Below are 115,343 nucleotides of genomic sequence, written 5' to 3' on the forward strand. Positions count from 1 at the left end.
TTTAGAAAAGATACAAACTAGAGAAGAGATCCACGTTGCAACTGTTGATGATGTTGAGGCGATTTTTACACTAAGAGAGAACATCGAAGAGTTTACTGCTTCTAGTGCATCTAGAGATAGTATGGTTCATACCATTCAAACAAATAGTGGACGAACGTATTTTATGAAAGATCAAGGGAAAGCGATTACAAGTGCATCCACTACCGCAGAAAATTCGAAACCAGCGATGATTGTTGGTGTTTGTACAGCAACCAACTATAGGAATAAGGGGCTTGCTTCAAAATGCTTGAGTGCACTTTGTGATGATGTATTAAAAGAAGGGAAGTCGCTCTGCTTGTTCTATGACAATCCAGCGGCGGGTTCCATCTATCAACGGCTTGGATTCAATGAGGTTGGGCGTTGGACATTGTTGCATAAAGCGGAATAACGAACTTGAAGAAGATTGATTTTTCAGGTAACATATATTGTATAACGATTTGAAATTTGGAGGTGTAAGGCATGCTTACGGTTTCGTTTCCAAGTATGGATTGGCTAACAGTTGAAGTTCGGTCTCAAACGCATGATGTTGCGTACGACGGGAGAAGTCTGTCAAATTTTCCATACTTAAAACGTAACAAGACGTAAGCACATCCTTATCCCGATTCCTTATCATATTTACGGAACCATGGGCAGGTTAACGCTTGCTTATGGTTTTTTTGTGTGTTTTAAAAGTTTGGAGTTAATGACAACTAGGACTAACTAGACATCTAATTAAAAAGGAGACTAATTTCATGATCGTATCTACAATTAATCAAATCAGCAAAATGTATGCAGGGACTTGGATTTTTCAAGACCTTTCATTACAAATATATGAAAAAGATAGACTGGCATTGATCGGACCGAATGGTGCAGGGAAATCTACATTGATGAAATGCATCGCTGGAACAGAAACCGTTGATACCGGTACCGTAGCTTACAAAAAAGACAGTACCATTGGAATGCTCGATCAAATTCCTAAAGTTGATCCTCACATCCAAGTGGAAGAAGTACTTAAACAATCATTTGAAGAAGTATATGAAATTGAATTACAACTGAAAAGAGTTACAGAGAAAATGTCAGATCCATCTGAACAAGATAAACTAGAAAAGCACTTCAATCAATTCGGCAAACTACAAGACCGCCTAGAAGAATTGAACGGGTATGCAATTGATTCAAAAATTAAAGGTGTCATGCAAGGGCTTGGTCTCGATCAACTTAGTGATCATCCTTTCGCTACATTAAGTGGTGGAGAGCAAACGAAGGTTGGACTTGCTGCCATACTGCTTGAAGAACCGGACTTACTCTTATTGGATGAACCAACGAACCATCTTGATATGGAAGCATTGGACTGGTTAGAAGAATACATCCGGAATTATGAGGGTGCAGTCGTCATCATCTCACATGACCGGTATTTTCTAGATGCCGTTGCGACCAAAACGGTAGAAATTGATTCAGGCGTTTTAGAAGAATATGTAGGAAATTACACTGCTTTCACTAAAGAAAAGGAGAAGCGGTTAACATTAGAGTTCCAAGCCTATCAAGATCAGCAAAAGAAAATAAAGAAAATGAAAGAGGCCATTAAACGAATGCGTGACTGGGCAACGCGTGCTGATAATCCAAAAATGCACAAGCGCGCTCGTAATATGGAGAGGGCTTTAGAACGAATGAACAAATTAGATCGGCCGCAGCTCGAACGCCGAACAGCGGATCTTGGATTTACCTCATCTAAACGAAGTGGTAAAGATGTCGTCCAGTTTGAAAATGTATGTAAACAAATCGATGAAAGGATACTCTTTTCTAGCCTTAATTTTATGCTTCATTTTAAGGACCGAGCAGCGATTATCGGAAAGAATGGGGTTGGTAAATCGACCCTACTTCGTATGATACTTGGTGAAATCACTCCAGATGAGGGAGAGGTTCGAATTGGAGCATCTGTTAAAATCGGGTACCTATCACAAAAGGGGTTGTCAGGCTACGAAGGGTGGAATATTCTCGATGCTTATCGAGATGTTGCTCGAGTTGAAGAGGGGGAAGCGCGGTACCGGTTAAGTCGATTTTTATTTTTCGGTAAGGATGTTTTTAAGAAAGTAGATGCATTAAGCGGTGGAGAAAGAACGCGCTTGAGACTAGCCCAAATGATGACGGAAAATTATAATCTTCTTCTGTTAGATGAGCCAACAAACCATCTAGACATTGACTCTCGGGAAGCGTTAGAAGAGGCATTAGATGGATTTGGTGGAACGTTGCTGGTCGTTTCACACGATCGCTATTTCCTCAACAAATTGATTAATAAAACATTTTGGATTGAAGACGAGAAGATCAATCATTACATCGGCAACTATACAGATGCCAAAGAAGAAAGAATAAAATTAAAAAATTGATTAAATAGAAGACTGACTCTTCATCAAGCAAAATAGGATGGAGGGACAGTCTTTTTTTTGAGCTCATGATCTTCTGGAGGTGAAATTTACCAAAGAAATGGACTTGCATATAGAACGAGTGTTCGCATATAATGATAAAAAACGGGAGGAAAAAGTCATGAAGAGAATGTTAATCAGAGCTTTTGAACAAAGAAAGCCGATTGAAATTGTATATCTGTCCACAGATGGTGCGATTACGCAACGTGTCATCTGGATTTCAAACGTAACTGAGTCATCGATCACTGGCTATTGTTCTCTGCGAAAACAAACACGAACGTTCAGCATTGATCGTATTCTTTCTTCTAGACTGATTCCGTACCATAATAAAAAATCAAATGATTATGCCGGTTAAGGAGTGAGTTAGAACATGTATGCTACAAAGGAAGAAAGCCTACTCATCGATCGGTTTATCCTTTATCCAATGCTTCTGACCATATTGAATCGGGATTTGCAAGTATTTCAGCAAGCACCTTTTAAATTTACACAGCCTTACGTTTTGTGGATTGAAGACAGAATGCGAGAAATTACAGAAGAACTCCATCAAATGCGTAGAGAAATGAAGTCGAAAAACATTAAAGTATCTTTCCACCGAATTTATCAAGATACGTCTGAATACAACATCATTGTTCGTGGCTATCATGAAGTGATTAAATACTCCAACTTCCACCTTCGAAATCAGGCTGAGTTAGCTCTTCAGAGATTATTTCTTGGTCTTACATCTTAATCTTTCGGTGGTTTCCTCTAGACCTCCAAATTATCAATACTTGCCAAGACTCTAACCTATAAATCCATATAAAAAAATGAGATAATAAGAAATACGAGTTCAAAGACGGGAAGGAGAATGGTACATGTCTGTCCGATTTATCGTTGGTAGATCTGGAAGCGGCAAGACAACGAAATGCTTAGATGAGATTCGATCCGTTTTACAAAAGAATCCATCTGGAGCTCCGATTGTCATGCTCGTACCTGATCAAATGACTTTTCAAATGGAATATGAGTTAGTGAAGACACCTGGACTAGGCGGAATGATTCGCGCGCAGGTGTTTAGTTTTTCCAGACTAGCACTGAAAGTTCTTCAAGAGGTTGGCGGTTTAACACGTTATCATATTAGTTCCACAGGAATGAACATGCTCCTGAGGAAGGTCGTCGAGAAAGAGAGAGATCAGTTAGTCTTATTTAATAAATCATCTGAACAGAACGGCTTTTATGAGTTACTTGAAGAGATGGTGAAAGAGTTTAAACGATACTGTTTAGAAGCTACAGACCTTGAACAACTCGAGAAAACATTATTAGAAGAATCGGATGATCGCAATTTATTGAGAGACAAGCTACATGATTTACATATTATATATCACCAATTGGAAGCCATGTTAGAAGGTCAATATGTTGATTCAGAGGATTATTTACGCATGTTAGAAGAGCGCATGCCAGACTCTAGCTACTTTAAAGGATGCGAAGTGTGGATTGATGGTTTTCATAGCTACACCCCACAAGAAATGGGAGCCATACGTGCGCTCATGAAAAAGGCGAAGCGAGTGAATATCACGCTAACTTCAACTGGACCGACTGACCATCCAGCTTCAGACCTTGATTTATTCAGGATGACGAATACAACGTATCAGAAGTTATCAGCCATTGCTGAGGAAGAAGGCATCCAAGTTGAATCGGTTGAGCGACTTGAGGAACAACATCGCTTTCAGCATTCTCCTTCTATCAGACATTTAGAGAATTATTTACACGAACGACCTGTCGTTCCATTTTACGGTGAAAGTACTGTGCAAATTAGTAGTGCGGTAAACCGTAGAGCTGAAGTAGAAGGCATTGCGAGGGATATTCAAGAGCTCGTCCAAAATAAGGGGTATCGATATCGAGATATCGCGATCTTAGTAAGGGATGCATCTACATACTCCGATCTTTTAAATACGTTGTTAGTAGATTATGAGATTCCTTTTTTCCTTGATCAGAAGAGGTCGATGCTACACCATCCTCTAATTGAATGCATTCGCTCAAGCTTAGATGTTATTTCTCAGAATTGGCGATATGATCCCGTTTTTCGGTGTGTTAAAACCGATTTATTGTTTGAACATGATCAATGGACGACACAGCAAATAAGGGAACAAGTCGATTTATTAGAGAACTACGTGTTGGCACATGGTATTCATGGTAAGAAACGATGGACAAGTAAAGAAGATTGGAATTATCGGAAATTTAGGTCTCTCGATATGAACTTTGGTAGTCAGACGGATGATGAGCGTGATAAACAACGTTGGATTAATGAAGCGAGACAGATGATTGCAGATCCTTTGTCACGTTTGGAAAGAGATTTGAAAGCTTCTAACAATGGCAAGGAGCTTTGTGAAGCTTTATTTCTTTATTTAGAATATCTTCAAGTACCTGCAAAGCTTGAAAAGTGGCGGTATGATGCTGAACAAGCTGGAGATTTAAGTCTTGCTAGAGAACATGATCAAGTTTGGCAAGCTGTCATAGATCTTATGGAACAAATGGTTGAGATTGTAGGAGAGGAACCTTTAAGTTTAGACCTATTTAACAAGATGTTGAATACAGGATTAGAGTCGATGAGGTTTGCTCTCGTACCGCCTTCAATTGATCAAGTCTTGATTGGTAGTCTAGACCGCTCCAGATTTTATGATGTGAAGTGTACGTTCATACTTGGTGTAAATGATGGTGTGTTACCTGCTAAACCGAGTGAGGACGGCATTTTATCTGAGGATGACCGGGAAACGCTACAGTCTCTCGGTGTTGAGATGGCGCCTACAGCTAGGGAAAACCTTCTGGATGAAAACTTCCTAATTTACATGGCCTTGGCAAGTGCTTCTGACTATCTCTTTGTTTCTTATCCTTTAGCGGATGAAGAAGGGAAATCTCTTGTTCCGTCTATCTTAATCAACCAGCTTAAAGAGTTATACCCAGAGCAATCCGAACGATTCATTATGCAGGAACCGAATGAAAGTGATGAAGAACCTTTCCGTTTCATCGGTCGGCCTGGCCGAACACTATCTTTCTTAACTTCACAGCTTCGTCAGTGGCAAAAAGGTTACCCAATAGCTAGTGAATGGTGGAATGTATATAACTGGTTTGTTATGAATGAAGGCTGGAACACTTCAGCTAAACGAACAATTCATAGTCTCTTTTATGAGAATAAAGCTGATTCATTGAAAAGTAATACGAGTAAACAATTGTACGGAGATCATCTCAAGGCCAGTGTATCTAGAATGGAGAAACATCAATCATGTCCATTCTCTCATTTTGCTAGCTATGGATTGAATCTTCAAGAGAGACAATTGTTCCGTCTTGAAGCACCAGATATTGGTCAACTATTCCACGCTGCTTTGAAAGAAGTTGCTGATTCGCTCCAACAGAGAAAAATGGATTGGAGAGAGCTTTCTTCGAAGGACTGTTATCGAATTGCAACTGAAGTAGTAGAAAAGCTAGCACCTAGATTGCAAAGTCAAATCTTATTAAGCTCAAATAGATATCAGTATATCAAAAGGAAACTCATTAACGTTGTAGGACGAGCTTCATATGCACTCAGTCAACAAGCGAAGGCAAGCGGTTTTTCTCCGATAGGACTTGAGCTTGAATTCGGAAATAAAGAAAAAATCCCGGCTTTAAAATATCAACTAAAAGACGGAACGACGATGGAAGTCATCGGTAGAATCGACCGAGTAGATACTGCTACAAATGAAGATGGATTACTCTTACGTGTCATTGATTATAAATCAAGTCAAAAAGGTCTGAATTTGTCAGAGGTATATTATGGTATAGCCTTACAAATGTTGACTTATTTAGATGTCGTGCTAACCCACTCTGATGAATGGCTAGGGAAAGAGGCCGATCCAGCAGGTGTGTTGTATTTCCATGTCCATGACCCTGTCCACTCATCCAAAAAACTTCTAACACTAGATGAAATTGAGAAGGAATTGTTTAAGAAATTCAAGATGAAAGGTTATGTCTTAGAGGATGAGGATGTTGTTCAGCTTATGGACAACACAATTGAAGGACACTCGGAAATCATACCAGTGGCAACTAAAAAGGATGGTAGTTTCCGGAAAGGCTCATCACTACTAAATAAAGAACAATTTGATGAAGTGCGTTCCTATGTAAGGTCAATGATTGGTTCGATAGGTTCAGACATTATGGATGGCAACATTGATATTTCACCTTACGAGATGCAAAAACGAACGCCATGTACGTATTGTTCATTCCGCTCAGTTTGTCAATTCGATCATTCATTAGAAGAAAATAACTACAGACCTTTAAAGAATATAAAAGATGAAGAACTATTTAAAAAAATGCGAGAGAGGGGAGGAGATGAAGCTGATGCGTGAAGTTATTCCTAAACCAGAAGGTGCACAGTGGACTGATGAACAATGGCAAGCGATTACAGCCCGTGGAGAAGACATCTTAGTTGCAGCAGCTGCAGGCTCAGGGAAAACAGCTGTGCTAGTAGAGAGGATCATCCGCCGTCTGACTGAAAAAGACGGTGTCGATGTCGATCGTTTGCTAATTGTTACGTTCACTAATGCTGCTGCGGCTGAGATGAGGAAGAGAATAGGGATTGCATTAGAGAAAGAATTGAAGGAAAAGCCAGGCTCACTACATTTGAGAAGACAGTTGACATTGCTGAACAGGGCATCCATTTCAACCCTTCACTCTTTCTGTATAGAAGTTTTGCGCAAATATTACTACCAGCTTGATTTAGATCCTAACTTCAGGATTGCTGACGAAACAGAAGTAGAATTAATTCGACAAGAGGTTTTAGAAGAGTTATTAGAGGTGGAGTACGGAAAAGAAAGTAATGAGCCATTTTACGATTTAGTCGATCGATTCAGCAATGACCGTGGAGATGATGAGATACAAAAGATGATTACCCGTCTTTATGATTTTTCACGAAGTTATCCCTGGCCTGAAATCTGGCTTAATCGGATGGTTGAGAAGTATGCATTGAGCCACAATGCTGACAAGCTAGAAGACTTACCTTGGACAAGTGAATTAATACAAGATGTTCAACTGCAATTACGGGGCATGTTGGAATTGATTGAACAGGCGAAGGAGTGGTCTTTGTTACCAGGAGGTCCACATCCTTATTTTGAAACACTCCAAGAAGATGAGCAGCTCATTAGAAATTTGATTCATGCGGGGATGGATTCTTGGTCAGCAATATATGAAGCGTTTCAAGGGTCATCATTCTCAAGGTTGAAGGCCTGTAAAGGGGATGACTTTGATGATGCTTTAAAGGAACAAGTGAAATCCATTCGTGACCGAGTGAAAAAGCAAGTTGATAGCTTGAAAGAAGATTTATTCAGCAGAAGTCCGGAATCCTATATACATCACATACAGGAATTGGCACCCGTCATGAAAACGCTCGTAGAATTGGTCACTCAATTTTCTAACCAATTCCAAGCAGCGAAAAAGGAAAAGGCACTTGTGGATTTTTCTGACTTAGAACACTACTGCCTTGAAATCCTCACCGGAGCATCTAGTTCAGAAACCGAGCTTGTGCCGTCACAAGCAGCGGAGGAGTATCGTCAAAAGTTCATTGAAGTACTCGTCGATGAATACCAGGATACGAATCTTGTACAGGAATCAATTGTACAGCTTGTCACGAAGGAACAAGGCGAAGGTGCTAACTTGTTTATGGTCGGGGATGTTAAACAAAGTATTTATCGCTTTCGATTAGCAGAGCCTACTTTGTTCCTTGATAAATATAAGCGGTATTTTGATTCTCAACCTGGTGAGGGCGTTCGTATTGATTTATCACGTAACTTCCGAAGTCGTAGGGATGTCATTGACAGTACGAATTTCTTGTTTAAGCAGATTATGAACGAAACAGTAGGTGAAATTGAGTACGATGAAGCCGCAAAATTACGGCTAGGTGCAGACTTTCCTCAAAACGAACAAGCTAATACAGAATTGGTATTAATCGATCGTAGTGATGAAGAACAGGAAGTTGACGAAGATATTGAAAACTTGGAATCCATTCAACTCGAGGCAAGATGGATGGCTACACGTATTAAGGAATTAATTGGTCATAATGATGATCAGGCACCCTATCAAATTTATGATGGAAAACTGAAGCAACACCGGCCTATAACGTATCGTGATATTGTCATATTATTGCGTTCAACTGCAACGGCAGCACCAACGATTCAAGAAGAATTCAAAAAGCAAGGAATCCCTGCTTATGCTGACCTATCCTCAGGATATTTTGAAGCAGTAGAAGTTTCAGTCATGATGTCTTTACTTCAAGTTATTGATAATCCATATCAGGATATCTCATTAGCATCAGTTCTGCGATCTCCGGTAATTGCGTTAACAGGTGAGGAGTTAGCTGAAATAAGAGTCGCCAATAAGAAAGGATCCTATTATGAAGCACTCGTTTCTTATTTGAAAGTTGCAGAGCCGTCATCAACCCTTGAGAAAGTAAATTTCTTTTATAAAAATTTGCAACGCTGGAGAACGAAGGCGCGACAAGGAGACCTATCTGATTTAATCTGGCAAATATACCGTGAAACGGGTTATTACGACTATGTTGGCGGCATGCCGGGCGGACAACAAAGGCAGGCTAATTTAAGGGCACTTTATGATAGAGCGCGACAATATGAGAATACTTCTTTTAGAGGACTATTCCGATTCCTCAGATTTATCGAGAGAATGAAAGACCAAGGTAAAGACTTAGGAGCGGCAAGAGCATTAGGAGAGCAAGAAGATGTTGTGAGAATTATGACCATCCATAAAAGTAAAGGATTAGAATTCCCAGTAGTCATGCTGGCTAATTTAAACAAAAGGTTTAATGAGATGGATATGCGGGGTGGCTTTCTTCTACACAAAGAAATTGGCCTTGGTGCGAAATTCATGAATCCTACTCATAGGGTTAGCTATCCAACGTTACCACAGCTAGCCATCCAAAAGCGTCTCCGCATGGAAATGGTCGCTGAAGAGATGAGAATTCTTTACGTTGCTTTAACGAGAGCGAAAGAAAAACTGATTTTGATAGGTGCAGTAAAGAATTTGGACAAACAGTTGCAGCAATGGCAACATATGATTGCCCGTAAAGGCTGGCTTTTACCAGATTTTGAGAGAGCATCTGCAAAATCCTATTTGGACTGGATTGGTCCTGCAGTTATCCGTCATCCAAGCATGGAGTTGCTTAGGGAACGGATTGGGTCTTCTAGTGTGATTGATGAGGATCTATCCGCTACAGAAGACAGATGGAATTTGACTTTATTGCAATCAAAAGACATAAAAGTAGTAGATCATGAAGCGATGGAAGAAAAAAATGATTTATTGGAACAAATTAAAGAGTTCAAGCAAGTAACTGCTAAAGAAGTAACAGATATTGAAGCTAGATTATCTTGGCAATATCCATATCAACAATCTAAGAAACATATGTCGAAGCAGTCCGTTACTGAGCTTAAGAGAAATATTGAATCTCGAGATGAGTACGGAGATACGACACTTGTTAGGCAGTTCCGAGGTCCTATTGGGGACAGACCGAGTTTCTTACAAGAAAAATCGATGACAGCAGCAGAAAAAGGTACAGCGATGCATTTAGTTATGCAACACTTGACTACCAAAGCAACGTTTTCTCATGATGTAATTCGTGAAACCGTTGCAGAACTTGTAAATCGTGAACTAATGACGGAAACACAAGCAGATTCAGTTGATATAGATTCGATTTCGTTATTTTTCGATACAGAGGTGGGGCATTATTTCAAAAATAATGCAAACATATTCAGAGAAGTACCTTTCAGTTTAGCGCTACCTGCAAAGGAAGCATATACGGATTGGCAAGGTAAAAATGACGAACATGTCCTCGTTCAAGGCGTAATGGATTGCGTCATTGAAGAAGAGGATGGTTTCATCCTATTAGACTACAAAACAGATGGGATTAAGAATCGGTTTGAAGACTTTGAAAAGGCTCGGCCTATTCTTGAAAAAAGGTATGCTGTGCAATTAGATTTATACGCAAAGGCAATAGAAGAAATTTGGAAGAAACCTTGTAAGGAAAAATACTTATACTTTTTTGATGGTGGACATCTACTGCGTCTACCATAAGGAAGGAGGAATTCTGTGAGACTACTGCACACTGCCGATTGGCATCTAGGTCGTACTTTAGAAGGTAGAAGTCGATTAACGGAACAAGAGCATTTTTTACAGGAGCTATGCGAGATCGTAAAAGAAGAATGTATTGATGTCGTATTAATGGCTGGCGACGTTTTTGATACCGTTAATCCACCCGCGGCCGCTGAACAACTATTCTATGAATATATGGCAAAATTAACAGAAGAAAAGAATTGTAAAGTTGTCATCATAGCAGGAAACCATGATAACCCAGATCGATTAAGTGCTTCTGGTCCAATTGCTTCTATGCACGGTATTGAAATCATCGGTTACCCAACAATGAAGCCACTTGAAATGACAATCCCGTCGACCGGTGAAACTTTAAAGGTTGCAGGCCTACCTTATCCTTCAGAATCACGCTTAAAAGAACTATTGACAGAGTCTTTCGATGAAGAAACGTTGAGAGATGCTTATGATGTGCGAATAGAAAAGTTGTTTAATGAGCTTTGTGACCAATTTGACGGTTCCTCGGTTAACATTGCAATGAGTCATATCTATGTTGCAGGAGGACGAGAAACAGATTCTGAAAGACCTATTCAAGTTGGGGGAGCATATACGGTTACAGCAGACGCACTCCCATCAAAAGCACAATATGTCGCTTTAGGTCATCTTCACCGTCCACAAACGTTTAAGAGATCTGCTGCCGGTAATGCAAGGTACTCTGGTTCTCCAATCGCATATAGTTTTTCAGAGGCTGGTCAGGCAAAATCGGTAACAGTTATAGATGTACAACCTGGTTCAGAGGCAGTAACAAGAGAAGTCTTTCTATCTAGTGGAAAACCTTTAGTCAAATGGAAGGCTGACGAAGGGTTACAACAAGTTTACAAGTGGTTAGATGAAGAGAAGGACATCCATGCCTGGATTGATTTAGAGATCCACTTAAAGGACACGCTAAGCATGGAAGAAATTCATAAACTAAGAAATGCTCGTGATGGATTCATTCATATAAGACCAGTTTTTGAGGAGATGGAGGCAACTGAAGAGAAACAAAGATTATCAGATTTGCCCATTGATGAGCTATTCAAACGATTTTATGAGCGCCAAACAAATGGTGGCACACCAGATGAGAAATCAGTCCAATTATTCATGGAGTTAATCGATTCGTATGAAGGGAGGGAGAATCAATGAGACCTATACACCTATCTGTAGCTGGATTACATAGTTTTCGCGAGAAGCAGGATGTTGATTTCCAAACACTTTGTGATGGTGGTGTATTTGGTATCTTTGGTCCGACAGGTAGCGGGAAATCCTCACTACTAGATGCTGTCACTCTTGCCTTATACGGTAAAGTCGAAAGAGCTGCAAACACGATTCAAGGAATAATGAATCATGCAGAAGACCAATTAAATGTTAGTTTTACATTTGAACTTGGAGAGGGTACATCTGCGAAAAGATACAAAGTAGATCGTACCTATAAACGTGGAAAAAATGATGCAATAAGAACGAGTACTTGTCGACTCATTGAGGTTATTAACGAAGAACATGTTGTAATGGCTGACAAGGAAAGGGATGTCACTTCTGAAGTTGAACAAATTTTAGGGCTGACATTAACTGATTTTACCCGTGCAGTTGTTTTACCTCAAGGGAAGTTTGCTGAATTCCTTTCATTGAAAGGTGCAGAGCGACGACAGATGCTTCAACGCCTTTTTCGACTAGAGCAGTATGGGGACCTTCTTAATCAGCGATTAAAGAAGAGAGCGGAAGAAACAAACATATTTCTTAAGGAAATTGTTGCAGAACAACAAGGACTAGGAGATGCTTCTCAAGAACTGATTACAGAACTTGAAAAACGTTTAAAAGAAACAATTGAAAACGTAAAGGTTAAAAACCAATTGTTAAGTAAAAAAGAAGTTCAGTTTGAGCATTATAGACAAATTTGGCAATGGCAAGAAGAATTAAATGGTGTGAAGGAAAGACTTCACGCCTTAGCACAACAAGAGCCTGAAGTGAAAAAGTTGGCTCAACAGCTAGAGGCAGCAAAAGTGGCCGATGCTTTAGTTCCTTATGTAAATGAACTGGAAAATATATTAAATGAACAGCAAGATTGGACCTATAAGCGTGACCAATTAACAAAAAAGGTCGAACACTCATCCGAAATTGCGAATAAAACTGTTGAAGAGTTAAAGGCAATCCGAAAACATAGAGCTGAACATGAACCTAAGTTATACGAACAATTGCAACAGTTAAAGCAAGCTAGTGACCTCGACAAGGAAAGGACACTGCTAAGATCCCGCCTCAAGGAAGACCAGTTGAAACTTCGCAAGCAAAAAGAAGAATTAGAGCATGCTGAAACAGAATTAATCAACTTTAGAGAAAAGAAGCAAAAAGCTTTAAAGCGACAAACAGAAATCAAGCAGAAAATTGAATCCAATACGATCTCAATTGAAGACAGAAATCGATTGAGAGACGGTATAACACTCAAAAAAGAAATTGAATCGAAACAACAATCGAAAGATGAACGTCAAAAGGAATTTAAAAAACTAACACAGGTTGTTTCACAGTTGGACCAAACAATTGAGAAGCAAACACGTGAAAAAGACCAACTGAAAAAGAAAATGGGTTATCTCCTATATCATACCGAAACCATTTTCAATCGAGTTTGTGAACATGAACGAGTCATTGAAACAGCGAAAAGTGGAATCGAAAGCACATTAAAGGACTCCATAGAAAATCAAAGAAAACTTGAGCTGAACTCTTTATCAGCGCAAGTTGCGGAACATCTAGATTCAGGAGAGGCATGTCCTGTTTGTGGATCAATTGACCATCCAAAACCAGCAACACATTCTGTAGAAAACCGTGATTATCGAGAAGTGATTCAAGATCTTGAACAAACATTAACAGACATTAAGAATGAAGAAATCGCAATCAAGCACAGCAAAAAAGACTTAGAGTACTTGTTCGAAACCATACAGGAATATGTTCAAAAAGAAGAGCTTAGTGGAAATGAAATTGCAGCTACATCATTTGATCCAATTGACCAAACTATGCAAACGACTGAAGAACTAAAGCAATACTTGCATATACTTCAAACTGAAACAAAAGGCTTTAAACAAGACCTAATTGAACTTAAAGAAAAGAAAAATCAATATACAAAGTTGTACTCTGCTTGTGATAAAGAGTGGATTGAAAGTAAAACCTCTCAAAATACTTATTCTCAAGAACTTGTAAAGACGAATGAGAAGAAAGTAGAACTAGAAGAACAAATTCAAGTTTTAGAAAACCGTTGGAATGAGCAATATCATTCAATGCCTTACCATGACATTGAACAACTACAGAGTGACATGGATAAGAGAGACCAAGAATTAACTGATTTAAACCAACGTTATGACAAAAGCGTTTCGTTCTTATATGAACTAGAGGATACAATTACGCAATGTGTTGACCGCGTACAGACGAAGAAATTATCATATTCCGAACTGAATGCTGATATCAAATCTTCTGAAAAGAGGCTCCAAGAGTGTACAAGTTTGATTCTTGAACGTTGCGGAGAAGAGAATCCAGACGAGTTGATTCGATCAGTTCAATTAGAAATGGATACATTGAAGCGAAATGAACAAGCAATCCAACAAACCAGTGAGTCTGAATCTGCGAAACTTCAAACGCATGAAAAGGACTTAGAGGTTGCAAAATCTGCACTAGAACAAGTCAATAAACGTCTACAAGTTGCGCAAAGGCAATGGGATGAAAAGTCGGTATCTACTATTTTTGAATCTAGAGAACAGGTTAAGGATGCGATTATACCGCTTGAAAAGCAGAATGTATGGGAAAAGCGAATTCAAGCATTTCATAACGAAAAAATTCAGCAAGAACATGATCAAAGCAGACTGCTCAAACAATTAAATAACAAAGAAATTAGTGAATTTGAATGGCAAAAGGTACAGTCTGAGTTATCTGAAGCTAAACAAGCAAAAGAAAAAGCACTTTCAGAAAATGCTAGGCTTGATGGTGAAGTAGAAGAAGTTAAGAAACGTGCAGTAAAGTACAATGAGCTTGAGGTGAAACGAGAAGAATATGAAGAAGTTGCCGAACGACTCGGAAAGTTGCAAGCTGTATTTAGAGGGAACAGTTTTGTAGAATTCATAGCGGAAGAACAGCTCAACCAGGTTGCTAGAGATGCTTCACAGCGGTTAGGCGAATTGACTAGGCAGAGGTATGCGCTAGAGGTTGATTCAACAGGAGGCTTTGTTATTCGAGACGATGCAAATGGAGGCGTCCGACGTCCTGTCACATCACTCTCTGGAGGAGAAACATTCCTTACATCACTTGCTTTAGCATTGTCATTGTCAGCTCAAATTCAATTACAGGGTGAGTATCCACTCGAATTTTTCTTCCTAGATGAAGGGTTTGGAACATTAGACCAATCTTTACTTGATACCGTGATTTCAGCACTAGAACGATTACAAATGCAACAAGTTTCTGTTGGGGTGATTTCACATGTACCGGAGTTAAGAGCGAGACTCCCTAGAAAGCTAATCGTAGAACCTGCAACGCCTTCAGGAAAAGGAAGTACTGTCTCAATTGAAACTTTATAATATAATGAAGGGCTGATGGTGTCATCAGCCCACATTTTTTATTATGATTCATTTTCTACAACTCGTTCAATTGCTTTTTCGTGTGCATGTACAGTTGCAAGGATATCTTCATCCGTATGGACGACCGACATAGAGTACCGGTTAAGTGGTTTTGTATAGATACCCAACTTCAGTAATTCATAATCGATTTTCTCACGTAAGTTACGGTCAGCATGTTTCATGTCTCGGTAATTTTCGATAGCTGACTTTGTAAACAAGATATTAAAAATACTACCGATCCCGACAGTTTTCATCGGAATATTTTTACTAGCATAAAGGCTCTCAAGTTGAGATCGTAGAGATTCTGTTTTTGAAATGAGGTCTTTCATCATTGATCCTTGTTCTAACACATGAATCGTCGCAAGACCAGCAGCTAGTACGGTTGGATGACCATTATAAGTACCACTATGGAACAGCACTTCATTTTTGTGATTATTATTTGCACCAGCTGTTAAAATATCTCTTCCTTTGTTAGAAGCACTAATCATCATAATTTCCTTTTTACCACCTACAGCCCCAACTGGAAAACCACCACCAAGCACTTTACCAAGTGCAGTTAAGTCCGGTTTGATATTGTAAATTTCTTGAGCCCCACCAAGCCCTAATCTGAAACCGGTTTTCACCTCATCAAAGATTAATAATATTCCTAGCTCTTCTGTAACCTTTCGTAATCCATTAAGAAAGGATTGCTTGGCTGGGATAAAGCCTCCTTGGACGGGTTCAATAATCACAGCACTTAAATCCTTTGCATGCTCTCTTAATAATTTTTCTGTCGCGTTAATATTATTGAAGGGGAGTATGAGTGTATTTTTGACATGGTGATCAGATATGCCACTCGATTCAGGTACGGCATTCGGTGCAGCATCCAATCCTGCTTTAGATTCATCGGGATTTACACTTAAGAGTACTTGATCATAGCCGCCGTGATAATGTCCTTCAAATTTTGCTACCTTTGACTTACCTGTATATGCAGACGCTATACGCAATGCTAATTGGGTCGCTTCTAGACCTGAATTCGTGTAACGGACCATTTCAATTCCAGGGTACAAGTCAATCAATTTATTAGCCATTTCAATTTCAAGTCGATGTGGCGTTCCGAATATAGTAGTGCCCGCTTGTGTCATCTGATTCTGGACCGCTTCAAATACACTGTGGTGACCATGACCAAGAATAAGTGCCCCGTAACATAACAAGTAATCAATGTATTCATTACCATCTACATCGAACAAATGGCTCTTTTCCCCACGCTCCATAACTAATGGATGAGGCTTGAAATATTTTATGTTAGCAGTAACGCCTCCTGGTATGACTTCACACGCTTGATCGTAAAGTGATGCAGATTTTTCTGTGTGATCAGATAACTCTGGATTGGTTAAAGTCATTGGTTTTAATTCCATCTCCTTAATCTTATTTCTAATTAGTTAAACATTCGATAAACGCATGAACAAAGTGTGGATTCAATACTGGAAATTCCACACATTCCTTAGTATCAAACAAGGAATTTAGTGAGGTTTAGAGAATAGTAGTTCAAAGATCACTGTTCGGAGGGATGATTTTGAGAAATAGAAAAGAGACACTAGAATTATTTGATACTTGGGCAGGTACATATGATGAATATATACAAGACCCTAAGGGACCTTTACTAGGTTATGAGTCAAGCTTAGTAGAAGCAGCAAGTTGGCTAGAAAAGAGATCCTTCCATTCCATATTGGATATAGGGATTGGAACGGGGAATTTTGCGAGTCGTTTTAATGGCAAGAACATTTTCGGTGTGGATCTATCTCAAAAAATGATCATAGAGTGCAAACATCAGCATCCAGACTATCATTTATCTCTTGGAACTTTTACAAAGAACAATCAGTCTTCAAGGATGTTCGATTTGACGGTTTCAAGTTTCGCCTTTCACGAAGTAGATTCTGAAGAACGTCCTGACGCTTGTAAGGAAACCCATCGTATTTTGAAGGACGAAGGCTTATTTCTACTCGTTGATATCATGTTTGCATCTAAAACAGCGAGAGATGATGCGAGAAAATTGATCGGAAAGTACTGGGATTCATCAGAAGACTATCCTCTCATTTCCGATACGGATGAAGCACTAAGAAGTGTAGGTTTCAAGTCGATTCTGTGGAAACAGACAGGTCCCTATCACTGGGCTGTCATCTCACAAAAATAGTTCATAATAATTATTGGAAAAAAATGATATAGGCGTGAATTTCTGATAGGATAGAGTATATGATCATTGCTTGAGAGAGATAGAAATGGGGGAAGAGGCTTGGAGCATCGTGTTCAAGTTTGGAGAGGTTTATTTAAGCCTGAAGAAACAATCCATACGTTGAGAGAATCAAAATCGATCCATGGGTATCGGTGGAGACTGTTGATTTTGTTATTATGTAGTTCAATTATTTTTGGAATTACCTTCTATATACAATCTGCGGAGTGGCTATTATTACCAGAAGCGGTTAAGTTGGATCTAACGAACGATCAAAAATTTGCTGCTTCAATTTTAATTGGTATTGGTGGAGGACTTAGTGGTATTATTCTGCCTTTTTTGATGATCGGTTCATCTGCACTATTACTTTGGGGATTTTTTCGAGATATCGGTTTTAAAAGATTATTTGTCATGAACACATATTTATTCGTGATTATATTGATTGGTTTAGCAGCTAATCTTCCGTTTATGTATGCCTTCGGATCCACTGAAATGTTATCACCATATGGAATCGGTCCTTGGGTGAAAGCGTTGACGGATCATGTATTTCTTACAACGATGTCGGGATGGATTACCATCTTTTTCATTTGGCATATGTATTCAACGATTAGGCTACTAATGGAAGCTTCTCTAAAATCAAAACGATACATTCTATGCGTTACCATTGGATTGCATATTATCTTGATCACCTGCCTATCCGTGATCAACATGATGTATCACTTACACTTGAACGGTTAGAAACGGGGGTTCTAAGGTTGAATGGTTACATAAAAAAAGCACTGATAGTGATTCCGATTGTTCTCTTTGTCGTTATTAATACGTATTTGTTTGTGCTGAATGAGTCGCTCTTTGCTAGTGAAAAACCATACGAAGTTTCGACAGTGGAAAAACGAGATCTTAAAGAGACAATTAAGTCTACAGGTGTTGTTATCCCAAAACAAATAGAAGAATTTTATTATGACGATCAACGAGGGACATTGGAAGAAATTCTTGTGCAAGAAGGGGACAAGGTCTCCAGTAGTACAGAAATTCTTAAGTATAGTTCTTCAGATTATGAGAGTCAGATTAATGTGTTAGAAAATGAAATCGATATACTTGAAACCGAACAAGATTATCATGAAGATCGCGAACGACTTCTTGGTAACCAAATCGTTCGAGAGTCAAATAAAGAAGATGAAGAAAAAGATGAATCGACTATATTCTTATTAGAACAAGAACAAGCTGATGCTGAATATCAAGCCGATCGGATTGATACAACCATTTCTAATAAGGAAGACGCAATTAATCAATTGAAGACACGCTCAGGAGAAACGAGCGTTAAGAGCTCTATTTCAGGAACTGTCACAAAGGTATCTTATGAAAGAGGGAAGAACAACGAACCCGTTGTGATAATTGCTAACGAAGATGAAGTTTTAGTAAGGACGACTCTTTCGGAAGAACAAGTTCTTCTGCTAAGTGAAGGTGATGCGGTTCTGTTAAAATCTGCAGATCGTAAAGAACGTAAAGGATTAGTAGCATCTATACAACCTTCAGAGAAAGAAAATTCAAAGTTCCAAGTAGACATAGAAGTTGAAGAAACAGATGAAAATCGACTTCAAGTCGGGACTACAGTTGAAATGACTGTTCGTCCTGTAGCTATCGAAAATGCGGTTGCGATAAACAAACAATCAATCTTAGCTATAAATGGGAAAGAATACGTCCTTGTTGTAAAAGAAGGATACATAGATAAGCGAAAAGCTTCCTTTGGCTTTGAAAGCGGATCCTATGTGGAAGTTACAAAAGGATTAAAGGCTAAAGAAACTATTGTTAAGCACCCGAACCGTCTACTCGTAGATGATATGGAAATTGAAGTGAAGAATCTTGAAAAAGAGAAGAAAAAGGAAGAGAAAGATCTAAATAAAGATGAAGAATCATCAGATGGAAAATAAATAATTATGAAACGTCTATTAAGTCCAAATCATAACTGATTTGGGCTTTTTTTGTGCTGACTTGAACTCAAATCAGGAGTCCAGTGATTTCAGGGTTAGAGCGCCCCTCCCGCGTACCCTCAAATCAGGAGTCCAGTGATTTCAAGCTATGATAAAGCCTCTTCTTACTAAAATAACAATAACTCCAAACCAAAAATCATATAAAAAGAAGCTTGGATATCCAAGCTTCCTCTTATGTCAGTGTCGTTTTTTCAGATCACCCTAATAGGTAATACATAAAGCAGTATTGCGAAGAAATGGAATGCTGTACCTGCTAAAACAAAAACGTGCCAGACTGCATGGTGATAAGGGAAGGCGCGCCACACATAGAAAATCGTGCCGACTGTGTATAGGAGCCCACCTATGATAAAGAGCAAACCTCCACTAGTTGGTAAAGTTGTCATCAATGGCTTCCAAGCAAATACCGCGAGCCAGCCCATTACGATATAAATGACAGTTGATAGGAAGAGAAATCGTTTGACAAAGAATGCTTTAAAGAAGACTCCAAACAAAGCAATTCCCCAGACGATTCCAAACAATGTCCATCCTAATGCACCTTTGACGATAATGAACAAGAATGGAGTGTACGTACCTGCGATAAAGATGTAGATCGCTGCATGGTCAAAGATTTCAAACAAATCCTTCAGTTTGCCGTCTGGGAAACTGTGTACGAGAGTGGATGCCGTATAAAGGATTAACATAGAGGCACCGTATATTGAAAAACTGACTACATGCCAGGCTGAACCCTCAAGCGCAGCCATTACGACAAGAAGCACGAGCGCGACGAGACTGAAAACTACACCAATTCCATGTGTAATTGCGTTGACGATTTCTTCTTTACGCGTATAGGTGTGCGTATTTGCCATAACTGACCTCCTTAATGAGAAAGTTAAACGATCTCATTTATATTGATTAATTCGTTTGCAATCGTATAAGCGGACGTTTTCTTAGCTTTTGGATCAAAATACATGATTAACAGTGTTTCACGATTTTTAATAACCCCATCCTCTAGATAAGTTTCTAAATCGAATGGAATGCTTTCAATCATTACGTGTTTATGCAATTCTTTCTCTGTTAATTGAAGTCCTGCAAACTCATCTGAAACTTTTTCAGGATTCAATGCTAAGAATCGCATACAAGCGGACTGCGTTTGTCGATCCATCGTATAATCCCACCAAGGTTTTCGTGGTTTATGCTTTTGACGAATGAAGTAATCGTATTTCATCAGTCCTTCAATGGCTGGAAGTCCCTCAATATTACGCTCACTTAGAAATGAATGGAGTCGCTTAAACAGATCTTCTAATTGATGTCCTATACGAGACCATCCGCTTCTTTCCCAATAATCACCGAATTGCTGGAAGAAATCAAAAGCTGTTGGGAACACATGATCAATGAGATAAGTAACAGTGGTATCCATTCTGTGATCATTCCAAAACTTTTCGAGGACATCTTCCACACGTTTTATTTTAATGATTTCATCAAAGGTTAGTACATTGTTACCCAATATCTCATAGGGTGCTTGGTCCATATAAATGTAATCATGTTGATCTGCTCTTAGGCGTAAACCAGTACCACGCAACATCTTCAAGAAACCAAGCTGAACTTCTTCAATGCGGAAATCAAATACGTCATTAAAAGTTTGACGGAATGAATCGTAATTTTCTTCAGGTAAACCAGCAATTAAATCGAGATGTTGAACGATTTTGCCGCCGTCTCGAACTGTCGTGACTGTTCTTTTTAACTTATCAAAGTTTTGCCTTCGTTCAACGAGTTCATTTGTTGCGTCATTTGTAGACTGGACACCTATTTCAAATCTGAACAGGCCGACAGGGGCATGTTCGTTCAAATAATCAATCACTTCTGGTCTCATGATGTCCGCTGTGATTTCAAATTGGAACACCGTATTTGGAAGGTGCTCTTCTATTAAGAATTCGAACATTTCTAATGCGTAGTCTCGTCGAATGTTAAATGTACGGTCAACAAACTTGATGGTTCGTGCGCCATTGTTCATAAGAAATCGAATTTCTTCTTTTATCATTTCAATATCAAAATAACGGACGCCCACTTCAATTGAGGATAAGCAGAAAGCACAAGAGTAAGGACAGCCTCTACTCGTCTCAATGTAAGTTACTCGTTTCGATAATTGACTTAAATCTTCTTCAAAACGGAATGGAGAAGGGACCGATTTAAGGTCAAGTTTCGGTCGAGGTCCTGATCGGTGAGGCCTTCCGTCTTTTAAAAATGCTAAGCCTTTCACTTCTTCAGGATCGTTTTCATCTCTTAAGGCAGTAAGGAAATCTTTAAACGTTTCTTCTCCTTCACCTACGATGATGTAGTCAACAAGGGTCAATCGTTCTAGCCATTGAGGCACGTCGTATGAAACTTCAGGTCCTCCAAGGACTATTTTAATTTCTGGCTTAATTTTCTTTAACATTTCAATAATCGGAATCGTTTCTTCTATATTCCATATATAACAGCTAAATCCGATAACATCAGGATCATAAGAATACAAATCACTTACGATGTTCATCACTGGATCTTTAATTGTATATTCCGCCATTTGCAAATTGAATTCAGGAGCGCAATAGCTCTTTAAATATCTGAGTGCAAGGGAGGTGTGTATATATTTTGCGTTTAATGTACTTACAACTACATTCATTTTCGTCACTCCAAGATCGTATTAACATCTTATTTTACCACATCTCATATGAAAACTTTGTATGTTTGATGAAAAGAGGAGTTTTTACGATGAAATGGAAGTATATACGTGGACAAAAGAAGTGCGAAATATTTTACAAATGAAAGGTTGTCTCTCATCATTATGGTAAAACATTTAAGGAGGAATTTCGGGTGGACCGATTATCAGACTGTGAGATTACTAAACGATTAGAGAATCTACAAGGATGGTCCTTACAAGATGAAAAGTGGATTGTGAAGAAATATAGGTTTAAAGAGTATTTAGATGGTATCGAGTTTGTTCGTAATATCGCGCATATTTCTGAAGACATCCAGCACCATCCGATGATCTCCATCGACTACAAACTTGTTACTGTAAAATTAAGTTCATGGCAGGCGAAGGGTCTAACAGAGCTGGATTTCAAACTCGCAGCTGATTATGACCGTTCGTACGAATAGGAGCGTTAGATAAATGAAATTTTTCAGTGGGATTTATCAAGGTGAGTCAATGATCGGAGTTATTTATACGAAAACGAACGAAACAATTAACCTTACGGAAGCATCAGCAAACTATGGTGTCCAATTGCCAAGCACATTACTAGCTTGTATACAGATGGGTGAAGAGTTTGTGAGAATGGTTCATAGTGTATTAGATTTTGTTGATCAAGAGACAGAAGAACGACCTTTCAAAATTCATTTTGAAGACGTGCAGTTACAAGCTCCGATTTTAAGGCCGAATAAAAATATTTTCTGTGTTGGGAAGAATTATCGAGATCATGCGCTCGAGCTCGGTGGTGTAGAAGATATACCTGAAGTCCCAATGTTCTTTTCAAAATCACCTACATCCGTTATTGGTACAAATGAAGTCATCCAGATCCCAACTGATGTTACGACGGATATTGATTATGAAGGTGAACTTGCTGTCATCATAGGAAAAAGAGGGAAAAGGATTCAAACAGAAGACGCTTATGACTTTGTGTTTGGCTATACAATTGTGAATGATGTAACTGCTAGAGATCTTCAAAGTAAACATAAGCAATTTCTTATTGGAAAGAGCATGGATACGAGCTGTCCAATGGGTCCAGTTATTGTACATAAAGCTGCCATACCTGACCCTCATGACTTATTCATAACAACACGTGTAAATGATGAAGTGCGACAACAATCTTCAACGTCCAACATGATGTTCACTATTCCTGAGCTTATTAGTGATTTATCTAAAGTGATGACGCTTGAACCAGGAGATATTATTGCAACAGGAACGCCAGCGGGAGTGGGAAAAGGGTTCAATCCACCAAAGTATTTGAAAGCAAACGATCGTGTGACGATTGATATCGATCGAATTGGAACGCTCATGAATACAGTAGAGAACGAGGTTTACTAACTCGTCCTTAATGGAATGGTACATGTATGATCACATAATTGAAGTGGAGGCGTTTTTTTGATGGATAAAGGCATTTTCATAAATAATGAATGGGCTGACCATGGCCTAGAGAAAATTGAAGTCCGCAATCCTGCAACAGGTGAGATCGTAGGAACCGTACCTAAAGGTGGCAAGAAGGAAACGAAATCAGCAATTGATGCTGCACACGATGCATTTCCTTCTTGGTCGGCTTTAAACGCTTATGATCGCGCTGCATACTTAGAAAAATTATACGATTTAATGGTGAAACATGAAGATGAATTGGCTGAACTAATGACATCAGAAATGGGAAAACCGTTGAAGGAATCGAAGGGTGAAGTTCAGTACGCGGCTTCCTTCGTAAAATGGTATGCGGAAGAAGGTAAGCGTGTATACGGTCGTACGATTCCTCCATCAAAAGATAATAAACGGATGCAAGTCATTAAACAGCCAGTTGGTGTTGTAGGTGCGATTACACCATGGAACTTCCCAGCAGCAATGATTACTCGCAAAATGGCACCCGCTTTAGCCGCTGGATGTACATTTGTTGTAAAACCACCTAAAGAAACACCGCTAACAGCAGTGCGCCTAGTTGAGCTTTGTGAGGAGGCGGGCTTTCCTAAAGGTGTTGTGAATTTAGTTTCAGGAAAATCATCTGAGATTGGCGATGAATTATTAACGAATCCTAAAGTACGGAAGATTACGTTTACAGGGTCGACTGAAATCGGGAAAACATTAATGGAGAAAGCTTCAGGTCAAGTGAAAAACTTATCTCTAGAGCTTGGTGGACATGCGCCAATTGTTGTCCTTGATGACGCAGATATTCCATACGCTGCCAAACAAACGGTAGCTTCTAAATTCCGAAATGGTGGGCAAACTTGCATATGCGGAAATCGGGTTTACGTACAAGAAAAGGTATATGACGAATTTATTAAACATGTTGTTGCTGAAACAGAAAAGCTTAAAGTAGGGAACGGCTTTGAAGATGGAACAGACATCGGTCCTATGATTAATAAGGATGCTTATGAAAAAGTTGGCAAACATGTTGAAAACGCGGTGAACCAAGGTGCTAAATGCGTGACGGGTGGAAAAGGTCATGAGGCTGAAAACGGTACTTACTTTTACGAGCCAACGGTTATTATTGATGTTCAGCCTAGCATGCTCATTATGAATGAGGAAACGTTCGGTCCAGTGGCACCGATTCAGAAAGTAAAGACAGATGAAGAAGCAATCAAATATGCGAATATGACACCATTTGGATTAGCATCATACGTTTTCAGTGAAAATTATAGTAGAGGTATGAAGGTCGTTGAAGCGCTAGACTACGGAATTGTCGGTTGGAATGATGGACTACCATCTGCAGCTCAAGCGCCATTTGGAGGTATGAAGCAAAGTGGACTAGGACGAGAAGGCGGATTGGAAGGATTAGAAGCCTATCTTGAAACGAAATACATCTCAATCGGAATGAAGTAAAAGAAAGGGATTGATGCCGAGTCGCATCAATCCTTTTTATTATAAATTGTGTCAAGCATTGATTGAGGAGGTGCTGGAAGGACCTCGCGTGAATGGTGTTCTAGATGTGTTGAGAAGCGGAGATGAGACAAGTAATAAGGAGACAGCCATAGACGTGTAAAATCCAATGGATAATATATTACCAATGTTGGTCATGACGAATAGACAGCTCATTACTGCGATAAATCCGGCGATTGAGTCTACGTACCACGGAAGTGTCCTTTTAATCAATAAACTATAAAGAAAGAGGAGTGAAAGGGTCGGTGCAATCAGCATCACATAGAGCGGTAGGATTTGATCATGAGAAATGCTAGAAAGCCCAAGCGTGTTAAGTTCATTTGCAAAGTGACTGGCTTTGTAAGGGAGTGAATAACCAGTTATGTTGATCGATGTGAGAAGTAGAGGAATTTTCAGCCAAGGCAATGCAAAACTAACCAGCAAAACAGTATGTAACCAAAAGCGTAAGTTCTTCATGTAGTATACGAACCCCCAATGATGTTTTAATCTACAATGAAGATATTCATTATTGTTTATAAACAGAACCGAACATTTAAATGAGATCATAATTCGGTAATTAGTCCTGTAAACATAAAAAAGGCTGACTAGAGGAACATCTCACATTGGATGTCCTCAGAGTCAGCCTCATACCATTCTCACTTATACGCTTAATACGTCTTTAATTTGCTCAATTGCCCAATCTAGGTCTTTCTTGTCAATGATGAGTGGTGGAGCAAATCGGATGACTGTATCATGTGTTTCTTTACAAAGTAAACCTTTTTCTTTTAACTGCTCACAATAAGGGCGAGCTGCTTCTGTCATTTCAACTCCGATAAATAGTCCGCGTCCGCGTACTTCTTTAATCTTCGGATTGTTAATTGATTTAAGCTCTTTTTGGAAGTAGTCACCAAGCTCTAGTGAACGCTCCACAAGCTTTTCCTCTTCCATGACTTCAAGGGATGCAACAGACACTGCACAACCTAACGGGTTACCACCGAATGTGGATCCGTGTGATCCAGGATTAAATACACCTAGTACATCTTTATTTGCAGCCACACAAGAAATTGGGAATACCCCGCCTCCAAGTGCTTTTCCTAAGATATACATATCTGGTACAACGTTGTCCCAGTCACATGCAAACCTTTTACCAGATCGGCCTAAACCAGCTTGAATTTCATCAGCAATCATAAGTACATTTTCATTAGAACATAACTCACGGACTTCTTTTAAGAATCCTTCTGGTGGTATGTTGATTCCAGCTTCACCTTGAATCGGTTCAAATAAGAATGCAGCTGTGTTTTCTGTAATCGCTTCTTTCAATGCCTTAATGTCACCGTATGGAACTAGCTTAATTCCTGGTAACATCGGACCGAAGCCACGCTTGTATTCTGCTTCAGATGATAATGAGACCGCAGACATTGTACGTCCGTGGAAGTTCCCTTCACAAGCGATGATTTCAGCTTGGTTCTCAGCGACGCCTTTTACATCATATGCCCAACGACGTGCTGATTTAATAGCTGTCTCAACTGCTTCTGCTCCAGTATTCATTGGTAAGATCATGTCTTTCTCTGTTAATTGTGAAACTTTTTCGTAAAATGGAGCAAGTTGATCGTTATGAAATGCACGAGATGTTAATGTTACTCGACCAGCTTGCTTAGTAAGAGCTTCAATGATCTTAGGATGACGGTGACCTTGGTTCACTGCAGAATACGCACTGAGCATATCCATATAACGTTTACCTTCAGGGTCTTTAACCCAAACACCTTCTGCTTCAGAAATAACAATCGGTAGTGGAAGGTAGTTCTTTGCACCATATTGTTCTGTTTTCGAAATAATCTGTTCAGTTCCTTGTTGGTCAGTTACTTGATTTTGATTCATTTGCTCACTCCATTCTATACTTATAGTCTGTAATCATTATAAAGGATAATGCATGCACAATGCACACATTTATAGAGGATGATCAAAAAGTCCGGTGAAAATGGTCGTCGAATTTCTGTGTCAGCTTGCTTTTCCTCTCCTCACGTATCCAGTTCATACGCTCCGGTACTCAAAGCTACGCTTCCTTGAACTTCTCGCTCCTTTTTATCCTCCTTTTTGAACATACATTTATAGAGGATGATCAAAAAGTCCGGTGAAAATGGTCATCGAATTTCTGCGTCAGCTTGCTTTTCCGTTCCTCACGTATCCAGTTCATACGCTCCGGTGCTCAAAGCTACACTTCCTTGAACTTCTCGCTCCTTTTCATCCTCCTTTTTGAACATACATTTATACTATTTCCTTTTGTGATTCCCTTTTGATATGATTGATATGATTTGTTATAGAGGAGGAAATAAAATATGATTCATGCACACGTATCTTCATGGGCAATTGCATTAATTCTGTTCTTTGTTACTTATTTCTTATTGAAAGCTGGAAAGGCAAAAGGGCATAAAATCACAAGTATGATTTTGAGATTATTCTACGTGTTGATCATACTGACAGGTGGTATGGTGTTCATCAACATTGTTACTGCCGGTGCATTCCAGTTCATGTATCTCGTTAAAGTACTCGTAGGTATTTGGGTAATCGGTGGAATGGAAATGGTACTTGCTAAGACGAAAAAGGGTGAATCCGCAAAGGGTATGTGGATTATGTTTATCATATCCCTTGTACTAGTCTTGTACTTAGGTTACGACGTCCTGTAAAAATTGAAAATAAGAACGACCCAAAAGCTAGAAGGCTTTTGGGTCGTTTTTCTGTTCGTAGCTTAATTTTCAGTAAGAATCTTCATAAGTGCTTTTTCAATTGTGTCGTCTTTAGCGTTATTTTCAAAATATGTATTGATTTGAACGAGCAATTCTTGGGGTTGTGAAATGTCCATATCCCTTGATTTAAGTCCATTTGATATATTTACCGTAAATTCAAGCTGTTCCCTATAGGATAATTTATTCCATTCAGATCCCGTTTGTTTCAAAATCTGATCTGGTTTTAGTTGAATCTTGTTAGACTCTTTGCTCTTTGACTGGACAGTCATTTCCCTTTCGTCTACAAAGAAATCTGTTAGCTCTGGACTAACAACAACAGCAGAAATTCCTAGCAATAGACCCATAGTCAAAATACCAAATAATAAATTCTTCATCCGTTCTCCAGCCTTTTCATCTAATTAATCGTTACCCTACCTTAGTATAACATCCTCTTCAATTTGTGACGTTAGTTAAAAATTAGACAATCAATTATTCGTTTGAAAATATTTACATATCGGGTCATTAGCACTAGTGACAAGCTGCGAATCATACTACATACGGGTTAAAATAGGAATTTATACACAGGCCTTATCGTTGAAGAAATAAGGTCAAATTGACGATAGATAAGTATAGAGTAAATGAATGACTTACTATTCTTTTGAATTGACGTAGGGAATGATGCGATTTATGAAGACTTATACGACGATGTATCGCAACAAAGCGCAAATACTTGAGTTTATAGAGAGGAATGAACTTTCCAATAAGGAAAACCTATTTATACAAATCTTTACGAAGGACGGAAAAGTGAAAGTTACTCGTCTTCATGAGATCTTGGTTGATGCGTTACCTCAAGCTGTATTAATTGGTGCAACCGTAGACGCATCATTTAGTAAAGAAATTAAGACTGCAGGAACTGTCGTTTCAATTACTGTTTTTAACAAGGTGAAGGTTAAGAGCACTTTTGTTCAATTTAATCCAGGTATGGATACGTACCAAGAAGCATTGAATATGGGACAGAATACAATTAACGATGACACAAAAGCAATCGTTCTATTCGGTAGCAGTCATACAATAGATAACCAAGTTGTGTTAGATGCTTTTGCGAATCATTATCCTGATTTACTAGTAGCTGGTGGGAATGCTGTCCCGCTTGGTACGAACAATCTGGAGTATCTTATTGCGACAGACGGCATTATCGATTGTGGAATGGTTGTAGTCAGTTTATCTGGAGTGGACCTTCAGGCATCGTTACACGCATGTACAGAATGGAATACAGCTGGTAGATCCTTTATGGTTACAGGAGCTAATGAGGATTTGATTCAAACCCTTGATCATAAGCCGGTTAAAGAAATTTATCAAAAATATTTAGGCAGGGAAATGCTCGAAAATATTAAGCAAGCAGGTTCATCTTTTCCATTAATGGTGAAGCAAGGGGCTGTTACGAAACCTATCCTAATAAAGGACTTTCATCAAGACGGTTCAATCACTGTGGCTGAGCCAATTGAAGTTGGGACGACCGTTTATATTGGTTGTGGTGATGCAAGCATCTTTCTTAATACGTTCAATTTCATTTCAGACAAATTAAGAGGTGTTCCGGTAGAAGGATTATTTATGTATTCTTGTATGTCACGGATCCGTTTTTTCAAAAAAGGCGTTGAACATGAAATGAATACGATTAAGAACCTTGTACCCACTACCGGTGCTTTTACAGCAGGTGAGTATTATCATGAAGATGGGAAGAATGAAATGCTTTCCTATGCGCTCACCTTCCTTTCGTTGGCTGAGTCTGAAGTTTACATCGACGAGACAGATTTTAATCGTGCAGCAAACACAAACTCAGAGATAAAGGAAATTCTTGCTTTGTCTCAATTAATAAAAGCTTCAACTGAAGATTTAGAGGAACTTTACAATAGTTTAAGAGAGTCTGAACAGCGCTATACATCGTTATTTGAGCATAATCCGGATATCGTATACTCCGTAGATTCACATGGTAAAATTACAAGTATTAATGCTTCACTAGAGAAAATATTAGGATATACGTGTAAAGAGGTCATCGGAAACAAGGCTACGGATTTCTTAAGAGAAGAAGATGTTGAGCGCGTCTATCATTACTTTCACTTAGCAATGAGAGACAAGCCACAGCACTTTACGTTAGTAATTCGTCATAAGAATGGAGAAAATGTGCTGTTCGAAATTGCGAACATGCCAATTAGGGTAAATGATGAAGTAGTAGGCGTGTATGGTGTTGCCAAAAATAGAACAGAGCAGTTTTTAGCTGAACAAAAGATTTCAGAACTTGCCTATCATGATAGTTTAACAGGGTTACCGAACAGGTTATCTTTTCATGAGCGATTAAACGAAAAGATAGAGATAGCACATGAGAATAATGAAAGTGTTGCGGTCATGGTCATAGATTTAGATGAATTTAAAATGATTAATGATAGCCTAGGTCATCATGCTGGAGATCGAATTTTAAAGCACGTTGCGACCAATTTAAGTGGTTGCATTTCAGATCGTGATTTTATTGCTCGTTTTGCAGCAGATGAATTTCTTATCTTGGTGCCAACAGTAGAGAGTGTTAATGAATTGTCAGCATTGGCTGATCAATTGCTTACTGCAATTAAGAAACCCGTTTTCCTAAAAGGGAAGGAATATGTTTTATCAGGTAGTATTGGGGTCAGTCTCTATCCAAGTGATGCGTTAGACGAAGAAAAATTACTCAAAAATGCGAATTTAGCCTTACATAAGGCTAAACGAAGTGGTCGTAATAGTATACAATTCTTCACAGGCGATATGAATGCTATGATTTCAGAAAGATTAGAGCTAGAAAATCATTTGCGGAAGGCGCTTAGTTTGAACGAACTAGAAGTCTATTATCAACCGCAAATAGATATTGAATCGGGTCGTGTGTTTGCTTTTGAAGCTTTATTACGCTGGAAACATACTAAACGTGGAATGATTCCTCCAAACATTTTTATTCCCATTGCAGAAGACACAGGGGTCATTAATGAGATTGGTTATTGGGTATTATTAGAAGCATGCACGCAAACGCGTCAATGGCATGAGTCAGGTATGAACGATCTATCCGTATGTGTCAATGTATCGGGTATCCAGTTCCAACGACCGGATTTTATTGATGAAGTGAAAGCATGTTTAGAAACATCAGGCTTGGAGTCATCCTTCCTTCATATCGAATTGACTGAGAGTATTATGCTTGAGGATGTCGAGCACACGATAAAAATTATTAACCAACTTAAGGGATTAGGTGTGAAGATCTCAGTAGATGATTTTGGTACAGGATATTCCTCTTTAAGTTACTTAAGAGACTTTCCAATCGACATATTAAAAATCGACCAATCATTTATTAGAAATCTAGAAGATTCAAATCCAGATGCTGCTATCGTACGTGCAATCATCACAATGTGTGAAGGGCTAAATGTAACAGTTCTTGCCGAAGGTGTTGAAACAGAGCAGCAACTTAAAACGCTACAACAGTTTGGTTGTAATCAAATTCAAGGCTATTACATTAGTAAACCAGTAAAAGCAGTAGAAATAAAAGGCTTATATAAGAACTTTCAAATGAATTAATCAATGATATTAAAAGGCTAAGCAGTTATACATCAATAATGATGAATGCGCTTAGCCTTTTGTTTCCCTTTTAAAATTGTCTAGCTCCTAAATCACTTAATTTACTCTTTTATTCATACAAGTCTGTCCTACGATCCTCATAGATCGGAATTCGTTTGCGGAACTCGTTTAATTCTTCGATTTGTATGTTTGCATATATTGTAGTTTCGTCCTCATCTGCTTCTGAAAGAATTTCTCCCCAAGGGTTAATGATCATAGAGTGACCTCCAAAAACGTTATCAGGGTCACTTCCAACTCTATTACAAGCGACAACATAACATTGATTTTCAATGGCACGTGTAATGAGAAGATTACGCCAATGTTCTGTCCTAGGTTTCGGCCACTCAGCTGGCACGAATAATACTTTCGCACCTTCTAGGGCATGTTTTCGGATCCATTCAGGAAATCGGATGTCGTAACAAATAAAGCCCGCAGCTGGTATATCATCAATCGTGAAATGCCCATCATCGTTCCCAGCTTTCAAATATTTCTCCTCATTCATAAGTCGGAATAAGTGAACCTTACTATATTCCTTATGCACATTTCCTTCTCGGTCAAACACGAGCATTGTATTAAACACATCTTTTTCTTTTCTTACAGCAACAGACCCTGCCACAATGTTGACGTGATAAGAAATAGCGAGAGAAGAAATGAATTCGATGGTTTTTTCCCCGTTAGGATCACCGATTTGATCAAGCATTTCTAGGTCATATCCCGTGGTCCATAATTCTGGTAGAACGATTACATCGGTTTGATCTGAACAAGCCTCACGTATTTTACTCGTAATATGCTCAAAGTTGGCTTGTGGATTACCGTATACAATATCCATTTGAATGACTGCTACTTTCATTAATTTGTCCCCCTCGCAATGTCCAATATTAGTTTGTATATATTGCTTTACTTTTCACTGATTACACCTTAACATAAATGATTAGAATTTTCGTACAGTTTACTTGGAGGTGGATGTATTTGAATCGTTTTCAACAATCAGATGCGCTTAAGCGTCTTCCTGAGCAATTTTTTGCAAATCTTGTCCAAAAAATACAGCCTTATTATGAGGCGGGATATGACATGATTAATCTAGGGCAAGGGAACCCCGATCAACCGACACCAGATCATATTGTAAAAACACTACAAAATTCTGCAGCCAATCCTGTTCACCATAAGTACCCACCATTTCGTGGACATGCATTCCTGAAGAAAGCAATTGCTGATTTTTACAAACGGGAATATGACGTAGATCTGGATCCAGAAAAAGAAGTGTCAGTCCTATTTGGTGCAAAAGCTGGACTTGTTGAGATTAGTCAATGTTTTTTGAATCAAGGGGATATTGCATTGGTCCCAGATCCTGGTTATCCAGATTATGAATCAGGCATTGCCTATGCAGATGCAATACAACACAATATGCCTTTAAAAAAGGAGAATGATTTCCTACCGGATTATGCTTCCATTCCTGAAAAGACTTTAGACCAAGCGAAGCTGATGTTCTTGAACTATCCGAACAACCCAACTGCGGCGATTGCGACAGAAGCTTTTTTCGAGGAAACGATAGACCTTGCTGAAAAGAACGACATATGTGTTGTACATGATTTTGCGTACGGATCCATTGGTTATGATGGTCACAAACCGATTAGCTTTCTCCAAGCAAAAGGTGCGAAGAAAGTTGGAATCGAAATGTATACACTTTCGAAGACGTTTAATATGGCGGGCTGGCGTATTGGGTTCGCACTAGGGAACGAAAAGGTGATCGAAGCGATCAACCTTCTTCAGGATCACTACTATTGCGGGATGTTCGGAGGCTTACAAGAAGCTGCTGCTAAGGCTTTGAATGGTCCACAGGATTGCGTTCAAGATTTACGCGCCTTGTATGAAGAACGTCGAAATGCGTTTATACCCAAATTACAAGAGAATGGCTTTGAAGTCGTTTCACCGAAAGGGTCATTTTTTGCTTGGATTCCTGTTCCAGATGGCTTTACATCTGAATCATACTCGGATTTTCTAATGGAAGAAGCGCATGTCATCGTTGCCCCAGGGAATGGTTTCGGTGAAAGTGGAGAAGGTTTTGTACGGGTTGGCCTCCTTTGCGAAAAAGAACGATTAATTGAAGCTGCAGAACGTATGATTAATGTTAAAAGGCGATAACCGAGATAACATTTAAACCATTTTTTATGGGCACATTTCCATCTTCAAAGCATAAATTGTGTATAGAGATGGAGGGTGAGGGAACCATGTGTGGAATAACTGGCTGGATTGATTTTCACAGAGATTTATCCCGTGAAACTGCAACGATCAAGAAGATGGCATCAACACTAGGGAAAAGGGGACCCGATGCAACGAATCATTGGGTTGCACCTCGTGTTGCGTTCGGACACGCGAGACTCATTGTTGTTGACCCCAAAGGTGGGGGTCAACCGATGCATAAAACATATAAAGGCTCGACGTACACAATGATTTATAACGGAGAATTGTATAACACGGACGACATCCGAAAAGTTTTGCTGACAAAAGGTCACACATTCGAGTCCCATAGCGATACGGAAGTCTTACTCACAAGTTATGTAGAATGGGGAGAAGCTTGTGTTGAGCATTTAAATGGGATTTTTGCATTTGCCATTTGGGATGAGCGTAAAGGGCAACTTTTCATGGCACGAGATCGCCTCGGTGTTAAACCACTTTTTTTTAAGCTAGATAAAGGCAGGTTGCTATTTGGATCGGAGTTGAAATCGATACTTTCACATCCTGGTGTAAAAGCGGAAGTTGACCGAGAAGGATTACAAGAAGTGTTCGGTCTAGGTCCATCCAGAACGCCTGGTCACGGGGTTTATCGCGGGATAAAGGAATTGCGAGCTGCACATGCGATGAAGTTCGATCAAAATGGCGAGAAAGTATGGCGGTATTGGGATGTCGAAAGTAAGGAGCATAAAGACTCGTTAGATGATACGGTTGAAAATGTGCGATGGCTATTAAAGGATGCAGTCGAACGTCAGCTTGTAGCCGATGTACCTGTGTGCACATTTTTGTCAGGTGGAGTTGACTCCAGTGCAATTAGTGCGTTCGCTTCTAGATACTTCAAACAAGAAGATCGCGGAGCCTTGCATACGTACTCAATTGACTATGAGGATAATGATAAATACTTTAAGAAGAGTACATTTCAACCCAACTCAGATGGTCCTTGGATCAAAATCATGCGTGAATATTTAAAAACGGTTCATCACAATTCCGTCATCGAGAATGAAAAATTGTTGCACTATTTAAAGGCTGCTGTTCACATGAGGGACCTACCAGGTATGGCAGATGTAGACTCTTCTTTACTTTGGTTCTGTGAGGAAATTAAGCAGCAGTTTACAGTTGGCTTGTCTGGTGAGTGTGCGGATGAAATCTTCGGTGGGTATCCATGGTTTTATCGACCAGAGCTATTAGAGCGTGAAGCCTTTCCTTGGATGCACTCAGTAAATGAAAGGCAATCGATTCTGAGACCTGAATTAGGAGCAAAGTTGCAATTGAAAGAATATGTGCAGAGTCGGTATCAAGCTACAGTTGATGAGACACCTAAGCTCGATGGGGAAAGCCGTGATGAAGCTCGTCGGCGTGAAATGTCTTATCTAAATATGCATTGGTTCATGGCAACGCTGTTAGATCGGAAAGACAGGATGAGCATGGGAGCAAGTCTTGAAGTCCGTGTTCCGTTTGCTGATCATCGGATTGTGGAATATGCATGGAACATCCCTTGGGATATGAAAATGCTTGAAGGCAGGGAAAAGGGGATCCTGCGGAAAGCACTGGAAGGCATCTTGCCAGACGAGATTTTATATCGAAAAAAGAGTCCATATCCGAAGACACATCATCCAGAGTATACACGCTTGGTGAAAGGGTGGCTTTCATCGATTATAGCTGATGGTTCAGCGCCACTCCTTGAGTTAGTTGACCGATCTAAGGTGGAAGAAATCATTCAAACAGATGGAGAAGCATTCAAGACACCATGGTTCGGCCAACTGATGACTGGCCCTCAGCTCATCGCTCACCTCGCACAAATCAACACTTGGCTCGAAGATTATAACGTGAATATTGTAGATTAATTTGAGAGAGGTTGGTGTGGCATGCCAGCCTCTTTAATTTATGCAGGGGATGTTGATGTCTATCATTTAATCAAAAGGCGGATAAATCTGTGAATCTGTCTATAATTTCTGGAATCTGTCTATAATTTCTGGAATCTGTCTATAATTTCTGGAATCTGTCTATAATTCCTGAAATGTATCTATAATTGCAGAATGAAGATTCATTTGAAAATTTGAGGAAGGATTTACATCTTAGCGAGCAGAATTTCAATACAGAAACCTTATATGGGAGTGATTTAATGCAAATAAATAAACCGTTTATTGCACTGCAGTTGATGGCTTTGTTGAGGCGAAGCCCTGCAAAAGATCGATCGCACCCTAAGCATTCTATCATTATTAGAAGACTTAAAAGGGTTATGGGAGGTTTTAGAGGCGAAGAAAGCGTATTTTACCAGCTTAATTATCTACCTAAAGAACAATTCCTCATTTTACATGGTCCCAGATTATCCAATGAAAATACTTACTTCCAAATTGACTTTCTTGTTCTTTCTCCTCACTTTTACACCATCATTGAAGTGAAAAACATATATGGAGAACTTTATTTTGATCCAGTATTTGATCAACTTATTCGAAAAATGCCAGATGGCACCCAAACCGGCCTACAAGATCCAACTTCACAAGTGAAAATACAAAAAATGCAACTTCGTAAATGGTTAAAACATCATAAACTTCCTATAGCCCCTATAAAATACCTCATCACGGTCAGTGACCCCAAAACCATATTGAACACTTCGTTAGCTAATCACAACATTTCAAATTGGATTATACATAAACACGCTCTTATGAGTAAGTTTGAGCATTTTATTAAGGCTAATCCAAAAGAAATCATTTCCAATAAAGATGTCAAAAAAATAGCCAGGAAAATAAAGAGAAAAAATGAACCGCTATTATCTGATGTATTAGATACCTATAAATTTACTCCATCACAAATTACGAGCGGTGTTTCTTGTCCAAAATGCCTTGAACTACCTATACCAAGACATAAATACCGAAAAAATTGGGTGTGTCCAACATGCAGAGCTTCATCTAACCAAGCCTATTTCGAAGCTATCGCAGATTATGCTCTATTAATCAATAACACTTTTTCAAACAGGCAGATGAGATTATTTCTTCATATTGATTCAGATTCAACAGTCTACAATCTCCTCAAAAAAATGAACATCCAAACTGTAGGTAGAAAGCATTCAATTTCCTTAGATGATGTGTATATGTATGCGAATAAAAACTTTAATGAGTAGTTGCCAAAGATTCCCCTCTTTCCAACACAAAACCTCTATCATTCATTTCTTGAAGGAGTTCTGACACTATATATTGAACTTGTAGTTTAACGTATGTAGAGAGGAGTTTACCTATGTCATCTCATACATTTCCATTCCCATTTACGACAAATCAATATGCCTATTCAAATAATTCTTCGCTACTCGAACCTGCTTGGACTGTGACGGTTACAGATGAATATAAACATGAAGTATTATTGAAGCGAAAATTACTGCATCAAAACCATGATAGATGTTACCGTTCACTCCCTATTTCAATTGAGTCGCAATGGGAAGCGATGCGACTTGTGCTGAATCATCTGGCGGAAGCGTATCCTAACCACTTTAGTTTAGAAAAACGAGGAAAAGAATATCGATTTCAAAATCATTTGTTACAGGAAGAAGAACGGTTTATTTTCAGAGACAACAGTTCAGTAAACCTTGAGCCGCTTGATTTGGTAGGTCGTCATATCCAGGAGGATCTCATTTTGATGGGGGATCGCAGCGATGGCTTATTTTTAGAGGCTGGTCAGCTTTGTTTTCCTTCAAATTGGTCCTTGACGTTTGTGCTTGGTATGGAATTTAAGTCGATTCATATGCCAGTTCCTAATATCACGGACAATGGTTTTATTCAAAAAGTTGAACGGTTCATTTCAAGAATTCGTCCCAACACCGCTTGGGAACGAAAGAATTGGTCCATTACCATATCAGAAAAGCTCGATACCCCTCTCGAAACGTATGCTGAATGGGGGAAGCTCCGTCAAGAAGTTACAGAAGAGAATGCAGTTGAAATGGTTCATCTCCGAGTCGAAGTTCAGCGGTTGTACCGACTTCCGATTAACAATGACATACTTTTTACCATCCACACTTATCTTTTATCCTTAAAAGATTTAGTTAAGAATGATCATTGGCTAAAGCTCTTTTACAGTAATATCAAAACGCTTCCCGAAGAAATTACAGATTACAAAGGGATTTCCTTCTATAGAAAAGACTTGATGAAGTATCTTGAAAATAAAATGGCTCATAAGAAGATGATCCGATGAAAAGAAAAATCGTTCTTTTTACAGATGAAAGGCATATGGAACAAGCGAATACTAAGCTTAAATCATTTGAACAGGACGGACGAATGTGTGAATTGATTATAGTTAAAAGTGAGACAAATTACGAAGAAATACTGACTGGATTGTCAGTTGGTACTCAGGTATTGATTTGTACTGAGGCTGAAGAAGCACAAGTAATCCAAAGATCAGCATTAAGTTTAGGTTTCCTTCATGATGACATCATTTACATGTCTTCAAAAGAGAAGAATCCCCGTGTATTTTGTTCACAGTGTCATTTTATACAAAGGGTGGACCAGAAAATAGCTTTCAAATGTAGAAACTGTAGTCAAAAAATTCTACCTTCTGACCATTATTCAGCTTATCATCATGCCTTTCTTGCATACCCAAGCTTTCAAAAAGGATGAACAAACCCATGAAACAATTTTATCAATTGAGAGTATTGAAAACAGAATATGTCACACCAACAGTTAAGAAATTCACACTGACTTCTGAGGAAATCAACCTACCAAGCTTCGGGGCTGGTGCACATATTACGGTGAAACTTCCGATGGGTACGCGACAGTATTCCCTTACCAATGATCCTTACCAACAAGAGAATGAATATACGATTGCGGTGAAGAACATTGGGAGTGAAAACAGTGCATCAACGTTTTTACATGAACACATTGAAGAAGGGGATACACTCGAAGTGTCCGGTCCTGATAATTATTTTCCAGTTCGATCCGAAGGTAAGCATCATGTATTCTTTGCGGCTGGAATCGGAATTACCCCATTTCTTTCCATGATGGCCTATTTGATTCAAATTGATCAGTCGTTTGAACTCCATTATGCAGGAGCAAGTAAAGAGGATTGTGCATTTTATAAAGAAATTAAAAACCAATACCCGGAACAAACGACTTTTTATTTTATGGAACGAGAACAAAAAGTCCAAATACTAAGAGAAGTGTTGAGTAATCAAACGGTTGGCACACACTTTTACATTTGTGGACCGGCTGGATTCATGGATCAGTTCATATCATATTGTAATGAGATTGGTTATCCAGATGAGTGTGTCCACTCAGAAAGATTCCGTCCGGCGAACACAACCATAAATCGAAAACCGTTTTCAGTAACCATTGGTAAAAAAACCATCCAAGTTGGTTCAAACCAAAGCTTGCTCCAAGCCATAAATGAAAAAGGGATCCTAGTTCCATATGCTTGTCAAATGGGCATCTGCGGTACGTGTGAAGTGGCAGTATGTAACGGAGAAATTCTCCACAATGATACGTTTTTGACAGATGAAGAGAGAAAGGTGAAGATGCTTTCTTGTGTGTCTCGAGGGATTGGGCACATCACTATTAAGATATAGTCACTGATTCAATAGCCCATCCAAAATTCTCCTTAAGGGTTGTGTGCTGCGAATCGAGTCCATTTCAGAGAATGGACATCCTTTTGTTTTGATGCGTTTGAGAACATCGGAAATGGAGAACATCTCTGGTTTCAATCGTTCGTCCACTTCGTCCCAATAAAGTGGGGTAGCAACAAGTGCATCATCATTCCCTCTCAATGAGTAAGGGGCAATAATCGTTTTTCCTTCTGCATGCTGTAAGAAATCAATATAACACTTCGAACCTCTATTCTCTTTCAACCGTTCGATTGTAAAATTATCTGGAAATTGAGTCACTAAATAATCCGCAATAAATTTCGTGAAAACTCTTGTTTCTTCATAAACGAACTGATCTTCAGGAATTGGAATATAAATTTGCAACCCTTTGTTGCCAGAAGTTTTGATAAAACCAGTGAGGTCAAAACGGTCTAGTATTTTCTTTATTTCCAAACCTGCTTGGACGGCAAGAGCGAAATGATCCCTAGATGGAGGATCCAAGTCGAATACAATTTCTGAAGGTGAGGATGAACCCATCTTATTGAAAGGTATATGAAACTCCAAGGATAATTGATTCCCCAGCCATATGAGGGTCTCTAAATCGTTACAAACGATGTAATTAATCTTCTCATGTACCTTGGTTTGTATGAAATCTGGTGCATAATCGGGACAATTTTTTTGATAAAAGTAATCATCATACATCCCATGAGGATAACGCTTTACGGTCAAGTATCGATTGTTCAAAAAAGGTAGCATACGCTTATGGACTTCAATCAAATAATGAAGGTAAGCTTGCTTGTTAATGTCCTTTTCAGGATATAGTAGCTTATCTAAACTCGTCACCTGAATGGTGTGACCATTAATATTCAACTGTCCATTTGCGTTTGAAGTGCTTCCCATGTGCAGTCCTCCCAGTGGATATCCAACCTGAATTGTACGAATCTCGGATGTCTTAATTGCATGTTATACAATTCTAGAAACTCCAACTCGACACAGATCCCGGGGCTGACTTTAATCAATGTTCCTTTTCGTCCTTTTTGGTTGTTCTGCACGATCTGTATGAGCGCTTCCCGATCTTTCCCTTCAAGACCATGGGAAAACAAACCGATTTGTTCTAGCTTTTTATCTTTTATGACAGCGATATGAACATATCCATTCCCTTCATCAAACCCAGTCACAATGAAAAAGCCTCGGAATAATCGTTTGACTTTCAACCAATTAGGCGTTCGTTTTCCTGAAATCCAAAGACTGTTCTTCCTTTTCGCGACGATGCCTTCACCTTTCTTACTCTTCACTTGATTAAAAAGTGATTCACCATCTGACTGAGGTGGTATCCACTGAATTGAGGTTTGAAAGTCATGATTAACTGTTGGGTAAGACATCTTATTCATCCAGGATTGTAGCTGTTGTTTCCGGTTGATATACGTTTCACTCTTTAGTGGTTTTCCTCCTATCACCAACAGGTCAAAAACCAAGTAGGTAACAGGGGACAAGAGGGTATGTTGTTGTATCTTCTCTATATTTTTCAGTCGGCCACGTTTTTGTATTTGTGAAAATGAAGCACGAATATCAGATTCAAGTACACATAGTTCACCATCTAATAAAATAGGTAAATCCTCATTGTATTCATTCTGTATTCGAGTAGCTTCTTTTACAATCTCCGGAAAACCTGTTCTTAAAGAAATTAGATTTCTGCTATAAAGGTCAATTTCCTCTTCATCAATATAAAGAAGACACCTGAAGCCATCATATTTGATTTCATAGTACAAATCATCCCCTTCCGGGACCTCGGATGTTAAGGTAGGAAGCATCGGTTTAAGCCGCATTATTCACTGCTCGCTTTTTTCTTTCTTGTGCGGGTTGTTTTCTTCTTCTTCGGTTTTGTGTCATCAATACTTGCTTGTAATGCATCCATTAAGTCAACAACATCTGCTTTTGGTTGTTGCTTTGCAACTTTAATTTGTTCACCTTTAACCTTACTTTGTATGGCTTCCATCAAAGCTTCGCGATAATCGTCTTGATATTTTCCTGGATCGAATTCTGTCGTCAATTGTTCGATCAATTGAATGGCCATTTTTAATTCTTTCTCGTTTAACTCGACCTCCTCAGGTATTTCAGGAACGAGATCGATATTCCTTACTTCATCAGGAAAATGAATGGTTTCAAGCAAAAGTCCTTTGTCATAAACACGGACAACGGATAAATGTTGTTTGGAGCGTATCATCACTTTCGCTATCCCGATTTTTCCGGACTCCTCCATCGCATTCTTCAAAAGGCTATAGGGCTTTGAACCATTTTCGCCAGGTCCGATAAAATAAGAGCGATCGAAGTAGATGGGGTCAACTTCAGATAAATGGACAAAATCTAAGATTTCAATTGATTTCGTTTGCTCTTTTGAAAGAGCATCTAGATCCTCTTTCTCTAGTTCGACGAATTTATTCGGTTCATACTCATAGGCTTTAATAATTTCACTTTGCTCTAGAGATTTCTCACAGGCTGTGCATGTTTTTTCATATTTGATAGGACTGTGGTCTTCTTTATGAAGCTGTCTCATTTTGATGTCTTTGTTTTCAGTAGCTGCAAATAATTTGATTGGAATCGTGACTAATCCAAAACTAATTGAGCCTTTCCACATTGTGTGCATACCGAGGCATCCCTTCATCCTTTTATACATAATGTCTGCTATAAAGGACCATTCCATTATCCCCAGTTTTTACTAGTTCATGAAAAGAAGAGCCATCCGCTAGGATCGCTCTTCATGAATTAACCACTTACAATTATTCCACCATTAACGTGTATCATCTGACCTGAAATGTAGCTTGAGTCGTCAGACGCCAGGAAAACATAACTGGGAGCTACTTCGTCTGGTTGTCCCGGTCGTCCCATAGGGGTGTTCTTACCGAATTCACCTACATGCTCGGCATCAAAAGTTGATGGGATCAGCGGAGTCCAAATTGGACCAGGGGCTACACCATTTACACGAATTCCTTTCGAAACGAGAGATTCTGATAAAGATCTGGTAAAAGCAACCATGGCACCTTTTGTACTGGAGTAATCAATTAAGTGATCGTTCCCTTTATATGCTGTTACAGAGGTCGTATTGATGATTGTGCTACCGCTCTTTAAATGAGGTAGTACTGCTTTTGACATATAGAAACAAGAAAAGATATTTGTTCTGAAAGTGTGTTCTAACTGCTCTTGATCGATTTCTTCGATACCATTCTTAGGATGTTGTTCAGCTGCATTATTGATGAGGATATCGATGGCTCCGAATTCAGTCATTACTTGTTGGACGGCATTGTCACAAAATTTCTGATCACCTATATCTCCTGGAATCAATAAACACCTTTGTCCTTCTTCTTCAACTTGGCGTTTCGTTTCGTTTGCGTCTTCATGTTCATTTAGGTAGATGATGGCTACATCTGCACCTTCTTTTGCATACAAAATTGCAACAGCTTTGCCGATTCCGCTATCGCCGCCTGTTATGATTGCCTTCTTTCCGTTCAACTTTCCACTACCCTGATAATATGTATCCTCCGATTGAGGAGTAGGGACCATTTCCGATTCTGTTCCTGGTTGATGATTCTGATGTTGAGGTGGTTGGCCTGAAGGTTTGTCCTGGTGAGGTGAGAAGTGTTGTGGAAACATAATGATAAAATCTCCTTTCTTGAGTAGCGTTAACAATTACAAATACTATATAGATATTCCTTATACTATTACCGTTTTGGACAAATCTAATCATCAAAAATGGCTATATGGTTTGAAAGAACTACGCCATTGGGAAGGGTATACAAAGAGATGACTTCAAGGAGGACTACAATTGATTATTGATAACATTCGACTTTATCGACCAAATAAAAATGATGACCCTGACCAGGTGCATCACATCCATATAGAAGAAGGGAAGATCTCTGAAATCAAAAAAGGCAGATCACCAGAACAAGGTGTGGACGTCTATGATGGGGATAAGCGCACAATCATGCCAAGTATAACTGATTCTCATTTACATTTACTTCGGTACGGATTGATGAAGACTGAGCTCGATTTAAGAGGTGTAACATCATGGGCAGAACTGAAAAGAGAAGTGAATGAGTATTACCCATACATGGAAGAACATGACTGGATTATCGGTAGGGGATTGGAAGATGATCAATATTCTGATTTGGATCATCCACTTACCGCTAAGGATTTAGAGGAAATACACCTTCATAAGCCGATGTTCTTCATGCACAGAGATGGACATGAATGTGTGGTCAACCAAACGGTCTTAAATAAATTGAAGAATGAGGATACTTTCTTAAAGAAGGTGCCTGAAGACTTTATTGAGAAGAATGACGACGGAGAATGGAACGGTAGATTCAAGGATACGGCTGTTCATTATATTAAGCGCCATTTTCGTAGTAGACCGAAAGACGAAGCAAAAGAAGCCATTCAAGCTGCGGTACCGTTTTTATTGGAAAATGGGGTTACATCCGTCCATACAGACGATCTCAACTTTATAAAAGATTACAAAATATTGATGGAGAGTTATCAAGAGTTAGAATGGGAAGGTAAGCTCCCTGTAGACGTTTTTCTGCATTACTATATTTTTCAAAAAGAGGATTTGAACGAATTTTTGAATGCATTTGATATTAGATCTGGTGAAGGTTCTGAAAAAGTTAAGGTCGGTGCAATCAAAATCTTTTTAGATGGAACACAACGACTCCATACAGCTGCTATGCGTATTCCTTATCATGACAAACCGGAAACCGCTGGAGATGTGATTTACTCTCAAGAGGAATTGAATGAAATTGTCCGTGTAGCCTCGCAAAATAACATGCAAGTAGCGATGCATGCTTTAGGTGATCGGGCAACTGAACAAGCGATCATTGCACTGGAACAACCTGAAGTGAATGTCAATAAATTAAGGCACAGGATTATCCATGCCCAGACCCTTGGACCAGATTTATTGGATCGAATGCGAGATCTTAAACCATACATCGAGGTACAACCATCCTTTCTGATGGATGAATATGATGAAAAGGCGAAATGGGTAGGCGAAAATCTTGCACCGTACTGTGATGCATTTGGTTCATTGGAATCAAATCAGATTCCTTATACTTTAAGCTCTGATGCCCCAATTGGTGACTTAAATCCATTTGTTTCAGTATTTGGTGCGGTTAATAGGACGGATTTAAATCATAACCCTGAAGGAGGCTGGGTCCCTTCGGAAAAATTGACGATCGATCAAGCATTTTACGCCTTTACTTACACACCGAGACTACTGGAATTTCAAGAAAAACATAAAGGACGTTTAGAGAAAGGTTATCAGGCAGACTTTCTACTAATTGACCAGCATCCCAAAAAAATGCATGAACGTGAGTTACACAATATAAAGGTGAATGAAGTCTGGGTAAAAGGTAAACAGGTATACTCATCAGATTGAAATAGCAGTTCAGTCATCACACCATAACCCTTTTGAAGTCTGTTATAATGGCAATAATAGTGGCTTTGAGGGAGATTAAGTGATGAAAATGAAAATGGAATTAACCCATGAGGAAGTGCAACATCTTGTTGAATTATTTCATACTTATCATGACACAATTTTGTCTGAATGGTTGAAGGTTGCAAATATTTCCGAGGATGATCCATTCCTGAGTGAGGTTACTGCTAATGGCGGTCATACAATTCGATTGTTAGTAGCCTATATCAAAGATCCGGAAACGCTATTGATTGAGCAGTTGACTAGGAAAATTGCAATAGAAAGAGTTGAAGCCAAAGTAGGCATCGGTGAGTTTATTTCGAACATTAATCTTGGTCGTTCTATCATTTATCGTGTATTTAACCGTGTTAACATACCTGATTCTTATCAAATGAAATATTTAATGGTCATTAATGATTTCTTTGACCTTTATATGTATCATGCGATTACAGAATACACGAGAGTGAAGGATTCAATTATTCAGAATAAAAATCAGTTTATCCAAGAAATGCATAGTGATCGTCTTTCTATATTAGGTCAAGTAGCAGCAAGCTTTGCTCACGAATTTAGGAATCCTTTAACATCTATTAAAGGATTCATTCAAATGATTGAGAAGGATGCAACTACCGAAACGGAAACCTATTTCAGAATTATTAAACAAGAATTAGACAGTCTTGAAGATAAAATCACTCAATTTCTGTATCTTTCAAAAATGAAAGGCTTGGATGATCAGTCTGAAGTATTCGCATTGGAAAGTGTAGTCCAAGGCATGATGGAATTCTTATACCCACGATTCTTAGATGAGAATATTAATGTCCATCATCATTTAGCTGACCACTCTTACATGTTTGGAGTAGAAGGTCAAATCAAACAAGTATTGCTTAATATTCTCAACAATGCTGTAGAAGAACTTTCAGAAATAAAAGGAGAGCGGACGGTTAAAGTCAATTTGTGTGAACTGGATGGAAACATTCAATTGACTATTACGAATAACGGCTCGATGATTCCTGAACATCTTTTAGAAGACATTTTTGAGCCGTTCATTTCTACAAAACAATTAGGTACAGGCTTAGGATTATCTGTATGTAAGCAAATTGTAGAAAAGCATAAAGGTAGTATTCAAGTTATCTCTACAGAAGAGAAAACGTCCTTCGTTATGACATTTCCTAAAGCAGACTTGGAAGGAGAGTTACATGACAGCGATGATTCATTACAATGCCAATGATTTAAAGAAAGAACTACTAGAAGATACGCAAATAAGTGAACAAAGGCCTGTGTTGATTTGCAATGCCCATATTACTGGATTAGCAGTGGCGAGAGGTCTAGGTAGAAAAGGTGTTCCAGTTATTGCACTTGACCGTGAGGATAGGGGACTTGCCTTTTCATCTAAATATGTGAAACATAGAGGCGTTTGTCCAAATCCAGTTGTAGCCGAAAAGGCATTTATTCAATATTTGATGGATATTGGACCAGCTTTCAGCCAAAAATGCGTATTGATCCCTTCTATGGATGAATGGGCTCTATCTTTTGCAAAATATGCTGACCAGTTGTCCGAATATTATATATGGCCTTTCTCTAGTTATGAGACAATCGAACAAATTCTAGATAAATCCCAACTGTATGAAAGAGCAAATGAACTTGGTGTCCCAGTTCCTGGATATAGCAAATTGACAGATTCAAATATTCACGAATTACCTAATCAACTGTCATTTCCTATGGTATTAAAACCGATTAATAAACGGGCATTCTATGACGCATTTCAAGAAGGCTTATTTATCGCTTCTGATCAAAAAGAGTATGTTGAAATGACTAAGAAAGCAAAAGAAGCTGGATTGGATTTAATTGCTCAAGAATTTGTAGATGTGCAAAGGGATGGGTACGTAACAATCGCAGTTTATATGGATGGGGAACAAAATCTTAGAGGGGCACTTGCCGGAAGAAGGCTTGAAATTTATCCGCCTCGTTCAGGCACGACTTGTTTAGTCGAATCCATTCAAGCACCGGAGTTGACCGATAGAGCCGTAGCAGTGCTAAAGGATTTCTCTTATGAGGGAATTGCTGAATGTGAATTTCTGTATGATGAGAAAGATGGGGAGTATAAACTTCTTGATATTAATACGCGACCTTGGAAATGGATTGGCCTTCCGATTCATTGTGGCGTGAACCTACCTCATCTTCTTTATTCATATGTAAACGGAGAGCCGTACTCCAATCTAAATCCAAAAAACGGCGTAAAATGGATTTACACAAACGATTACAAAAAACTTAAAGAAGAGAAACAAGGTTTGTATGATGGAGATATTTTGGAGAAAGAAGAATGGCTGGAAATTCTTCTGAATCAGACAGATGAAAGTTCAAAAGTGATCACTGCAGTTGAATCACAAGATGATCCAGAACCAGCGTATAGACTGCTTCAAAATTCCTTTTCCAAGAGATCATATTATTGTCCTTGTTAATTTAACAAATGAGCTCGGAGTGGAGTTCCTTCTTACGAAAAAGTTAGGACTTACACTCCAGGCTTATTTTTTTTTGCCTGAAATTAAGTGATGGACCCACTACTGAGAAGGGAATGAACCTTTTGATGGTCATAACTGATCATTTACTACATGTGAAGACGACTAAAACTTCGAATACGTTTTCTGAAATGCATACTAAACAATCATACAATCAATTTACCGCGGAAAATTGAAAGTATGCTTTCTGAAAAAGGTGCTAAGTGAAAGAAGGTTATGAAACACTTTTGGTACAGTATGAGCCATTAATCAAGAAATTGATAAAAAGATACAATTATGTAGATGGATATGATGAGTTGTTTCAAGTAGGTCGTATTGCTCTATGGGAAGCATATGAACGATTTGATTCAAGAAAAGGAGCGTTTCCTGCCTATGCAAAGACTTATGTGACAGGACGTTTTCTGCAATTTTTGAGAAAGCCCGGGTTTGAAACGGTTGAAGCAACAGAAAAGATAATGGATGACCATCTTCATTATGATGTTACTTATTTAGATTCCATCATAGTAGATGAATTGCTTCAAAACCTATCGAAAAGAGAACGGTTATGCGTTGAATATGTGATCTTACAAAGTGGGAGCCAGAAAGAACTCGCAAGAAGAGAGCAGGTGTCGTACGAAACGGTTCGTTCATGGAAAAAATGTGCGCTTAAGAAATTGAGGATAAAAGGGATCGCAATGAACAAGATAAAAGAAAACTAGGCGAAGGATGAGCCTTAGCTGAAAATATAAAATCCATTTCTATCGTATAAAAAAGGAATTGAACCTTTATAGATGGTAGGTTCAATTCCTCAAATATGACTTATAGATGGTCTGTTTTCTTAGAATATTGTCTAGAGCCGTTCTTAATGCTTTCGTCTTGCATCTTATTCTTTCGTTCTTGGTTCGCTTGGTTGTCTCGCTTCTTCTTATCATTATCTTTTGTATTAGACATCTCAATCCCTCCTTAACGATTAATTTAAACGTTAAGGAAAAGATTTATTCGGAATCCGGTGATCCGTTCAAGAAGTATACGGCTAGTGTCCCTGGACCAGAATGAGCCCCGATCGCACAACCAATCGTATTGACCATGACATTCTTGACTTTAAATTCGCTTTCAATCATTTCTTTCAGTTCATTTGCTCTCGTTAAATCATCAGCATGAGAGATAGCAATCGTTTGTTGGTCGAAATTCTGACCACGTTCATTGATTAATTCAATTAAGCGACTCAGCACTTTCTTTCTCCCTCTCACTTTTTCGATAGGGAACAACTTACCTTCTTCCATATGTAGTACAGGTTTAATTTTTAATAATCCACCAACAAATCCTGCTGCCTTTGAAACTCGGCCGCCACGTACTAGATACTCTAAATCATCAACTGTAAAAATGTGCTCGATTTTGTTGATGAGGGAGTGTGTGATGGAAGTTGCACGTTGTAGATCTAGCTCACTCTCAGCCATTTTTGTCGCTAGGTAGTAAGCGATCAAGCCATATCCAAGCGATGCGCTTTTGGAATCAACAATTTGTAATTCTGGATTGAATCCTTCTTCAATGACTTGTTCTTTCATAAGACACGCCGTTTGATATGTACCTGACAACTCTGAAGAAAGCGTGATATAAATGGCGGGTTGATTATTTTCCGCGAGCTTCTGGAATAGTTGTTTCATCCGGTCTGGTGGGACTTGAGAAGTTTTTGGAACTGCACCGTTTTTCATTTCAGTGTATAGTGTTGAGGGTTGAATCGTCTCTTTATCATAAAACTCATTATCATTCACATGGACGACTAATGGTAATACTTCAATGTTGTATTCATCAATAATGTGTTTTGGTAAGTCGCAGCCTGTATCTACGATTAGTTGAATAGACATAGTTTCACCTCACAAAATAATTACAATTTCCTACTTTTATTTTAGTGTAGCCTTGTAAAAAACAAAAAGCAATGAATTGTTTCAAATGGATTGACAAATAGGGCAGATATTGATAAAAATAGTACGTTCTATTTGGAAACGAAAGAAGGGATCTATATGACGCTTGTGTCAGAATTGAAGAAGATTACGATCATTTTGCTAGGTGCTGTCCTAGGTGCAGTTTCATTGAATTACTTTCTAATACCTGCGAATGTTTACGCAAGTGGGTTTACCGGAATCGCTCAGTTACTCGCTAGTGTTTTAAAAGAGACGCCAATACCAGCTTCAACCGGTATTTTATTATTCGTACTGAACATACCTGTTGCCATCTTAGGTTGGGTGAAGGTTGGTAAGGCTTTTACGATATATAGCTTTTTTAGCGTAGCGGCAACAACATTCTTCTTAGAAGTTATTCCAATTAAGGTGATTTCAGAGGATATTTTACTTAATGCGGTTTTCGGTGGTGTAATTGCAGCAATTGGAATTGGCTTCACGCTTAAGTGGGGTGCGTCAACAGGTGGAATGGATATTGTTGCGATGGTCCTTTCTAGAATGAAAGACCGTCCAATCGGTATTTATTTCTTTTCATTGAATGCCTTCATTATTCTAACTGCCGGATTACTTTATGGTTGGGAAAAGTCATTGTATACATTAGTTACCTTATATGTAACTTCTCGTGTGATAGACGTCATTCATACCCGACATGAAAAGCTTACAGCAATGATTATTACGAAAAAAGGAAAAGAAGTTCAGCAAGCGATCCATGATCGTATGGTGAGGGGAATAACGAAAATTCCAGCTAAGGGCGGATTCACAGACGAAGATAAAGACTTGCTCATTATCGTCGTAACTCGTTATGAATTGTATGACTTGGAAAATACGATTAAAAGTGTAGATCCACATGCTTTCACAAACATCGTAAACACAACAGGGATCTTCGGCTTCTTCCGTCAGGAATAGTCATTTAATAAGGGCTGTCTCATGAAAATGAGCACAGTCCTTTTTTATTTGTACAAAATAGAATTATTTCTGTTTGTGATAGGACGAACGCGGAGGCAGCATAGAATAACCATCCTATCGAAAAGTGGCGTACCCAATTAAACTTTGAGTACGCCATCCATTGTTGTTTCAATTAATTTTGTCTATCGCTTAGTAAGCATTTTCGAATACTTCTTGTACCTTTGGAACAATCGTATTCCAGTCAGCTTCAACCGTTTTGTTGACGGTGATGAAATCTTGGAATCCGAAAATAGAATCAACGCCTTCAATATTAAGGAGTGCGGATGCAACAGCATCGTCTGGTGAATCTCCTTGTCGATAGGAAAGTCTACCTTCGAATAAAGGTTGACTAGCGGAAAATTTTAAAGCATTTGGATTAGGTGTTTGATCGATTGTAAATTCTACTGCCATGATAACCAATCTCCTTTCATTCTTAATACTAATTGTAACAAACTTAACATTGATTCGTCAGTTAAAACGAAAAGCCGTACCGCTTCGAGACTACTTCATAAAAGCCGAGGGAGTTATAAATGTGTTTTGTGACGACATTATTTATGCCTGTCTCAAGCTCAATAGACTTGATCCCTGTTCTTTCAGCCCAGTGAACAACATGGAGGAGTAGTTTTCTAGCGATACCTTTATTACGTAGATCCTCTTGAACATACAACTCATTCAACCACATGTATTGTCCACCACGCGCTAGACTTACACCTATATTGAAAAATGCGATCCCGACGATTTCCTCATCAAGCTCAGCAACGACAATATAAGCAGTATCTTCCTGTTCGAGTGCCAGGTGAATACCGGTCATAATTTGATCGAATGTGCCGGAATTTTCATTCGATATTCTTTGTTTTGTTAAAAGTTGAGCAATTTGCTTTCTAATTTCAAATGATGCGTCTCTTTCCAATTCGTATACGTCCATCGTGTAACCCTCCTATGACCCACTTTTCTAATTCAATGTAACCTGTAAGATTCCTTCTATTCAAAGAAAATTTACATGAACAATCAACTGATTTGTAAATTCAGGAAACTTTTTGGCCACTTCATCCGTCTATAAAAGAGGATGGTATTTTGTTGAAATATATAAAAACGCTATATGTACGAAAACCGTCCATTATTTTCGAATGCTTTACTATACTATTCGTCAAGAAGGTGACTGAAATGACGAAACAAGCTGTACTTTTTTGGAGTGGTGGTAAAGACTGTGTACTCGCATTACATGAATTGAAACAGTCTAAGTCATATCAAGTTGACTACTTGTTAACTACATATAATCAAACTACAGAACGCGTGCCATTCCATGGCATTCATATAGACCTAATTGAAGAACAAGCTCATTCTCTTGGGATTCCATTAATTAAAGTGCCATTACCAGATCAACCAGATAACCATTCATATGAACAAATCATCCTAAATGAGTTAGAAACACTTAAACAAAAAGGTGTTCAAACAACTGTTCACGGAGATATCTTCCTTGAAGATTTATATCATTACAAAAAGAGATTGGCAAATCGAGTCGGTTTGACAGCTCATTTTCCTCTGTGGAATAAGCCAACATTAGACCTTTCACGAATTCTCATTGAACAAGGTTACACTGCGATTATTTGTGGCGTTGATCAAAAAGTTATTCAGCCATCTGAATTGGGAAACCATTACTCAAAGGATTTTGTATATCGGTATAAGAATATGATCGATCCATGTGGAGAAAATGGTGAATTTCATACTTTCGTTACTGGGGGACCGATTTTTTCAAAAGCAGTGAATATTAAGTATGAAAATAAAGTGCAAACTTTATTTAAACAATATAACTTTATAGAGTTAGATGTGGGTATATAAAGATAACGAGGAGGGTGTTAATGTGCCGACATTGGTATGTTTTGGGGATAGTTTGACTGCAAAGGAAGAAAGTTTGGAAGGATATGAGCGTTTGACCCCACGATTAAGAAAGCAACTGACGGATTGGACGATAGTTAATTCCGGTGTGTCTGGGGAAACGACAAGAGCAGCGTTAGCACGTCTGCAGGATGATGTACTTAGACATTCACCAGAACTCGTCACGATTTTATTTGGTTCAAATGATGCGAGTGAACATCGACGAATCAACTTGCAAGAATATGAACGGAACCTCGAAGTTATGATTGATCGGATTAACCCGAAGAAAACGATATTGATTAGCCCGCCACCTATTATTGAAGACAGCCAGGATAAGAGAAGTAATGAAGACCTTGCGCGTTATGCAGAATCAGCTAGAAGGATTGCGTCTAAACGGGGTTGTTATTTTATTGATTTGTGGACTTATTTTTCGAAAAATCGACTTTATGAGAAAATGCTTATTGAGGATGGATTACACTTTAATGAAAGAGCTTATCTTTTCTTTTCAGAGTTGGTCTACGATCAAATAAAATCTATTTATGCTAAAGCAGTATAATTAATCATAAAAGAGGTCGGCATTTAGCCGACCTCTTTTTTATTTTATTCCCCGCCTAAAGTTAAGTCCTGGGATCGAGCTTTTTGTGCTTCACGATCATGTGTGGACATAGTTGTCTGAATTTCCTTTTCATCATTTCCTCTTACGCGTTCAGCGCCTTGCTGAGTTGCGCGTTTAGAACGATTCTTCTTACTCATAGTGCAGAACCTCCTTTGCGTTTATTATCCCGCAAAATCGGGTTCTATACACTTTCCTTTAGAGACAAAAGGTCTGTAAGGAAATGAGCGATTCCGTCTTCTTCATTCGTTTTCGTTACGCCATTGGCAATGTTTTTCAATTCTGGAATTGCGTTACCCATAGCAATTCCGTAGCCGGCATACTCAATCATTTCAAGATCATTATCCTCATCTCCAAATGCAATGATCCTATCTTGAGGAACGTCCAACGTTTCAGCTACACGCTTCAACCCAACGGCTTTATTTAGACCGGATCTAACAACTTCGATGATGTTATAAGGAGCAGCCCAAACTCTATGGTCAATCACTTCAGCATGTTGTGCTTTTAATAATGCTCTGAGCTCCTTTACCTGGTGGTCGTGAGGTCTGATTAGAATTGAAGTAGGATTATGCTTTAATGATTGATGAAGGTTCCCGATATTCATTCTTGAAGGTTCAATCATAAATGAATTGGTGATAAATTCATCCTCATAATGCAAATACATATCGTCCAAAACTTCTGCTATGACATTCTTCACGTTGAAATCTAAGCACGTTTTAACGATGTTTTGGGCTGTATCAAGCTCTAATGGTGAGTGGTAAATACCCCAATCAGATTGTCTTGGATGATGGATAAATGCGCCGTTAAAATTAATAATAGGAGTAGATAGGTTAAGCTCATGATAATACCTTTCGCTTCCACGAAATGGCCGACCAGTTGAAATAACAACGTGATGACCTTCGTTCATTGCTTGTGTAAGGATATTTTTCGTGTAGTGAGATACGGTCTTATCGTCCTTCAGTAATGTTCCGTCTAAATCTATTGCAATTAAATAGGGCTTAGTCATTATTTAGTCCCCTTTCTATGTATGGTTGTCCACTTTGCACGTATTACCAATTTTACCGATAAGGTCCTAATATGTCTACGCACACAGGAAAAACTTCTCTTTGTCCAAAAAAACAGATGTATGGTATCATGAAAAAATGTTCACATGAAATGGAGGAAAGTTTATGGGAAACGAACATCATACAAGCGAAGTAAAAGAGGCGATCGGGAAGAAAGAAATTCAACGCCTTGAATTTCGTGGGGGAGTCTTTGCAGCTACTATTCCTCTCGTATTCTTTATCGTCTGGGCTATTACATTAAGTACGCAAGAACTTGTTACAGAAGAAGGTCTTGTACTTGGTATGGTCCTAGGTATTCTAATTGGTCTATTCTTCTGTAAGTCTAAATGGTCTGATTATGCACAATCACTATTTTCAGGAATGGCACAGCCAATTGGTGTCATTGCTGTAATTGCATGGTTTTGGGCTGGGATGTTTGCCAAATTGTTGTCTGCTGGAGGATTAGTAGATGGTTTAATTTGGTTTGGTTTTCAGACAGGACTTGAAGGCGGTTACTTTGTTGGTTTAACGTTCCTTTTGGCAGCATTATTCTCTACCGCAGTAGGTACTGGGTATGGAACGGTAGCTACATTTGGGATTTTGATGTATCCTGCAGGCTTAGTCCTAGGTGCAGATCCTGTAGTTCTCCTTGCTGCGATATTAAGTGGAGCTGTTTTTGGTGACAACCTTGCTCCAGTTTCGGATACGACGATCGTTTCAGCAACTACGCAAGAAGCAGATGTACCAGGTGTTGTTCGATCTCGTTTCAAGTATTCCATTACTGCTGCTATCCCATCTTTATTTCTATTTATCATCTTTGGTGGAGGAGGTACAGCTGGGAGTCCAGAAGTACTCAATCAATTAGAGCAACAAGTTTCAGCTGAAGGATTATGGCTGTTATTACCATTTATTCTTGTATTATACTTAGCTTTAAGTGGTCACCATTTATTAACATCTTTAACTTGGGGGATCGTTGCATCCATTGCGGTTATTTTCGTTACGGGTACACCTCTCGAGAAGGTAATTTCAATTCATAAAGAGAATGGTACTGCTGTTGTTGATGGTGCCCTAATGAACGGTATTGGTGGATATTTCAATATGGCCATTTTAATATTATTCATTCTTTCAGCGGCGCATTTATTAGAAGTTGCAGGCACGATGGAAGCGATTCGGAACTTCTTCTTGAAACTAATCAATAAGGTTGTTCGTCGAGCAGAATTGTCTATCTTTGCAATTGTTGCTTCATTAAATATTTTTATCACAATTAATACAGCAGCAGAAATTGCAGCTGCACCTTTCGTACGAAAGCTAGGTAAGGAATTTAATATTCATCCATATCGCCGTGCGAATTTCCTAGATACTGTTTCATCTTCATTAGGATATATTTTTCCTTGGAGTGGAGGCGTATTGCTTGCATGGGCGACAATTAAGGGGGCTGCTAAGGATTACGACTTCTTAACTGTGGTATCCCCTACTGACGTTTTTCCTTATGTATTCCAAGGATGGGGATTACTAATTGTCATGTTCATAGCGGCATTAACAGGCTGGGGACTCCGTTATTCTGGTAAGAATGGTGAAGAGGTCCACCCAAAAGATTATCAACCTGAACAATAATATGCATATCGGAAAAAAGTCATCTTCTTATTGATTCTTATGTTTAATGTTATTCAATTAGGGAAAACATTAAAACATATTACTTGAGGAGGTTGACTTTATATGAAAATCACGCCTAAAAAAGCTGTAGCGTCAGGCGTAGCCGCTAGTGTTGCGGGCGTTGCTACTTATTACTTGAAAGACCGTTCGAACCGAATCAAGGTGAAGGAAACTGTAACTGACTTTGCGACGAAACTCAAGGACAGAACAAATAACTTTAGAAATTCCAATGTCCCTATTGATAAAGCAGGGGAACCACAAGACCTTGAAGACAGTAAAATGGTCGATGAAGGCGCGCAAACGAGCGTACAGTATTATAATAAGACACAATAACGATTGTTGAATGAGGTGACCTTGGCCTAGTGCCATAAGGTCACTTCTTTTTCTTTGGCTTAGTTTGAGAATACCGTTGATTTTCTTGTAATGAGTTGATGATGAGAAATTCAAGATAATAGGAGCTAATTCATTACGTTCTAGCCGTGATTTTGATATGATGTTTGAAAGAGATTATGAAGCAGGTGACTTATGATACAGATAGAAACAGACTATGTCGAGAACATTCCAGTATTGAACATTGCACCATCGGATCAGGCTGATGAGGAACTTCCAACACTTATTTTTCTTCACGGGTTTACAAGCTCTAAAGAGCAAAACTTATCCTACGCGTATCTTCTAGCCAAGGAAGGAATTCGTGTAATTCTACCGGACTTTCCTCACCACGGAGAACGGGCGATACATTTATCAACAAAAGAACGAAACTGGAAATTTTGGGATATCATTGTACAAGGAATTACTGAACTGGAAACCGTTAAGAATCATTACATAGAAAAAGGACATATCAACATAGAAAGAATTGGAGTCGCAGGTACTTCGATGGGTAGTATTACGATGTTTGGAGCATTGACCCAATATGATTGGATTAAGCTATCTGTCTCCATGATGGGTACGCCTTGTTATGAAGATTTTGCGAATCTGATGTTGAAATCATTACAGAATGAGGGGGTTGAATTACCGATATCAATTGCAGAATTAGAGGAAAAGTTCCGCAGTCTCAAGATATTTGATCTTTCACAAAATCCTCAACTGCTCGGTAATCGCCCATTATTAATTTGGCACGGAGAAGCTGATTCAGTCGTACCTTATCAATTGACTAAGAGGTTTTATGACAAGCTATTATATAATGGATATGCAGATACGGATCAGGTCCATATGCTAACTGACCAGGTAGCAGGCCATAAGGTAACAAGAGATGCTTGTCATCAAGCGGTTGATTGGATTATCGAACATATATAAATAAGCTTAAAGGTCGAACCTGAATGCCAGGTTCGATTTTTTATTTGTGTAAACAAAATTACTGTAGCTCTTATCACTAAGCGCACCTCATTTTACATTTTTTCGAAACTCACCTCCCCACTTTAAGGCTTAACTTTGTATTTATAGAGTGAAAGGGGGTGAGACAATGGCTACAGCAGTTTTGGACGATACGAGGCTCACGATTACATTTGACGCTGGAGTGGATAATGAAGGGAAGCCAGTTTACAAACGGAAAAATTTCAACAACATCAAGACAACTGCAACCCATGACCAAATGTTTGAAATGGTGCAAGCATTAGCGCCTCTTCAACAATATCCAGTCAGTCAAATCGAGCGATCCAATGCTTTTGACTTAAGCGAGTAGCATGATGGAAATGAATAAGAAAGGAGGAATTGCAAATGGCAAAGCAGATTGAACTACTATTTGAAAATGAGGAAGGCGGCACGGTTCGTATTTCGCTAGAAGAGCCTGTAGAGCCGGTTGATACGTTAGCGCTAAATTCTGCGATGGATAAGATTATCTCAGACAATGCGTTGATCTCATCTGGTGGAGATCTTGTCGCTAAAAGAGGCGCAAGAATCGTTGAGCGAAATGTCACGGATGTACCGTTAGCATAAACAATACCATATTCAATTAGAGAGGGGCGAATAGTTGTCCTTCTCTTTTTGCCTGTTAAGCATATAAATTTTCAGATACAATTTCACTTTAATTAGAAAGGGGTGAGAAGATGGACCAGTGGATTTCGATGTTGAGTGAATTTGGATTTCCCGTTGTCGTAACGCTCTATTTACTTCACAGGATTGAATCTAAATTGGATTCATTGAATCAATCCATTCTCAATCTTCCAAACCATTTAAAGAGTTAATGCGGATTGTTTTATGTCATGCACCTAATGGGTTATACTAGGGAAAGAAACTGTAAGAGGAAGGGGTTCGTTATGGCTAACGAAGAAGTAAATGAGAAGTTGATGGAAGCACTAGAAGAGGTTGAAGACCCTGAACTAGGTGTGGACATTGTAAATTTAGGATTAGTGTATAATGTAGAATTAGATGAAGAGAGTATAGCGAGGGTTACGATGACATTGACTGCAATGGGTTGTCCTTTAGCAGGTACGATTACAAATGATGTGCGAAATGCGCTTATCGATTTCGATGAGGTTAAAGAAGTAGATGTAAATATCGTTTGGAATCCACCTTGGACGAAAGATAAAATGTCCCGCTATGCAAAAATTGCACTAGGCATCCAATAAAATAAAGACTGGAATAAAGTTGACTCTCTATGTGATTTCGAGAGTCAACTTTTTTAACATAAAAAATTAAAAGTGAATGCGATTACATACTTTGATAAAATAGGCTTGGATAGAATAAAGGTGGTATAAACGATGGTAGTTGAGCGTAGAAAACCGATTTCAATTGGGGAAGCGGTAGTAAGAGTTTTACAATATCCCCTTCAATTAGAAGTGGAGCATGTACATATTGGAACCTCATTGGACCGAATTTTAGCAGAGGATGTTGTAGCTGATCACGATGTGCCGCCATTTGATCGGTCTCCTTACGATGGCTTTGCGCTAAGAGCAGAAGACACGAGACATGCCTCAACAGATTCACCTGTCACTTTAGAGGTGATCGAGGAAATTGGTGCAGGACAAGTAGCCAAGCAAAAGATTGAAGCAGGTCAAGCAATCCGAATCATGACGGGTGCTGCAATTCCTGAAGGAGCAACCGCTGTTTCCATGTTTGAAGTTGTTAAAGAAACGAAACGAGATACTAAAGCAACCATTGAGCTTAAACGATCATTTAAAGAAGGCCAAAATATTGCGAAGCAAGGAGAAGATACCGAAGAGGGTAGTATGCTAATCCAAAAGGGTACGATCATTACACCGGGTGTAATTGCAATTCTCTCTACTTTCGGATACTCAAATGTATCCGTTTGGCGGAAACCTAGAATTGGCATATATGCAACTGGTACGGAGCTGCTTGATATCGATGAACCATTACAACCTGGTAAAATTCGAAATTCAAATGCCTATATGATCGCTGCTCAAATTCGTAACATGGGTGGAGAGCCTGTTTATTTGGGTAAATTGGCTGATGATTTCCAAACCTGTTTCGAAGCAGTTAAATCCTCGATTGAAGTTTATGATGCGCTCATTACTACTGGTGGCGTGTCAGTCGGTGATTTTGATTATTTACCTGACATTTATCAAGAACTTGGAGCCCGTACACTTTTTAATAAAATTGCTATGCGTCCCGGGAGTGTGACAACCGTTGCTGAGCTAAATGGAAAGCTCCTATTTGGCTTGTCAGGAAATCCTTCTGCGTGCTTTGTTGGTGGTGAATTACTCGTCCGCCCTTTCATTTTAAAGAGTATGCAGTCAAATCCATTCCTAGCGAAAACAAGAGCTACATTGTCTAAAGACTTTCCTAAACCGAATCCATTTACGCGACTTGTGCGTAGTCAAGTGAACTACTCTCCTAAAGGTGTTTATGTAACACCTACTGGTTTGGACAAGTCTAGTTCAGTCACTGCAATTGCCGAAGCGGATGCATTTATCATTCTGCCAGGAGGAACGAGAGGGTTCATGGCTGGAGACGAGGTTGATGTAATGTTGTTCAGTAAAGAAAGTAGCTCTAATCCATGGGAAGTATGATACCAATTTTACAAGTAGTGGGCTTTAAGAAGAGTGGTAAGACGACTGTACTTGAACATTTAGTCGACCACTGCCAACAAAAAGGGTATCGTGTAGGTGTTATTAAACACCATGGACACGGGGGAAGACCTGACACAATTGAATCTGATCAAACAGATACAGGAAGATTGCGTTCACAAGGTGCTTATGCAACGGCTGTAGAAGGTGAAGGTACCCTTATCATACATGTAGATAGTGAAGAAACAATCTTACTAGATCAAATCATTACGTTGTATCAACAGCTGCCGATCGATATCATATTTATAGAAGGATACAAAAGTAATCACTATCCAAAAGTCGTTGTCGCTGAAAATGAACGGGATTATAAAGAATTGAAGGATAACTGCAGTCATATTATTGCTTCCATTATACGGTTTGACCCGAAAGATTCGTTATCGACATCTTTTTCAATAGAGGATCCAAAGGGTTATTGTGAATTTATCATGGCAAGGATTTTGGATAGGAGCTGAGCGTGTGATTGAAAATTACAGGATTATTAAAGAAGAAATTGAGGTAAATAAAGTAATAAATCGAGTCGTCCATCCGCATGCTGGTGCAATTAATACATTTATAGGTACAGTAAGAGAACTAACAAATGAGAAAAGGACACTCTATTTAGAATATGATGCATATGTCCCTATGGCAGAAAAAAAGCTAAAACAAATAGGCGACGAAATTTGTGCAAAATGGAAAGAAGCTCGTGTTGCTATTGTGCATAGGATTGGGCGATTAGACATTACTGATATAGCTGTCGTTATTGCAGTTTCAACTCCACATAGAGCAGATTCTTATGAAGCAAGTCGATACGCAATTGAACGAATCAAAGAAATCGTTCCCATATGGAAGAAGGAACATTGGGAAGACGGTGAAGAATGGATTGGTGACCAAAAGGAAAACAAACGTTATCCGTCAGGTAAACCAGGAAAGGAGCTTTTGAATGATTAATATTATGTTATTTGCAGGTCTCCAAGAAAAAGCGGGAAAGAATCAGCTTTCAATTGATAAAGATGAAATGACTGTCAATGAGATTGTCGCTTATATAAAAGGTAGTGAAGTAAATTTAAACTTAACGAATGTGATGGTCGCGGTAAATGAAGAGTTTGTCAGTAATCCTGAGCAAGTTGTTAAGTCGGGGGATGCTGTTGCCCTTCTCCCGCCAGTAAGTGGCGGTTAATCAGCTTCATTCTCTTTCGCACAATTGAAACATAAGATTTCACCTTTATCGGTTTGGACACCATTTAAAAAGCCATCCAAACAGAAGATAGAAGCGTTACAAACATAACACTTTCCGATATATTCCTTCATTTAAATGCACTCCTTTATCATTATAAGTATTTATGCATACATTATCTCTAATGGAGCGAATAATTTCTAGATAAAAAAGAAGTGACCACGAGAGGATGACTTAAATCCTTCATGGTCACTTCTTTATATTGTACGATTACATGAACAACAGGATGAGAGGTCCTACGATAAAGCAATAGATCGCAAAATACTTTAAGTTCCCGCGTTCCATAATATTCATCAACCATTTTAATGAAAAGTAAGATGCAATAAATGAAATTAAGAATGCCACTAAATATGGGATTAGAAGAGTATCGAGTGTTGGGTCATCTTTAAGATCACCAATACTCAAAACCATCGTCCCGACACTTACAGGAATATAGAGTAGAAATGAATATCGTAAAGCAGTTTGTTGTTTCATTCCTAGTCCCATCGCCGCTACAATCGTAGCACCTGAGCGACTGATTCCTGGAATAAGTGCAATGGCTTGGGCGAATCCGACAATCAACGCATCTTTAATAGAAAGATCTTGATCGTTCTTCCTCCCTCGTAGGTTACGAATAAGCCATAGAGCAATACCTGTAATGATTAAAGTGACGCCGATTACTTTAATATACTTCAAATTATCTGAGATGTAATCTTCTGCTAAGATCCCGATCACTGCAGCTGGAATCGTACCGATAATCAAATATACGATAAACATGAAATCTGAGCGGTATTCTTTATTTCTTGTTTGCGTAAATTTCAATCCATTTGTTGTTAATCGGACTAAGTCTTCTCGATATATGACGAGCACTGCTAATAACGAAGCGAAATTCATGAATACCTCAAAGCCGAATCCTTTAATATGTATATCTAGAATTTTCTCAGCAAGAACCAAATGTCCGCTTGATGAAATGGGAATCGGTTCTGTGATCCCTTGAATTAGTCCAAAGAAAGCATATTTTATTAATAAGAATAGTTGTTCCATTCAGTGTTCCTCCAGTTACGTCTCTTTTTATCACATGTAGTCATTAAACAATAAATTAGGCTGTACGTAAAGAGACAAAATTGTGATACTTGTTTTGAACTTGTCCTTACACAAATTTTAATTTAGATGAATATCATGTGAGTGTAAGGGAGGGAAGATTGTGTCTTACCGTAAATATATGAAAGCAATGAACACTCATAACCAACAAATGATGAAAATGTGTAAAAAGCATGCGAATCAATATGTGCAATGTAACATGATGGATGGGAAAGTTTATGAAGGATATGTAGAAAAAGTCGATAAGCAAAATGTATACTTAATTGTAGAAATTCAATATAAGAAGAAAAGTGGTCAAGAAAGGCCTTATATGGGCTTTCCAGAGCACGGGTTAGGATTCCAACGTTTAATCCTTCCGCTACATCTCCTTACTGCTGTATCGCTCATCAACTACTAATATTGAAAGTCACCAATGTCGGTGGCTTTTTTTGTTATGGATGTTCTCATAGGAAATGAGCCTTTATATTTTAAGCAAAATATTTCATTAATTTCTTACTTAAAGTAAATCCTACTGTTGAAAGGAGTGAAACAAATGGGACAAAACCATCAATTTAACCCAGGCCAGAAAGCACCTAACAATGGAGTTTATGTAGAAATTGGGGAGACGGGGAGCATGGTCACAAACCCGAAGGAAGTTAAGATGCATGCTGGGGATACGTTTCCGGAAACGAGTAATCATAATCGCAAGTGGACCTACAAAAGAAAACCTTAAAACGTCTTCGTAAGACAAGTGATCTGAACGTATGTTCAATTTCATCTTGATATTCCATGATTTTAATACTAAAATAAATATACACATAAACTAATAAAAATAATTGTCAGACTAAAAGGAGTGGGGAACAGAAAGAGAAAAAGGTTGGTGTGTTTTACTATACTAAAGAGAAAAACGAATAAAAATGCAAATTTCCGGGGGAGGAAGAAAATGAAGAAATCAATTAAAAGTTTATTCGCACTAACGATGGTTGGCATGTTAGCCATCCTTGCAGCATGTGGTGGAAGTGATAGTGGGTCTGGTGACAAAGGGAAGAAGTTAGAGGTCGTAACAGATGCCGCTTACGCACCCTTTGAATATATGGACAAGGGTGAGATCACTGGTTTTGATATTGACTTCCTAAACGCAGTTATGAAAGAAGCTGGATACGAAAGTGAATTCAAAAATATAGGTTGGGATCCTCTATTCGCAGAAATCCAAGGTGAAAAAGCTGACCTCGCCATTTCAGCCATTACCATAAATGAGGAACGTAAAGAATCATTTGATTTCTCAACGCCATACTTCGAATCGACGAATATGATATTAGTCCCAGAAGATAGTGATATCAAAAGTGCAGAAGATTTAAAAGGGAAGAAAGTCGCTGTGCAAAACGGTACGACAGGACAAGCTGCGGTTGAAAGTATCCTAGGGAAGAACCACAAGAACATCAAAAAATTTGAAAACAACACCTTAGCGATCATGGAATTGATTCAAGGTGGTGCTGATGCAGTGGTTGCGGATAATACCGTTGTAATTGAATATGCAAAGAACAATCCAGACAAGAAATTAAAGACGATTAAGGATGAAAAGAATTTCGAATCTGAGTTTTATGGCCTCATGTTTCCAAAGGGTAGTGACTTGAAAGCAGACTTTGATAAAGCTGTTAAAGAAGTCATTAATAACGGAACTTACTCTGAAATTTACAAAGAGTGGTTCGGTGATGAACCAGATTTGGAAGCTTTAAAAAAGCAAATGGAAAAATAATAGCATCATATAAAAAATGCGTAACGAAACTTGGTTACGCATTTTCTACAGAGAGGCAGAGGGAGAGGACATATGAATCTCAGATTTGATCTACTAATAGATTATGCACCATTCTTCTTAAAGGGGACGTTATACACAATTGGGTTTTCATTAGCTGGTATACTCATCGGAACCATCTTTGGGTTATTAATTGGATTAGGAAAGTTATCACCATACAAAATCATACGATATCCACTTGATTGGTACGTTACTTTCTTCCGTGGGACACCGTTCTTTGTTCAAATTTTGCTCATTTACTTCGGTGTGGTACCATTACTGATTGGAGATTCAAATGCAATTTTTGCAGGTGTATTAGGATTATCATTAAATGCAGCAGCTTATATAGCAGAAATATTTAGAGCGGGAATCCAGTCAATTGAGAAAGGGCAAATGGAAGCATCTCGTTCTCTTGGAATGAACTATTATGAATCTATGCGTTATGTCATATTGCCGCAAGCAGTAAAACGAATGATTCCTCCACTAGGAAATGAGTTTATTGTGTTGATTAAGGAATCATCCATTCTTGCGATCATTGCTGCTCCTGAACTGATGTATTGGGGAAGAGCGATGCAAGGTCAATATTACCGCGTTTGGGAACCTTATTTAGCTGTAGCACTGATATACCTCATACTAACGCTCACAGTTAGCACTGTGCTAAACTACATTGAGAGGAGATGGGCTACAGAATGATAAACGTACAAAACTTAAAGAAATCATTTGGATCATTAGAAGTATTAAAGGATATTAATGTAGAAATTAAGCAACAAGAGGTCGTCTGTGTCATCGGTCCATCTGGGTCGGGGAAGTCTACTTTTCTCAGATGTCTCAACTTACTTGAATCGATCACTGACGGTAAAGTTTTCATTAAAGGGGTAGATATTACCGATAAGAAAACGGATATCAATCAACTAAGGACAGATGTGGGGATGGTTTTCCAACAATTTAACCTATTTCCTCATAAAACTGTACTTGAAAATATTATGCTTTCCCCTATGAAGGTAAGAAAGCTGAGTAAAAGTAATGCAGAAAAGAAGGCACATGAATTACTTGCGAAAGTAGGTCTTTCAGAAAAAGCCTCCGTTTACCCTGGTTCTTTATCTGGTGGGCAGAAACAACGTGTTGCTATTGCTAGAGCACTAGCAATGGAACCTGAAATCATGTTATTTGATGAACCAACGTCTGCCCTCGATCCAGAAATGGTAGGGGAAGTTCTAGAAGTAATGAAGCAGCTTGCTAAGGAAGGTATGACAATGATTGTCGTTACTCATGAAATGGGCTTTGCTAGAGAAGTTGGCGATCGTGTCATCTTCATGGATGAGGGGTATGTCGTCGAAGAAGACGTTCCAAAGAAATTATTCGAAACGCCTCAACATGAACGAACAAAATCTTTCTTAAGTAAAATATTGTAATGGTAAGAGACTGACTTTGTCAGTCTCTTCTTTTCATTCACCGATTCAGCAGGAAAACAACAGACTGAAGATGTTTAAATCAACAAAGTATTAGAGCCTTTTACTTAAAAACAGCCAAATAAAAAAACGTTAGGCGTTATTTCCTAACGTTTCTTTATATCATTCAGCTGTTTCGTCTTTAATGCCCGCATCGCCTAAAACGAACACGAACAATGCGAATACAACTCCGATGATACTTGCTAATGCGAAGTTATATGATCCACCTTGCATGGAGCTTAATACGTAAAAGGCCATATTGCTTAACAAGAAGGACCAAATTAATGTCCAAATATAGCGCATACAATCACCTCAAGATTTATATGTAGCATTTATCCAATTCATATTGTAGCACAAAATGACATGGTTCAAAACGTTTTCAATGAAGTTCCTCAAAAAGTTCACGAAAATACATATAAACTTACGTTAGATATCATGCGATCCTCCAAATTGGGTGTATGTCTCGTTCTCTTTTCAAACTTTTGCATACATTAACTAAGAATGAATGTATAAGGCGTGATGTTAAATGAGTGGTACCAATTGCCGCTTTCAACAAATTAATGACCAAAGCTTACTCATTCACCTACCCGAGCGACCAAACGGCTTTGCGATCCTTTTAATTGGTGATGTTAATCATTATGTAACTCCACATACAAGTTCTTGGATCCAGCATCCCGAACGAGCTCATTTTGTTAATGAATTGTGCAGTTATGGCTATACCGTCATTTATTCCAATTTATATGGCAGACATTGGGGGAATGATCCAAGCGTGGAAATGTTGAATCGGATCTATTTAACGATATTGAAGCAAGAAATCCTTAATTCTAAAGTTCATGTTTTAGCCGAAGGTATGGGAGCGTTAACCGCATTAAAATGGTTTGAGAAGTATAGAGGGCAAGTTAGGTCTGCTGCTTTTATGAATCCTTGCTTAAGTTTACAAGCTCATGGAGAATCCGTTAAAGAACAGAAGTTGTTTTACAAACAGTTTCATAGAGAAATTTGCCGGGCTTATAGTCTTTCAGAGGAAGAAGCAGAGGAATTTTTGCTAAGTGATCGAGGTGTACATCAATACGTATCTGATGTTCCTGTGAAAATTTGGCATAATATGAGTGGTACACCCTACTCCTTTATTAAGCATAGCCGCGCCTATGAATGGGTAAGGGAGCAACTTGGGGCTCCTATATCGCTCACCTTGCAATTAACAGACACGAATAAAGGGTTTGCAAAAAAAGTAAAGGCATTCTACAACTTACACGAGAAAGACTTATAGGGGTTCAGTTTATAAAGGTAGGATTCTTTATCAATTGGGTCCCTATTCAATTTAATTATGAATAGTATGTACATAATTTACGATGTAGAAGAATTAGTTCATTATTCCATTTTCATAAATAAGATAATAATAGAATGATGAAAATGGGGGTTCACATAATGACAAACGTACTCATTACTGGGGGCGCAGGAGAGGTCGGTTTAACGCTTACTAAAGAATTTATTAAAGAAGGAATAGATGTTTACGGAATTGACGATATAAATAGAGAAGAACATGAAGAGCTTGCTTATCTTGGGAGAAATGCGCTTTACCATTTTACTAATAAAAGTATTACATGTGTTGATTTTACTCAATTTGAACCTGTGGATGTGATCTTTCATTTAGGGCAACGCTCACCATCTACAAACAAGTATTCAGATTTACGTACAACATTTAAGAATCAAAAGAAAAATACGGAGCTTATTGTTAACTTCGCTTCGACTTGTGGTGCCACAGTTGTGCTTGTTTCAACACTTGATGTATATGGAGAACAATTAGCGGACCCTAATCCAAATATCGAAATCCCGTTGCCAAGAAGTCTTTATGGATCTTATATGTTATCAGAAGAAACTTTTCTTGTGAGTTCTGCTACAGCAAACGATGTGAAATACTGCATCTTGCGAATACCACCCATTGATGGGTTCAATAATCTCATTGAAAAAAGGTGCCAAGGGATAGATGAAATCGAAAAAGCAGGAGTTTCGTCCCAATGTAGAGAATTGATTAACGGTCAAAGCATTTCTAAGAAAAAGCTTGTAGATTATTGTTTCTCTATTCTTAACGGAGGGATTGAGGAAAAGGTTATTACTTTATTTAATAAATATTGAATTTCGTATATACTATAACTAGTTTTATTCTCTTATGAGATGAAGGAGAGGAAAAGAATGAAAATTATTACACCTTTCCTGATTGCCATATTGTTACTCTCTCTATCTGGATGTCAACAAGCTCTAGGGAGTGGGGATTTAAAGAACGTTGGACTTTTGATTGAAGATACGATAAACGACCAAGGGTGGGGTACCAAAGGTTATAAAGGCTTACTTCAAGTGAAGAATGAATTCAACAATAAAGTGTTCTATCGTGAAGAAGTTAAATCAAAAGAGCAGGTTCTAGAAGCAGTCAGAGAATTTCAAAAGGACAACGTCAACCTAGTATTTGGACATGGTAAATTGTACGCGCCTTTATTTATGGATATTAAATCTGAATTTCCAGATATGCATTTTGTAAGCTTTAATGGTAAAGTGAGTGGAAAAGGAATTACAAGTGTCCATTTCGATTCTTATGCAATGGGATATTTTGCAGGTGTTGTCTCAGGTGCAATGACGAAGTCTGGACAAGTTGGTATGATTGCTGCATTCCCATGGCAACCAGAAGCAACAGGTTTTAGAGAAGGAGCTAATGTGTATAATCCAGATGTTGAGACGAATATATCATTTGTTCAAGATTGGAGTGATACAGACAAAGCGATAGAGATCTTCAATGATATGGACGAAAAAGGCGTCGATGTGTACTATCCTGCAGGTGATGGATATACCGTACCAGTGATTGAGAAAGTGAAAGAAAAAGGTGCTTATGCAATCGGATTCATCTCTAACATGTCTGATCTTGGAGAACAAACCGTTTTGACAAGTACTGTACAACATGTAGATAAGTTATATGTGAAAATTGCACAAAAGCATAATGATGGCAAACTCTCAACAGGTAACATTCATTATGATTTCCAAGAAGGCGTTATCTCTCTAGCTCCATTTAGTTCGGCAGTTCCTGAAGATATACAACAGCAGATTTCATCATTAGTGGATGAGTATAAAGAAACGGGGAAACTCCCCTCACCATAAATGAATTGTTTGGAGGAAGTAAGCATGGATCAAGAACGTAATATGAAGTTTATGCAAATTGCAATGACCCATTTACCTGAAGCTAAACAGCTAATGGAACAAAAAGGATTAGAACTTTCAATGGAAGATATTCAACCGATGTTGAATATGTTAATGAAAGTTATGAATGATGCCTATGATTTAGGTAAATCTGACGCGGAAAATCAATAATCATACATATCTAAGAATGCCTTTCGTCTTGAGCGGGAGGTTTTTTATTTTGTTGGCAAGCTTGGACAGTAGACTTAAGATATTAAACACATTGCTACTGGACAACTTTGGTATTTTGAATTAATATTAGTACCAAGTCATAATATAAGATACTAAGGAACATGAATTCATACGAAAAGGGGTAATAGTATGAACGCAGGTGTGATCGGAATTGGAAGATATGTCCCGGACCGTGTGTTGACGAACCAAGAATTAGAAAAAATGGTGGATACATCAGACGAATGGATTCGGACAAGAACGGGAATAGAAGAGCGTAGAATTGCTGACCAAGATATGGATACATCTCATATGGCAGAACGTGCTGCTGACGAAGCTTTGAAGGATGCTGGTCTTGATGCTAGTGAAATCGACTTGATTTTAGTAGCAACCGTTACAGGTGACTATGGATTTCCTTCTGTAGCATGCCTTATTCAAGAAAGATTAGGTGCGAAGAATGCTGTTGCGATGGATATTAGTGCAGCCTGTGCAGGATTTATCTATGGTATGATAACAGCAAAGCAATATATTCAAACAGAAACCTACAAAAATGTCCTTGTAATCGGAGTTGAAAAGCTTTCGAAAATTACAGATTGGGATGACCGTAATACTGCTGTCTTATTCGGAGATGGAGCTGGTGCTGCTGTAATTGCTCCAGTATCGGATGATAAAGGAATTCTTTCATTTGATATGGGATCAGATGGTACAGGGGCGAAACATCTGTATCAAAATGGGGACCTACTCTATATGAATGGGCGAGAAGTCTTTAAGTTTGCGGTGAGACAAATGCCAGAATCATCTATGAAGGTTGTTGAAAAAGCAGGATTGAGTAAAGAAGATGTAGATTTCCTGATCCCGCATCAAGCAAACATTCGGATTATGGAAGCAGCGAGAGAAAGGCTAGACTTGCCGAAAGAAAAAATGGCAGCCACAGTGGGCAAGTTTGGAAATACATCATCATCATCTATACCAATTGCATTAGTCGAATCACTTAAAGAAGGTAAAATAAAAGACGGAGATGTACTGGTACTTGTAGGGTTTGGCGGTGGCTTAACCTGGGGTGCAGTAGCGTTACGTTGGGGAAAATAGTTGTAAGGAGCTGAATTTAAGATGAGTAAGCGAGTTGTTATCACAGGACTCGGAACAGTATCTCCTCTAGGAAACGATACAGAAACAACTTGGAGTAATATTGTTAACGGGAAATCAGGTATTGGTGAATTAACAAGAAGAGATAAAGATCAATTTCCGGCCAAAGTTGCTGGTGAGGCGAGAGAATTCGATCCAGAACAGTACTTGGATAAAAAAGATGCAAGAAAGATGGACAGATTCACGCAATTTGCAATTGCAGCATCCTTAATGGCTGTTAAGGATGCAGATTTAACAATAACCGAAGAGAATGCTGATCGAGTAGGCGTGTGGATTGGATCAGGAATCGGTGGTATGGAAACATACGAGCAACAATTCCAAGTGTTCATGGAAAAAGGGCAACGAAGAGTGAGTCCATTCTTTGTACCGATGATGATTCCTGATATGGCATCAGGTCAAGTGTCCATCATGTTAGGCGCGAAAGGTATCAACTCATGTACGGTTACCGCTTGTGCTTCAGGTGCAAACTCGATTGGTGATGCATTTAAAGTCATCCAACGTGGCGACGCGGATATAATGGTGACTGGTGGTAGTGAAGCACCAATCACGAATATGGCGCTTGCTGGATTTTCCTCTTCAAAAGCATTATCTACAAACCCGGATCCGTCATCAGCAAGTCGACCATTTGATGCAAACCGAGATGGCTTTGTGATGGGTGAAGGCGCAGGTATTCTAGTCATTGAGTCATTAGAATCTGCTCAAAAACGTGGAGCGAAAATTCATGCTGAAATTGTCGGTTATGGCGCAACAGGTGATGCTCACCATATCACACAACCAGCTCCAGGGGGAGAAGGTGGCGTTAGAGCAATGCAAATTGCGTTGAATGATGCTGGGCTTCGTCCTGAAGATGTAGATTATTTGAATGCACATGGTACGAGTACTGACTTTAACGATAAATATGAAACAGCTGCGATAAAAACTGTTTTCGGAGATTATGCTCCTAAGCTCGGTATTAGTTCTACTAAATCGATGACCGGTCATCTGTTAGGTGCAGCTGGTGCATTAGAGGCCGTGTTATCTGTTAAAGCTATTCAAGATAATATCATGCCACCAACAATTAATTATGAAACACCAGATCCTGAGTGCGACCTAGATTATGTACCTAATGAGGCGCGTAACGCCGAGGTTAATGTCGTGATGAGTAACTCACTTGGCTTCGGTGGTCATAATGTTGCACTTGTTTTCAAAAAGTTCTCCGAGTAAGAAATAATTACAATAATGGAACTGACCTTAGGATGAATCCTAAGGTCAGTTTTTTTAAATTAACTTTTAGAATACATTTATATAGAAGAAAGTCGGTATTTCAAAGTGTTAACATGCATAAGTTCTCTACATTCTCCATATAGTGAAGTATTCATGTACAAGCACTCGTATAGGAGATGAGGGCTTTGATCTTTCGATTATTTATATTAATTATAGGATTTAGTTTTGCTGTATCAGGTGGTGTCAGCTTAATTGCCTTTTTAAATTTAATTACAACTGGTCATGGATTTGTGAATTATATTATTTTTATTTCTACTAGACCAGAATTATCAATCTTTATAATAGGCTTAGCGCTCATTTGGGGGAGTATTTATTTACCATCATTTAGTAAAGATTCGGATGAGTGACTAAAAAATACATTTGTCGACTTAAAAGTACCTGAATGTAGAATAAAAACATGAACCTCTGACTATACTGATTTTAACAATCCGTAAATCCTGCAAAGTGAGGGGTATACATGTTGTACTTAAGAGATGTTTGGGTAAACTGGTTCGAAGGTGAAGAAAATGGCTATAATGTGTGTGAATTTCATGAATGGCGTAAAGAAGATTTTATTGAACTTCTTGACCAAGTTCCGATCATTAAAATGGAAACAACTCTGCTCAATTACATAGAAAATGACTTGAGTGAACTTCCAAACCAGTTGTTGGAGGAAGTTAAAAACAAGAGTTATATCAGAAAAAATAATCAACGAGAGCAGATTGAGTATTGTTTCATTGCGACAGATGGCCGGAAATGTATGATTGTGGATACGATGGGCTATAAAATTCCAATACGAAAAAGTCGTATGATTCCACGTCAAGAACAGCTCGTATATGAAATGGCAGAGGAATTAGATCCTAAACGGTATTCATTTGAAACTGTTGAGCAACAAAAGAAGGAGTATCATATACTTTCTCCTGAGCCACATAGTATGCATGGGTTAACGAGAAGGGAAAGACAGCTGAAACAGCTTTTGTTCATGGCACTTGATCAAATGTATACTGGAGCGAATACAGCTGAGGCAAGGTATTGGTACACGGAATGGTTTCCAGAGAAGTATTCAACAATTCAACAGATGAGTTTTGATGAAGCATGGAGAGCACTTTACATTGAAGTCTGTCATGGATGGACATCGAAACATCAATCAATTTGCGAGCGTCTTATAAAAGGACAACCTTATTTCGAGAAAATTTGGGAGCTTGAAAAAGGGACACATGTAAATTAGCACAATAATAAGTCGACCAAAATGAGTCGGCTTATTATTTTTTTGTTCTAATAAGTTTAACTGCGAGATATGCCGGGAACGAAACAAAAGAAGTTTCGTATAAGCTAAGGAGGTATTACATTGTCTAAGAAAGTGTTAATGATTGTAACAAATGCAGATAAAATAAACGAGGAACAATCCACAGGTCTTTGGTTAGAAGAGTATGCGACTCCTTACAATCTCTTCAAAAATCAAGGTTATGAAATACACGTTAGAAGTCCAAAGGGTGGCGAAGTACCGCTAGATCCAAATAGCATCCCTGAGGAACCGAAAGCAGAGTTCGATGAAGCTCGAGAAAAGTTGAAAGATACGAAGCCACTATCCGATGAAGATTTACAAGGGAACTATGATGCGGTGTTTTTACCAGGAGGACATGGAACGATGTTCGACTTCCCTGAGAACACTCATATACAGAAAATTATTCAAAACATGGATGAAGCGAATAAAGTAATTGGAGCGGTTTGCCATGGTCCTTCTGGTTTAGTCAAGGTTACAGACAAAAATGGAGTTCCAATTGTAAAAGGTAAAAAGGTCAATGGTTTTACGGATGAAGAAGAGGAAGAGATGGGACTAGTAAAAGAAATGCCATTCCTACTTGAAACGTCATTAAGAGATCTAGGAGCAGAATTTGTTCGTGGAGATAAATGGACTGACTTCTCAGTTAGAGATGGAAATCTAGTTACAGGTCAAAACCCAATGTCTAGTGAAAGTACAGCTTTGAAGGTAATTGAAGCTTTAAATGAACAATAATAAATAAAGACCATCAGCGGTATTCCGTTGATGGTCTTTAATTTATAAACTATTTTTTCTTTCTTTTGCGTTCAAGTCCCATTGCTCGTTCAGCTTTTTGAAGCATTTTGTTTGCAACACGATTCGCTTTTTCTGCTCCCCGATCTAGAATATCATCTAGTTCGTCGGAGTTGATAAGCGCATTATAACGTTCTTGGATCGGTTTTAAACTCTCGATGACTGCAAGAGCGACACCTTCTTTAAAATCACCATATCCTTTTCCTTCGTACATATCTTCAATTTCATTAATCGATTTTCCAGAGCACAATGAATAGATTGTCATTAAATTAGATACTCCAGGCTTATTTTCTTTATCGTACTTTACGATGGCTTCGGAATCTGTAGTGGCTCGCTTAATTTTCTTCATGATTGTTTTTTCATCATCTAACATTGAAATATAACCAGCCGAATTCTCATCTGACTTACTCATTTTCTTATCAGGTGTACCTAAATCCATTATTCGAGCACCGATCTTAGGAATATGCACATCAGGTACAGTAAAGATATCGTTATATTGCTTGTTAAATCTTTCTGCAAGGTTTCGAGTCAGCTCTAAGTGTTGCTTCTGATCATCTCCAACAGGTACAATATCCGTTCCATAAAGGAGAATATCAGATGCCATTAATGGGGGATACGTTAATAATCCTGCTGATACACCAACACGATTATCGGCTTTATCTTTGAATTGCGTCATTCGTTCAAGCTCACCCATGTAGGAGATACATTGCATGATCCATCCCATTTTCGCGTGTGCAGGTACTTCAGATTGAATAAATAACGTTGATTTCTCTGGGTCAATTCCAATTGCTAGATATAATGCTGCAAGCTTTCTAGAGTTATCTCTCAATTCTAGTTTGTCTTGAGGTACTGTTATGGCGTGCTGGTTCACGACACAGAAATAACAATCGTTCTCCTCTTGATAGGTTACAAAATGCTTTAATGCGCCTAAATAGTTTCCTAATGTAGGAAAGCCAGTAGGTTTAACGCCTGAAAAAATTACGGACATTTCAACTCACTCCTTCAAATATAACTTTCAAAAATATAAAAAACGCGCTACAAATCGTCTTATTGGGACGATTGTACCGCGTTGCCACCCAGAATTATTCTTTATAAAAGAATCACTCATGTCTCTGCGAGTTGTTAAACTGACAGAGTGTCCTTGATATCGTCTAGACATGACGTCGAAGCCTACTTACAAAGTTCGGTTCGAATGCTCAGAAGTCCATTCCACCTTTGCCCACATCTGTTTGCACCAACCACAGACTCTCTATAGTGGGAGGAAAAGTGTACTACTCTTCATCTACGCACTTTCTATTCTTCATTTTAGATTATCGATAGTATATCCAATTCGAAATTGAAATGCAATATTAAATATTGAACGAAATCAATACGGTTGTTAGAAATCCAACGATACCTGTTAGCAATAAGGGTTCAGTGTACGTATACTCAAATACTTCAGATGGTAAGTCAATGTTCTCTACATCATCCATAATCGCTCCGTACCTTGTTCCTTTTTTCATAAATCGGCGCACACTTAGCGTGAATGCATCAAAGAAACCACCACGCGTTACGAACATCAATGAACCGATTATGATATAAAACATAGAAACAATGAACACAGAATTGAGCACTGTCAAAAATGTAATTGTTTCATAATAGAAGTATCCAGCACCTATTCCGACTAACAATAGTAACAGAATAAAGATGATAGATCTTTTGATAAGTTTCATTATGTCACCTCAAGTCGATTTTACACGATATACATAGAAACAAGCAATATGTTTACACGCCCTTTACACATGTAATTAATCTGAAGATTCGATAATAAGCGACAAATGCATATTTTATACATACAAAAGATTAGAAAATGCCTATATATCAACGGCATAAGGTGATTGTCATACAGTTTTTTTCTATTTTTAAGCACTCCCTACCCAAAATAGCGCATAATTAAAGTAGGTAAATAGTCCTATTTTTCGTCATGAAACCGTAATGAACATGGGCTTTTTGTAAAGTATATGAAAAAAACGCATAGCAAAATTGTGCGAAAACTTGTATAATAACAATTGTGAACGAAATTCCTCAAAAATCTGACAATTTTTTAAGGGACAAGGTTCGCAACATTTCACCAATATTTAGGGGAGGTCATTAAGGCATGAGAAAGTCAAAATGGTCATTACTATTAACACTAACTTTAGTGTTAAGCATGTTCCTAGCTGCATGTAGCGGCGGAGACAAAGATTCCGACAGTAGCACTGGCGGAGACGGGGACAAAGACAAACCAAAAGAAGATGTACCTCAAGTTTTAAACATCATTGAAACTGCAGAAATTCCAACGATGGATTCTGTACAAGGTACAGATGCTGTAGCATTCCAAGTTATGAACGAAACAATGGAAGGGCTTTACCGCTTAGGTCCAGACAACCAACCTACTGAAGGTATCGCGGAAAGCCACGAAGTTAGTGAAGACCAAACAGTTTACACGTTCAAGTTACGTGATGCTAAATGGTCAAACGGTACACCTGTTACTGCTCAAGATTTTGTATTCTCTTGGCAAAAAGCAGTGGACCCAGAAGTAGCTTCACAATATTCATTCATCATGGGACCAGTTAAGAACGCGGAAGCGATCACTGCTGGCGACATGAAACCTGAAGAATTAGGTGTAGAAGCTGTAGATGAGAAGACGTTGAAAGTAACGCTTGAGCGTCCAACTCCATACTTCCTTAGCTTGACTACATTTGCGACATACTTACCACAGAACGAAGAGTTTGTTACTTCTCAAGGCGACAAGTACGCACTAGAAGATGACACGTTGATCTACAATGGTCCTTTCACACTAACTGATTGGAAGCACGAAGAAGGATGGGTACTTAAGAAGAACCCTGACTACTGGGATGCTGAAAACGTTAAGCTTGAAACGATCAATGTAAAAGTTGTTAAAGACCCTGCAACATCAGTAAACCTATATGAAACTGGAAAGATTGACCGTGCTGGTCTATCCTCCGAGTTCGTTAACAAGTATAAAGATCACGAAGATTTCAAATCTTACGGAGAGCCTGTACTCTTCTACTTCAAGTATAACCAAACTCGTAACGAAGCATTGGCAAACGTTGATGTACGTAAAGCGTTGAGCATGGCAATCAACAAGAAGGACCTTGTTGACGTTATCCTTAACAACGGATCAATTCCAGCGTACTTCTCTGTACCAAAAGATTTCGTTACACATCCTGAAACAGGTGAAGACTTCAACGCAGCTAATGGCGACATGCTAACGAATGATGTTGCAAAAGCTAAAGAGCATTGGGAAAAAGGTCTTGAAGCTCTTGGAAAAGATAAAGTAACGCTTGAAATCTTAGGTGGAGACACTGAAACTTCTAAGAAAATGCAAGAGTATTTCAAGAGCCAGCTTGAAGAAAACCTTCCTGGTCTTACAATCGACCTTAAAGGTGTACCATTTAAGCAACGACTTGAGCTTGATGAAGCAATGGATTATGACATCCAATTCGCAGGATGGGGTCCTGACTACCTTGACGCTATGACTTTCGTTGACCTTTGGGTAACTGACGGTGGACATAACAAGATGGGCTATTCTAACCCTGAGTATGACAAGCTAGTTAAGCAAGCTAAGAACGATCTTGCTGACAAGCCTGTAGAGCGTTTCGAAGTAATGCAAAAAGCTGAGAAACTTCTACTTGAAGAAGATGCTGCAATCGGACCACTTTACCAACGTGGAGCTTCTCAATTGTGGAAGCCTTATGTTAAAGATGTACCGATTCACTCATTCGGACCTGACTACAGCTATAAGTGGGCTTATATCGAGAAATAAGATAAGCACTTAGTCAGAATCAGGAGAGGATCAGGAGAGTATATGTCGTCCTGAATGACGTATACTCTCTTTTCCTGTTAACGGAAAGTTTTTTGAAAATAATAAATTTTAAGGTGAACTGACGTTTCAGTAAGAACAACATGGAGGTGGAAGAGGATGAAAGGTTATATCTTTCAACGTGTGGTGTATATGGTTATCACACTGCTCCTCATTGCATCAGCGACGTTTTTCCTTATGAAGGTAATGCCAGGGACGCCCCTGAGTAATGCGGAAAAGCTGACTGCTGAGCAAGAAGTGATCATATTAGAAAAATACGGGCTTAATGACCCCGTCCCCGTTCAATATATTAAGTATATGGCAAATGTCGTCACAGGAGATTTAGGCGTCTCGTTTCAATTCGACGGACGAGGTGTAACTGGTTTAATCTTGGATCGAATCGGTCCTTCTGCACAATTAGGACTTCAAGCAATGATCTTTGGATCAATTTTTGGGATATTACTTGGGATCGTATCAGCCATTCGGTATAACACGATTTGGGATTACAGCGCAACGATGATTGCGGTAATCGGTAAATCAATCCCTAGTTTCGTATTCGCAGCCTTATTGCAATATTATATCGGTGTTAAGTTACAATGGTTCCCAGTTGCCTTCTGGGAAGGTTGGGAATATTCGGTACTTCCAACAATTGCATTAGCTACGTTTGTTGTAGCAATTGCTGCTCGTTTCACACGAACAGAAATGCTTGAGGTAATGAGTCAAGACTTCATTACAACAGCGAGAGCAAAAGGTGTGAGCGGATTTGCTGTTGTATTCAAACATGGTATCCGTAACGCATTAATACCTTTGGTTACTATTATGGGACCTTTAGCGATTGGTCTAATGACTGGTTCACTCGTTATCGAAAACATATTTGCAATCCCGGGATTAGGTGAACAATTCGTTCGATCCATTCAAACGAATGATTACCCAGTAATCATGGGTACAACATTATTTCTATCATTTTTCTTAATATTGATTATCTTAATAGTTGATATTCTTTACGGTGTAATTGATCCAAGAATTCGTTTAGCTGGGGGGAAAGACTAATGAGCAAACGTGAAAACGAAGTAACTAATGAGCTATTTCAACCTGCTCATATGGATACTGAAAGCAGTGAAAAGATTGCTGGCCCCAGTTTAAGCTTCTGGCAAGATGCATGGATCAGATTACGTAAAAACAAAGCTGCTATTGTTGGGGTAATTATCCTATTAGCGCTTGGTATTCTTGCGATATTTGGACCAATGATGAATCAATACGGTTTTGATGATCAAAATCTTAGGCGTGCTAATCTACCAGCAAAGGTACCTGGAATTGAAAAGCTAGGGATCATGGATGGAACAGATGAAATGGGCAACGATATGTACGAACTTAAAGGAGTAGAGGAAGGTACTTACTTCTGGTTTGGTACAGATGGACTTGGGCGTGATCAGTGGACACGTATTTGGTCAGGAACTCGAGTTTCGTTGTATATTGCTTTACTTGCAGCCGCGATTGATATGGTAATTGGTGTAGCGTATGGTGGGATTTCAGCTTATTACGGCGGACGTGTGGATAATGTCCTTCAACGTATCGTTGAGATTCTAATTGGTATTCCGAACTTAGTCATAGTTATTCTAATGATTCTCGTTCTGGATCCTGGGATCATTTCGATCACTGTCGCCTTGACGATAACCGGTTGGATAGGGATGTCGAGGATAGTTCGTGGTCAAATGTTGAAGCTGAAAGGACAAGAATTTGTTTTAGCAGCTCGTACACTAGGTGCTTCAGATAATAAAATTATTTCTAAACATTTAATTCCAAACGTACTTGGAGTCATCATCATTAATACGATGTTTACGATTCCAGCTGCGATATTCTTTGAAGCATTCTTAAGCTTTATCGGATTAGGTTTACAGCCACCATTAGCTTCATTAGGTACGTTGATTGATGAAGGGTATAAAAATATGCAAATCTTCCCTTATCAAATGATTTATCCGTCGATTGTCATCAGTTTGATCATGATCGCATTTAACGTAGTAGCCGATGGATTACGCGACGCACTTGATCCGAAAATGAGAGAATAGTAGAAGGTGGGTGAAGAATATGGAAAAAATTCTAGAAGTAAAAAACTTACACGTATCATTTGACACCTTTGCCGGTGAAGTTGAGGCGGTAAGAGGTGTGAATATAGATTTAACTAAAGGGGAAACCTTGGCGATCGTTGGTGAGTCAGGTTCTGGTAAATCCGTTACTTCCAAAAGTATCATGCGATTGATTCCGAACCCGCCTGGTCGAATTAAAGAAGGAGAGATCCTTTTTGAAGGTAAGGATTTAGCCCAATATTCAGAGCGAGAAATGCAGAGAATTAGAGGTTCAGAGATTTCTATGATCTTCCAAGATCCTATGACTTCATTGAATCCGACGATGACAATCGGAAAGCAGATTATGGAAGGGCTTCGGATTCACCAAAAGATGTCGAAGTCCCAAGCAACCGCACGAGCAATCGAGCTATTGAAGCTTGTTGGTATTCCAAATGCAGAGTCACGTCTTAAGCAATATCCTCACCAATTTTCTGGTGGTATGAGACAACGTGTCGTAATCGCGATTGCACTAGCGTGTAATCCTAAGATTCTAATTGCGGATGAGCCAACAACTGCTCTAGACGTAACAATTCAAGCACAGATTCTAGATTTAATGAGAGATCTTCAAGATAAAACAGGTACAGCGATCATCTTAATTACACATGATTTAGGTGTTGTTGCAAATGCTGCACAAAGAGTCGCAGTCATGTATGGTGGACAAATCGTTGAAACGGGTACAGTCGATGAAATCTTCTATAAGCCACAGCACCCTTATACATGGGGACTGTTGGCATCTATGCCGAAAGTTGGAGATTCTGGTACTGAATTGATTGCGATTCCAGGCTCACCTCCTGACTTGAGTGATCCTCCTAAAGGCTGTCCGTTTGCGGCTCGTTGTCCACATGCGATGCAAGTCTGCATCGATCACATGCCAGATGCGACAGAAGTTTCTGGATCGCACCAAGCGGCTTGTTGGTTACTGGATGAGAGAGCACCTAAGGTTGAAAAACCTGAAGCAGCAACAATTGGAGGTGCACGTTAATGGCAACTAGAGAAAAGTTAGTAGAAGTTAAGAACTTAAAAAAATACTTCGACATGGGTAAAGGACAGCACTTGAAAGCTGTCGATGATGTTTCTTTTGATATATACAAAGGTGAAACACTTGGACTTGTTGGAGAGTCGGGTTGTGGAAAGTCTACAACAGGACGAACGATTATCCGCCTTTACGGAGCGACTGATGGTTCAGTCACTTTCAACGGGGAAGATGTTCATGGCAAAAAGGACAAAACGAAGTTAAAGGAATTCAACCGTAAGATGCAAATGATCTTCCAAGATCCATATGCATCATTGAATCCAAGAATGACTGTTAAAGATATCATTGCAGAAGGTATTGATATCCATGGTCTTGCGAATTCGAAAGAAGAAAGACTTGAGAAAGTTTATGATCTTCTTGAAACAGTTGGATTGAATAAAGAACACGCGAACCGTTATCCACATGAATTTAGTGGTGGACAACGTCAACGTATTGGGATAGCTCGTGCACTAGCTGTCGATCCAGACTTTATCATTGCTGATGAGCCAATCTCAGCACTAGATGTTTCGATTCAAGCTCAGGTTGTTAACTTGATGCAAAAGCTTCAACGAGAGCGCGGTTTGACATACTTGTTCATTGCGCATGATCTTTCAATGGTTAAACACATTTCTGATCGTGTTGGCGTTATGTATCTAGGAAACTTAGTCGAGCTAACCGAAAGTGATACACTATACAATGAGCCGCTACACCCATATACGCAGGCTTTACTTTCTGCGATTCCAGTTCCAGATCCGGAATTAGAACGTAGTCGTGAGCGTATTATTCTTGAAGGAGATGTACCAAGTCCGGTATCACCTCCAAGTGGATGTCGCTTTAGAACAAGATGTCCACATGCAATGGATATATGTGCTAAGGCTGTTCCTCAATGGCAGGAAGCTAGAGAAGGCCATTATGTAGCATGTCACTTATATGATGACGAGCTGAAAGAAAACCAATAAATGTTTAAATGGGACGGTCTCTCTTGTGGGAGATCGTTTCTTTTTAATGTATGAACTTATTTTATAGTACAAATAGTTGTTTTTTTTGATAAAAAACAATAGGATATAATAGAAGAGACACTTAATCATGTATTTGAATTGAAATGAGGTAAGGATATGCCTATAGCATTTGTTTTGGATAGTGGAAGCGATTACTTAGGACAAGAGGATACAATTGAAACATCTTGCCCAGTACATGTTGTTTCCCTAAATGTGAATTTTAAAAATGAAGACACTTACTTAGATGGAATAGATCTCACACATGAAGCTTTCTACGATAAAATGAGAAATTCAAAAGAACTACCTAAAACGAGTCAACCAGCTCCACAAAAATTCTTTGAGACGTTTAACAGGTTAATTGAAGAAGGCTTTGAGGTAATCTATTTAGGTATTGCAAGTGGCTTAAGTGGTACATTTCAAAGTGCGAATGTTGCTAAAGAAATGCTTTCAGAAGAGAACCAAATGAAACTTCATATGGTAGATACGGAAACTGTCTCTGCTGGCGTCATTTATTTATTGCAATATGCTGATTCTCTAGTTCATAACGGTCTTAACGCGAAAGAAGTACACGAGAAATTAGAAGAACGAAAAAAGAATGTTGCTGGAATTATACTACTTGAAACATTAGAGAACCTAAAAAAAGGTGGAAGAATTTCCGCACTCCAAGGAAGGGTTGGGGGGTTTCTTAACATCAAACCTCTCCTTAGTGTAGGTCAAAACACAGTTGAAACTCTTGATAATTTTAGAGGGAAGAAAAAGGGTATTCGTAAACTGACAGAAATGCTATCCGATTGGAGAGAAAATCATGATGAACTTTTCATCGTGCATAGCTATCCTTCTCGTCAAATGGTAATGGATCATTTTAAAGAACAGTTTTCTTTTGATACATTTAAGAAAATTCGATATATTAAGCTCGGTAGTGTAATAGGTACGTATGGTGGCGAAAATTCAATAGGTTTTATTAAATATTAAACAGCTCATTCTTTGGGCTGTTTTTTGTATACCAATTGATGAATAAAAGCAGGATAAAACAGAGCTTGTGTATAATAAATGAATTATTATCGTATAAATGGTATGGAGAGGTGTTGTAAATGATCTTCTATCAATACGACCCAGAAGTGGATAGTGACTATATCATGCAGCTAATAGATACACAATGTATTCAGTTAGACAATTTCAACTTAGAAGAGTCCCAACAAATAGAGATTGAAGACGATGAAGAGGTATTTATTTTTTCTAATGATGATGTTGAAGTGGGGTTACTATGGTATACAGTAAATGAGCAACATAAGTCTCTTGCTATTAAATGTCTTTATCTATCTCAAGAACAATCCTCAATGCTCCAAAATAAAGTTCTCCATTTCGCTATTAAGCGAGCGAAGTATTTAAATTTACAACAGGTACAATTTGGTTGTGGGGATGGTTTGGATGAAACCCAGCTAATAAGGGAACTGGGTTGCAGTTCAATGACAAACGAGGGGAAGAGTTATTGCTGTTACTTATCTAAATAATTAGCTTGTTTGTTGAAAGGTTTTCTGATGTTGTGTTGTCAATAGCTTCTCATCCAAATTTTTCACTTGTTCCACTGCCTTTTCTAGTGAAATCTTACGATAATGATGCATCCCATTTGGTTCTTCGTCAGCTTCATCCGCTAATTTCACAACTTTTTGTAAAGGACTAAGGTGTAAACTGCCTTGTGGTAAGTAAGAATCTGTATGCAATAAAATCGCAAGTGAAATTTCCTTAGCAGACTCACGACTTTCACCTAACTCGATTAATATTTTATGAGCTCTTTCTGCCCCTTTAATTGCGTGAATATCATTTGCTTTATATTGTTCGTAATCCCATTCCCCGTCTCGGTACCAAGTGTAATGGCCAATATCATGTAAGAGTGCTGCTTTACATGCTAGTACCGGGTCTACTCCTATTTGGTGTGCAAGCTTAAATGCATGATAGCTAGAGGCAATCGCATGTACGACACCTGATCTTTGGATGTACTTCTGTGTCTTCGGATGTTCGAAAATTTCTAGTAGTGTTGGTCGTAGCATAGGTATTCCTCCTTATCAAAGTATATTGTTCAACAATATAGCATGATTCGAGATTCATTTCAAGAGAATTTCTTGTATCACAAGGAATGACAACTGGTCAATAGTGATTTTCTTACAATAATCGTACGTTCATGAATGAATAATGGGAAAAAGATGAAATATATGTCGAAAGTTACTTTTCATGAAAAGAATGGTTTTCTATAATAGTAATTATAGTAACAACATCAGGGGAGGAACGGATTATGGGGATGATGAAAGTATTCATGGCAATTTTTCTACTGTCGTTCCCGCAGTGGGAAATGGCTGATGAGAAACCCGACTTAGATGTATCTTTACACCAGGGGATTGAAAAGCATGTTTTGAAAAGAGAGTTACCAGAAAAGATGCCGAGATTTGTTTATGATTCTGGACTATCCTTTGACTATCCAGACGCTGTACGTGGGATCTATGTAACGGGACATTCGGCAGGTGGTAGTCGTTTTGAGAAGCTGATTTCGTTAATTAACAAAACAGACTTAAATGCGATGGTTATTGATGTTAAGGATGACAACGGGTATATTACTTACATACCTGAAGAGACTTCACCGTTACATTCTTTTGGTCAACCGTACATTAAAGATCCTAGAAAAATGCTCGAAAAGTTAGAGGAAAATAAGATTTATCCAATCGCACGTGTCGTTGTCTTTAAAGATTCAATACTCGCCAAAAAGAAGCCTGAACTATCCTTTAAAGACGGGGGATCAATTTGGAAGAATGGACGTGGGGACGCCTTTGTCAATCCTTTCATGAAGGAAGTATGGGACCATAACTTAGAAATCGCAATTGATGCAGCAAAGTTAGGGTTTAAAGAAATACAATTTGATTATGTACGGTTTCCAGAAGGCTTTGAAAAGAGAGATACGACTTTACAATATGGGTTAGGCGATTACGCGAAGCTTGACGTTGAAAATGTTCAAAAGCGCGTTACAGCTGTAACAGAGTTTGTAGAGTATGCGAATAAACAACTTGAACCATATAACGTTGATGTCTCTGTTGATATTTTCGGATATACAGCTACCTTACCTGAAGCACCAGGTATCGGTCAGAACTTCACGAAAATTTCAAGTCATGTAGATGTTATTTCTTCCATGATCTATCCAAGTCATTGGACTTCATATTTCGGAATTGCGAAGCCAGATCTTGAACCTTATCGACTAGTGACAGAATATGCAAAAATGGAAAACAAAAAGCTAGCTGAGCTTGAAAATCCACCTACTTCAAGACCTTGGATTCAAGATTTTACAGCATCCTATTTAGGAAAAGGTAATTATCGAGTTTACGGTAAAGCTGAAGTTGAAGCTCAAATTAAAGCATTGAATGAGAACGGAATTAAAGAATTCCTATTATGGGATGCAGGCAATACGTATACACCAAATGTTGATTATACACCTTAACAAGTTTGAAAGGAGCTGACTAAATGAGTCAGCTCCTTTTTTATTTGAGTTCATGTTATGTTCTTTTCTCTACTTTATTCCAACCAGTTTGAGATCCTTTACTCTTATTCAAGAAAAACTTCTTGCTTGCACGTCCAAAGATTTTTGATGCTACACCATGGGTGATGATGCCCATAAAAGCTGTTAGTCCTATCACAGATAATCCTAAAAGTGTCATATCGATAAAAAAGTCCATCCCGTGTCCTCCTTGTATGTAACATCCATATTCATCTCATACTACTATTGTAAAAGAAGTTTCAAATTAAGGAAAGAGGGGAAATTATTTACTGATTACTTTGTTCAAAATCCCAGCACCTCAATCAATACCTCGTAATAAATTTCTGATTCTCATATAAGTAAATTCTTTATCTAATAAATCATTTTTACAATTAAATACAATACTCGTTTTAGAGTGATAAGGAGGTTGTGTTATAATGGAGAAGAATAAACCGTTTAGAAAGGATAGATCTATGAATTGGTACGAGAAACTGAATGAGTATTTTCCTGTTGAAGAGATGAAATCGAAAAAACACATGGAGTTATTGCTAAAGGAACAAGGAGATGTCTATCATAAGGATGAAGGGGAACACCATATCCTTATGTTTGCTGAATTTGAAGATTTCCTATTCATTGACTATATCTATGTTTCTGGAGCAGCTCGTGGGCAAGGAATAGGCCATAAACTTCTCGAAAAGATGAAGAAAAAAGGCAAACCGATTCTCTTAGAAGTTGAACCTGTCGATTATGAAGATACTGATACTGAAAAAAGACAGCGCTTTTATAAGAGAGAAGGCTTTGTTCATGCGAAGTCTATTGGATATCGACGAAGGTCATTAGCGACTAATGAAGTGAATGAAATGGAAATTCTCTTCTGGGCTCCGAATGATGAATCCGAAGAATTGGTTTATGAAAGTATGAAGAAGACGTATGAAAAAATCCACACGTATAAAGATGTGGAAATATACGGCAAATCTTATCAGGATGTAGATGACGTACTCACTTTTGAAGAGTGACGAAAGGACGGTGATCTTATGAAACGCCGGACGAAGAATAAGAAGAAACGAGACTGGTTGAAAGATCTTCTTAGAAAAAGGCTTCCAGGTTGGACGCCTAAGCCTACTAAGGGACCAGCTTCACAATCCAAACATACCGCCTAAAACTTTATCTACAATGTATATGTTTAAACAGCAGGGGGCTTAGTCATGAGTGTGTAACACTTATGACTAAGCCCCTTTATAATTATAAGTCTACCTGTTTTTTTCTTTCTTTACGTCTTTCTTTCAATCGATCAAATTGTAAGTAAATGACTGGGATGAATAGTAAGCTGATTAAGGTACCAAAAGTTAATCCGAAAACAATCACGATGGCCATAGGTTGCTGGATTTCCGTTCCTTCACCAATCCCGATCATCAACGGGATTAAGCCTAGTATAGTTGTTAATGCGGTCATTAAGATAGGGCGTAATCGAGCTTTTCCTGCTCTCACAATTGCAATCGATGTGTGCATACCGCTTTGTTTCAATTGATTGATGTAATCAACAAGAACAATGGCATTATTGACGACAATCCCAGTCAAGATCAATATGCCTACCAAGGAACCAACACCGAATGGTTGACCAGTAACAAGTAGACCAAATAGGATTCCGATCACGGTAAGCGGGATAGAGAACATGATAATAAACGGATAAAAGAAGGATTCGAACTGTCCTGCCATCACCATATAGATTAAGACGATTGCTAATGCAAGTGCACCCCCTAATTTAAAGAAGGCATCGTTCATCTGCTGATTCTGACCGCCGAAGGATACTTCGTAGCCAGGTGGTAATGAAACGTTGTTCTTCACGCTTTCCTTCACGTCATTTACTACATTCCCGAGATCACGATCCAAAATGGATGCAGTTACTCTGATTTCTCGTAGTCGATCTGTTCGGTTGATTTGGCTCGGACCATTTCCTCGTTTAATTTCAGTTATTTTACCTAACTCTATGAGTTCACCTGAAGGAGCCTCAATTTGTAGGTCTTCTAAATCTTTTACTGATTCAAGTGTTGATGGATCTACCTGAACTCTTACATCGACTTGATTACCACTTCTGTTGAATGCTGTAGCGACCTTCCCGGTCGTAGCACTTTCTATTGACTGAGCAACTTGAGCGCTCGTTAAACCATAGCTTGCAGCTATCTTCCGGTTCACTTCAATTTCAATAAGGGGGTTACCCGTCTCGTAATTGGATTCGATTTCTCGAATACCATCGACTTTACTGATTTCATTGCGGATATCTGTTGAGATTGCTTCAAGTGTGCGTAAATCTGGCCCTGATATCTCCAATGATACAGGTGAGTCTGATAAACCGCTATCGCTCGCTTGAACAGAAATTTCAGCTTCTTCAATACCTTTTAATTTGTTGCGGATTTGTTCTGCTACTTGTGTGTCAGATTTGTCACGATCTGAGATAGGTTGTAAGAGTATGCTGTACATGGCTTTATTATTGTTGCTTCCAGCTTGTATTGAAAAATCATTTGATCCGCCAATTGTTACATAATACAAATCAATACCAGCAATGGAATCGAGTGCACGGTTAATTTGTTCGGTCGTTTTGAAGGTTGTCTCAGATGCACTTCCAGGCGGTAATTCTACGTTAATATTCACGTAACTTTGGTCTTGAGCGGGTAAGAACTCAGTTCCGATAAAAGGAATAGCTGATAATGAGATCAAAAGAAGAATGATTGTGCCTACGATCAGTCTTTTAGGATATCGAATCGCTTTCCTAAGTAAGTAAACGTAACGTCTCTGAAAAGTAAGGAACCTACTCGTAACAGCTACTTTTTTCTGCTCCTTCGTTAATAAATTAGAAGAGAGTAATGGAACGATAATCAGTGCAGTCACTAAAGATGATGCGAGTGCAAAGGAAACGCTTAATGCTAACGGTTTAAATAGTTGAGCAGCAAGACCATCAACGAAAATGATCGGCAAGAATACGACAACTGTTGTAAGAGTGGAAGCTATGACAGCACCACCAACCTCGGTTGTACCTTTAATTGCAGCTTCTTTTAGTGCCATCCCTTTTTCCTTCAAACGGTATATACTTTCAAGAATTACAATTGAGTTATCTACAATCATTCCTACACCTAGTGCTAAACCGCCTAATGTAAGGATGTTGAGGGTCTGTCCAGAAAAATACATGAAAATGAAAGCGGTCATAACAGAAATGGGAATAGAGAAGCCGATAATGAATGTGCTTCTCATATTTCGTAAGAAGAGATATAGAACACCAGCTGCAAGAAAGCTACCTAATATCATGTTAATCAAAACAGCTCTTATAGATTGCTTAATAAATTTAGCTTGATTAAAAATCGTTTCTAATTGGACCTCTTCTGATAATTCCATTCTTTCAATTTTATTTTCAATCTTATTTGCGACTGAAACTGTATTCTCTCCTGATTGTTTCAGTATTGATATTCCAATACTCGGTTTGCCGTTTAAATAGCTGATCTGATCAGTGGATGCAGTTGTTTCAACGATATCTACAAGATTGTCCAATTGGACTACACCTTTTTGGGTAGGGATAGACAGTTGTTTAAGTTCGGTAATCGAGTCGAATTCTCCAAATACTCTAATTGGGAATTCTAGCCCTTTGTCTTTAATCTTTCCACTAGGTAAAGTGATATTTTCGCCAGCTAAGATTTGTCTTAATTGATCAATAGTTAAACCATGGTCCTTTAGTATAGTTGGATTTACCGATATATTGACTACCTTTTCTGTTCCACCTTCAATTGTAACAGCGGCAACACCTTCTACTGAATCTAATTGAGGCTTGATTTCATTTTCGACTAACTTTTTTGCAGAAACAAGATCCCCATCAGGGGCCTGTATGCCCAATCTCACGATAGGAAGGTCATTTGGATTAAATCTGAGAACTCTAGGTTTTGGGGCATCACTTGGTAACTGGTCACGTATCGCATCTAACTGTTCTCTCATTTTCAGTGAGGCAAAGTCCATATCGGTACCCCATGTATAGGAAACAATAATGAGTGCACCACCTGTCCTTGAAACAGATGATACACTTTCAACATTGGGGATCGTTCCCATCATATTTTCAATTGGAGTGGCAAGGAGCTTTTCAACTTCTTCTGGGCTAGCCCCTTCATATGTAACGGTCACAGCTGCAACAGGAAATGTTAAATCAGGAAACAGATCTACGGGAGTATTTCTAACACTAACAGCGCCTATAATGAGCATGAAAAGGATGACCATGCCCATTGCTATAGGTCTAAATACGGAAAGTTTCGTTATTTTCAAGGATACCACTCACTTTTTCGTGCTGATTTTCGAACGATTTGTTAATTGATATTTGCCTTCTGTCACGACAACATCATTTACTGATAAACCTTTTGATATTTGGCTAACTGTATTTCCTTGTACTTTGAGTGTGATTGGCTGTTTGATTGCTCGCCCATCTTCAACAAGGAATACATATGTTTGATTACCTTCAAAAAGGAGGGCGTTATTCGAAACCGTTATTGCTTCAGGTGCGGATTGAATATTGATCGTCCCAGTTACGATTGATTCAGATTTAATCGTTTTCTTGAAAGGTTTAAGAGGGACTGTAAGTGTATACGTATTTGTTTCTTTGTTTGGTTTGTCGGTAATTGTCTTAATGGTAGTGTTAAAGGGATCTTTGATCTCTTCAAATGTTAATCGAATATCCATTCCTTTCTTGATGGATTTAATTTGGAAAGCATTGATTGGAAATACTGCGTTCAGGTTGGATTCACTTGAGACAATCGCCAATGGATTACCTGGGATTGCTGGCATGCCTTCACTCGCATTTAGTTGATTAATGGTTCCAGTTATAGGGGACGTTATTTTTGTTGCTTGTAACGCATTCTTGGCTTCCTGTACACCTTTGCGTGCTTGTACCAGTTGACTGTCGATCAGTGGAAGTGCACTCGATGTAATAGATGTATTAGAATTAGATAACTGTTTTAGTTGTTTTAGAAAGCTATTCACATTTCCAATTGGAATGTCAGCTTCAATCTGATCAGGTATTTCAATTTCTTCTAGTTGTTTTATAGTATCATCAATCACGTTGTTGATTTCAGCTTGAGTCGACCGTTGCTCCTGTATTGTGTTATTTAACTGATTCCGTGAATTTTCAAGTGCAGTTACTGCAGATTGAGCTTGATTAAGCTGTTGCCTGATTTGGGAATCATCTAATGTCATGATTAGATCGCCTTCTTGAACAGTATCTCCATTCTCAACCGAAATCTGAGTGATTTCTGCAGGAACAGAAGATGTAATAGGGACTTGTTCAGAAGGTATTGCTTTTCCAACTATTTCGATTCTGTTTGTAAAGGTTTCTTTCTTAACTGTATCAGTTTCAACAGGAATCGCATTACTAGAAGCATTATCACTTGTTATTTTTTCCTCTGCACAAGCAGAGAGTAGTAAAAGTAGTAAGAAAAGAGATAACATATGTATTTTCAATTCATTTCACTCCAAATCTAGATCACAACTCTAAAGCTTAGTATACGTGAAAGTTTAGCGAACATCTCATAATATGGATTATTTCTTTTGAAAATAGGTTTAATTTGTTTTATCAAGGGTAAACAAAATCTAGGTACATATTATAAAAGGATGTTGTACAACAAATGAGTTATTTTCATCGTTAAATTTGTGTAAGTTGAATTCCTAGGAAATTGATAAGAATTACCCATTTACCCTATCTTATATTACGTAGATGTAGTATAATAAGAAATATGATTTAATTATCTTTTTAAAGTAATGCACAAAGATATATGCATTTTTCAAATCATGAAAGGAGACGATTCCTTATGGTTACATTATATACTTCACCTAGTTGTACTTCATGTAGAAAGGCTAGAGCATGGTTAGAAGAGCACGAGATTCCTTTTCAAGAGCGTAATATTTTCTCAGAGCCATTGTCAATTAATGAATTGAAAGAGATTCTTAGAATGACTGAAGAAGGTACGGACGAAATTGTATCAAAACGCTCCAAGACTTTTCAAGAATTGAATGTCAACTTGGATACGATGCCACTTCAGGATCTTTTCGAATTGATGAGTGAAAACCCTGGACTGCTTCGTCGCCCGATTATGATTGATGAAAAGCGATTACAAGTTGGTTATAACGAAGACGAAATTCGTCGCTTCTTACCGAGAAAAGTTCGAACTTTCCAGTTGCTCGAAGCTCAAAAAATGGTCAACTAATTTAAGGTGAATAATAAAAAAAGGCTTTTGCTCAACGATGTAGTCGGGCAAAAGCCTTTTTTGTTTATCTTTTTTAGTGAAATTATTTAGTTTACATTTGCACCTGCTTTAACTCTTTTAGAAAGCCAGCCTAGAACTAATACGCCAACGACGATTACTACGGAAATTAAGATTTCAAGCATGGCGTTATGTCCTATCCATTGTTGTATGATCGCTTCTTCTAAAATCATTTTGGCAGCTGTATAGGCTAAAATTCCTGAACCAATGTAAACAATAGAAGGAAATCGTTCCATAAAGTGCAAGATTAATTTACTTCCCCATATAATGATAGGAACAGATACTAATAAGCCAATGACAACAAGTAGAATGTTGCCATGTGCAGCGCCAGCGATTGCTAAGACATTGTCTAATCCCATGACAACGTCTGCAACGACAATAGTCTTAACTGCAGCCGCAAGGGTTGTACCACTCTTTATATCCGCTTCACCATCGTCTTCTGCTAAGAGGTTGTATGCGATATAGATGAGTAACACACCACCAACTAGTAAAAGGTATGGGATTTTCAATAAGTACACAGCGACAATTGTCATGATTACTCTAACGAAAATGGCCAGTGCCGTACCGAACAATATGGCTTTATTTCTTTGATGCTCCGGTAGGTTGCGACTTGCTAGCGCAATTACAACTGCATTATCTCCACCCAAGACAATATCTATTGCGATGATTGTTAATAATGCGATAAGAAATTCAGATTCCAAATCGAATATACCCCTTTCTAACTACCCAGAAGAACACGAAGGGTGTTATTCTGTTATTCCTCGATGTCTAGCTTCATCGCCTAGGTGCTCGAGGTCGCTTCGATTCCTCTGACAACACACAGAGCGTGTTATTGCAAGGAATCTCCAGCGCACTTCACACCAGACCTCGGCGATTTCGCTTTTCTTAATGTCTAGCTTCATCGCCTAGGTGCTCGAGGTCGCTTCGCACCTGACCTCGGCGATTTCTTTTTTCTTAATGTCTAGCTTCATCGCACAGCTTCTTGGATCACTTCAATCCTCTTGCGGCGGCCGAAGCCTCCTCATTGGATTTCCAGTGACCATCGAAGTCCTTATTATATAGGAGCTTCGACTAAGACCCACCACGTCCTGTGGTGAACGTCGAAGTCAGCACATCCTGTGCAAGTCAGCTTTTCTTTATCACTTGACGTTGGCGTTTAATCCACGTACAATCACACAAAGTATGTACAAACAGTAGAACGAAAAAAGTATAAATGAGTTTCCATAAGCAGTCAAGCTACAATTTATAGGTTACTGGCCTATTTATGTACAAAAACGAAAAATGGTCATGCATTTTTATTTCATTCCTCAACTATTTATCATAGAATAGAAGTACAAGAAACTCCAACTTTGTGATAACTGATTTAGTAGCGCCCAAAACGGGAATACCTATAATGAGAAAGAATATTTCAAATGACAGGGGTTCAACATCTCTTCCAGGTGAAATTTAATCTGGATCGAAGGGAGAGAAACACCATGGAAATAGAACGTGTCAATGAGTATACTATAAAATTTTTCATAACGTATCATGATATAGAAACTCGAGGTTTTGATAAAGAAGAGATTTGGCAAAATCGAGAACGAGGCGAAGAATTGTTCTGGGAGATGATGGACGAAGCTCACCAACAGGAGCAATTTTCTTTGGAAGGCCCTCTTTGGATACAAGTGCAAGCTTTAGACAAAGGTCTTGAAATTCTTGTTACGAGAGCATCACTGTCTCAGGATGGCTCGAAGTTAGAATTACCTATCTCTGAGGACAAACAAGTAGATGTTCCTGTAGATGATAATATTGAGAAAATGCTCGATCATCATTTTAGTGCTGATGACGATTCTGATGATGCAACTGTTGAACCAGAAGATGGAGATTTTCTATCATTCATGCTTCGATTCTCAGATATTGAAGATGTCATTTCTTTAAGTCACAGCGTTGTTACCAACTCATTTACGGATAGTCTTTATCACTACGAAGGTAAATATTATCTGTATGTAACTTTTTATGATTCGTTCAGTGAGTCAGAGCAAGATGATGTGTTGAGCAGGATGCTTGAATTCGGGGATGAAACCGAATTGACAGTACATCGTATCGAAGAATATGGAAAAGTCATTCTCTCAGAAGATGCACTTGGGCAAATGAACAATTATTTTCCAGAGAAATAACAAAACGCCGACTTTCAAATTGAATTTCGGCGTTTTCATTTTTATATGAGCTTCTTGACGATACTTATAGTTGTAATTTCTACATAATAAACAGATAATTAAAATACCAAATATTAGATGGTACTAAGGGATGAATGCAACATGTTTAAGAAAACATTACAAGTCATGCTTTTTCTAGCTATACTCGTTTCAATGTTTATTTTCACGAAGCCTTATTGGGAAAACTGGATTCTCGGTGTTCTTAGTATTTTCTTCACTTTCTCAGCATTATTTATTGGGATCGTGATATTTCTCGAAAATCGTCATCCTTCTCAAACATTGACATGGTTTGTTGTCCTTGCTGCTTTTCCACTTCTAGGTTTCTTCTTCTACATGCTCTTCGGTAGAAACTATAGGAAGAAAAGAATGTTTGACCAAAAAGCGCTTAAAGACGAAGAGGCATTTTCTCGATTTGAACAAAATCGACCTATTGATGATGATCAAATGAAATTAATGGGGGATCATCAAAGACTTTTATTTAAACTGGCCCAAAAGCTTGGTAAAAGTCCGATTTCTTTTAATACCGACACACAAATACTAACCAACGGGAAAGAGACATATGAATATATTCTTAATGCGCTTCGAAATGCGAAAGAGCACATACATATGGAATACTATATCGTTCGTGATGATGGAATAGGCACGCAAATCCAAAATGTGCTCCTTGAGAAAGCAAGAGAAGGAGTAGAAGTGCGTTTCTTATACGATGCGGTAGGTAGTTGGAAGCTATCAAGAGAATATATCAACACCCTTAAAGAGGCTGGTGTGCAAGCCATACCTTTTCTTCCTGTTAAATTACCTCTATTGAACAACAAGATCAACTACCGTAATCACCGAAAGATTGTTGTGATTGATGGAAATGTCGCATTTGTAGGTGGGTTAAATATAGGGGATGAATACTTAGGGTTGAATAAGGCCTATGGTTTCTGGAGAGATACACATTTGATGGTGAAAGGGGAAGCGGTTAGAAGTCTTCAACTGATTTTCTTACAAGATTGGTATTCAATGACGGGTGAAACGCTTCTAGAACCCAACTATTTATCACCTGAATTTCCGAAGGAAGAAGTGTATGGCGGCGTACAAATGATATCTGGTGGTCCAGATCATCAATGGGATATTATTAAGAAATTATTCTTCTCAATGATTGTTTCTGCTAAGCAGTCTATATGGATTACATCACCCTATTTTATTCCTGATGAGGATATTCTCAATGCGTTAAGAGTTGCAGCACTCAGTGGAATAGATGTCCGTTTGTTATTCCCGGCGAAACCTGATAAGAAATTGCCATTTCATGCTTCTAGATCTTATTTCCCTAGCTTGCTTGAAGCTGGTGTGAACATATATGAATATCAAAAAGGTTTCCTTCATAGTAAAATGATCATTGTTGATAGTGAATTGGCTTCAATTGGTACAGCAAATATGGACATGAGAAGCTTTCATCTTAATTTTGAGGTCAATGCTTTCCTATATAGAACAAAAAGCACACAACGTCTTGTAGAAGACTACTTGAATGATATTAAAGATGCGACACCTATACAACATGATACATTTAAGAATCGAAAATTTTATTATAAAGTGATTGAGTCTACTTCTAGATTATTATCACCTTTACTTTAATTGGAAGAAACTTTCTCTTAGAAGAAGGTTTCTCTTTTTTTATCTAGAATGGTATACGATGAATACTAGTGAAGGAAGGAGTGTACAGTTGCTTACTGCTTATGATCCAAATTATGTGTTGATTAACTTAGCTGAACAATGGAATCGAAGTGAGCTTGAAAGGTTAAGATCCGAATCTACATTTCGATGTCCCATTTGTAAGAAAGTTGTTCGTTTGAGGCTAGGTACGAAGCGGATTTGGCATTTTGCACATAAAGAGCATTCAGATTGTCAAAATGATTACGAGCACGAGTCCATGTACCATCTCACCGGTAAAAAACAATTGTATCAATGGTTATCATTCCAAAGCTATTCCCCGTTAATCGAAAAGCACCTCAAACACCTCAACCAACGACCAGACCTGTTTCTATCTTCTGGCAAACTCCAAATTGCATTCGAGTATCAATGCTCATCCATCCCTCTTGAAAATATTCAAAAACAATCAAAGGCTTATATTCAAGCAGGTATTCAACCTATTTGGATATTAGGAGAGAAGAGACTATCTCAAATTTCACGATTTGTATTTCGTATAGATGAACTAGCCTTACAATCACTCCTTTATAGCAATTCAACCTATCCTTACCTGGTTTATTATTGTCCACTGAAAAAAAGATTCTCCATTCTCCATACCATCATCCCTTATTCTTCGAAAATCGTATTTGCCATACTTGACAAGTGGTCCCCTAATAACGTTTCGTTTCCATTCCATTTTCCATTCAGAAATCAATTGCCAAAACCATACATTGATAAGTGGGTGGATAAATTGTTCACAAGTAGGATGTATTTACATGTACAAAGGGAGCCAGCGGTTGTTTTTATGAAACATAAATTAATACAAAAAGGGATTTCACCTTGTCATTTTCCATCTGAAGCGGGTGTCCCAACCAATTATTTAGTTTGGTTCCAAACCCCTGCATATGTTTGGCAAACTGTTTTTTTAATAGAAGTAATTGACCCTCTTTCCGTCGGGCAAACCGTTCACTTTCGAGAACTGTACGGAATGTTCTTAAGACAAATTGTTCAATATAAAATAAAGCTAAGACGAGACATTTCTGATGGTAAGTCGCACCTCTCATTTGCAATAATGGAGTACTTGAAGTGTTTAACTAAGTTTGGTTTATTGAAGTGGGGAGGGAAAGCACAATTTACAAAGCAAAGAGAAGTACAATTTCCTAACTCGACATCAGAATCTAAGGAACAATTGCGCAAAATGATTCTCTTACTGAATTAGAGGATTATGGACGTATAAATAGAAAATATTATAAGGGGGAATGTTTTGTAAAAACAGGCCAATACCTATAAGATATACATGTACGAGTCGAGAAATGAATAGGAGGAATTCGATATTATGACAGAAAAAACTGTAAAAAAACTTCCGAAAAGAGATGAAATACCTACACAAGATACTTGGGATCTAGAGGATATTTTCCAATCAGATGAAGTTTGGGAAAATGAATTTAAACAAGTGAAAAACATGATTCCACAAATTGATCAATACCAAGGTAAGCTAGGTGAGTCAGCGAATATTCTTTATGAGGCACTTCAACTACAAGATGAAATCACAATGCGTCTAGGAAAGCTATATACATATGCACATATGAGATATGACCAAGATACAACCAACTCGTTCTACCAAGGTTTGAATGATCGGGCCGCTTCATTAGCTACTGAAACAGGGAGCCACCTATCCTATATCGTACCGGAAATTCTTTCTCTCGAAGAAAGTGTCATTCGATCCTTTGTTGATCAAAAAGAAGAACTGAAACTTTATGAGCACTTCTTAGATGAAATTAATCGTAGTCGGCCACATGTTCTTTCAAATAAAGAAGAAGCATTACTAGCTGGCGTTAGTGAAGTTACGAATAGCTCTAGTAATACTTTCGGTATGTTGAATAATGCTGATATGAAGTTTCCATCTGTTAAAGATGAAAATGGAGAAGAAGTAGAGATCACACATGGCCGATATATCCGGTTTCTAGAAAGTGATGATCAGGAAGTTAGGAAGAATGCATTTAAAGCGATGTACGGTACGTATGACAAGTTCAAGAATACTTTCGCAAGTACATTAAGCGGTACGGTTAAGAAGGACAACTTTAATGCTAGGGTGCGGAGCTATGACTCAGCTCGTCAAGCTGCATTGGATTCAAATAATATTCCAGAGCAAGTATACGATAATCTTGTGAAGACCGTTAACGACAATCTACATTTGCTCCATAGATATGTTCGTTTACGTAAGAAAGCACTTGGTCTAGATGAGCTGCATATGTATGACCTTTACACACCGATTGTGAAAGATGTGAAAATGGAAATTCCATTTGATGAAGCAAAAGAACTTGTCGTCAAAAGTCTTGAACCGATGGGCGATAAATATGTAAATATCGTAAAAGAAGGTTATGAGAAGAGATGGATTGATGTTCAAGAAAACGTAGGTAAGCGCAGTGGAGCCTATTCATCTGGCGCATATGGGACGATGCCATATATTCTTATGAACTGGCAAGATAACGTGAACAATTTGTTTACGTTGACACACGAAATCGGTCACTCTGTGCATAGCTACTATACGAGAGAAACACAACCTTATCCATATGCGAACTATTCAATTTTCGTAGCGGAAGTTGCTTCAACTTGTAATGAAGCATTATTAAACGATTATCTCCTTAAGACGACAGAAGACAAAAAGAAAAAACTTTACTTACTGAACCATCATTTAGAAGGTTTCCGAGGTACAGTGTTCCGTCAGACGATGTTCGCCGAATTTGAACAAATGATCCATGAGCGTGCAGCTGCTGGGGAAGCTTTGACACCAGATTTATTTACGGAAATGTATTATGACTTAAACAAAAAGTACTTTGGAGATGATATCGTAATTGATGAGGAGATCGGTCTTGAATGGGCTCGTATTCCACACTTCTATTATAATTATTACGTTTATCAATATGCGACGGGCTTTAGTGCAGCGGCATCTCTATCAAAACAACTATTATCTGAAGGCGCACCAGCAGTAGAAAGATATTTAGAATTCTTAAAAGCTGGAAGCTCGGATTATCCAATTGAAGTCTTGAAAAAAGCAGGAGTAGATATGACAAGTAGCAAGCCAATTGAAGAAGCACTATCCGTTTTCGAGAATGTACTGGACGAAATGGAAGAATTATTGTTCGAAGGAGAATAAGAGAAGTTTCGTCAAAAAGGCTATAAGACAAGACCAAGCAATATGACTTGGTCTTGTCTTTGTTATTTCAAGCATTTAGATGCTTTTAAAACCTTTAAATTGGTTGCTTCGATTACGTGAATTAAAACGAGACAATAAGTAGAAGATTGACAAGAATAACAATGGAGTGGCGATGAACAAAGGGAACAGTTTCAAAAATCCGAATACAACTAATGTAAAACTCGTCAATACAGCTAACAATCCAATAATTGTTCCGATCCGGATAGGCATGTAATCAATCTCCTTTCATTCTTATTTTATGAATGTAAAGGGAAAACATGCCCTGCCAATTGGGTATATGGAGGAATAAGTATGAGAAATAGCAGTAGAGTAGCCCTTTTCCATAATAGAAGCATCGCTCTTATGAAAAGGTTTAATAATGGTGAGGAGTATTATGTCTTTCCAGGTGGTGGTATTGAGAATGACGAGGATCCTAAAGAGACAGCGATTAGAGAGGCAAAGGAAGAGTTAGGTGTCGAGATTAAAGTGAATGACCTCATACATGTAGAGCATTGGAATGGTCTTCATCACTTTTACACAGCACATATATTAGGTGGTGAATTTGGGACAGGACTAGGTGAAGAATTCTCAAGCTCAAAGAGGGGTCTCTATCAACCAATTTGGTATGAAATTGATTTACTTTCAGAGATTGACCTAAGACCAAAATCTATGTTAACCAAATTACAATCAATCAACAAAAACAGCCATCCTTAATCGGCTTGGCTGTTTTTGTTGTTGTATCTCCAGAAGGTACCGTGCTTAACAGGTACACGTTCTACGATTTGTTGTAATGTGAGCTTTTTCATTTGGCTTTCCACTTCGCGGGGTGAGAGATTATAGACTTCTGCAATTTCTTTAGTCGCTACAAATTGATACTTCTTTAAGAACTTCTCTAATGAAGGTGGTGCACACTTATCAGGTAAATCACCTATAAGCTCTTCAAGGATATGAACATACACTTCATATGAATACATACCGGTTATTTTAATACCTTCTTCTGACGTATCACTAAAGAAAACAAGAGAGGGTAGTTGGCTTACTTCCATTTCTTGAGTTGTTTTAACATCACATTGGAAGGCTTTGACCGCTGTATCCGAATGTAAATCTTTTTGAAATTCGTCTACGTCAAGTCCAGCAGACTTCGCGCAATCTGTAATTACATCAACTTTTGTAATGTTCTGCTTTTGTAGAAAAAGTACTTCACGTAATTTTCTCAAAAACCTCATACCGCTTGACTTTCCTTGTAGTTCAGCTGCCTTCACGGCAATAGATGCAACATAAGGTGTTTGAATCGGATCTTCATACCATACATCTCCATCACAGGACATACCTGATCTATTGGCAGTAATTTCCCATTTCTTCGCTACATCTTCTTTTGTGCAAATGCCGTTCTTCTTTTGAACAACTGAGTTCCAGTAATCAATGCGACCACCCATTAAATGTCTTAACCTGAAATGGTTTCCGTATTCAATTTGTAATTTTTTAATAACTGGTTCTAATCCCCAACATTCTGGACATAAGGGGTCTACAAAGGAATAAATTTCAACGGGTTTATTTTTATTAGGTGTTTCGATGTCACATCCTGATTCACATTCCATCATAGGGCTATAATCTGTCTGTCGATGATCTGTAGTCAATGGTTATTCTCCTTTCTCTCGCTCTTACTCAGGATTGTTAACCATGTGATGAGCCGTCATTGTTAAACGGCTATAAATTTGTTCTTTATAAGGACTTTCCATATTAATTTCTTCCATGGCTTGTTTCATACACGATAACCAAGCTTCGGCCCGTTTTCTAGTAATCGGGAAGGGAAGGTGTCTTGCTCTAAGCATCGGATGTCCGTGTTCTTCAGTATATAAGGGTGGACCTCCAAGAAATTGACTCAAAAATTGTTTCTGTTTTCGAATCGTTTCCGTCAAATCATCTGGAAAAATCGGTGCAAGATCCGGATGTGCTTGTACCCGATTATAAAAGGCTTCAACTAACTCTTCGACTGTATCTAACCCACCGATTGCTTCGAATGGTGTTTGATTATTATTCATTTAAGTAACCTACCTTATTTTGTTCCACGATAAAAAAAGTATAACTTCTTTGTATGGAGTGATCGACGTAAAGAAAAAAATTACGTACAAAGTAAAAGCGCAATTGGGACTTAACCTTTGCTTCAGGCTTATCCTATTCAATTTGAGCTTTACAAGAAGTTCATACTTATTTTAGCAATGCTGATCTCATTTCGGCAAACAATCTGATTGTAGAATTTGAAAATCATATAGGCATTGAGATTTCTACTTAAAGAATAAAGCGTAAAAATAGCTGACATCACTAGTAAAATAGTGTAAGTCAGCTTCAAATGTTTTATTAAGCTTGATAATAATTGTTCATCACTTTCTTAACATAATTGATGGTTTCACTAAATGGTGGAATTCCTTTGTACTTATCAACATTTCCTGGACCTGCATTATAAGCAGCCAAAGCGGTTTGCGTGTGACCATCATAACGATCGAGCATCTGTCGGATGTATTTTGCACCACCTAATATATTTTCTCGGGGGTTATAAGGGTTTCGCACACCTAAACCTTCCGCAGTCTTTGGCATCAACTGCATCAAACCGATCGCTCCTGCTGGACTTGTACTGAGTGGATTGAAGTTTGACTCTTGCTTGATCACGGATCTAATAAGTTTAGGGTCTAAATTGTAAATTTCTGCAGCTTCATTAATATATGAAGAATAGGATTGTTCTTTCGATACAACTCCTTCATTTTTCAACCCTTTATTAATAGCGGCTCCATTCAATAGTGGACGCTTTACATATGACTCCATGAGTGGCTTAGTTGTAGATGTATTCAACATATTTTGTAATTCGTTTTGGAATACTTGTCCCCAAATATCACTTTTTTGAGAGGGTGTATGTGCTCCAACACTAAATTGTCTAATTGATTGTAATTGCAAAAATGATTGAATCCAGTTACTGTTCACGATTATCCCTACCTTCTCTTGTACACTAATCATATCAAATAGAAGACCCATGCAATAGGGTATTTTTACATAATTTTCTTTTTGAACAACAAAATGGGGCTGTCCAGAAAGTCAGTGAAAACTGATCTTCTGGCAGCCCTTTGCTAATGATATTTCTTCCAAATTTACTCCCTTTCCGCGGGTGAACCGCAGGACAAGGAAAGCTTCGGCAGCGTTACATCGCACGAAGAAAATGCGAATTTCATTTTCGAGGAGTGTCGTAAATTCCGTTTAAATCAATTCATCAAGATGAACAGAACCTTAAAAAATAAGCACAAAAAAATCGTCCTACTTGGTCTTGTTTTATATTCGGTATTTATTAGACAGCAACTTGAGAGAATCGACCTTTAACTTCTTCTTGTCACGTATTGGACTTCTTGTAATCAAAGAATCTTTGAATTTTATTAGGCGTTTTCCTTTGTGGAATTGAAAATGTCTTAAGCAAATCATTGAACTCCATTTCGCCTTGTGTTCTTTCAGGCACCTCGAATTCTAGTTCATAGTCTTCTTTTCCCAAATACTTAGAATGGTCGAGAACTAAGAGACCCGATTTATAAGGATATTCTGACCGTTTTGTTTCTAAGGACCCGAGATACTCAATTGACAGCTTAGAAATACCATACTTACTTTCAATATGTTTAAGGATCTCACTAGAGGAGAACGCTTTTCCATCTATTAGTTGTAGAGCATTCTCTTTGGTTAATGATTCATGAGATTCTAATAGACCTTCTTCATAGGGTTCTTTAAGTGTTAACGTGTACGTATTACTTTTACGACGTATCCGTAAAGCACAGTGGTTTTGTTTCAAGTCAAAATTATTTGTATCAAAGTAATAATTTGTTTGGTTCTTAAATGAGTTTTCTGGAATCGAAAAGTGATGAATAAGTTGCGAGAATTCATCGTTTGTAACTAGATTCTTCAACTCTATTTCAATTTCTTGTTTCATATCAAACCACCTCTTAAAGGACTATTATTCGGTCATTATCTCATACTGGACTATACTCTACAATTATTATCAGGACGGAAAATATGATACACTTGTAGGTGGACATTAGATTTATTTAGGAGGACTAGGATGACTACAAGATTAGAAATTACATCATGTGAAGTGAAAGAAGACACTGTACAATTCAGCATTAATAGTGAATCACTAGCAAAGGACTTAGCGCTAGAACCATCTGGACAAGTTCTTGTAGACTCGGATTCCTTATCTTTCATTTATATACTAGAAACAGAAGATAGCTTTATTTATGTATCTATTCCAAAAGATTATTGGTCAGATATGAAGACTGTTCTAACAGATGGAAAAGATGCGGTGCTCCAACTATCTCACCATGGTTCAATTCCAATGGTTGGATTGAAGGATGAATTAGAGTATTTAATTCAAAATATTTCTGGTAATGCAAATTACGGAAGCGAAATGATGAATAGTGTAGAGGAAATTTTCCAACCTGTTAAATAGAAGAAGACTATTTTACATTATGTAGAAAGCTTCGGATTATCGAAATTCGGCGGTGGTTAAATGGACTGGAATGTACTTTTGAATCCGTATAAGCAGGCAGTTGAAGAGTTAAAGATTAAACTTAAAGGTGTTCGTGAGCAATGTTTAATTGAAAAGAAGCATTCACCGATCGAGTTTGTCACTGGAAGAGTTAAGCCGATAGCAAGTATCATCGACAAAAAGAAACGTAAAGGGATTTCATTGAACAATATAGAAACAGAAATTCAAGATATTGCGGGCATTAGAATTATGTGCCAGTTTGTAGATGATATTTATGCGGTTATTCATTTGCTTAAGCAACGAAAAGATCTCAAGATTGTTGAGGAACGTGATTATATAAACCATAAGAAACCAAGTGGGTACCGTTCTTTTCATGTAGTGGTCTCCTATCCACTTCAAGTCGGTGAAGGGGAGAAAGATTTACTTGTCGAGATACAAATTCGTACTCTTGCAATGAATTTCTGGGCGACAATTGAGCACTCTCTAAATTATAAGTACTCTGGCGCAATCCCAAAAAATATCGAAAGTCGGCTGGAAAGAGCTGCTGAAGCAGCATTTCGGTTAGATGAAGAAATGTCTCTCATTAAAGGGGAAATCCAAGAAGCACAGAAGATATTTGAACAGAAAGAGAAACGAGAGCATACATAAATGGTGGAAAATGAATGTAAAGGTGCGATAATCGATGAATTTCTCTATTATTTCAAAGGGTGATGAAACATCCGAAAAGCTTAAAAAAAGAATTAAATCGTATTTAATTGACTTTGATTTGGATTTTAATGAAAAAGAGCCGGACATTGTCATCTCTATCGGTGGAGACGGAACGCTTCTTCATGCTTTCCATCATTACATTGATCGAGTAGATCAAACAGCTTTTGTTGGGGTACATACTGGACATTTAGGATTCTATGCGGATTGGACACCTGATGAGGTAGAGAAGCTCGTTATTCATATTGCGAAAACGCCATTTCAAATCGTGGAGTATCCTTTGCTTGAAGTGACAGTAAGGTACTTAAATGAAGACACGGAAAGCCGATATCTCGCGATGAATGAGTGTACAGTTAAAAGTGTCGAGGGGTCTCTCGTCATGAATGTTGAGATAAAGGGAGAGGACTTTGAAACCTTCAGAGGCGATGGGTTGTGCATTTCAACTCCGTCTGGAAGTACTGCTTATAACAAAGCGCTTGGCGGGGCTATTATTCACCCATCACTTCCTTCTATCCAGCTTTCGGAGATGGCTTCAATTAACAATCGTGTATTCCGTACTGTAGGCTCTCCACTTGTATTACCACAGCATCATACTTGTTTACTAAAACCGGTCAACGATGTAGATTTTCATATTACGATTGACCACCTGTTCCTATTACACGAAAAAGTAAAATCGATTCAATGTAGAGTTGCTGAAGAAAAAGTGAGGTTTGCAAGGTTCAGACCGTTCCCGTTCTGGAAACGTGTAAGAGAATCATTTGTTAAAGAATAGTGGAAACGAGTGTAGAGGTTAGCTATGGACCAATTGAAATTTGTTTGGACAATTGCTCAAAAAGATGATGGCAAAACATTAAGGACATTTCTTCTGAAGGATAAAATGGTTTCTCGTCAAGCACTTACCGATATTAAGAATAAAGGTGGTGCTTTGATGGTGAATGATGAATTGGTTACTGTTCGTCATAAGCTTCAGCCGGGTGAGATTGTAACAGTGTGTTTCCCTAAAGAAGAAGTAAGTGAATATATGGAGCCTATAGCGTTGCCTCTTGATATCGTATATGAGGATGATCATTTCTTAGCGATTAACAAGGTGTCGGATTTACCTACTATACCTTCACGGTTTGGAAGTACAGAATCTCTTGCACAAGGGGTTCTTCATTACTATCAAACGAGGGGGATCTCTTCTACGATTCATGCTGTAAACCGTTTAGACCGGAATACGACGGGGATTGTCTTGTTTGCAAAGCATCGCTATGGGCATTCCTTAATGTCGAAACAGCTCCAAGCAGGGACGATTGATAAGGGGTATTTAGCACTATGCCACGGCATACCATCGGTCCAACAAGGCGTAATAGAGGAACCGATTGGTAGAAAAGAAGGAAGCATAATTGAGCGTTGTGTTACCGGTGAAGGACAATATTCCAAAACATTATTTGAAGTGATCGAGAGGTTTGATGATTACTCGTTAGTTAAGTTGAAGCTTGAAACAGGCCGTACTCATCAAATTCGGGTTCACATGGCGTTTAAAGGTTATCCTTTACTTGGGGATGACCTTTACGGAGGGAATCATCAAATGATCGATAGGCAAGCGCTTCATAGCACTTCATTAACCTTTCATCACCCTTTTACTGAAATGATTGTAGAAATTGAAGCGCCGTTACCAAAAGATATGAAAAGGTTAATATAAGTTAACGTTCTAAGGAACGGAAAAGGGACTGTCTGATAAGTCCAGATCGTCTATCCATGTTAAATACTAATGTTGATAATCAGATGAAATCCACGACACTCCTTCGGGAATAGCGAGTCAGGCAAGACCCGCAGCGAATGCACGTCATAGAACGGACATCCCTGCATAAATGAGCTAGGAGGCTTGCGGTTCGCCCGGGGAAAGGGAGTGGATTTCAAGGATATCAAGATAACATTTTCAAAACCAATATGAAAAAGGGCTGTCAGAAATTCAGTTATCACTGACTTTCTGGACAGCCTCTTCTATTGCTCTCCACATAATTAATCATCGAATGGACGGAATTTCTCATTAACATAAGGCATAGTAGATGGTACTGACACAGTGGTGTTTTCAGGATATTGATAAGCAGTTAGAGAACCTCCAAACACACACCCTGTATCAATGTTGATTGTGTTACCAACTCTTCTTGGTTCTTTTACAGGCGTATGTCCATAAACGATAATCGATTCACCACCGTATTGTTTTGCCCAATCTCTTCGTATAGGCATGCCGTTATCATGATATTCTCCTGTTATGTCACCATATAACACAAACGTGCGTACTCGCTTGTGAGAATGACCGATTAAATCATCTCGAATACCTGCATGTGCAACAATTAGGCGGTCCTGATCTAAACGTAAATAAAGTGGGGCATTTTCAAACAACCATTTGAATTTTGTTGAGATCTCTGATTGTTCTTGATCATTAAGTTGTTCATACTCTTCAACGGTTGTTTCTAGTCCATGCCGTATTTGAACATTTCTACCGAGAAAATATCGATAAAGCTTATCACAATGATTACCTGGGGAGTATTTTGCCATGCCTTGCTCAATTAGTAAATGTACAAGCTCAATTACTTTCAACGATTCAGGACCACGATCGGTCAGATCTCCCAAGAATACCAAGCTCCTACCATCTGGGTGGTATGTATCATTCCTACTCACTTGATAACCGAGTTTCTCTATCAGTGTGGTCAATTCTTGATAGCATCCATGTATATCTCCGATTACATCATATTTCATTTGCTCACCTCTAGCTAAAGATCCGAGTAAATCAGTATATTTAAAATAACAAATGTAAAAAGAAAAAGCACCCTTTTGGATGCTTTTAATCAAACATATAATTTCTTGTCCTTGATCGTACATTCAATACGAGACCAATGGCAATCATACTTGCTAATATCGAGCTTCCACCATAGCTGATGAAAGGGAGTGGGATGCCTGTGATAGGTAGTAAACCAATTGTCATACCAATATTTTGAAACACTTGGAATGTAATCATCCCGATGACACCTGCACAAAGGTAGCTCCCAAATGGATCATTACTTTCGAGCGCGGTATGAATAATCCGATAGACCAATAAGAAGAAGAGTGAAATCACAAAGCTCGTTCCCATAAAACCGAATTCTTCACCGATGACAGAAAAGATAAAGTCAGTTTGAGCTTCTGGAAAATAGACATTCCCTTCAGCAAACCCTTTTCCGTATAACTGCCCTGATCCAATCGCGAGTAGTGACTTTACGAGCTGGAAACCGAAACCTTGTTCAAATTCATAAGGTTGAAGCCATCCATAGAATCGATTTAATTGATAACTCGCTAAGATGTGTTCAAGGAAAAATTCCGGAAAATAAATATAGATCATAACTAATCCAGTAATGAACAAAGTAAATAATAAAGTCAATAAGAGGATAATACGCCAACGGATGCCAGAAACTAAAATTAAGCTTGCTATGATCGCAATGAAAACCAATGTCGTACCTAAGTCGGGTTGTGACATGACTAGGAATACAGGTGGGATCGATACAAGCATGACTTTTCCTAGCAAAAGAAGATCATCTTTTAGTAATCTATCCTTATAAGTGTCATTGTGAATCGTTATGACGTTCGAAATGGTAATAATGAGCGCGACCTTCATCAATTCGGATGGTTGAAAAGCAATCCCGCCATAACGGTACCAACTCATCGCACCATTAATTGATGGGACGATTGCGTCAGGTGTGCCAGCATTTGGATCAACCATTGGAATGACAACAATACCAAGTAGAAGGAAAATGCCAAATCCATATATGTACCACGAAAGCTTAAGGAATTGGTCAAAATCTAGGATCATAACAAAAGCAATGGCTGTAAATCCAACCGAATACCAAACGAGTTGTTTAACAACGAAATTTCCTTCATACTGTCCTACAGCACTATAAATGGCTATGCAGCTGGAACAGATTAAGAGAAATAAGATAAAAAGTAAGTTATAATCAATTTGTTGAAAAGGGGTTTCTCTATCTGTATTTGTCATATATTTTACCTTCCTTACTTACGAGTTCATTCAAAATCATAACATCTTTTCTCATATTGAACTACGTATACTTTGAAAAAACGTGTATTTTATGGGTTGGAAAATTTATAATTCTTCTATAGGATTAGGCTTGGATATCATTTCAGTACGATGTAATGGATATTGATATACCCTTTAAAGGGGGAGAGAACCGGTGGAACATGCAAACGAAATTGAGTTTCATGAAGTTATTGATGCGTTAAATAGAGAAGATATCGATTTTTTTAGAGAACATTTCTTAGATCTACATCCTTATGATCAAACAAGGCTTTTTACATTTGTTGATCAATCTCAGCGTAATAAAATCTACAGCTATCTATCGCCAGAAGAGATGGCGGAAATCTTTGAGAAAATTGAAATAGAAGATACGAACGAATATTTATCAGAAATGCAGCCCTTCTATGCGGCTGAAATGCTTGGTGAAATGTACGCCGATGACGCGGTGGATGTGTTAAATGACTTAGAGGCTGAACAGTTAGCAAGTTACTTGACCATCATGGATGATGAAGCAGCGAAAGAAATTAAAGAGTTGCTTCATTATGAAGAGAAAACAGCTGGAAGTATCATGACGACTGAATTTGTATCCATTCGTGCTCACCAAACGGTTACTGAAGCGATGCAAATTCTACGTAAGGAAGCACCCGATGCAGAAACGATTTATTACATTTTTGTCATAGATGAAATCAAAAAGCTCGTAGGGGTCATCTCACTAAGAGACTTAATTATTGCAGAAGAAGAAACCCTCGTTTCAGATGTAATGAATGACAGGGTAGTTTCTATATCAGTAGGTGAGGACCAGGAAGAAGCAGCTAGGATGATGAAGGACTATGACTTCCTTGCACTCCCTGTTGTAGATTTCCAGAATCATTTACTTGGAATTATTACTGTGGATGATATTGTTGATGTTATAGATGAAGAAGCATCTGAAGACTACTCGAAGCTTGCTGCAGTTTCAGATATGGATACAGTTGACCGAAATCCCATGCAAGCGGCTAAAAGAAGGCTGCCTTGGTTGATTATCCTCCTATTCCTAGGTACGATTACGGCAAGCTTAATCGGTCAATTTGAAAACACATTGAACCAAGTCGCTATATTAGCGGTATTTATACCATTAATAGCGGGGATGGCTGGTAACACAGGTACACAGGCTTTAGCAGTTGCAGTAAGAGGTATTGCAACAGGTGAAACGGACAAGCAAAATATAAAGAGTTTAATTTTAAGAGAAGCAGGGACGGGTGTCATAACTGGAACTACGTGTGGAATCGTCATTACGTTTATTGTTTACTTATGGCAAAGTTCGATTTATCTAGGATTATTAGTAGGAATCTCTATTTTATTTACGTTAATTGTTGCAACACTTGCTGGTGCGCTCATTCCATTATTCATGCACAAGATGAATATTGATCCAGCTGTTGCTTCAGGTCCCTTCATTACCACAATAAACGATATTATCAGTGTTTTAATTTACTTTGGAATGGCAACAGCTTTAATGAGCTACTTAACTTAAGACTTTCCCAAAGACTTCATTAACTTAAAGGAGGTCGTTATGGAAGAGACTCATTCCTTTATGTCACTTCTAATTGTGGTCCTCGTAGCTTTCCTTACACCTATTCTATTAAACAAGCTACGAATAAAGGTCCTTCCGATTATTGTCGCTGAAATTATTGCAGGATTGATTATCGGGAAAACTGGATTTGACATAGTAGAAGCAGACTCTTTATTAGAAACACTTTCGACACTAGGATTTATTTATCTATTATTCTTAAGTGGTCTAGAAATTGATTTTTCAATCTTCTCTTCAAAATCGAAGAAAGCGAATCAAAATGAACCGAATGGCATTATGCTACCGATTATTATATTTGGAATAATGTTTGGGTTCTCGTACGGTGTATCATGGCTATTTGTTTTCACAGGTTTCATTGATAATGCGTTCTTAATGTCATTAATCATCGCTACGATCTCATTGGGTATCGTAGTCCCAACATTGAAAGATTCGGGCATTATTAAATCAGGACTTGGCCAAACGATATTGCTAATCACTGTCATTGCTGATTTAGCCACGATGATCTTGTTAGGTGTATTTGTATCTATCTATTCACCAGAAGGAAAAAATACGTGGTTGTTGCTACTCTTGTTTGTAGCTGGTGTCATTTTGTATGTGATAGGGAAATACTTTAGGAATCGTTCAAGCTTCCAAAGCTTATCAAGCGGCACAATACAAATAGATACGAGAGCCGTATTTACACTCATCATTGTTCTCGTCGCACTTTCGCAAAAGGTTGGGGCAGAGAGTATTTTAGGAGCTTTCCTAGCAGGGGCACTTGTCTCTTTATTATCTCCTAATCCTACGATGGTGCATAAATTAGATTCATTTGGCTACGGATTTCTTATTCCGATTTTCTTTGTCATGATTGGTGTTAAAATCAATTTGTGGGAATTGTTTGCTGATTCGCAGGTGCTCTTACTAATGCCATTCTTACTCATAGCGTTTATGTTCGTGAAAGTCATCCCAGTCTTATGGTTGAAGAAATGGTATAACATGAAAGTTGTAATGAGTATAGGTATACTCCTTTCTTCTAAGCTAACGCTTGTGATTGCTGCTGCTGAAATTGGTGAGAAAATGAATATGGTTGATTCACGAATGTCTTCAGCTATCATTTTAGTCGGTGTAATTAGTAGTATTATAGGACCCATATTCTTTAAGAAGATGTTTCCAAAGAAAACCGTATCGGAAAAGAAAACAATGGCGATTATAGGAGCCAATAGCATTACATTACCATTATCCAAGAAAATGAATGAACAGTATCACGTCTCTTTATATCATTTAAAATCTAACAAGGTAGATCAATATTATTCAGAAGATCATTCTAATGAATTTGATGTCCATGTTATTGATGAATTCAGCAGTGGAACATTGCAGAAACATAAAGTATTCGAAGTAGACATATTACTCGTAGCGACACATGATGATGACATTAACACTGAAATCGCATTGGCAGCTAAAGAGAATGATGTGAACCGGATTATTGCTAGGATAGAGAACCCTGATAAGGCGAGTGCTTTAAAAGAAGAAAGTGTAGAAGTCTTTTCAAAGTTCACATCAACAATAATGCTGCTTGAGGCAATGATTAAATCACCTCATGTAATGAAGTTGTTCGCGAGTCAAGATCATGCACTATCTGAAATTGTTGTCCAAAATGGAGCACATACTGGAAAGCCAATTAAACGAATGGAATTTTTAGGTGATACGATTATTGCACGGATTTTCCGTGATAATGAATCCATCGTCCCTCACGGCGATACTGTATTGAAACTAGGTGATCGATTGATTGTAACCGGGAGCAAAGAATCTGTCGATCGTTTGAAATCACGTATATATGCTGGTTAATACAATGCCTTATTAGAGTGATGAACTCTAATAAGGTATTTATTTTGGAATTAAATCCTTAACAAGCTTATAACCATCACCTGTCATCATGAAAATCGGTTCATATTTGTTCCCCCAACGAACTAAAGCGTCTCTAACAATCCATTCTACGATATCGGCATACAGCTCTCTTTTGTTGGTTGAATTAGTATCATGTAGACGATAATTGTATATGACTTTGTCAATCCAGTGATATTTGTACTTCTCAATTAATAAGAGGAACATTCTCAAATCCTCAGCATGTCTCCCGTTATACGGATCATCAATAGGCCAACCACCAAATTCAAGTATATGTTCAGTTTTATAGAATTTCTGCCAAGGAAACAAATTAGCTTTTAGGATCTCATAACGACTAGCAAATGATTTACCCCAATCAGGATTGCGTACAATGTGTGAACGTGAAAAGTTTCTATTTTCATTAAAAACTTTCACATTACCAATGATCAGTGCGACTTCTTCAGAAACAGTTTTAGTCTCCTTCAATAACAATTCTAGACTGTTTTCACAAAGCCAATCATCACTATCTAGCATCAAAAAAAAGTCAGTATTGATTTTACGAATGGCAATATTCATACTTTGAGATTGACCTACATTCTTCTGATTATGAATAACTTGAACGCGCGGGTCTTTCAAGTAATCGGAAATTAACAATAAGCTATCATCCGTAGAAGCATCATTGACAATTATTAATTCCCAGTTTTGGTGTGACTGATTGAAAACACTTTCGACCGCTTCTTTTAAATAATTACCCGGGTTGTATGAAGGTATAACCACGGTCACCATATCTTTCATTAACACCAACACCCTTCACTTTTTTGGTGTTTTATACAATTGTAGTTTCAACAGGCGTTCAATTACTTTATGATCAACTGTCGTCAATACAATATATGTAAAGGAAGATGTATAATCACTTAACTATTTCTCCCATATATTTTATGAAATAGAAATAGATCCCGGAGATTATTTTTGATTAAAGGAAATTCGTGATATACTCAAATTAAGACTAGGTCATAAGAACAAATCATATACGATCAATAGGAGGATGAACGAATGAATCTTTCATTAGAAAACCGTACATATGTAATTATGGGCGTTGCGAACAAACGAAGTATTGCCTGGGGGATTGCACGATCTTTAAGTAATGCTGGTGCACGTCTTGTTTTCACTTATGCAGGTGAACGTTTCGAGAAAAATGTTAGAGATTTGGCAGAATCCTTAGAAAGAAGTGATTCGTTAGTCATCCCTTGTGATGTCACGGATGATGAACAAATTAAAGAAGCTTTTGGTCGAATTAAAGAAGAAGTTGGAGTGATCCACGGTGTCGCTCACTGTATCGCTTTCGCTAATGTGGAAGAATTGAAAGGTGAATACTTAAACACAACGCGAGATGGATTCTTATTAGCACATAATATCAGCTCCTACTCGTTAACGGCTGTAGCGAAGGAAGCACGTCAGTTAATGACAGAAGGTGGAAGTATCATGACAATGACGTATCTCGGAGGAGAACGTGTTGTGAATAACTATAACGTGATGGGTGTTGCGAAGGCATCCCTTGATGCGAGTATGAAATATCTTGCGAATGATTTGGGCAAAGATGGCATCCGAGTAAATGCAATTTCTGCAGGTCCTATTCGTACATTAGCTGCAAAAGGTGTCGGAGATTTCAACAGCATCTTAAAAGACATCGAGGAAAGAGCGCCACTTCGTCGCACGACAACAACAGAAGAGGTGGGAGATACTGCACTCTTCTTGATGAGTGATTTATCTAGGGGATTGACAGGAGAGATGCTTCATATCGATAGTGGTTTCCATATCTTAGGGAGATAAAAGTAATAATAAGTTTGTAAAAGCATCCAGTAGGATGCTTTTTTTGGTTTGAGGGCTTTTTTACATATCATTGCGCTCCTATTTGGGCATTATATTTTATCTTACGCAAGCAAAAAGCCTATACAGATAGTTAAATGCGGAATAGAGTAAATTATCATGACATTGTCAGGGGGGTGTTTGTATTGCTTGAACAAGGAGAAGAACGGTTATTAGTAATCGCCCCACACGCGGATGATGAGGTACTTGGTTGTGGTGGACTCATTGAAAAGGCATGTAGATTTGGTAATGATGTGAAAGTCATTATCGGATCAGTTGGAGATATTGCATTTCGCCATAAAGAAAACGGGGTTATTGGAGCGGAGACTAGGAAAAAGGAACTTGAAGAGGCATTATACTACCTAGGGTGCCACGATTATGACATTATGTTCAAAGACAAGGAAAGTGCGATGGATACAATCCCAAGAAATCAGATTGTAACAAAATTGGATGATGTAATTACTTGTTTTGAACCGACCATGGCTCTGATTCCTTACCCTAGTTACCATCAAGATCACCAAGTATTGTTCAATGCCTCCATGGCCAGTTTAAGGCCAGAACCGAAGAAAAGACCTAGATTAATTGCTATGTACGAGTATCCGCTTATTGTATGGCAATACCCAAAGGTCAATGATGTTGGGGAACTTTATCTAGATATCACTGATTCCATTGATAAGAAAATAGAAGCATTTTGTAAACATAAATCCCAGATCCGTTCCAGTGACTATTTGCTATCTCCTGAAAAAATCAAGAAATGGGCTGAAACGAGAGGAATGGAAGTTGGGGTTCAATATGCAGAGAAATATCATCTCTTACGTGCACTCCTTTAATAAAGATGAAAGAACAGAAGAGGGATTCAATTGAAAGTGATGATCACGGGTGGTTGTGGATTCATCGGGTCACACCTTACCGAGTATTTTATCAAGATGAATTATTCAGTAATCGTAATAGACAATTTACGATCAGGCAATTTCAAGATAAAGGCACCAAATGTGAAATATTATGAAATTGATTATCGCTCAAAAAAGGTGGATCAAGTCTTTAAATTGGAAGCACCTGATTATGTGATCCATCTAGCTGCGCAAATTGATGTAAAAAGCTCCAATGATGATCCATTGTACGATGCTAATATGAATATTATTGGAACGATTAATCTTCTTCAATTATGTAAAATCCATAATGTTAAGCGGTTTGTATTTGCGTCAACTTCGGCTGTATATGGGAATCAAGGGCAAGGTCCTGTTAATGAAACAGCTAAACTACAACCGATATCGTTCTATGGTGTTTCTAAGCTTTCTTCTGAACTTTACATTCAACAATTCAGTCATCAATTCTCTCTTCCTTACACAATTTTCAGATATTCCAATGTATATGGACCACGTCAGCGTTCTGATAACGAAGGTGGTGTCATTCCAATTTTCGTTAAAAATCTGAATAAAGGTATCCACCCCATCATTTTCGGAGATGGTTCCCAAACTAGAGATTTCATCCATGTTCATGATGTCGCTCATGCAAATTATTTAGCTTTACAGAGTGAAGAAAACACAATTATGAATATCAGTAGCAATCATTCCACATCAATTACGGACCTATATGAAATCATTTCAAAGATATGTGATGAACCTGTAGAACCCATATATGAGATACAACGTAGCGGAGATATTTTATTCAGTCAGTTAGACAATATCAAAGCTTTTGAAAAATTAGGATGGAGACCACAAAAGTCACTGGAAGAAGGAATTATTGAAATGAGTAAGTACGTGAAATCAATAGGTGGTTAGCAAGGAGGACGCAATATGAAATCTTATCCGAATCGGCCTGTAAGTAGGAGTTTCGGTTTTGACAGAGGTCAGCCGGTAGACCGATATTTTATTGATCAATTTCTAGAGAAAAACAAGGTCCATATTACAGGGGAATTACTAGAAATAGGGGATGCCTCCTATTCAAAGAAATTTGGTCGGGATGTAGAATCATTTGATGTGTTAGACATCAAAGAACATGAAGAGGTAACGTTAATAGGGAACTTAGAAACGGGAGAAAATTTGCCATCAAACAGATTTGATTGTTTTATTCTAACGCAGGTGATCCATCTTCTATACGATCTTAAGGGTGCATCAGAAATGGCGATGGACGTTTTAAAGCCTGGGGGCACTTTGCTCGTTACGGTTCCCGGAATAAGTCAGAGTTGTAAAACGAAAACATATGGAGATTATTGGCGGTTTACGAATATGTCTTTGAAACGGTTATTCCAAGATTTAGAGGTTGTAGAAAGTGTTGATGTGAGCAGTTATGGAAATTTGCCGACTGCACAAGCATTTCTTGAAGGAAGAGCTTCTCATGAATTGAACCGAAGTGCCTTTTCATTTCATGACCCTCATTATGAAGTGATTATGGGAGCGGTCATCAAAAAGTCGGATGAAATACATGGGTCCTAGTAAAGTGACGGTTCTGACAGCTTCGTACAATCCAGGACACTACTTAAAGGAAGCAGTGGAATCTGTCCGTAATCAAACGTATGAGCATTGGAGGCATGTAATTGTTGATGATGCTTCAACTGACTCAAGTCTTAAAATAATTCAGGAACATTTGAATGACCCACGGGTGACACTCGTAAAGAATGCTACGAATTTAGGACAATCAAAAACACAAAACAAGGGACTTGCCGTGATCGACACACCTTATACTCTCATGTTGGATAGCGATGACTTGCTTGTTCATGACGCAATTGAATGCTTACTTACAGAAAGCGAAAAAGTGGCTGATGAAGTTGCTCTCATTTGTGGCAAGAAGGAGGTTTTCTATTATTTTGATCATAAAGTTCTTGGGAAATATGTAGATCATAATGAACTTCAATACAGTGATCGTTATTCGTTTTTGTTAGAAAATTATGTGCCTTACCCTAGATTTTATAGGACTGATGCTTTAAAGGCTGTTGGGGGCTGGCCAACAGATGATCCTTACGAAGGTAGGTATTTGGAAGATCGAAGAATGGACTTACGACTCTTAGAAAAATATTCATTCCACTGGATGGATCGTTTACTATATCGTTACCGTAAACATGAATCGACACTGACTTCTAAATTTGATGTGATGAATGAGATGATTGAATGGAACGTACGGGATGCATTAAGACGTTGGGGAGATCATTATGATCCGATTTTTAGTATGAAAAACGGGTGGAAAGTCCTTGATAAGCTTGTAGAAAAAGGTGAGAAGGAATGAAGGCATTAGTTACGGTACTGACTCCTTTCTATAATCCAGGAAAACGATTTCTTAAAGAAGCGCTTGATAGTGTGTTTTCTCAAACGTTTACAAGATGGAAATTAATACTTGTAGATGATGCGTCAACGGATGATTCCATAATGGGCATTCGAGATTATCTGGATGATCCTAGGGTTTCATTGATTAAAAATCGTGAAAATCTAGGTCAATCCAAATCACAGAATA

General features: G+C 38.4%; 117 protein-coding genes and 1 other annotated feature (2 of these 118 cut by a window edge). Of the genes, 82 read left to right on the forward strand and 35 right to left on the reverse strand.

Annotated elements, in window-relative coordinates; translation table 11 throughout:
• The 8 genes from L2716_RS03415 to L2716_RS03450 form a co-directional block, all read left to right on the forward strand.
• Positions 1-427 carry the 3' portion of a GNAT family N-acetyltransferase gene (locus L2716_RS03415; protein ID WP_236331794.1) on the forward strand. Its footprint begins 362 nt before the window's first position, so only the last 427 of its 789 coding nucleotides appear in the window; the start codon falls outside the window, past its left edge; the stop codon is at positions 425-427.
• 343 nt (positions 428-770) lie between these two features.
• The gene (gene abc-f, locus L2716_RS03420; protein WP_236331796.1) at positions 771-2,399 is read left to right on the forward strand and encodes a ribosomal protection-like ABC-F family protein; all 1,629 of its coding nucleotides are present in this window, start codon (positions 771-773) and stop codon (positions 2,397-2,399) included.
• 157 nt (positions 2,400-2,556) lie between these two features.
• A complete protein-coding gene (locus L2716_RS03425) occupies positions 2,557-2,790 on the forward strand; it encodes a hypothetical protein (protein WP_236331798.1) in 234 nt (77 codons plus the stop codon).
• A gap of 15 nt (positions 2,791-2,805) precedes the next feature.
• Positions 2,806-3,162 (forward strand): YhjD family protein, encoded by a 357-nt coding sequence (locus L2716_RS03430; protein WP_236331800.1) that lies wholly within the window; start codon positions 2,806-2,808, stop codon positions 3,160-3,162.
• A 124-nt stretch (positions 3,163-3,286) separates the two neighbouring features.
• Positions 3,287-6,787, forward strand: coding sequence for a helicase-exonuclease AddAB subunit AddB (gene addB, locus L2716_RS03435; RefSeq protein WP_236331802.1), 3,501 nt, complete (start codon positions 3,287-3,289; stop codon positions 6,785-6,787).
• On the forward strand, positions 6,780-10,517 hold the full coding sequence (gene addA, locus L2716_RS03440) for a helicase-exonuclease AddAB subunit AddA (protein WP_236331803.1): 3,738 nt from the start codon (positions 6,780-6,782) through the stop codon (positions 10,515-10,517). The genes addB and addA overlap by 8 nt, the downstream gene beginning before the upstream one ends.
• Positions 10,518-10,532: 15 nt before the next feature.
• Positions 10,533-11,711: an exonuclease SbcCD subunit D gene (locus L2716_RS03445; RefSeq protein WP_236331805.1), complete on the forward strand. Its 1,179-nt coding sequence runs from the start codon at positions 10,533-10,535 to the stop codon at positions 11,709-11,711.
• A complete protein-coding gene (locus L2716_RS03450) occupies positions 11,708-15,115 on the forward strand; it encodes an SbcC/MukB-like Walker B domain-containing protein (protein WP_236331807.1) in 3,408 nt (1,135 codons plus the stop codon). The genes L2716_RS03445 and L2716_RS03450 overlap by 4 nt, the downstream gene beginning before the upstream one ends.
• A 41-nt stretch (positions 15,116-15,156) precedes the next feature.
• Here the strand turns inward: L2716_RS03450 and L2716_RS03455 are convergent, their stop codons facing one another.
• A complete protein-coding gene (locus L2716_RS03455) occupies positions 15,157-16,536 on the reverse strand; it encodes an aspartate aminotransferase family protein (protein ID WP_236331809.1) in 1,380 nt (459 codons plus the stop codon).
• A gap of 167 nt (positions 16,537-16,703) precedes the next feature.
• On the opposite strand from L2716_RS03455, the gene L2716_RS03460 reads away from it, so the two are divergent.
• The 3 genes from L2716_RS03460 (at position 16,704) to L2716_RS03470 (ending at position 19,291) form a co-directional block, all read left to right on the forward strand.
• Positions 16,704-17,327 (forward strand): class I SAM-dependent DNA methyltransferase, encoded by a 624-nt coding sequence (locus L2716_RS03460; RefSeq protein WP_236331811.1) that lies wholly within the window; start codon positions 16,704-16,706, stop codon positions 17,325-17,327.
• A gap of 99 nt (positions 17,328-17,426) precedes the next feature.
• On the forward strand, positions 17,427-18,101 hold the full coding sequence (locus L2716_RS03465) for a hypothetical protein (RefSeq protein ID WP_236331812.1): 675 nt from the start codon (positions 17,427-17,429) through the stop codon (positions 18,099-18,101).
• Positions 18,017-19,291 (forward strand): efflux RND transporter periplasmic adaptor subunit, encoded by a 1,275-nt coding sequence (locus L2716_RS03470; RefSeq protein WP_236331815.1) that lies wholly within the window; start codon positions 18,017-18,019, stop codon positions 19,289-19,291. Before L2716_RS03465 ends, L2716_RS03470 begins: the two co-directional genes overlap by 85 nt.
• A gap of 251 nt (positions 19,292-19,542) precedes the next feature.
• Here L2716_RS03470 and trhA read toward each other — a convergent pair whose 3' ends face one another.
• Together trhA and L2716_RS03480 are read right to left on the reverse strand one after the other, a co-directional pair.
• Entirely contained in the window at positions 19,543-20,196 is a 654-nt protein-coding gene (gene trhA / locus L2716_RS03475; protein ID WP_236331816.1) for a PAQR family membrane homeostasis protein TrhA, read from the reverse strand.
• Between the two features lie 23 nt (positions 20,197-20,219).
• Positions 20,220-21,989: a B12-binding domain-containing radical SAM protein gene (locus L2716_RS03480; protein ID WP_236331818.1), complete on the reverse strand. Its 1,770-nt coding sequence runs from the start codon at positions 21,987-21,989 to the stop codon at positions 20,220-20,222.
• Between the two features lie 191 nt (positions 21,990-22,180).
• Here L2716_RS03480 and L2716_RS03485 point away from each other — a divergent pair, with 191 nt between their 5' ends.
• The 3 genes from L2716_RS03485 to L2716_RS03495 are packed head-to-tail and all read left to right on the forward strand — an operon-like array spanning position 22,181 to position 24,881.
• On the forward strand, positions 22,181-22,465 hold the full coding sequence (locus L2716_RS03485; RefSeq protein ID WP_236331820.1) for a 4a-hydroxytetrahydrobiopterin dehydratase: 285 nt from the start codon (positions 22,181-22,183) through the stop codon (positions 22,463-22,465).
• A gap of 13 nt (positions 22,466-22,478) precedes the next feature.
• The gene (locus L2716_RS03490; RefSeq protein ID WP_236331822.1) at positions 22,479-23,390 is read left to right on the forward strand and encodes a fumarylacetoacetate hydrolase family protein; all 912 of its coding nucleotides are present in this window, start codon (positions 22,479-22,481) and stop codon (positions 23,388-23,390) included.
• A 60-nt stretch (positions 23,391-23,450) separates the two neighbouring features.
• Positions 23,451-24,881 (forward strand): NAD-dependent succinate-semialdehyde dehydrogenase, encoded by a 1,431-nt coding sequence (locus L2716_RS03495; RefSeq protein ID WP_236331824.1) that lies wholly within the window; start codon positions 23,451-23,453, stop codon positions 24,879-24,881.
• 51 nt (positions 24,882-24,932) lie between these two features.
• Here the strand turns inward: L2716_RS03495 and L2716_RS03500 are convergent, their stop codons facing one another.
• Together L2716_RS03500 and L2716_RS03505 are read right to left on the reverse strand one after the other, a co-directional pair.
• On the reverse strand, positions 24,933-25,394 hold the full coding sequence (locus tag L2716_RS03500) for a hypothetical protein (protein ID WP_236331826.1): 462 nt from the start codon (positions 25,392-25,394) through the stop codon (positions 24,933-24,935).
• A gap of 183 nt (positions 25,395-25,577) precedes the next feature.
• A complete protein-coding gene (locus tag L2716_RS03505; RefSeq protein ID WP_236331827.1) occupies positions 25,578-26,795 on the reverse strand; it encodes an ornithine--oxo-acid transaminase in 1,218 nt (405 codons plus the stop codon).
• Between the two features lie 458 nt (positions 26,796-27,253).
• Between L2716_RS03505 and L2716_RS03510 the strand changes: the two genes are divergently transcribed.
• Entirely contained in the window at positions 27,254-27,601 is a 348-nt protein-coding gene (locus L2716_RS03510) for a YisL family protein (RefSeq protein ID WP_236331829.1), read from the forward strand.
• A 62-nt stretch (positions 27,602-27,663) separates the two neighbouring features.
• Here the strand turns inward: L2716_RS03510 and L2716_RS03515 are convergent, their stop codons facing one another.
• Entirely contained in the window at positions 27,664-28,035 is a 372-nt protein-coding gene (locus L2716_RS03515; RefSeq protein WP_236331831.1) for a hypothetical protein, read from the reverse strand.
• Between the two features lie 292 nt (positions 28,036-28,327).
• Between L2716_RS03515 and L2716_RS03520 the strand changes: the two genes are divergently transcribed.
• The gene (locus L2716_RS03520) at positions 28,328-31,228 is read left to right on the forward strand and encodes an EAL domain-containing protein (RefSeq protein ID WP_236331833.1); all 2,901 of its coding nucleotides are present in this window, start codon (positions 28,328-28,330) and stop codon (positions 31,226-31,228) included.
• A 109-nt stretch (positions 31,229-31,337) separates the two neighbouring features.
• Here L2716_RS03520 and L2716_RS03525 read toward each other — a convergent pair whose 3' ends face one another.
• On the reverse strand, positions 31,338-32,117 hold the full coding sequence (locus tag L2716_RS03525; RefSeq protein ID WP_236331834.1) for a carbon-nitrogen family hydrolase: 780 nt from the start codon (positions 32,115-32,117) through the stop codon (positions 31,338-31,340).
• Between the two features lie 119 nt (positions 32,118-32,236).
• On the opposite strand from L2716_RS03525, the gene L2716_RS03530 reads away from it, so the two are divergent.
• From L2716_RS03530 to L2716_RS03555, 6 genes are all read left to right on the forward strand, one after another.
• Positions 32,237-33,409, forward strand: a complete 1,173-nt coding sequence (locus L2716_RS03530; RefSeq protein WP_329610097.1) for a pyridoxal phosphate-dependent aminotransferase — start codon at positions 32,237-32,239, stop codon at positions 33,407-33,409.
• Positions 33,410-33,495: 86 nt separating this feature from the next.
• Positions 33,496-35,343, forward strand: coding sequence for an asparagine synthase (glutamine-hydrolyzing) (asnB, locus tag L2716_RS03535; RefSeq protein ID WP_236331838.1), 1,848 nt, complete (start codon positions 33,496-33,498; stop codon positions 35,341-35,343).
• 185 nt (positions 35,344-35,528) lie between these two features.
• Positions 35,529-36,620, forward strand: a complete 1,092-nt coding sequence (locus tag L2716_RS03540; RefSeq protein ID WP_236331840.1) for a nuclease-related domain-containing protein — start codon at positions 35,529-35,531, stop codon at positions 36,618-36,620.
• Positions 36,621-36,733: 113 nt separating this feature from the next.
• A complete protein-coding gene (locus tag L2716_RS03545) occupies positions 36,734-37,681 on the forward strand; it encodes a heme-dependent oxidative N-demethylase family protein (protein WP_236331842.1) in 948 nt (315 codons plus the stop codon).
• Entirely contained in the window at positions 37,678-38,103 is a 426-nt protein-coding gene (locus L2716_RS03550; RefSeq protein ID WP_236331844.1) for a hypothetical protein, read from the forward strand. Before L2716_RS03545 ends, L2716_RS03550 begins: the two co-directional genes overlap by 4 nt.
• Before the next feature lie 8 nt (positions 38,104-38,111).
• The gene (locus tag L2716_RS03555) at positions 38,112-39,047 is read left to right on the forward strand and encodes a PDR/VanB family oxidoreductase (RefSeq protein ID WP_236331846.1); all 936 of its coding nucleotides are present in this window, start codon (positions 38,112-38,114) and stop codon (positions 39,045-39,047) included.
• Here the strand turns inward: L2716_RS03555 and ligD are convergent, their stop codons facing one another.
• From ligD to L2716_RS03575, 4 genes are all read right to left on the reverse strand, one after another.
• Positions 39,048-39,962 (reverse strand): non-homologous end-joining DNA ligase, encoded by a 915-nt coding sequence (gene ligD / locus L2716_RS03560; protein WP_236331848.1) that lies wholly within the window; start codon positions 39,960-39,962, stop codon positions 39,048-39,050.
• A complete protein-coding gene (locus L2716_RS03565) occupies positions 39,929-40,831 on the reverse strand; it encodes an ATP-dependent DNA ligase (protein WP_236331850.1) in 903 nt (300 codons plus the stop codon). The genes ligD and L2716_RS03565 overlap by 34 nt, the downstream gene beginning before the upstream one ends.
• Positions 40,832-40,887: 56 nt before the next feature.
• Complete coding sequence (gene ku, locus L2716_RS03570) at positions 40,888-41,706, reverse strand: non-homologous end joining protein Ku (protein ID WP_236331851.1); 819 nt, start codon at positions 41,704-41,706, stop codon at positions 40,888-40,890.
• 119 nt (positions 41,707-41,825) lie between these two features.
• Entirely contained in the window at positions 41,826-42,710 is an 885-nt protein-coding gene (locus L2716_RS03575; protein WP_236331853.1) for an SDR family oxidoreductase, read from the reverse strand.
• A 172-nt stretch (positions 42,711-42,882) separates the two neighbouring features.
• Between L2716_RS03575 and L2716_RS03580 the strand changes: the two genes are divergently transcribed.
• The 4 genes from L2716_RS03580 (at position 42,883) to L2716_RS03595 (ending at position 47,734) form a co-directional block, all read left to right on the forward strand.
• Positions 42,883-44,487 (forward strand): amidohydrolase, encoded by a 1,605-nt coding sequence (locus L2716_RS03580; RefSeq protein WP_236331855.1) that lies wholly within the window; start codon positions 42,883-42,885, stop codon positions 44,485-44,487.
• A gap of 82 nt (positions 44,488-44,569) precedes the next feature.
• Positions 44,570-45,748 (forward strand): histidine kinase N-terminal domain-containing protein, encoded by a 1,179-nt coding sequence (locus L2716_RS03585; protein WP_236331858.1) that lies wholly within the window; start codon positions 44,570-44,572, stop codon positions 45,746-45,748.
• Positions 45,717-46,979, forward strand: coding sequence for a carboxylate--amine ligase (locus L2716_RS03590; protein WP_236331860.1), 1,263 nt, complete (start codon positions 45,717-45,719; stop codon positions 46,977-46,979). The genes L2716_RS03585 and L2716_RS03590 overlap by 32 nt, the downstream gene beginning before the upstream one ends.
• 284 nt (positions 46,980-47,263) lie before the next feature.
• A complete protein-coding gene (locus L2716_RS03595; RefSeq protein WP_236331862.1) occupies positions 47,264-47,734 on the forward strand; it encodes a sigma-70 family RNA polymerase sigma factor in 471 nt (156 codons plus the stop codon).
• Positions 47,735-47,834: 100 nt separating this feature from the next.
• Here the strand turns inward: L2716_RS03595 and L2716_RS03600 are convergent, their stop codons facing one another.
• Both L2716_RS03600 and L2716_RS03605 read right to left on the reverse strand, forming a co-directional pair.
• Positions 47,835-47,966, reverse strand: coding sequence for a DUF3941 domain-containing protein (locus L2716_RS03600; protein WP_236331864.1), 132 nt, complete (start codon positions 47,964-47,966; stop codon positions 47,835-47,837).
• A gap of 44 nt (positions 47,967-48,010) precedes the next feature.
• Positions 48,011-48,880, reverse strand: coding sequence for a DegV family protein (locus tag L2716_RS03605; RefSeq protein WP_236331866.1), 870 nt, complete (start codon positions 48,878-48,880; stop codon positions 48,011-48,013).
• Positions 48,881-49,036: 156 nt separating this feature from the next.
• Here L2716_RS03605 and L2716_RS03610 point away from each other — a divergent pair, with 156 nt between their 5' ends.
• Entirely contained in the window at positions 49,037-49,879 is an 843-nt protein-coding gene (locus tag L2716_RS03610; protein ID WP_236337782.1) for a YitT family protein, read from the forward strand.
• A gap of 189 nt (positions 49,880-50,068) precedes the next feature.
• On the opposite strand, the gene L2716_RS03615 is transcribed toward L2716_RS03610, so the two are convergent.
• Together L2716_RS03615 and L2716_RS03620 are read right to left on the reverse strand one after the other, a co-directional pair.
• Entirely contained in the window at positions 50,069-50,329 is a 261-nt protein-coding gene (locus tag L2716_RS03615; protein WP_236331868.1) for a NifU N-terminal domain-containing protein, read from the reverse strand.
• Positions 50,330-50,390: 61 nt separating this feature from the next.
• A complete protein-coding gene (locus L2716_RS03620) occupies positions 50,391-50,843 on the reverse strand; it encodes a GNAT family N-acetyltransferase (protein ID WP_236331871.1) in 453 nt (150 codons plus the stop codon).
• A 152-nt stretch (positions 50,844-50,995) separates the two neighbouring features.
• Here L2716_RS03620 and L2716_RS03625 point away from each other — a divergent pair, with 152 nt between their 5' ends.
• Positions 50,996-51,757, forward strand: a complete 762-nt coding sequence (locus tag L2716_RS03625; protein WP_236331873.1) for a Dph6-related ATP pyrophosphatase — start codon at positions 50,996-50,998, stop codon at positions 51,755-51,757.
• Between the two features lie 22 nt (positions 51,758-51,779).
• Complete coding sequence (locus L2716_RS03630) at positions 51,780-52,349, forward strand: SGNH/GDSL hydrolase family protein (RefSeq protein WP_236331875.1); 570 nt, start codon at positions 51,780-51,782, stop codon at positions 52,347-52,349.
• Positions 52,350-52,393: 44 nt separating this feature from the next.
• On the opposite strand, the gene L2716_RS03635 is transcribed toward L2716_RS03630, so the two are convergent.
• Positions 52,394-52,546, reverse strand: a complete 153-nt coding sequence (locus L2716_RS03635) for a hypothetical protein (protein ID WP_236331877.1) — start codon at positions 52,544-52,546, stop codon at positions 52,394-52,396.
• A gap of 44 nt (positions 52,547-52,590) precedes the next feature.
• Positions 52,591-53,412, reverse strand: a complete 822-nt coding sequence (locus tag L2716_RS03640; RefSeq protein ID WP_268963931.1) for a Cof-type HAD-IIB family hydrolase — start codon at positions 53,410-53,412, stop codon at positions 52,591-52,593.
• A 163-nt stretch (positions 53,413-53,575) separates the two neighbouring features.
• On the opposite strand from L2716_RS03640, the gene L2716_RS03645 reads away from it, so the two are divergent.
• From L2716_RS03645 to moaD, 11 genes are all read left to right on the forward strand, one after another.
• Positions 53,576-55,063: a Na+/H+ antiporter NhaC family protein gene (locus tag L2716_RS03645; RefSeq protein WP_236331878.1), complete on the forward strand. Its 1,488-nt coding sequence runs from the start codon at positions 53,576-53,578 to the stop codon at positions 55,061-55,063.
• 102 nt (positions 55,064-55,165) lie between these two features.
• Positions 55,166-55,435, forward strand: a complete 270-nt coding sequence (locus L2716_RS03650; RefSeq protein ID WP_236331881.1) for a hypothetical protein — start codon at positions 55,166-55,168, stop codon at positions 55,433-55,435.
• Between the two features lie 192 nt (positions 55,436-55,627).
• Entirely contained in the window at positions 55,628-56,395 is a 768-nt protein-coding gene (locus tag L2716_RS03655) for an alpha/beta fold hydrolase (RefSeq protein WP_236331884.1), read from the forward strand.
• Positions 56,396-56,561: 166 nt separating this feature from the next.
• The gene (locus L2716_RS03660; RefSeq protein ID WP_236331886.1) at positions 56,562-56,780 is read left to right on the forward strand and encodes a DUF1659 domain-containing protein; all 219 of its coding nucleotides are present in this window, start codon (positions 56,562-56,564) and stop codon (positions 56,778-56,780) included.
• Positions 56,781-56,815: 35 nt separating this feature from the next.
• Entirely contained in the window at positions 56,816-57,034 is a 219-nt protein-coding gene (locus L2716_RS03665; RefSeq protein ID WP_236331887.1) for a DUF2922 domain-containing protein, read from the forward strand.
• Between the two features lie 110 nt (positions 57,035-57,144).
• Complete coding sequence (locus L2716_RS03670; RefSeq protein WP_236331889.1) at positions 57,145-57,282, forward strand: YvrJ family protein; 138 nt, start codon at positions 57,145-57,147, stop codon at positions 57,280-57,282.
• A gap of 72 nt (positions 57,283-57,354) precedes the next feature.
• Entirely contained in the window at positions 57,355-57,666 is a 312-nt protein-coding gene (locus tag L2716_RS03675; RefSeq protein WP_236331891.1) for a metal-sulfur cluster assembly factor, read from the forward strand.
• Between the two features lie 132 nt (positions 57,667-57,798).
• On the forward strand, positions 57,799-59,067 hold the full coding sequence (locus L2716_RS03680; RefSeq protein WP_236331893.1) for a molybdopterin molybdotransferase MoeA: 1,269 nt from the start codon (positions 57,799-57,801) through the stop codon (positions 59,065-59,067).
• Positions 59,055-59,576 (forward strand): molybdopterin-guanine dinucleotide biosynthesis protein B, encoded by a 522-nt coding sequence (mobB, locus tag L2716_RS03685; RefSeq protein WP_236331895.1) that lies wholly within the window; start codon positions 59,055-59,057, stop codon positions 59,574-59,576. The genes L2716_RS03680 and mobB overlap by 13 nt, the downstream gene beginning before the upstream one ends.
• Positions 59,577-59,583: 7 nt before the next feature.
• A complete protein-coding gene (locus L2716_RS03690; RefSeq protein WP_236337784.1) occupies positions 59,584-60,051 on the forward strand; it encodes a molybdenum cofactor biosynthesis protein MoaE in 468 nt (155 codons plus the stop codon).
• Positions 60,044-60,280 (forward strand): molybdopterin converting factor subunit 1, encoded by a 237-nt coding sequence (moaD, locus tag L2716_RS03695; RefSeq protein WP_236331897.1) that lies wholly within the window; start codon positions 60,044-60,046, stop codon positions 60,278-60,280. The genes L2716_RS03690 and moaD overlap by 8 nt, the downstream gene beginning before the upstream one ends.
• Here the strand turns inward: moaD and L2716_RS18280 are convergent.
• On the reverse strand, positions 60,277-60,411 hold the full coding sequence (locus L2716_RS18280) for a hypothetical protein (RefSeq protein WP_268963932.1): 135 nt from the start codon (positions 60,409-60,411) through the stop codon (positions 60,277-60,279). The genes moaD and L2716_RS18280 overlap by 4 nt on opposite strands.
• A gap of 136 nt (positions 60,412-60,547) precedes the next feature.
• Positions 60,548-61,360 (reverse strand): undecaprenyl-diphosphate phosphatase, encoded by an 813-nt coding sequence (locus L2716_RS03700; RefSeq protein ID WP_236331899.1) that lies wholly within the window; start codon positions 61,358-61,360, stop codon positions 60,548-60,550.
• A 160-nt stretch (positions 61,361-61,520) separates the two neighbouring features.
• Here L2716_RS03700 and L2716_RS03705 point away from each other — a divergent pair, with 160 nt between their 5' ends.
• From L2716_RS03705 to L2716_RS03725, 5 genes are all read left to right on the forward strand, one after another.
• A complete protein-coding gene (locus tag L2716_RS03705) occupies positions 61,521-61,814 on the forward strand; it encodes a hypothetical protein (protein ID WP_236331901.1) in 294 nt (97 codons plus the stop codon).
• A 135-nt stretch (positions 61,815-61,949) separates the two neighbouring features.
• The gene (locus L2716_RS03710; RefSeq protein WP_236331903.1) at positions 61,950-62,129 is read left to right on the forward strand and encodes a YjzC family protein; all 180 of its coding nucleotides are present in this window, start codon (positions 61,950-61,952) and stop codon (positions 62,127-62,129) included.
• 210 nt (positions 62,130-62,339) lie between these two features.
• Complete coding sequence (locus L2716_RS03715) at positions 62,340-63,152, forward strand: basic amino acid ABC transporter substrate-binding protein (protein ID WP_236331904.1); 813 nt, start codon at positions 62,340-62,342, stop codon at positions 63,150-63,152.
• Positions 63,153-63,224: 72 nt separating this feature from the next.
• Positions 63,225-63,881: an amino acid ABC transporter permease gene (locus tag L2716_RS03720; protein ID WP_236331907.1), complete on the forward strand. Its 657-nt coding sequence runs from the start codon at positions 63,225-63,227 to the stop codon at positions 63,879-63,881.
• On the forward strand, positions 63,878-64,600 hold the full coding sequence (locus tag L2716_RS03725) for an amino acid ABC transporter ATP-binding protein (RefSeq protein ID WP_236331909.1): 723 nt from the start codon (positions 63,878-63,880) through the stop codon (positions 64,598-64,600). The genes L2716_RS03720 and L2716_RS03725 overlap by 4 nt, the downstream gene beginning before the upstream one ends.
• A gap of 159 nt (positions 64,601-64,759) precedes the next feature.
• Here L2716_RS03725 and L2716_RS03730 read toward each other — a convergent pair whose 3' ends face one another.
• A complete protein-coding gene (locus tag L2716_RS03730) occupies positions 64,760-64,939 on the reverse strand; it encodes a YjzD family protein (protein ID WP_236331911.1) in 180 nt (59 codons plus the stop codon).
• 223 nt (positions 64,940-65,162) lie between these two features.
• Here L2716_RS03730 and L2716_RS03735 point away from each other — a divergent pair, with 223 nt between their 5' ends.
• The 9 genes from L2716_RS03735 (at position 65,163) to L2716_RS03775 (ending at position 72,434) form a co-directional block, all read left to right on the forward strand.
• The gene (locus L2716_RS03735) at positions 65,163-65,906 is read left to right on the forward strand and encodes a hypothetical protein (RefSeq protein WP_236331913.1); all 744 of its coding nucleotides are present in this window, start codon (positions 65,163-65,165) and stop codon (positions 65,904-65,906) included.
• Between the two features lie 158 nt (positions 65,907-66,064).
• Positions 66,065-66,772: an NAD-dependent epimerase/dehydratase family protein gene (locus L2716_RS03740; protein ID WP_236331915.1), complete on the forward strand. Its 708-nt coding sequence runs from the start codon at positions 66,065-66,067 to the stop codon at positions 66,770-66,772.
• 57 nt (positions 66,773-66,829) lie between these two features.
• Positions 66,830-67,783 (forward strand): BMP family ABC transporter substrate-binding protein, encoded by a 954-nt coding sequence (locus L2716_RS03745; protein WP_236331917.1) that lies wholly within the window; start codon positions 66,830-66,832, stop codon positions 67,781-67,783.
• Positions 67,784-67,807: 24 nt separating this feature from the next.
• Positions 67,808-67,993, forward strand: a complete 186-nt coding sequence (locus tag L2716_RS03750; protein WP_236331918.1) for a ComZ family protein — start codon at positions 67,808-67,810, stop codon at positions 67,991-67,993.
• A 189-nt stretch (positions 67,994-68,182) separates the two neighbouring features.
• Positions 68,183-69,118: a beta-ketoacyl-ACP synthase III gene (locus tag L2716_RS03755; RefSeq protein WP_236331920.1), complete on the forward strand. Its 936-nt coding sequence runs from the start codon at positions 68,183-68,185 to the stop codon at positions 69,116-69,118.
• Positions 69,119-69,139: 21 nt separating this feature from the next.
• A complete protein-coding gene (gene fabF, locus L2716_RS03760; protein ID WP_236331922.1) occupies positions 69,140-70,378 on the forward strand; it encodes a beta-ketoacyl-ACP synthase II in 1,239 nt (412 codons plus the stop codon).
• Positions 70,379-70,563: 185 nt separating this feature from the next.
• Complete coding sequence (locus L2716_RS03765) at positions 70,564-70,785, forward strand: YuzI family membrane protein (RefSeq protein ID WP_268963933.1); 222 nt, start codon at positions 70,564-70,566, stop codon at positions 70,783-70,785.
• A gap of 110 nt (positions 70,786-70,895) precedes the next feature.
• Positions 70,896-71,645 carry a YjbA family protein gene (locus tag L2716_RS03770; RefSeq protein ID WP_236331924.1) on the forward strand — a complete coding sequence of 250 codons (750 nt, stop codon included), beginning with the start codon at positions 70,896-70,898 and terminating at the stop codon, positions 71,643-71,645.
• A 120-nt stretch (positions 71,646-71,765) separates the two neighbouring features.
• A complete protein-coding gene (locus L2716_RS03775; RefSeq protein ID WP_236331927.1) occupies positions 71,766-72,434 on the forward strand; it encodes a type 1 glutamine amidotransferase domain-containing protein in 669 nt (222 codons plus the stop codon).
• A 49-nt stretch (positions 72,435-72,483) separates the two neighbouring features.
• Here L2716_RS03775 and trpS read toward each other — a convergent pair whose 3' ends face one another.
• Positions 72,484-73,479 (reverse strand): tryptophan--tRNA ligase, encoded by a 996-nt coding sequence (trpS, locus tag L2716_RS03780; protein ID WP_236331929.1) that lies wholly within the window; start codon positions 73,477-73,479, stop codon positions 72,484-72,486.
• A gap of 60 nt (positions 73,480-73,539) precedes the next feature.
• Positions 73,540-73,785: a binding site (T-box leader), on the reverse strand.
• A gap of 55 nt (positions 73,786-73,840) precedes the next feature.
• Positions 73,841-74,203: a DUF3899 domain-containing protein gene (locus L2716_RS03785; RefSeq protein ID WP_236331931.1), complete on the reverse strand. Its 363-nt coding sequence runs from the start codon at positions 74,201-74,203 to the stop codon at positions 73,841-73,843.
• Between the two features lie 425 nt (positions 74,204-74,628).
• Here L2716_RS03785 and L2716_RS03790 point away from each other — a divergent pair, with 425 nt between their 5' ends.
• From L2716_RS03790 to L2716_RS03820, 7 genes are all read left to right on the forward strand, one after another.
• Positions 74,629-76,299 (forward strand): peptide ABC transporter substrate-binding protein, encoded by a 1,671-nt coding sequence (locus L2716_RS03790; protein WP_236331932.1) that lies wholly within the window; start codon positions 74,629-74,631, stop codon positions 76,297-76,299.
• A 156-nt stretch (positions 76,300-76,455) separates the two neighbouring features.
• On the forward strand, positions 76,456-77,385 hold the full coding sequence (gene opp3b, locus L2716_RS03795) for an oligopeptide ABC transporter permease (protein ID WP_236331934.1): 930 nt from the start codon (positions 76,456-76,458) through the stop codon (positions 77,383-77,385).
• On the forward strand, positions 77,385-78,401 hold the full coding sequence (gene opp3C, locus L2716_RS03800; RefSeq protein WP_236331936.1) for an oligopeptide ABC transporter permease: 1,017 nt from the start codon (positions 77,385-77,387) through the stop codon (positions 78,399-78,401). The genes opp3b and opp3C overlap by 1 nt, the downstream gene beginning before the upstream one ends.
• Positions 78,402-78,420: 19 nt before the next feature.
• The gene (locus tag L2716_RS03805) at positions 78,421-79,440 is read left to right on the forward strand and encodes an ABC transporter ATP-binding protein (RefSeq protein WP_236331938.1); all 1,020 of its coding nucleotides are present in this window, start codon (positions 78,421-78,423) and stop codon (positions 79,438-79,440) included.
• On the forward strand, positions 79,440-80,429 hold the full coding sequence (locus L2716_RS03810) for an ABC transporter ATP-binding protein (protein WP_236331939.1): 990 nt from the start codon (positions 79,440-79,442) through the stop codon (positions 80,427-80,429). The genes L2716_RS03805 and L2716_RS03810 overlap by 1 nt, the downstream gene beginning before the upstream one ends.
• A 156-nt stretch (positions 80,430-80,585) precedes the next feature.
• The gene (locus L2716_RS03815) at positions 80,586-81,440 is read left to right on the forward strand and encodes a DegV family protein (protein WP_236331940.1); all 855 of its coding nucleotides are present in this window, start codon (positions 80,586-80,588) and stop codon (positions 81,438-81,440) included.
• Positions 81,441-81,559: 119 nt separating this feature from the next.
• The gene (locus tag L2716_RS03820; RefSeq protein WP_236331943.1) at positions 81,560-81,979 is read left to right on the forward strand and encodes a hypothetical protein; all 420 of its coding nucleotides are present in this window, start codon (positions 81,560-81,562) and stop codon (positions 81,977-81,979) included.
• Here the strand turns inward: L2716_RS03820 and L2716_RS03825 are convergent, their stop codons facing one another.
• Positions 81,980-82,516: an HD domain-containing protein gene (locus tag L2716_RS03825; protein WP_236331945.1), complete on the reverse strand. Its 537-nt coding sequence runs from the start codon at positions 82,514-82,516 to the stop codon at positions 81,980-81,982.
• 251 nt (positions 82,517-82,767) lie between these two features.
• On the opposite strand from L2716_RS03825, the gene L2716_RS03830 reads away from it, so the two are divergent.
• Positions 82,768-83,949 carry a putative glycoside hydrolase gene (locus L2716_RS03830; protein ID WP_408005318.1) on the forward strand — a complete coding sequence of 394 codons (1,182 nt, stop codon included), beginning with the start codon at positions 82,768-82,770 and terminating at the stop codon, positions 83,947-83,949.
• 55 nt (positions 83,950-84,004) lie between these two features.
• Here L2716_RS03830 and L2716_RS03835 read toward each other — a convergent pair whose 3' ends face one another.
• A complete protein-coding gene (locus tag L2716_RS03835) occupies positions 84,005-84,184 on the reverse strand; it encodes a hypothetical protein (protein WP_236331947.1) in 180 nt (59 codons plus the stop codon).
• Positions 84,185-84,458: 274 nt separating this feature from the next.
• Between L2716_RS03835 and L2716_RS03840 the strand changes: the two genes are divergently transcribed.
• Positions 84,459-85,001, forward strand: a complete 543-nt coding sequence (locus tag L2716_RS03840) for a GNAT family N-acetyltransferase (protein WP_236337787.1) — start codon at positions 84,459-84,461, stop codon at positions 84,999-85,001.
• 18 nt (positions 85,002-85,019) lie between these two features.
• The gene (locus L2716_RS18285) at positions 85,020-85,145 is read left to right on the forward strand and encodes a hypothetical protein (protein WP_268963934.1); all 126 of its coding nucleotides are present in this window, start codon (positions 85,020-85,022) and stop codon (positions 85,143-85,145) included.
• 82 nt (positions 85,146-85,227) lie between these two features.
• Here L2716_RS18285 and L2716_RS03845 read toward each other — a convergent pair whose 3' ends face one another.
• Both L2716_RS03845 and L2716_RS03850 read right to left on the reverse strand, forming a co-directional pair.
• Complete coding sequence (locus L2716_RS03845) at positions 85,228-88,284, reverse strand: efflux RND transporter permease subunit (protein ID WP_236331949.1); 3,057 nt, start codon at positions 88,282-88,284, stop codon at positions 85,228-85,230.
• 9 nt (positions 88,285-88,293) lie between these two features.
• On the reverse strand, positions 88,294-89,472 hold the full coding sequence (locus L2716_RS03850; RefSeq protein WP_236331951.1) for an efflux RND transporter periplasmic adaptor subunit: 1,179 nt from the start codon (positions 89,470-89,472) through the stop codon (positions 88,294-88,296).
• 347 nt (positions 89,473-89,819) lie between these two features.
• Between L2716_RS03850 and spxA the strand changes: the two genes are divergently transcribed.
• Positions 89,820-90,215 (forward strand): transcriptional regulator SpxA, encoded by a 396-nt coding sequence (gene spxA, locus L2716_RS03855; protein ID WP_236331953.1) that lies wholly within the window; start codon positions 89,820-89,822, stop codon positions 90,213-90,215.
• Positions 90,216-90,301: 86 nt separating this feature from the next.
• On the opposite strand, the gene L2716_RS03860 is transcribed toward spxA, so the two are convergent.
• Positions 90,302-90,973, reverse strand: a complete 672-nt coding sequence (locus L2716_RS03860; protein ID WP_236331955.1) for a TerC family protein — start codon at positions 90,971-90,973, stop codon at positions 90,302-90,304.
• A gap of 774 nt (positions 90,974-91,747) precedes the next feature.
• On the opposite strand from L2716_RS03860, the gene mecA reads away from it, so the two are divergent.
• The 4 genes from mecA to pepF all read left to right on the forward strand — a co-directional run bounded on the left by mecA (position 91,748) and on the right by pepF (position 97,292).
• Positions 91,748-92,428, forward strand: a complete 681-nt coding sequence (mecA, locus tag L2716_RS03865) for an adaptor protein MecA (protein WP_236331957.1) — start codon at positions 91,748-91,750, stop codon at positions 92,426-92,428.
• A gap of 141 nt (positions 92,429-92,569) precedes the next feature.
• Entirely contained in the window at positions 92,570-94,084 is a 1,515-nt protein-coding gene (gene cls, locus L2716_RS03870; protein ID WP_236331959.1) for a cardiolipin synthase, read from the forward strand.
• A gap of 58 nt (positions 94,085-94,142) precedes the next feature.
• Complete coding sequence (locus L2716_RS03875; protein ID WP_236331961.1) at positions 94,143-95,354, forward strand: competence protein CoiA; 1,212 nt, start codon at positions 94,143-94,145, stop codon at positions 95,352-95,354.
• Between the two features lie 117 nt (positions 95,355-95,471).
• Positions 95,472-97,292 (forward strand): oligoendopeptidase F, encoded by a 1,821-nt coding sequence (pepF, locus tag L2716_RS03880; protein WP_236331963.1) that lies wholly within the window; start codon positions 95,472-95,474, stop codon positions 97,290-97,292.
• Positions 97,293-97,367: 75 nt separating this feature from the next.
• Here the strand turns inward: pepF and L2716_RS03885 are convergent, their stop codons facing one another.
• Positions 97,368-97,562: a hypothetical protein gene (locus L2716_RS03885; RefSeq protein ID WP_236331965.1), complete on the reverse strand. Its 195-nt coding sequence runs from the start codon at positions 97,560-97,562 to the stop codon at positions 97,368-97,370.
• A gap of 81 nt (positions 97,563-97,643) precedes the next feature.
• On the opposite strand from L2716_RS03885, the gene L2716_RS03890 reads away from it, so the two are divergent.
• A complete protein-coding gene (locus L2716_RS03890; RefSeq protein WP_236331967.1) occupies positions 97,644-98,045 on the forward strand; it encodes an NUDIX hydrolase in 402 nt (133 codons plus the stop codon).
• On the opposite strand, the gene L2716_RS03895 is transcribed toward L2716_RS03890, so the two are convergent.
• From L2716_RS03895 to L2716_RS03910, 4 genes are all read right to left on the reverse strand, one after another.
• On the reverse strand, positions 98,042-98,932 hold the full coding sequence (locus L2716_RS03895; RefSeq protein WP_236337788.1) for a ClpXP adapter SpxH family protein: 891 nt from the start codon (positions 98,930-98,932) through the stop codon (positions 98,042-98,044). The two genes, L2716_RS03890 and L2716_RS03895, sit on opposite strands and share 4 nt — an antisense overlap.
• Positions 98,933-98,992: 60 nt before the next feature.
• On the reverse strand, positions 98,993-99,373 hold the full coding sequence (locus L2716_RS03900) for a globin domain-containing protein (protein WP_236331968.1): 381 nt from the start codon (positions 99,371-99,373) through the stop codon (positions 98,993-98,995).
• Between the two features lie 316 nt (positions 99,374-99,689).
• Positions 99,690-100,280, reverse strand: a complete 591-nt coding sequence (locus tag L2716_RS03905; protein WP_329610098.1) for a lytic transglycosylase domain-containing protein — start codon at positions 100,278-100,280, stop codon at positions 99,690-99,692.
• Positions 100,281-100,707: 427 nt separating this feature from the next.
• The gene (locus tag L2716_RS03910; protein ID WP_236331972.1) at positions 100,708-101,292 is read right to left on the reverse strand and encodes a CYTH domain-containing protein; all 585 of its coding nucleotides are present in this window, start codon (positions 101,290-101,292) and stop codon (positions 100,708-100,710) included.
• A gap of 129 nt (positions 101,293-101,421) precedes the next feature.
• On the opposite strand from L2716_RS03910, the gene L2716_RS03915 reads away from it, so the two are divergent.
• Genes L2716_RS03915 through L2716_RS03930 form a run of 4 tightly spaced genes read left to right on the forward strand, consistent with a single transcriptional unit; the run spans position 101,422 to position 104,236 of the window.
• The gene (locus L2716_RS03915; protein ID WP_236331974.1) at positions 101,422-101,808 is read left to right on the forward strand and encodes a UPF0738 family protein; all 387 of its coding nucleotides are present in this window, start codon (positions 101,422-101,424) and stop codon (positions 101,806-101,808) included.
• A 60-nt stretch (positions 101,809-101,868) separates the two neighbouring features.
• Positions 101,869-102,495, forward strand: coding sequence for a GTP diphosphokinase (gene yjbM, locus L2716_RS03920; RefSeq protein ID WP_236331976.1), 627 nt, complete (start codon positions 101,869-101,871; stop codon positions 102,493-102,495).
• A 34-nt stretch (positions 102,496-102,529) separates the two neighbouring features.
• Positions 102,530-103,324: an NAD kinase gene (locus L2716_RS03925; RefSeq protein ID WP_236331978.1), complete on the forward strand. Its 795-nt coding sequence runs from the start codon at positions 102,530-102,532 to the stop codon at positions 103,322-103,324.
• 24 nt (positions 103,325-103,348) lie between these two features.
• Positions 103,349-104,236, forward strand: a complete 888-nt coding sequence (locus L2716_RS03930) for an RluA family pseudouridine synthase (RefSeq protein WP_236331980.1) — start codon at positions 103,349-103,351, stop codon at positions 104,234-104,236.
• 320 nt (positions 104,237-104,556) lie between these two features.
• Here the strand turns inward: L2716_RS03930 and prpE are convergent, their stop codons facing one another.
• Together prpE and L2716_RS03940 are read right to left on the reverse strand one after the other, a co-directional pair.
• On the reverse strand, positions 104,557-105,297 hold the full coding sequence (prpE, locus tag L2716_RS03935; RefSeq protein ID WP_236331982.1) for a bis(5'-nucleosyl)-tetraphosphatase PrpE: 741 nt from the start codon (positions 105,295-105,297) through the stop codon (positions 104,557-104,559).
• A gap of 85 nt (positions 105,298-105,382) precedes the next feature.
• Positions 105,383-106,567: an FtsW/RodA/SpoVE family cell cycle protein gene (locus L2716_RS03940; protein ID WP_236331984.1), complete on the reverse strand. Its 1,185-nt coding sequence runs from the start codon at positions 106,565-106,567 to the stop codon at positions 105,383-105,385.
• 193 nt (positions 106,568-106,760) lie between these two features.
• On the opposite strand from L2716_RS03940, the gene mgtE reads away from it, so the two are divergent.
• Together mgtE and L2716_RS03950 are read left to right on the forward strand one after the other, a co-directional pair.
• Positions 106,761-108,113, forward strand: a complete 1,353-nt coding sequence (gene mgtE, locus L2716_RS03945; protein ID WP_236331986.1) for a magnesium transporter — start codon at positions 106,761-106,763, stop codon at positions 108,111-108,113.
• Between the two features lie 39 nt (positions 108,114-108,152).
• Complete coding sequence (locus tag L2716_RS03950) at positions 108,153-109,994, forward strand: monovalent cation:proton antiporter family protein (RefSeq protein ID WP_236331988.1); 1,842 nt, start codon at positions 108,153-108,155, stop codon at positions 109,992-109,994.
• Between the two features lie 39 nt (positions 109,995-110,033).
• On the opposite strand, the gene L2716_RS03955 is transcribed toward L2716_RS03950, so the two are convergent.
• Positions 110,034-110,825, reverse strand: coding sequence for a glycosyltransferase family 2 protein (locus L2716_RS03955; RefSeq protein ID WP_236331990.1), 792 nt, complete (start codon positions 110,823-110,825; stop codon positions 110,034-110,036).
• Between the two features lie 258 nt (positions 110,826-111,083).
• Between L2716_RS03955 and fabI the strand changes: the two genes are divergently transcribed.
• The 6 genes from fabI to L2716_RS03985 all read left to right on the forward strand — a co-directional run.
• The gene (fabI, locus tag L2716_RS03960) at positions 111,084-111,860 is read left to right on the forward strand and encodes an enoyl-ACP reductase FabI (protein ID WP_236331992.1); all 777 of its coding nucleotides are present in this window, start codon (positions 111,084-111,086) and stop codon (positions 111,858-111,860) included.
• A 182-nt stretch (positions 111,861-112,042) separates the two neighbouring features.
• On the forward strand, positions 112,043-112,726 hold the full coding sequence (locus tag L2716_RS03965) for a PIG-L deacetylase family protein (protein WP_236331994.1): 684 nt from the start codon (positions 112,043-112,045) through the stop codon (positions 112,724-112,726).
• A 39-nt stretch (positions 112,727-112,765) separates the two neighbouring features.
• A complete protein-coding gene (locus tag L2716_RS03970) occupies positions 112,766-113,677 on the forward strand; it encodes an NAD-dependent epimerase/dehydratase family protein (protein WP_236337789.1) in 912 nt (303 codons plus the stop codon).
• 15 nt (positions 113,678-113,692) lie between these two features.
• Positions 113,693-114,331, forward strand: coding sequence for a methyltransferase domain-containing protein (locus L2716_RS03975; RefSeq protein ID WP_236331996.1), 639 nt, complete (start codon positions 113,693-113,695; stop codon positions 114,329-114,331).
• Positions 114,312-115,118, forward strand: a complete 807-nt coding sequence (locus L2716_RS03980; RefSeq protein ID WP_236331998.1) for a glycosyltransferase family 2 protein — start codon at positions 114,312-114,314, stop codon at positions 115,116-115,118. Before L2716_RS03975 ends, L2716_RS03980 begins: the two co-directional genes overlap by 20 nt.
• Positions 115,115-115,343 carry the beginning of a glycosyltransferase family 2 protein gene (locus tag L2716_RS03985; protein WP_236332000.1) on the forward strand. Its footprint extends 581 nt past the window's final position, so 229 of the gene's 810 nt are visible here — the first part of the coding sequence; its start codon is at positions 115,115-115,117; its stop codon lies off the right edge, out of view. Before L2716_RS03980 ends, L2716_RS03985 begins: the two co-directional genes overlap by 4 nt.

Origin of the sequence: Pseudalkalibacillus berkeleyi (genome assembly GCF_021608225.1) — a bacterium.
GTDB lineage: Bacteria > Bacillota > Bacilli > Bacillales > Fictibacillaceae > Pseudalkalibacillus > Pseudalkalibacillus berkeleyi.

Bases quoted from the DNA above. Each gene is read 5' to 3' on its own strand.
- L2716_RS03555 (WP_236331846.1), top strand. From the start codon at position 38,112: ATGAAACAATTTTATCAATTGAGAGTATTGAAAACAGAATATGTCACA.
- L2716_RS03875 (WP_236331961.1), top strand. From the start codon at position 94,143: ATGAATACTAGTGAAGGAAGGAGTGTACAGTTGCTTACTGCTTATGAT.
- L2716_RS03680 (WP_236331893.1), top strand. From the start codon at position 57,799: ATGGTAGTTGAGCGTAGAAAACCGATTTCAATTGGGGAAGCGGTAGTA.
- prpE (WP_236331982.1), bottom strand. From the start codon at position 105,297: ATGAAATATGATGTAATCGGAGATATACATGGATGCTATCAAGAATTG.
- L2716_RS03970 (WP_236337789.1), top strand. From the start codon at position 112,766: ATGATCACGGGTGGTTGTGGATTCATCGGGTCACACCTTACCGAGTAT.
- L2716_RS03980 (WP_236331998.1), top strand. From the start codon at position 114,312: ATGAAATACATGGGTCCTAGTAAAGTGACGGTTCTGACAGCTTCGTAC.
- L2716_RS03975 (WP_236331996.1), top strand. From the start codon at position 113,693: ATGAAATCTTATCCGAATCGGCCTGTAAGTAGGAGTTTCGGTTTTGAC.
- L2716_RS03675 (WP_236331891.1), top strand. From the start codon at position 57,355: ATGGCTAACGAAGAAGTAAATGAGAAGTTGATGGAAGCACTAGAAGAG.
- L2716_RS03425 (WP_236331798.1), top strand. From the start codon at position 2,557: ATGAAGAGAATGTTAATCAGAGCTTTTGAACAAAGAAAGCCGATTGAA.
- L2716_RS03785 (WP_236331931.1), bottom strand. From the start codon at position 74,203: ATGAAACTTATCAAAAGATCTATCATCTTTATTCTGTTACTATTGTTA.
- L2716_RS03955 (WP_236331990.1), bottom strand. From the start codon at position 110,825: ATGAAAGATATGGTGACCGTGGTTATACCTTCATACAACCCGGGTAAT.
- asnB (WP_236331838.1), top strand. From the start codon at position 33,496: ATGTGTGGAATAACTGGCTGGATTGATTTTCACAGAGATTTATCCCGT.
- L2716_RS03650 (WP_236331881.1), top strand. From the start codon at position 55,166: ATGAAAATCACGCCTAAAAAAGCTGTAGCGTCAGGCGTAGCCGCTAGT.
- L2716_RS03590 (WP_236331860.1), top strand. From the start codon at position 45,717: ATGACAGCGATGATTCATTACAATGCCAATGATTTAAAGAAAGAACTA.
- L2716_RS03525 (WP_236331834.1), bottom strand. From the start codon at position 32,117: ATGAAAGTAGCAGTCATTCAAATGGATATTGTATACGGTAATCCACAA.
- L2716_RS03700 (WP_236331899.1), bottom strand. From the start codon at position 61,360: ATGGAACAACTATTCTTATTAATAAAATATGCTTTCTTTGGACTAATT.
- L2716_RS03615 (WP_236331868.1), bottom strand. From the start codon at position 50,329: ATGGCAGTAGAATTTACAATCGATCAAACACCTAATCCAAATGCTTTA.
- mobB (WP_236331895.1), top strand. From the start codon at position 59,055: ATGGGAAGTATGATACCAATTTTACAAGTAGTGGGCTTTAAGAAGAGT.
- L2716_RS03575 (WP_236331853.1), bottom strand. From the start codon at position 42,710: ATGTTTCCACAACACTTCTCACCTCACCAGGACAAACCTTCAGGCCAA.
- L2716_RS03790 (WP_236331932.1), top strand. From the start codon at position 74,629: ATGAGAAAGTCAAAATGGTCATTACTATTAACACTAACTTTAGTGTTA.
- L2716_RS03895 (WP_236337788.1), bottom strand. From the start codon at position 98,932: ATGATGGAATGTGAATCAGGATGTGACATCGAAACACCTAATAAAAAT.
- L2716_RS03500 (WP_236331826.1), bottom strand. From the start codon at position 25,394: ATGAAGAACTTACGCTTTTGGTTACATACTGTTTTGCTGGTTAGTTTT.
- L2716_RS03710 (WP_236331903.1), top strand. From the start codon at position 61,950: ATGGGACAAAACCATCAATTTAACCCAGGCCAGAAAGCACCTAACAAT.
- L2716_RS03810 (WP_236331939.1), top strand. From the start codon at position 79,440: ATGGCAACTAGAGAAAAGTTAGTAGAAGTTAAGAACTTAAAAAAATAC.
- L2716_RS03665 (WP_236331887.1), top strand. From the start codon at position 56,816: ATGGCAAAGCAGATTGAACTACTATTTGAAAATGAGGAAGGCGGCACG.
- fabF (WP_236331922.1), top strand. From the start codon at position 69,140: ATGAGTAAGCGAGTTGTTATCACAGGACTCGGAACAGTATCTCCTCTA.
- L2716_RS03545 (WP_236331842.1), top strand. From the start codon at position 36,734: ATGTCATCTCATACATTTCCATTCCCATTTACGACAAATCAATATGCC.
- trpS (WP_236331929.1), bottom strand. From the start codon at position 73,479: ATGTCCGTAATTTTTTCAGGCGTTAAACCTACTGGCTTTCCTACATTA.
- L2716_RS03460 (WP_236331811.1), top strand. From the start codon at position 16,704: ATGATTTTGAGAAATAGAAAAGAGACACTAGAATTATTTGATACTTGG.
- L2716_RS03455 (WP_236331809.1), bottom strand. From the start codon at position 16,536: ATGACTTTAACCAATCCAGAGTTATCTGATCACACAGAAAAATCTGCA.
- L2716_RS03515 (WP_236331831.1), bottom strand. From the start codon at position 28,035: ATGAAGAATTTATTATTTGGTATTTTGACTATGGGTCTATTGCTAGGA.
- L2716_RS03830 (WP_408005318.1), top strand. From the start codon at position 82,768: ATGAAAGTATTCATGGCAATTTTTCTACTGTCGTTCCCGCAGTGGGAA.
- addB (WP_236331802.1), top strand. From the start codon at position 3,287: ATGTCTGTCCGATTTATCGTTGGTAGATCTGGAAGCGGCAAGACAACG.
- L2716_RS03670 (WP_236331889.1), top strand. From the start codon at position 57,145: ATGGACCAGTGGATTTCGATGTTGAGTGAATTTGGATTTCCCGTTGTC.
- L2716_RS03820 (WP_236331943.1), top strand. From the start codon at position 81,560: ATGATCTTCTATCAATACGACCCAGAAGTGGATAGTGACTATATCATG.
- L2716_RS03770 (WP_236331924.1), top strand. From the start codon at position 70,896: ATGTTGTACTTAAGAGATGTTTGGGTAAACTGGTTCGAAGGTGAAGAA.
- L2716_RS03520 (WP_236331833.1), top strand. From the start codon at position 28,328: ATGAAGACTTATACGACGATGTATCGCAACAAAGCGCAAATACTTGAG.
- L2716_RS03740 (WP_236331915.1), top strand. From the start codon at position 66,065: ATGACAAACGTACTCATTACTGGGGGCGCAGGAGAGGTCGGTTTAACG.
- L2716_RS03605 (WP_236331866.1), bottom strand. From the start codon at position 48,880: ATGTCTATTCAACTAATCGTAGATACAGGCTGCGACTTACCAAAACAC.
- opp3b (WP_236331934.1), top strand. From the start codon at position 76,456: ATGAAAGGTTATATCTTTCAACGTGTGGTGTATATGGTTATCACACTG.
- yjbM (WP_236331976.1), top strand. From the start codon at position 101,869: ATGGACTGGAATGTACTTTTGAATCCGTATAAGCAGGCAGTTGAAGAG.
- L2716_RS03940 (WP_236331984.1), bottom strand. From the start codon at position 106,567: ATGACAAATACAGATAGAGAAACCCCTTTTCAACAAATTGATTATAAC.
- L2716_RS03825 (WP_236331945.1), bottom strand. From the start codon at position 82,516: ATGCTACGACCAACACTACTAGAAATTTTCGAACATCCGAAGACACAG.
- abc-f (WP_236331796.1), top strand. From the start codon at position 771: ATGATCGTATCTACAATTAATCAAATCAGCAAAATGTATGCAGGGACT.
- fabI (WP_236331992.1), top strand. From the start codon at position 111,084: ATGAATCTTTCATTAGAAAACCGTACATATGTAATTATGGGCGTTGCG.
- L2716_RS03620 (WP_236331871.1), bottom strand. From the start codon at position 50,843: ATGGACGTATACGAATTGGAAAGAGACGCATCATTTGAAATTAGAAAG.
- L2716_RS03805 (WP_236331938.1), top strand. From the start codon at position 78,421: ATGGAAAAAATTCTAGAAGTAAAAAACTTACACGTATCATTTGACACC.
- trhA (WP_236331816.1), bottom strand. From the start codon at position 20,196: ATGGCAAATACGCACACCTATACGCGTAAAGAAGAAATCGTCAACGCA.
- L2716_RS03550 (WP_236331844.1), top strand. From the start codon at position 37,678: ATGAAAAGAAAAATCGTTCTTTTTACAGATGAAAGGCATATGGAACAA.
- L2716_RS03885 (WP_236331965.1), bottom strand. From the start codon at position 97,562: ATGCCTATCCGGATCGGAACAATTATTGGATTGTTAGCTGTATTGACG.
- ligD (WP_236331848.1), bottom strand. From the start codon at position 39,962: ATGGGAAGCACTTCAAACGCAAATGGACAGTTGAATATTAATGGTCAC.
- pepF (WP_236331963.1), top strand. From the start codon at position 95,472: ATGACAGAAAAAACTGTAAAAAAACTTCCGAAAAGAGATGAAATACCT.
- L2716_RS03640 (WP_268963931.1), bottom strand. From the start codon at position 53,412: ATGACTAAGCCCTATTTAATTGCAATAGATTTAGACGGAACATTACTG.
- L2716_RS03950 (WP_236331988.1), top strand. From the start codon at position 108,153: ATGGAAGAGACTCATTCCTTTATGTCACTTCTAATTGTGGTCCTCGTA.
- L2716_RS03900 (WP_236331968.1), bottom strand. From the start codon at position 99,373: ATGAATAATAATCAAACACCATTCGAAGCAATCGGTGGGTTAGATACA.
- L2716_RS03505 (WP_236331827.1), bottom strand. From the start codon at position 26,795: ATGAATCAAAATCAAGTAACTGACCAACAAGGAACTGAACAGATTATT.
- L2716_RS03755 (WP_236331920.1), top strand. From the start codon at position 68,183: ATGAACGCAGGTGTGATCGGAATTGGAAGATATGTCCCGGACCGTGTG.
- L2716_RS03585 (WP_236331858.1), top strand. From the start codon at position 44,570: ATGAAAATGAAAATGGAATTAACCCATGAGGAAGTGCAACATCTTGTT.
- L2716_RS03660 (WP_236331886.1), top strand. From the start codon at position 56,562: ATGGCTACAGCAGTTTTGGACGATACGAGGCTCACGATTACATTTGAC.
- cls (WP_236331959.1), top strand. From the start codon at position 92,570: ATGTTTAAGAAAACATTACAAGTCATGCTTTTTCTAGCTATACTCGTT.
- spxA (WP_236331953.1), top strand. From the start codon at position 89,820: ATGGTTACATTATATACTTCACCTAGTTGTACTTCATGTAGAAAGGCT.
- opp3C (WP_236331936.1), top strand. From the start codon at position 77,385: ATGAGCAAACGTGAAAACGAAGTAACTAATGAGCTATTTCAACCTGCT.
- moaD (WP_236331897.1), top strand. From the start codon at position 60,044: ATGATTAATATTATGTTATTTGCAGGTCTCCAAGAAAAAGCGGGAAAG.
- L2716_RS03720 (WP_236331907.1), top strand. From the start codon at position 63,225: ATGAATCTCAGATTTGATCTACTAATAGATTATGCACCATTCTTCTTA.
- L2716_RS03490 (WP_236331822.1), top strand. From the start codon at position 22,479: ATGAAATTTTTCAGTGGGATTTATCAAGGTGAGTCAATGATCGGAGTT.
- L2716_RS03510 (WP_236331829.1), top strand. From the start codon at position 27,254: ATGATTCATGCACACGTATCTTCATGGGCAATTGCATTAATTCTGTTC.
- L2716_RS03840 (WP_236337787.1), top strand. From the start codon at position 84,459: ATGAATTGGTACGAGAAACTGAATGAGTATTTTCCTGTTGAAGAGATG.
- L2716_RS03715 (WP_236331904.1), top strand. From the start codon at position 62,340: ATGAAGAAATCAATTAAAAGTTTATTCGCACTAACGATGGTTGGCATG.
- L2716_RS18280 (WP_268963932.1), bottom strand. From the start codon at position 60,411: ATGAAGGAATATATCGGAAAGTGTTATGTTTGTAACGCTTCTATCTTC.
- L2716_RS03835 (WP_236331947.1), bottom strand. From the start codon at position 84,184: ATGGACTTTTTTATCGATATGACACTTTTAGGATTATCTGTGATAGGA.
- L2716_RS03890 (WP_236331967.1), top strand. From the start codon at position 97,644: ATGAGAAATAGCAGTAGAGTAGCCCTTTTCCATAATAGAAGCATCGCT.
- L2716_RS03745 (WP_236331917.1), top strand. From the start codon at position 66,830: ATGAAAATTATTACACCTTTCCTGATTGCCATATTGTTACTCTCTCTA.
- L2716_RS03470 (WP_236331815.1), top strand. From the start codon at position 18,017: ATGCGTTACCATTGGATTGCATATTATCTTGATCACCTGCCTATCCGT.
- L2716_RS03645 (WP_236331878.1), top strand. From the start codon at position 53,576: ATGGGAAACGAACATCATACAAGCGAAGTAAAAGAGGCGATCGGGAAG.
- L2716_RS03600 (WP_236331864.1), bottom strand. From the start codon at position 47,966: ATGTCTAATACAAAAGATAATGATAAGAAGAAGCGAGACAACCAAGCG.
- L2716_RS18285 (WP_268963934.1), top strand. From the start codon at position 85,020: ATGAAACGCCGGACGAAGAATAAGAAGAAACGAGACTGGTTGAAAGAT.
- L2716_RS03815 (WP_236331940.1), top strand. From the start codon at position 80,586: ATGCCTATAGCATTTGTTTTGGATAGTGGAAGCGATTACTTAGGACAA.
- L2716_RS03610 (WP_236337782.1), top strand. From the start codon at position 49,037: ATGACGCTTGTGTCAGAATTGAAGAAGATTACGATCATTTTGCTAGGT.
- L2716_RS03750 (WP_236331918.1), top strand. From the start codon at position 67,808: ATGGATCAAGAACGTAATATGAAGTTTATGCAAATTGCAATGACCCAT.
- L2716_RS03915 (WP_236331974.1), top strand. From the start codon at position 101,422: ATGACTACAAGATTAGAAATTACATCATGTGAAGTGAAAGAAGACACT.
- L2716_RS03655 (WP_236331884.1), top strand. From the start codon at position 55,628: ATGATACAGATAGAAACAGACTATGTCGAGAACATTCCAGTATTGAAC.
- ku (WP_236331851.1), bottom strand. From the start codon at position 41,706: ATGCACACAATGTGGAAAGGCTCAATTAGTTTTGGATTAGTCACGATT.
- L2716_RS03635 (WP_236331877.1), bottom strand. From the start codon at position 52,546: ATGAGTAAGAAGAATCGTTCTAAACGCGCAACTCAGCAAGGCGCTGAA.
- L2716_RS03480 (WP_236331818.1), bottom strand. From the start codon at position 21,989: ATGAATGTAGTTGTAAGTACATTAAACGCAAAATATATACACACCTCC.
- L2716_RS03495 (WP_236331824.1), top strand. From the start codon at position 23,451: ATGGATAAAGGCATTTTCATAAATAATGAATGGGCTGACCATGGCCTA.
- L2716_RS03430 (WP_236331800.1), top strand. From the start codon at position 2,806: ATGTATGCTACAAAGGAAGAAAGCCTACTCATCGATCGGTTTATCCTT.
- mecA (WP_236331957.1), top strand. From the start codon at position 91,748: ATGGAAATAGAACGTGTCAATGAGTATACTATAAAATTTTTCATAACG.
- L2716_RS03730 (WP_236331911.1), bottom strand. From the start codon at position 64,939: ATGCGCTATATTTGGACATTAATTTGGTCCTTCTTGTTAAGCAATATG.
- L2716_RS03925 (WP_236331978.1), top strand. From the start codon at position 102,530: ATGAATTTCTCTATTATTTCAAAGGGTGATGAAACATCCGAAAAGCTT.
- L2716_RS03930 (WP_236331980.1), top strand. From the start codon at position 103,349: ATGGACCAATTGAAATTTGTTTGGACAATTGCTCAAAAAGATGATGGC.
- L2716_RS03450 (WP_236331807.1), top strand. From the start codon at position 11,708: ATGAGACCTATACACCTATCTGTAGCTGGATTACATAGTTTTCGCGAG.
- L2716_RS03735 (WP_236331913.1), top strand. From the start codon at position 65,163: ATGAGTGGTACCAATTGCCGCTTTCAACAAATTAATGACCAAAGCTTA.
- L2716_RS03725 (WP_236331909.1), top strand. From the start codon at position 63,878: ATGATAAACGTACAAAACTTAAAGAAATCATTTGGATCATTAGAAGTA.
- addA (WP_236331803.1), top strand. From the start codon at position 6,780: ATGCGTGAAGTTATTCCTAAACCAGAAGGTGCACAGTGGACTGATGAA.
- L2716_RS03910 (WP_236331972.1), bottom strand. From the start codon at position 101,292: ATGAAACAAGAAATTGAAATAGAGTTGAAGAATCTAGTTACAAACGAT.